General features: G+C 73.0%; 96 protein-coding genes and 1 tRNA gene. 59 read left to right on the plus strand and 38 right to left on the minus strand.

Translation table 11 applies throughout. The features are described 5' to 3' along the window. Window positions 1-128: 128 nt before the first annotated feature. The gene (locus AB0411_RS23605) at window positions 129-3,152 is read right to left on the minus strand and encodes a bifunctional [glutamine synthetase] adenylyltransferase/[glutamine synthetase]-adenylyl-L-tyrosine phosphorylase (protein ID WP_366419273.1); all 3,024 of its coding nucleotides are present in this window, start codon (window positions 3,150-3,152) and stop codon (window positions 129-131) included. Window positions 3,153-3,180: 28 nt separating this feature from the next. Beyond that, window positions 3,181-4,542, minus strand: coding sequence for a type I glutamate--ammonia ligase (glnA, locus tag AB0411_RS23610; RefSeq protein ID WP_018090204.1), 1,362 nt, complete (start codon window positions 4,540-4,542; stop codon window positions 3,181-3,183). Window positions 4,543-4,859: 317 nt separating this feature from the next. Between glnA and AB0411_RS23615 the strand changes: the two genes are divergently transcribed. From AB0411_RS23615 to AB0411_RS23625, 3 genes are read left to right on the plus strand one after another with little or no spacing between them, the layout of a single operon-like run. After that, window positions 4,860-5,180: a hypothetical protein gene (locus AB0411_RS23615; RefSeq protein WP_366419274.1), complete on the plus strand. Its 321-nt coding sequence runs from the start codon at window positions 4,860-4,862 to the stop codon at window positions 5,178-5,180. Continuing rightward, window positions 5,177-6,124 carry a WXG100 family type VII secretion target gene (locus AB0411_RS23620; RefSeq protein WP_366419275.1) on the plus strand — a complete coding sequence of 316 codons (948 nt, stop codon included), beginning with the start codon at window positions 5,177-5,179 and terminating at the stop codon, window positions 6,122-6,124. Before AB0411_RS23615 ends, AB0411_RS23620 begins: the two co-directional genes overlap by 4 nt. A 26-nt stretch (window positions 6,125-6,150) precedes the next feature. After that, window positions 6,151-6,810 (plus strand): hypothetical protein, encoded by a 660-nt coding sequence (locus AB0411_RS23625; protein WP_366419276.1) that lies wholly within the window; start codon window positions 6,151-6,153, stop codon window positions 6,808-6,810. Between the two features lie 20 nt (window positions 6,811-6,830). Here the strand turns inward: AB0411_RS23625 and AB0411_RS23630 are convergent, their stop codons facing one another. Then, window positions 6,831-7,736, minus strand: a complete 906-nt coding sequence (locus AB0411_RS23630) for an alpha/beta fold hydrolase (RefSeq protein WP_366419277.1) — start codon at window positions 7,734-7,736, stop codon at window positions 6,831-6,833. 353 nt (window positions 7,737-8,089) lie between these two features. On the opposite strand from AB0411_RS23630, the gene AB0411_RS23635 reads away from it, so the two are divergent. The 3 genes from AB0411_RS23635 to AB0411_RS23645 all read left to right on the plus strand — a co-directional run bounded on the left by AB0411_RS23635 (window position 8,090) and on the right by AB0411_RS23645 (window position 12,001). Continuing rightward, window positions 8,090-8,326, plus strand: a complete 237-nt coding sequence (locus AB0411_RS23635; RefSeq protein ID WP_366419278.1) for a hypothetical protein — start codon at window positions 8,090-8,092, stop codon at window positions 8,324-8,326. 93 nt (window positions 8,327-8,419) lie between these two features. Continuing rightward, on the plus strand, window positions 8,420-10,045 hold the full coding sequence (locus AB0411_RS23640) for a multicopper oxidase family protein (RefSeq protein ID WP_366419279.1): 1,626 nt from the start codon (window positions 8,420-8,422) through the stop codon (window positions 10,043-10,045). Window positions 10,046-10,246: 201 nt separating this feature from the next. Continuing rightward, window positions 10,247-12,001 (plus strand): NAD+ synthase, encoded by a 1,755-nt coding sequence (locus tag AB0411_RS23645; RefSeq protein WP_366419280.1) that lies wholly within the window; start codon window positions 10,247-10,249, stop codon window positions 11,999-12,001. 143 nt (window positions 12,002-12,144) lie between these two features. Here the strand turns inward: AB0411_RS23645 and AB0411_RS23650 are convergent, their stop codons facing one another. From AB0411_RS23650 to AB0411_RS23665, 4 genes are all read right to left on the minus strand, one after another. Continuing rightward, window positions 12,145-13,374, minus strand: coding sequence for an MFS transporter (locus tag AB0411_RS23650; RefSeq protein ID WP_366419281.1), 1,230 nt, complete (start codon window positions 13,372-13,374; stop codon window positions 12,145-12,147). A 166-nt stretch (window positions 13,375-13,540) separates the two neighbouring features. After that, window positions 13,541-14,545, minus strand: coding sequence for an endonuclease/exonuclease/phosphatase family protein (locus AB0411_RS23655; RefSeq protein ID WP_403153022.1), 1,005 nt, complete (start codon window positions 14,543-14,545; stop codon window positions 13,541-13,543). Between the two features lie 180 nt (window positions 14,546-14,725). After that, window positions 14,726-15,463 (minus strand): TetR/AcrR family transcriptional regulator C-terminal ligand-binding domain-containing protein, encoded by a 738-nt coding sequence (locus AB0411_RS23660; protein ID WP_366419283.1) that lies wholly within the window; start codon window positions 15,461-15,463, stop codon window positions 14,726-14,728. After that, window positions 15,460-17,079, minus strand: a complete 1,620-nt coding sequence (locus tag AB0411_RS23665; protein ID WP_366419284.1) for an MFS transporter — start codon at window positions 17,077-17,079, stop codon at window positions 15,460-15,462. Before AB0411_RS23665 ends, AB0411_RS23660 begins: the two co-directional genes overlap by 4 nt. 194 nt (window positions 17,080-17,273) lie before the next feature. Here AB0411_RS23665 and panB point away from each other — a divergent pair, with 194 nt between their 5' ends. Beyond that, a complete protein-coding gene (gene panB / locus AB0411_RS23670) occupies window positions 17,274-18,134 on the plus strand; it encodes a 3-methyl-2-oxobutanoate hydroxymethyltransferase (protein ID WP_366419285.1) in 861 nt (286 codons plus the stop codon). A gap of 677 nt (window positions 18,135-18,811) precedes the next feature. Here panB and AB0411_RS23675 read toward each other — a convergent pair. Then, complete coding sequence (locus tag AB0411_RS23675) at window positions 18,812-20,413, minus strand: oxidoreductase (RefSeq protein WP_366419286.1); 1,602 nt, start codon at window positions 20,411-20,413, stop codon at window positions 18,812-18,814. 263 nt (window positions 20,414-20,676) lie between these two features. Between AB0411_RS23675 and hisD the strand changes: the two genes are divergently transcribed. From hisD to AB0411_RS23730, 11 genes are read left to right on the plus strand one after another with little or no spacing between them, the layout of a single operon-like run. Further along, complete coding sequence (hisD, locus tag AB0411_RS23680; RefSeq protein ID WP_366419287.1) at window positions 20,677-21,999, plus strand: histidinol dehydrogenase; 1,323 nt, start codon at window positions 20,677-20,679, stop codon at window positions 21,997-21,999. Window positions 22,000-22,007: 8 nt separating this feature from the next. After that, on the plus strand, window positions 22,008-23,126 hold the full coding sequence (locus AB0411_RS23685; RefSeq protein WP_366419391.1) for a histidinol-phosphate transaminase: 1,119 nt from the start codon (window positions 22,008-22,010) through the stop codon (window positions 23,124-23,126). Continuing rightward, entirely contained in the window at window positions 23,123-23,716 is a 594-nt protein-coding gene (hisB, locus tag AB0411_RS23690) for an imidazoleglycerol-phosphate dehydratase HisB (RefSeq protein WP_366419288.1), read from the plus strand. The genes AB0411_RS23685 and hisB overlap by 4 nt, the downstream gene beginning before the upstream one ends. Before the next feature lie 3 nt (window positions 23,717-23,719). Continuing rightward, on the plus strand, window positions 23,720-23,884 hold the full coding sequence (locus tag AB0411_RS23695; RefSeq protein WP_167392733.1) for a hypothetical protein: 165 nt from the start codon (window positions 23,720-23,722) through the stop codon (window positions 23,882-23,884). Beyond that, window positions 23,875-24,531 carry an imidazole glycerol phosphate synthase subunit HisH gene (hisH, locus tag AB0411_RS23700; protein WP_366419289.1) on the plus strand — a complete coding sequence of 219 codons (657 nt, stop codon included), beginning with the start codon at window positions 23,875-23,877 and terminating at the stop codon, window positions 24,529-24,531. Before AB0411_RS23695 ends, hisH begins: the two co-directional genes overlap by 10 nt. After that, on the plus strand, window positions 24,531-25,262 hold the full coding sequence (priA, locus tag AB0411_RS23705) for a bifunctional 1-(5-phosphoribosyl)-5-((5-phosphoribosylamino)methylideneamino)imidazole-4-carboxamide isomerase/phosphoribosylanthranilate isomerase PriA (protein ID WP_366419290.1): 732 nt from the start codon (window positions 24,531-24,533) through the stop codon (window positions 25,260-25,262). Before hisH ends, priA begins: the two co-directional genes overlap by 1 nt. A 21-nt stretch (window positions 25,263-25,283) precedes the next feature. Then, entirely contained in the window at window positions 25,284-25,691 is a 408-nt protein-coding gene (locus AB0411_RS23710; RefSeq protein WP_366419291.1) for a Rid family hydrolase, read from the plus strand. Further along, entirely contained in the window at window positions 25,688-26,452 is a 765-nt protein-coding gene (gene hisF, locus AB0411_RS23715; protein ID WP_366419292.1) for an imidazole glycerol phosphate synthase subunit HisF, read from the plus strand. Before AB0411_RS23710 ends, hisF begins: the two co-directional genes overlap by 4 nt. A gap of 26 nt (window positions 26,453-26,478) precedes the next feature. Next, on the plus strand, window positions 26,479-26,748 hold the full coding sequence (locus tag AB0411_RS23720) for a hypothetical protein (RefSeq protein WP_366419293.1): 270 nt from the start codon (window positions 26,479-26,481) through the stop codon (window positions 26,746-26,748). Continuing rightward, window positions 26,738-27,025: an SH3-like domain-containing protein gene (locus AB0411_RS23725; protein WP_366419294.1), complete on the plus strand. Its 288-nt coding sequence runs from the start codon at window positions 26,738-26,740 to the stop codon at window positions 27,023-27,025. The genes AB0411_RS23720 and AB0411_RS23725 overlap by 11 nt, the downstream gene beginning before the upstream one ends. Continuing rightward, window positions 27,022-27,612 (plus strand): nitrile hydratase subunit alpha, encoded by a 591-nt coding sequence (locus tag AB0411_RS23730; protein ID WP_366419295.1) that lies wholly within the window; start codon window positions 27,022-27,024, stop codon window positions 27,610-27,612. Before AB0411_RS23725 ends, AB0411_RS23730 begins: the two co-directional genes overlap by 4 nt. 69 nt (window positions 27,613-27,681) lie before the next feature. Here AB0411_RS23730 and AB0411_RS23735 read toward each other — a convergent pair whose 3' ends face one another. From AB0411_RS23735 to AB0411_RS23745, 3 genes are read right to left on the minus strand one after another with little or no spacing between them, the layout of a single operon-like run. Then, window positions 27,682-28,464 carry a succinate dehydrogenase/fumarate reductase iron-sulfur subunit gene (locus AB0411_RS23735; RefSeq protein WP_366419296.1) on the minus strand — a complete coding sequence of 261 codons (783 nt, stop codon included), beginning with the start codon at window positions 28,462-28,464 and terminating at the stop codon, window positions 27,682-27,684. Then, on the minus strand, window positions 28,461-30,437 hold the full coding sequence (locus AB0411_RS23740; RefSeq protein ID WP_366419297.1) for a fumarate reductase/succinate dehydrogenase flavoprotein subunit: 1,977 nt from the start codon (window positions 30,435-30,437) through the stop codon (window positions 28,461-28,463). The genes AB0411_RS23735 and AB0411_RS23740 overlap by 4 nt, the downstream gene beginning before the upstream one ends. Window position 30,438: 1 nt before the next feature. After that, window positions 30,439-31,161, minus strand: a complete 723-nt coding sequence (locus AB0411_RS23745) for a succinate dehydrogenase (protein WP_366419298.1) — start codon at window positions 31,159-31,161, stop codon at window positions 30,439-30,441. Window positions 31,162-31,256: 95 nt separating this feature from the next. On the opposite strand from AB0411_RS23745, the gene AB0411_RS23750 reads away from it, so the two are divergent. Then, window positions 31,257-32,153, plus strand: coding sequence for a LysR family transcriptional regulator (locus AB0411_RS23750; protein WP_366419299.1), 897 nt, complete (start codon window positions 31,257-31,259; stop codon window positions 32,151-32,153). Window positions 32,154-32,241: 88 nt separating this feature from the next. Further along, on the plus strand, window positions 32,242-32,874 hold the full coding sequence (locus AB0411_RS23755; protein WP_366419300.1) for a TIGR03085 family metal-binding protein: 633 nt from the start codon (window positions 32,242-32,244) through the stop codon (window positions 32,872-32,874). A gap of 39 nt (window positions 32,875-32,913) precedes the next feature. On the opposite strand, the gene AB0411_RS23760 is transcribed toward AB0411_RS23755, so the two are convergent. Then, window positions 32,914-33,054, minus strand: coding sequence for a hypothetical protein (locus tag AB0411_RS23760; RefSeq protein WP_366419301.1), 141 nt, complete (start codon window positions 33,052-33,054; stop codon window positions 32,914-32,916). A 33-nt stretch (window positions 33,055-33,087) separates the two neighbouring features. On the opposite strand from AB0411_RS23760, the gene hisI reads away from it, so the two are divergent. From hisI to lgt, 11 genes are all read left to right on the plus strand, one after another. Further along, entirely contained in the window at window positions 33,088-33,477 is a 390-nt protein-coding gene (gene hisI, locus AB0411_RS23765) for a phosphoribosyl-AMP cyclohydrolase (protein WP_366419302.1), read from the plus strand. A gap of 11 nt (window positions 33,478-33,488) precedes the next feature. Next, window positions 33,489-35,033, plus strand: a complete 1,545-nt coding sequence (locus AB0411_RS23770) for an anthranilate synthase component I (RefSeq protein ID WP_366419303.1) — start codon at window positions 33,489-33,491, stop codon at window positions 35,031-35,033. A gap of 111 nt (window positions 35,034-35,144) precedes the next feature. Beyond that, entirely contained in the window at window positions 35,145-35,810 is a 666-nt protein-coding gene (locus AB0411_RS23775) for a TIGR02234 family membrane protein (RefSeq protein ID WP_366419304.1), read from the plus strand. A gap of 85 nt (window positions 35,811-35,895) precedes the next feature. Then, complete coding sequence (locus AB0411_RS23780) at window positions 35,896-36,141, plus strand: HGxxPAAW family protein (protein ID WP_086716840.1); 246 nt, start codon at window positions 35,896-35,898, stop codon at window positions 36,139-36,141. A 145-nt stretch (window positions 36,142-36,286) separates the two neighbouring features. Next, entirely contained in the window at window positions 36,287-36,754 is a 468-nt protein-coding gene (locus tag AB0411_RS23785) for a DUF2752 domain-containing protein (protein WP_403150633.1), read from the plus strand. 184 nt (window positions 36,755-36,938) lie between these two features. Next, window positions 36,939-37,748 carry an indole-3-glycerol phosphate synthase TrpC gene (gene trpC / locus AB0411_RS23790; RefSeq protein WP_366419306.1) on the plus strand — a complete coding sequence of 270 codons (810 nt, stop codon included), beginning with the start codon at window positions 36,939-36,941 and terminating at the stop codon, window positions 37,746-37,748. A 25-nt stretch (window positions 37,749-37,773) separates the two neighbouring features. Further along, window positions 37,774-38,064, plus strand: coding sequence for a tryptophan biosynthesis modulator TrpM (gene trpM, locus AB0411_RS23795; protein ID WP_366419400.1), 291 nt, complete (start codon window positions 37,774-37,776; stop codon window positions 38,062-38,064). 311 nt (window positions 38,065-38,375) lie between these two features. After that, window positions 38,376-39,662: a tryptophan synthase subunit beta gene (trpB, locus tag AB0411_RS23800; RefSeq protein ID WP_366419307.1), complete on the plus strand. Its 1,287-nt coding sequence runs from the start codon at window positions 38,376-38,378 to the stop codon at window positions 39,660-39,662. Next, on the plus strand, window positions 39,659-40,477 hold the full coding sequence (gene trpA, locus AB0411_RS23805) for a tryptophan synthase subunit alpha (RefSeq protein WP_366419308.1): 819 nt from the start codon (window positions 39,659-39,661) through the stop codon (window positions 40,475-40,477). Before trpB ends, trpA begins: the two co-directional genes overlap by 4 nt. A gap of 116 nt (window positions 40,478-40,593) precedes the next feature. Beyond that, window positions 40,594-41,541: a DsbA family protein gene (locus tag AB0411_RS23810; protein WP_366419309.1), complete on the plus strand. Its 948-nt coding sequence runs from the start codon at window positions 40,594-40,596 to the stop codon at window positions 41,539-41,541. Window positions 41,542-41,672: 131 nt separating this feature from the next. After that, a complete protein-coding gene (gene lgt / locus AB0411_RS23815) occupies window positions 41,673-42,800 on the plus strand; it encodes a prolipoprotein diacylglyceryl transferase (RefSeq protein WP_366419310.1) in 1,128 nt (375 codons plus the stop codon). Window positions 42,801-42,891: 91 nt separating this feature from the next. Here the strand turns inward: lgt and AB0411_RS23820 are convergent, their stop codons facing one another. Genes AB0411_RS23820 through AB0411_RS23845 form a run of 6 tightly spaced genes read right to left on the minus strand, consistent with a single transcriptional unit; the run spans window position 42,892 to window position 50,413 of the window. Continuing rightward, entirely contained in the window at window positions 42,892-43,905 is a 1,014-nt protein-coding gene (locus AB0411_RS23820; protein ID WP_366419311.1) for an HpcH/HpaI aldolase/citrate lyase family protein, read from the minus strand. Beyond that, the gene (locus AB0411_RS23825) at window positions 43,902-45,173 is read right to left on the minus strand and encodes a CaiB/BaiF CoA transferase family protein (RefSeq protein ID WP_366419312.1); all 1,272 of its coding nucleotides are present in this window, start codon (window positions 45,171-45,173) and stop codon (window positions 43,902-43,904) included. The genes AB0411_RS23820 and AB0411_RS23825 overlap by 4 nt, the downstream gene beginning before the upstream one ends. After that, window positions 45,170-46,618, minus strand: a complete 1,449-nt coding sequence (locus AB0411_RS23830) for an ADP-ribosylglycohydrolase family protein (protein ID WP_366419313.1) — start codon at window positions 46,616-46,618, stop codon at window positions 45,170-45,172. Before AB0411_RS23830 ends, AB0411_RS23825 begins: the two co-directional genes overlap by 4 nt. Further along, complete coding sequence (locus AB0411_RS23835) at window positions 46,615-47,901, minus strand: ADP-ribosylglycohydrolase family protein (RefSeq protein WP_366419314.1); 1,287 nt, start codon at window positions 47,899-47,901, stop codon at window positions 46,615-46,617. The genes AB0411_RS23830 and AB0411_RS23835 overlap by 4 nt, the downstream gene beginning before the upstream one ends. After that, window positions 47,898-49,196 carry an ADP-ribosylglycohydrolase family protein gene (locus AB0411_RS23840; protein WP_366419315.1) on the minus strand — a complete coding sequence of 433 codons (1,299 nt, stop codon included), beginning with the start codon at window positions 49,194-49,196 and terminating at the stop codon, window positions 47,898-47,900. The genes AB0411_RS23835 and AB0411_RS23840 overlap by 4 nt, the downstream gene beginning before the upstream one ends. After that, window positions 49,193-50,413, minus strand: coding sequence for an ADP-ribosylglycohydrolase family protein (locus tag AB0411_RS23845; protein ID WP_366419392.1), 1,221 nt, complete (start codon window positions 50,411-50,413; stop codon window positions 49,193-49,195). Before AB0411_RS23845 ends, AB0411_RS23840 begins: the two co-directional genes overlap by 4 nt. 420 nt (window positions 50,414-50,833) lie before the next feature. Between AB0411_RS23845 and AB0411_RS23850 the strand changes: the two genes are divergently transcribed. From AB0411_RS23850 to AB0411_RS23860, 3 genes are all read left to right on the plus strand, one after another. Further along, on the plus strand, window positions 50,834-51,565 hold the full coding sequence (locus tag AB0411_RS23850) for a VIT1/CCC1 transporter family protein (RefSeq protein ID WP_366419393.1): 732 nt from the start codon (window positions 50,834-50,836) through the stop codon (window positions 51,563-51,565). 289 nt (window positions 51,566-51,854) lie between these two features. Beyond that, complete coding sequence (gltB, locus tag AB0411_RS23855; protein ID WP_366419316.1) at window positions 51,855-56,468, plus strand: glutamate synthase large subunit; 4,614 nt, start codon at window positions 51,855-51,857, stop codon at window positions 56,466-56,468. Then, window positions 56,461-57,921, plus strand: a complete 1,461-nt coding sequence (locus AB0411_RS23860; RefSeq protein WP_366419317.1) for a glutamate synthase subunit beta — start codon at window positions 56,461-56,463, stop codon at window positions 57,919-57,921. The genes gltB and AB0411_RS23860 overlap by 8 nt, the downstream gene beginning before the upstream one ends. Before the next feature lie 138 nt (window positions 57,922-58,059). Here the strand turns inward: AB0411_RS23860 and AB0411_RS23865 are convergent, their stop codons facing one another. Next, the gene (locus AB0411_RS23865) at window positions 58,060-58,629 is read right to left on the minus strand and encodes a hypothetical protein (protein ID WP_366419318.1); all 570 of its coding nucleotides are present in this window, start codon (window positions 58,627-58,629) and stop codon (window positions 58,060-58,062) included. 67 nt (window positions 58,630-58,696) lie between these two features. Here AB0411_RS23865 and AB0411_RS23870 point away from each other — a divergent pair, with 67 nt between their 5' ends. Then, window positions 58,697-59,458: a winged helix-turn-helix domain-containing protein gene (locus AB0411_RS23870; protein WP_366419319.1), complete on the plus strand. Its 762-nt coding sequence runs from the start codon at window positions 58,697-58,699 to the stop codon at window positions 59,456-59,458. A 60-nt stretch (window positions 59,459-59,518) separates the two neighbouring features. Here the strand turns inward: AB0411_RS23870 and AB0411_RS23875 are convergent, their stop codons facing one another. Next, entirely contained in the window at window positions 59,519-60,100 is a 582-nt protein-coding gene (locus AB0411_RS23875; RefSeq protein ID WP_366419320.1) for a MarR family winged helix-turn-helix transcriptional regulator, read from the minus strand. A 68-nt stretch (window positions 60,101-60,168) separates the two neighbouring features. On the opposite strand from AB0411_RS23875, the gene AB0411_RS23880 reads away from it, so the two are divergent. After that, on the plus strand, window positions 60,169-60,891 hold the full coding sequence (locus AB0411_RS23880; RefSeq protein WP_366419321.1) for an SDR family NAD(P)-dependent oxidoreductase: 723 nt from the start codon (window positions 60,169-60,171) through the stop codon (window positions 60,889-60,891). A gap of 38 nt (window positions 60,892-60,929) precedes the next feature. Here the strand turns inward: AB0411_RS23880 and AB0411_RS23885 are convergent, their stop codons facing one another. Together AB0411_RS23885 and AB0411_RS23890 are read right to left on the minus strand one after the other, a co-directional pair. Further along, window positions 60,930-61,406, minus strand: a complete 477-nt coding sequence (locus tag AB0411_RS23885; RefSeq protein WP_366419322.1) for a PPOX class F420-dependent oxidoreductase — start codon at window positions 61,404-61,406, stop codon at window positions 60,930-60,932. 87 nt (window positions 61,407-61,493) lie between these two features. Continuing rightward, entirely contained in the window at window positions 61,494-61,982 is a 489-nt protein-coding gene (locus tag AB0411_RS23890) for a hypothetical protein (RefSeq protein ID WP_366419323.1), read from the minus strand. 160 nt (window positions 61,983-62,142) lie between these two features. On the opposite strand from AB0411_RS23890, the gene AB0411_RS23895 reads away from it, so the two are divergent. Beyond that, on the plus strand, window positions 62,143-62,877 hold the full coding sequence (locus AB0411_RS23895) for an MBL fold metallo-hydrolase (protein ID WP_366419324.1): 735 nt from the start codon (window positions 62,143-62,145) through the stop codon (window positions 62,875-62,877). Window positions 62,878-63,000: 123 nt separating this feature from the next. Then, the gene (locus AB0411_RS23900; protein ID WP_366419325.1) at window positions 63,001-63,696 is read left to right on the plus strand and encodes an alpha/beta fold hydrolase; all 696 of its coding nucleotides are present in this window, start codon (window positions 63,001-63,003) and stop codon (window positions 63,694-63,696) included. Window positions 63,697-63,804: 108 nt separating this feature from the next. Here the strand turns inward: AB0411_RS23900 and AB0411_RS23905 are convergent, their stop codons facing one another. Beyond that, window positions 63,805-64,701 (minus strand): hypothetical protein, encoded by an 897-nt coding sequence (locus AB0411_RS23905; RefSeq protein ID WP_366419326.1) that lies wholly within the window; start codon window positions 64,699-64,701, stop codon window positions 63,805-63,807. A 266-nt stretch (window positions 64,702-64,967) separates the two neighbouring features. On the opposite strand from AB0411_RS23905, the gene AB0411_RS23910 reads away from it, so the two are divergent. From AB0411_RS23910 to AB0411_RS23930, 5 genes are all read left to right on the plus strand, one after another. After that, complete coding sequence (locus AB0411_RS23910; protein WP_366419327.1) at window positions 64,968-65,777, plus strand: S1 family peptidase; 810 nt, start codon at window positions 64,968-64,970, stop codon at window positions 65,775-65,777. A 215-nt stretch (window positions 65,778-65,992) separates the two neighbouring features. After that, window positions 65,993-66,169: a hypothetical protein gene (locus AB0411_RS23915; protein ID WP_366419328.1), complete on the plus strand. Its 177-nt coding sequence runs from the start codon at window positions 65,993-65,995 to the stop codon at window positions 66,167-66,169. Between the two features lie 109 nt (window positions 66,170-66,278). Beyond that, a complete protein-coding gene (locus AB0411_RS23920; RefSeq protein ID WP_366419329.1) occupies window positions 66,279-66,959 on the plus strand; it encodes a response regulator transcription factor in 681 nt (226 codons plus the stop codon). Between the two features lie 137 nt (window positions 66,960-67,096). Then, window positions 67,097-68,191: a sensor histidine kinase gene (locus tag AB0411_RS23925; RefSeq protein WP_366419394.1), complete on the plus strand. Its 1,095-nt coding sequence runs from the start codon at window positions 67,097-67,099 to the stop codon at window positions 68,189-68,191. 187 nt (window positions 68,192-68,378) lie between these two features. Beyond that, a complete protein-coding gene (locus tag AB0411_RS23930; RefSeq protein ID WP_366419330.1) occupies window positions 68,379-71,459 on the plus strand; it encodes an endo-alpha-N-acetylgalactosaminidase family protein in 3,081 nt (1,026 codons plus the stop codon). Window positions 71,460-71,479: 20 nt separating this feature from the next. On the opposite strand, the gene AB0411_RS23935 is transcribed toward AB0411_RS23930, so the two are convergent. Next, window positions 71,480-73,267 (minus strand): glycoside hydrolase family 35 protein, encoded by a 1,788-nt coding sequence (locus AB0411_RS23935; RefSeq protein WP_366419331.1) that lies wholly within the window; start codon window positions 73,265-73,267, stop codon window positions 71,480-71,482. Window positions 73,268-73,415: 148 nt separating this feature from the next. Here AB0411_RS23935 and AB0411_RS23940 point away from each other — a divergent pair, with 148 nt between their 5' ends. Then, complete coding sequence (locus AB0411_RS23940) at window positions 73,416-74,303, plus strand: helix-turn-helix domain-containing protein (protein ID WP_366419332.1); 888 nt, start codon at window positions 73,416-73,418, stop codon at window positions 74,301-74,303. 819 nt (window positions 74,304-75,122) lie between these two features. Then, entirely contained in the window at window positions 75,123-77,786 is a 2,664-nt protein-coding gene (pepN, locus tag AB0411_RS23945) for an aminopeptidase N (protein WP_366419333.1), read from the plus strand. Between the two features lie 127 nt (window positions 77,787-77,913). On the opposite strand, the gene AB0411_RS23950 is transcribed toward pepN, so the two are convergent. Next, window positions 77,914-78,624 (minus strand): MBL fold metallo-hydrolase, encoded by a 711-nt coding sequence (locus tag AB0411_RS23950; protein ID WP_366419334.1) that lies wholly within the window; start codon window positions 78,622-78,624, stop codon window positions 77,914-77,916. Between the two features lie 210 nt (window positions 78,625-78,834). Here AB0411_RS23950 and AB0411_RS23955 point away from each other — a divergent pair, with 210 nt between their 5' ends. Both AB0411_RS23955 and AB0411_RS23960 read left to right on the plus strand, forming a co-directional pair. Next, on the plus strand, window positions 78,835-80,268 hold the full coding sequence (locus AB0411_RS23955) for a pyridoxal phosphate-dependent decarboxylase family protein (protein ID WP_366419335.1): 1,434 nt from the start codon (window positions 78,835-78,837) through the stop codon (window positions 80,266-80,268). Then, window positions 80,265-81,698, plus strand: a complete 1,434-nt coding sequence (locus tag AB0411_RS23960; protein ID WP_366419336.1) for a lysine N(6)-hydroxylase/L-ornithine N(5)-oxygenase family protein — start codon at window positions 80,265-80,267, stop codon at window positions 81,696-81,698. Before AB0411_RS23955 ends, AB0411_RS23960 begins: the two co-directional genes overlap by 4 nt. A 188-nt stretch (window positions 81,699-81,886) precedes the next feature. Here AB0411_RS23960 and AB0411_RS23965 read toward each other — a convergent pair whose 3' ends face one another. Continuing rightward, a complete protein-coding gene (locus tag AB0411_RS23965; RefSeq protein WP_366419337.1) occupies window positions 81,887-83,698 on the minus strand; it encodes a bifunctional metallophosphatase/5'-nucleotidase in 1,812 nt (603 codons plus the stop codon). 212 nt (window positions 83,699-83,910) lie between these two features. Here AB0411_RS23965 and AB0411_RS23970 point away from each other — a divergent pair, with 212 nt between their 5' ends. After that, window positions 83,911-84,648, plus strand: a complete 738-nt coding sequence (locus AB0411_RS23970) for an SIMPL domain-containing protein (protein WP_366419338.1) — start codon at window positions 83,911-83,913, stop codon at window positions 84,646-84,648. Between the two features lie 145 nt (window positions 84,649-84,793). Then, window positions 84,794-86,230, plus strand: coding sequence for a pyruvate kinase (pyk, locus tag AB0411_RS23975; RefSeq protein ID WP_366419339.1), 1,437 nt, complete (start codon window positions 84,794-84,796; stop codon window positions 86,228-86,230). 52 nt (window positions 86,231-86,282) lie between these two features. On the opposite strand, the gene AB0411_RS23980 is transcribed toward pyk, so the two are convergent. Together AB0411_RS23980 and AB0411_RS23985 are read right to left on the minus strand one after the other, a co-directional pair. After that, window positions 86,283-87,056 (minus strand): transcriptional regulator, encoded by a 774-nt coding sequence (locus tag AB0411_RS23980; RefSeq protein WP_366419395.1) that lies wholly within the window; start codon window positions 87,054-87,056, stop codon window positions 86,283-86,285. Between the two features lie 111 nt (window positions 87,057-87,167). Beyond that, window positions 87,168-87,242, minus strand: a tRNA-Leu gene (locus AB0411_RS23985). A gap of 96 nt (window positions 87,243-87,338) precedes the next feature. On the opposite strand from AB0411_RS23985, the gene AB0411_RS23990 reads away from it, so the two are divergent. After that, entirely contained in the window at window positions 87,339-87,989 is a 651-nt protein-coding gene (locus AB0411_RS23990) for an ANTAR domain-containing response regulator (RefSeq protein WP_366419340.1), read from the plus strand. 130 nt (window positions 87,990-88,119) lie between these two features. On the opposite strand, the gene AB0411_RS23995 is transcribed toward AB0411_RS23990, so the two are convergent. From AB0411_RS23995 to AB0411_RS24025, 7 genes are all read right to left on the minus strand, one after another. Continuing rightward, window positions 88,120-88,836: an ABC transporter ATP-binding protein gene (locus tag AB0411_RS23995; protein WP_366419341.1), complete on the minus strand. Its 717-nt coding sequence runs from the start codon at window positions 88,834-88,836 to the stop codon at window positions 88,120-88,122. Further along, on the minus strand, window positions 88,833-89,801 hold the full coding sequence (locus tag AB0411_RS24000) for an ABC transporter ATP-binding protein (protein ID WP_403150682.1): 969 nt from the start codon (window positions 89,799-89,801) through the stop codon (window positions 88,833-88,835). The genes AB0411_RS23995 and AB0411_RS24000 overlap by 4 nt, the downstream gene beginning before the upstream one ends. Continuing rightward, window positions 89,798-91,594, minus strand: a complete 1,797-nt coding sequence (locus AB0411_RS24005; RefSeq protein WP_366419343.1) for a branched-chain amino acid ABC transporter permease — start codon at window positions 91,592-91,594, stop codon at window positions 89,798-89,800. Before AB0411_RS24005 ends, AB0411_RS24000 begins: the two co-directional genes overlap by 4 nt. A gap of 5 nt (window positions 91,595-91,599) precedes the next feature. After that, window positions 91,600-92,529 carry a branched-chain amino acid ABC transporter permease gene (locus AB0411_RS24010; protein ID WP_366419344.1) on the minus strand — a complete coding sequence of 310 codons (930 nt, stop codon included), beginning with the start codon at window positions 92,527-92,529 and terminating at the stop codon, window positions 91,600-91,602. Between the two features lie 119 nt (window positions 92,530-92,648). Beyond that, the gene (locus tag AB0411_RS24015) at window positions 92,649-93,869 is read right to left on the minus strand and encodes a branched-chain amino acid ABC transporter substrate-binding protein (RefSeq protein ID WP_366419396.1); all 1,221 of its coding nucleotides are present in this window, start codon (window positions 93,867-93,869) and stop codon (window positions 92,649-92,651) included. A 475-nt stretch (window positions 93,870-94,344) separates the two neighbouring features. Beyond that, window positions 94,345-94,818: a PaaI family thioesterase gene (locus tag AB0411_RS24020; RefSeq protein WP_366419345.1), complete on the minus strand. Its 474-nt coding sequence runs from the start codon at window positions 94,816-94,818 to the stop codon at window positions 94,345-94,347. A 117-nt stretch (window positions 94,819-94,935) separates the two neighbouring features. Beyond that, entirely contained in the window at window positions 94,936-97,221 is a 2,286-nt protein-coding gene (locus AB0411_RS24025; protein ID WP_366419346.1) for an FdhF/YdeP family oxidoreductase, read from the minus strand. 273 nt (window positions 97,222-97,494) lie between these two features. Here AB0411_RS24025 and polA point away from each other — a divergent pair, with 273 nt between their 5' ends. Both polA and AB0411_RS24035 read left to right on the plus strand, forming a co-directional pair. Beyond that, window positions 97,495-100,233: a DNA polymerase I gene (gene polA / locus AB0411_RS24030; protein ID WP_366419347.1), complete on the plus strand. Its 2,739-nt coding sequence runs from the start codon at window positions 97,495-97,497 to the stop codon at window positions 100,231-100,233. Window positions 100,234-100,423: 190 nt separating this feature from the next. After that, window positions 100,424-101,125 (plus strand): rhomboid-like protein, encoded by a 702-nt coding sequence (locus AB0411_RS24035; protein WP_366419348.1) that lies wholly within the window; start codon window positions 100,424-100,426, stop codon window positions 101,123-101,125. A 49-nt stretch (window positions 101,126-101,174) separates the two neighbouring features. Here AB0411_RS24035 and AB0411_RS24040 read toward each other — a convergent pair whose 3' ends face one another. Further along, complete coding sequence (locus tag AB0411_RS24040; protein ID WP_366419349.1) at window positions 101,175-102,107, minus strand: DUF4184 family protein; 933 nt, start codon at window positions 102,105-102,107, stop codon at window positions 101,175-101,177. A 151-nt stretch (window positions 102,108-102,258) separates the two neighbouring features. On the opposite strand from AB0411_RS24040, the gene AB0411_RS24045 reads away from it, so the two are divergent. The 3 genes from AB0411_RS24045 to AB0411_RS24055 all read left to right on the plus strand — a co-directional run bounded on the left by AB0411_RS24045 (window position 102,259) and on the right by AB0411_RS24055 (window position 105,538). Then, window positions 102,259-104,031: a lytic transglycosylase gene (locus tag AB0411_RS24045; protein WP_366419350.1), complete on the plus strand. Its 1,773-nt coding sequence runs from the start codon at window positions 102,259-102,261 to the stop codon at window positions 104,029-104,031. A 244-nt stretch (window positions 104,032-104,275) separates the two neighbouring features. Beyond that, window positions 104,276-104,410 carry an SPW_0924 family protein gene (locus AB0411_RS24050; protein WP_311623378.1) on the plus strand — a complete coding sequence of 45 codons (135 nt, stop codon included), beginning with the start codon at window positions 104,276-104,278 and terminating at the stop codon, window positions 104,408-104,410. Between the two features lie 111 nt (window positions 104,411-104,521). Next, on the plus strand, window positions 104,522-105,538 hold the full coding sequence (locus AB0411_RS24055) for a DUF3068 domain-containing protein (RefSeq protein WP_366419351.1): 1,017 nt from the start codon (window positions 104,522-104,524) through the stop codon (window positions 105,536-105,538). A 51-nt stretch (window positions 105,539-105,589) separates the two neighbouring features. On the opposite strand, the gene AB0411_RS24060 is transcribed toward AB0411_RS24055, so the two are convergent. Both AB0411_RS24060 and AB0411_RS24065 read right to left on the minus strand, forming a co-directional pair. Further along, the gene (locus AB0411_RS24060; RefSeq protein ID WP_366419352.1) at window positions 105,590-108,646 is read right to left on the minus strand and encodes an ATP-dependent helicase C-terminal domain-containing protein; all 3,057 of its coding nucleotides are present in this window, start codon (window positions 108,644-108,646) and stop codon (window positions 105,590-105,592) included. Between the two features lie 611 nt (window positions 108,647-109,257). Then, entirely contained in the window at window positions 109,258-110,079 is an 822-nt protein-coding gene (locus tag AB0411_RS24065; RefSeq protein WP_366419353.1) for a class I SAM-dependent methyltransferase, read from the minus strand. 378 nt (window positions 110,080-110,457) lie between these two features. Between AB0411_RS24065 and rpsA the strand changes: the two genes are divergently transcribed. The 4 genes from rpsA to AB0411_RS24085 all read left to right on the plus strand — a co-directional run bounded on the left by rpsA (window position 110,458) and on the right by AB0411_RS24085 (window position 114,998). Continuing rightward, window positions 110,458-111,978, plus strand: coding sequence for a 30S ribosomal protein S1 (gene rpsA / locus AB0411_RS24070; RefSeq protein ID WP_129296945.1), 1,521 nt, complete (start codon window positions 110,458-110,460; stop codon window positions 111,976-111,978). A 621-nt stretch (window positions 111,979-112,599) separates the two neighbouring features. Beyond that, entirely contained in the window at window positions 112,600-113,553 is a 954-nt protein-coding gene (locus tag AB0411_RS24075) for a PAC2 family protein (RefSeq protein ID WP_366419354.1), read from the plus strand. A 342-nt stretch (window positions 113,554-113,895) separates the two neighbouring features. Further along, entirely contained in the window at window positions 113,896-114,486 is a 591-nt protein-coding gene (coaE, locus tag AB0411_RS24080; RefSeq protein WP_366419355.1) for a dephospho-CoA kinase, read from the plus strand. A 173-nt stretch (window positions 114,487-114,659) separates the two neighbouring features. Continuing rightward, on the plus strand, window positions 114,660-114,998 hold the full coding sequence (locus AB0411_RS24085) for a cupin domain-containing protein (RefSeq protein WP_366419397.1): 339 nt from the start codon (window positions 114,660-114,662) through the stop codon (window positions 114,996-114,998). Window positions 114,999-115,343 lie beyond the last annotated feature (345 nt).

Raw genomic sequence — 115,343 nt, forward strand, 5'->3', positions numbered from 1 at the left:
GCGCACCGCGCAGCGGGCGGCAAACGGCGAGCAACCCCACGGCGGGAAAGCCAAAAACGTGGGCCGAAAGCCAAGCGCAGCGAAACCCACGGCGGAAAAGACAAAAACGCGGGCCACAAGCAAAACCCCTACGCCCCGTAAAACATTTGCTCGACGACGCCGCGCGCCCGCCTCGTCACCCGGCGGTAGTCGTCGATCATCTCGCCGATGTGGCCCTCCTCGTAGCCCAGGTAGCGGCCTACGGCCGCCAGCTCGCGGCCGTCGACGGGGAACGTGTCGCCGGGGCGGCCGCGGACGACCATGACGGCGTTGCGTACGCGGGCCGCCAGGACCCACGCCTCGTCGAGGGTCTGGGCGTCCTCGGTGTCGATCAGGTCGGCGGCGTGCGCGGCCGCCAACGCCTCGCGGGTGCGGGTGGTGCGCAGACCGGGGATCTCCCAGCCGTGCTGCATCTGCAGGAGTTGCACGGTCCATTCGACGTCGCTGAGGCCGCCGCGGCCGAGCTTGGCGTGGGTGGTGGGGTCGGCGCCGCGGGGCAGCCGTTCGGCTTCCATACGGGCCTTGAGCTTGCGGATCTCGCGGACCGCGTCGTCGCCGAGGCCCTCGGCCGGGTAGCGCAGCGGGTCGATCAGGTCGATGAAACGCTGCCCCAGCTCGGCGTCGCCCGCGACCGGTTCGGCGCGCAGCAGGGCCTGCGATTCCCATACCAGCGACCAGCGCCGGTAGTAGGCCGCGTACGAGGCGAGGGTGCGTACCAGCGGGCCCGACCTGCCCTCGGGGCGCAGGTCGGCGTCGATGGGCAACGGCGGGTCGGAGGAGGGGAGTTCGAGCAGCCGGCGCATCTCGTTGGCGACGGCGTGGGCGGCCTTGGCGGCCTCCTGTTCGTCGGCGCCCTCGCGCGGTTCGTGGACGAAGAGGACATCGGCGTCGGAGCCGTAGCTCAGTTCGCGGCCGCCGAAGCGGCCCATGCCGATCACCGTGAAGCGGGTGGGCAGGGTGTCGCCCCACTGCTGGCGGACCGCGGCGCGCAGGGCTCCGGCGAGGGTGGCGGCGTTGAGGTCGGAGACCGCGGAGCCGACGGCGTCGACGGAGCGGCCGTGGTCGGTGTCCGCGGGGCTGAACTCGGTGCCGTACGCGCCGATGACGTCCGCGGCGGCCGTGCGGAACAGCTCTCTGCGGCGCACTCCGCGGGCCGCCGCGACCGCCGCTTCCGCGCCGTCCGCGCGGCCGACGGCGGCCAGCACCTCCTGTTCCAGCGCGGCCCGGCCGCGCGGCTGGAGCCCGTCGGAGGCGCCGAGCAGGGCGACCGCCTCGGGGGCGCGCAGCAGCAGGTCGGGGGCGAGGCGGCCGGCGGACAGCACCCGGGCGAGGTTCTCGGCGGCCGCGCCCTCGTCGCGCAGCAGCCGCAGGTACCAGGGGGTCTTGCCGAGCGCGTCGGAGACCTTGCGGAAGTTGAGCAGGCCGGCGTCGGGGTCGGCGGAGTCCGCGAACCAGGCCAGCAGCACCGGCAGCAGGGTCCGCTGGATGGCGGCCTTGCGGGTCACGCCGGACGCCAGCGCCTCCAGGTGCCGCAGCGCGGCCACCGGGTCGGCGTAGCCGAGGGCTTCGAGGCGGTGGCCGGCGGCCCGGGCCGAGAGCCGGGTCTCGCCGGGCTCCAGGTGGGCGACGGCGTCGAGCAGCGGACGGTAGAAGAGCTTCTCGTGCAGCCGGCGTACCTCCCTGGCGTGCCAGCGCCACTCCTTGCGGAGGGTGTCGACGGGCTCGGTGCGCAGGCCCAACGAGCGTGCCAGGCGGCGCAGTTCGCCCTCGTCCTCGGGCATCAGGTGGGTGCGGCGCATCCGGAAGAGCTGGATGCGGTGCTCCAGCGTGCGCAGGAAGCGGTAGGCGGCATCCAGGGCCGCGGCGTCCTGGCGTCCGACGTAGCCGCCGGCGGCCAGCGCGGCGAGGGCGTCGAGGGTGGTGGCGCTGCGCAGGGTGGCGTCGCTGCGGCCGTGCACCAGTTGCAGCAGCTGGACGGCGAATTCGACGTCGCGCAGTCCGCCGGGGCCGAGCTTGAGTTCCCGCTCGACCTGGGCCGCGGGGATGTTCTCGACGACCCGGCGGCGCATCTGGCGCACGTCGGCGACGAAGTTCTCCCGCTCGGCGACCTCCCACACCATCGGTGCCAGCGCGTCCACGTACGCCTGGCCCAGCTGGAGGTCGCCGGCCATCGGGCGGGCCTTGAGCAGCGCCTGGAACTCCCAGGTCTTGGCCCAGCGCTGGTAATAGGCGAGATGGCTGGAGAGGGTGCGCACCAGGGGGCCGTTGCGGCCCTCGGGGCGCAGGTTGGCGTCCACCGGCCAGATGGTGCCCTCGACGGTGTTGTCCGAGCACAGCCGCATCATGCGGGCGGCGAGCCGGGTCGCGGCCTGCAGCGCCTTGGCCTCGTCCACGCCCTCCTTGGCCTCGGCGACGAAGATGACGTCGACGTCGGAGACGTAGTTCAGTTCGCGGCCGCCGCATTTGCCCATGCCGATGACGGCCAGCCGGCACACCGCGGCGTCCCCGGGGGCCTCTTCGTAGGAGATCTCCAGGGCGGCCCGGACCGTGGCGGTGGCCAGGTCGGCGAGCTCGGCGGCGGCCTCGGCGACATCGGTCGTGCCGCAGACGTCGCGGGCGGCGATGCCCAGCAGGGAGCGGCGGTAGGCGGTGCGCAGCGCGTCCGCGCGCGGGCGTTCGGCGTTCTTGCCGCCCCAGATCCCCTCGGCGAGCGCCAGCTCGAACTCGGGGGTGGTGGGGTGCAGGTCGACCGACTCGTAGGTGACCAGCGACTGCCAGTCGCGGGGGTGGCGGACGAGGTGGTCGGCGAGCGCCTCGGAGGCGCCCAGCACTCCCAGCAGCCGGTCGCGCAGCGGTTTCGCCGCGACGATCGTGCTCAGCAGCGCCTGCTGCTCGTCGTCCTCCTGTGCCTCCACCAGCCGGACCAGGCCGTGCAGGGCCAGGTCCGGGTCGGCGGTGGCGCCCAGCGCTTCGAGCAGCACCGAATCGTCGCGTACGGAGGCGAGTTCGGGAACGTCGAGCAGTTGCCCGGCCGCCGAGGGGTCGGTGAAACCGTGTCTCAGCAGCCGGGTGAACGTGCTGCTCCGCCGTCCCTGCGGAGCGGGAAGTGCCATGGGTGCAGCCTCTCGGTGGCGCGGTGGCTCAGAGCACGGGCAGCATCTTGCGCAGCTCGAAGGCGGTGACCTCCGAGCGGTACTCCTCCCACTCCTGCTTCTTGTTGCGCAGGAAGAAGTCGAAGACGTGCTCGCCGAGGGTCTCGGCGACGAGTTCGCTGCGCTCCATCAGCTCGATGGCCTCGCCGAGGTTCTGCGGCAGCGGCTCGATGCCCATCGCCCGGCGCTCGGAGTCCGACAGCGCCCAGACGTCGTCGTCGGCGCCGGCCGGCAGCTCGTAGCCCTCCTCGATGCCCTTGAGGCCGGCCGCGAGCAGCACCGCGTACGTCAGGTACGGGTTGGCGCCGGAGTCGATGGAGCGGACCTCGACCCGGGTCGAGCCCATCTTGCCGGGCTTGTACATCGGGACGCGGATCAGCGCGGAGCGGTTGTTGTGGCCCCAGCAGATGTACGAGGGGGCCTCGCCGCCGGCGCCCGCGGTGCGGTTGGCGCCGCCCCAGATGCGCTTGTAGGAGTTGACCCACTGGTTGGTGACGGCGGAGATCTCGCCCGCGTGGCGCAGCAGTCCGGCGATGAACGAGCGCCCGACCTTGGAGAGCTGGTACTCCGAGCCGGACTCGTGGAAGGCGTTGCGGTCGCCCTCGAAGAGCGAGAGGTGGGTGTGCATGCCGGAGCCCGGGTACTCCGAGAACGGCTTGGGCATGAACGTCGCCTGGACGCCCTGCTCCAGGGCCACCTGCTTCATGACCAGCCGGAACGTCATGATGTTGTCGGCGGTCGAGAGGGCGTCGGCGTAGCGCAGGTCGATCTCCTGCTGGCCGGGGGCGCCCTCGTGGTGGCTGAACTCCACCGAGATGCCCATCGATTCCAGCATCGTGATCGCCTGGCGGCGGAAGTCCATGCCGACGTTCTGCGGGGTGTGGTCGAAGTAGCCGGAGGAGTCGCCGGGGGTCGGCCGCTGGCCGTCCACGGGCTTGTCCTTGAGCAGGAAGAACTCGATCTCCGGGTGGGTGTAGAAGGTGAACCCGAGATCGGAGGTCTTGGCCAGGATGCGCTTGAGGACATAGCGCGGGTCGGCGTAGGAGGGGGAGCCGTCCGGCATCAGGATGTCGCAGAACATCCGGGCGGTGCCGGGGGCCTCGGCGCGCCAGGGCAGGATCTGGAAGGTGCCGGGGTCCGGCTTGGCGATCATGTCGGACTCGTACACCCGGGCGAAGCCCTCGATGGCCGAGCCGTCGAACCCGATGCCCTCGTCGAAGGCCTGCTCCAGCTCGGCGGGGGCCACCGCCACGGACTTGAGGAACCCGAGCACATCGGTGAACCACAGCCGTACGAAGCGGATGTCGCGCTCCTCGAGCGTTCGGAGCACAAACTCCTGCTGCTTGTCCATGGGTCACCAATCCTTGCAGGTCAATCGGCCTGTCCACGTGCGCTGGATCACGCGGTGTGGCACACCAGTATCACGTGAAGGGGTTACCGTCACATTACGCACCCTTGGCCTGAATCAGAACCGCCGTCCCGTAACCCTCACCCCGCATCCTTCCCGCGGTGAGCATGCTCAGCGCAGCGGGCGGCGGCAAACGGGGGGCTTGGCAGAGTCTTGAAGCCCGCCTGAGCGGCCGTTGACCCGGCATTGAAGGGCCCGTGCCCTGCCCTTCCTACGCTGATCGCGGACCAGGAACGGCCCGCATCGTGGGGAGAGAGGCAATGGCCCAGGGATTCCAGACCGACCCGGACGCGATATTCCGCTGCGCGTCGGGCACGGAACGGCAGCGCGAAGAGGTGCCGCGCCTCGCACGGGCGCTGGAGCACGTGGAGATACCCAAGGGGGCGTTCGGCAAGCTGCCGGAGTCGGACGAGCTGCACGCGTCCTACAAGGAACACGCGCAGGCGGCGCAGCAGGACATCCACGACATCGCGGAGCTGCTGCAGGGCGCGGCGGAGAAGCTGCGGTCCGTGGCCGGCCACTACGCCGCCAACGAGTACGCCACCCGGGACGGCTTCGGCGGCGGGAGCCTTCCCGCATGACCGTCACGGACGCCTACGCCTGGGTCGACAGGGAGATCGCGAAGCTCCCGGACGTACCGGAGATCCACAACAGCGAGGAGCACGGCATCGACGCCGGGCTCGACGACGCCATCCGGTGGTTCCTCGACAAGGTCGGGCTGATGGACAAGCTCGAAGAGGTCACCGGGATGCCGACGCAGCTCACCGCGGCCGCGCACGAGTGGCGGGCGCAGGCCGCGGCGCTGCACAAGGTCGCGGACGGGCTGCGGCAGGCCGCCCGCCCGCTGCCCGAACGCTGGGCGGGCGAGGCCTCGGAGGGCTTCGGGCACGGCATGGGCGAGATCGTCGAGGCGATCGACGGCACGGCCACGGAGATGGGCGAGACGGCGCACATCCTCAGCCAGGCCGCGGCGGAGTCCAAGTTCGCCGAGGACGCCATCGTCGAGATCATCCGTGAGGCCATCGAGTGGGCGGCGATGACGCTGGCCGCGATGGTGGTCACCGACATCCTCACTCTCGGCCTGGCCACGGTGGTGGACGGGCTGGTGGCGGAGGCGGAGGTGGCGGTCTTCCTCGGCAGGGTGGAGAAGGTCTCCGTCGAACTGGCGAAGACGCTGCGCAAACTGATGGAGGCGGTCCGCAAATTCAAGGCGGGGAAGAAGTCCTGGGCGGCGTTCAAGGAGGCCAAGACGGCGGCCGGGGCGCTGCGCAAGGCGGGCGGCGCCTTCGGCGAGGGCTCCTACCGCACCCGGGACTGGTGGGCGCACCACCTCGTGACCGGGCAGATCGCGGGCCACGGCTCGAAGCCGATCATCGGCGCGGCCACCGGCCTCACCGGGGACTTCAAGGGCCCCGCCACGGAAGCGGCCGAGCACTTCGGCAAGGAGGCGCTGTCGGACGACGGTCCGAAGGAGCCGAAGCCGTACCGCGTGCCCAAGGGCACCATCGAGGACACCTTCGGCTGAGTGCCGGAACGGACAGAGAGACGGACATGCACCCCACCCCCGTCGTCCCGGAGCGGGACGCCTGGCTCCTCGCGCACAGTTCGGCCCTGCTGCGGCCCGGGGAAACCCTGTACGGCGCCCTGCCGGTGAAGCTCGACCCCCTGGTGCCCGACCGCATCCCCCGGCGCTGCCGCCGGGCCAAGCCCGAGGCGCTCGAGCGGGCCACGTTCCGGGGGTGGGGGCGGATCTTTCTGCCGGTGTCCTTCGTGATGTGGGTGTGCGCCCTGCCGGCCGGGCTGCTGGAGCGGGGCGCGCACCACACCTGGCACGGGATCCGCCGGCTGTTCCGCGGCCGGGTGTGGGAGGGCGGCTGGGACAGCGCCGCCGGCTGGTTCGTGGCCACCACCCGGTCCGGCACCGACGACGACCTCCGGCACGACCACGACCGGCTCGCGCTGGCCCGCACCGACCAGCGGCTGCTGCTGCTGAGCCATCCCGTGCTGCCGGAGCAGGAGGCGGCGCAACTGCTCGGCGAGCTGCCCCGCGGGCGGTTCGCCCTGCGGCCCGAGCCGCATCCGGCGCGGCACACCTACCGGGTGGACCTCGCCTTCCCCGACGGGTCCTGGCTGGCGCTGGAGGCCGCGGAACGGGAGCAGGTGCCGCAGCTCACCGGCCTCCTCTCGCCGGTCCGGGGCGGGCGCGCCTAGGGCATGCCGGGCGGCGCCCCCTACGCCGACGGTGCGGCCGCGCCCCGTCCCGTCGGCGTCAGGTCCAGCACCGCCTGTGCCACCGAGCGCGGCACATCGGCCATCACCAGGTGGCCGGCGGGGGCGGCCACCGTGAACCGGCCGCCCAGCTCGGCGGCGAGCGCCCGCTGCCGCTCCAGCCACCGCAGTTGCCGTGCCGACTCGCTGCCGTCGTACGCCGCGAGCACGGCCACCGCCACCGCGGGCAGCGGACGTCCGCGGCGCAGCGCGGCGAGCTCGGCGGCCTGGTAGCGGTAGCTCGCGTTCTCCAGGGCGCAGGCCCGCAGCACCCGGCTGGTGCGGTAGCCGGCCCGCTCCCAGGGGTGCGCGGGGTGCCGGCCGACCGTCGAGGCGCGGCCGATCAGCCGGCGGGTGGCGGGGCCCAGGGCGCACGGCAGTCCGGCCGCGGCCGCGAGCCCGGCCGCCGCGCCCGCCCAGGCGGTGCGCACCCCGCGCGGCAGCCGGGGCCGGGGGTCGTCCTCGATGCTGCCGTCGGCCAGCACGATCCCGGCGCAGCGGTCCGCGTGCAGCCGGGCGAACGCCTCGGCGTGGAACCCGGCGAGCGAGTGGCCGACGACGGTGGCCGGACCGGTGTGGCCGAGTGCCTCCAGGAGCCGGGCGATCCGGTCGGCCTCGGCGACCAGGGTGGGCGGCCCGGGTGCCGGGCCGCTCAGGCCGAGGCCGGGGCGGTCGAAGCGGACGACGGTGCGGTACGGGGCGAGCAGCGCGGCCACCGCGTCCCAGTCGAACCACGCCATGCCGAGACCGCCGCTGAGGACACAGACCGGTCCGCGGCCCTCGGTCAGGACGTGCAGCGGGACCCCGTCGACGCGCAGGAACCGGCCGGGGGCGGCCGGGCGGCCGGGGACACGGAGGGGACCGCTCATCGGACGGCTCCCTTCCCGGTCGCCCGGCTCCGCTTCCCCGCGCGGCATGTGAGGGCCGCTGCCGGACGGGCGGCCGGCCGGGGGCCGCCACCGGCCGACCCGGGGATGTCCCCGGGGCACGCGGGTGGCGTGGTGTGGCAAGCGTAGGCGGGCGGGGAAAGCTGAGCGGTGGCACCGGCGCGAGGGGCCGCGGGCGTTCGGGCGCGGGAGGGCCCCGATCCGGCGGCGGACGGACGCCACGGCTCTCCGTTCGGCGGGCCACAACGGAGCCCATACCCCTCGGGGGTAGGGTGCGTCGTCAGGGCGGACCTCCCCCCGCGTCCGCCGGTTCGCCGTCCGTCGAGAGGTCCGCGATGCACGAACAGGGCAAGACCGCCGCATGGTGCGGCCGTCTGCCGCTGTTCACCGCGATGCTCACCGGCGTCCTGGCCCCCGCCCTCCTGGCCCTCCTCCGCGCCGGCGCGCCGACCGTACGCCCCGGGTCCGGCCTCGGCGGTGCCCCGTGCACCGTCCGCGCGCGCGGCCCGTGGCCGATATCCCGGGCGCCGCGCCCCACACTCCTCGCCCGACTGTCGGTGCCGCGCGCCTAGGGCGTGTCCCGCCGCCGACGCCCACCGGAGACCGCGGCAGTGTCCACACCCCGCCCAGATCACCACCGACATCGTCTCGAGGTGTTTCTCCCCATGCGTACGCACTCCCGCCGCACCCTGCTCGGTGCGGGTATCGCCGTCGCCGGCAGCGGCCTGCTGTCCGCCTGCGCCGGCGGCAAGGCCGCCTCCGGCATGGACGGCATGTACGGCACCGCCGCCTTCTCCGGCCCGGACGGCCGCCCGCCGTCCGGCTATGTCTCCCCCGACGGCCCGGAGGTCGCCGAGGCCGAGCGCAGGCGGGGCGCGGGGCCCGTGCGCCGCTTCGCGCTGACCGCCACCCAGAGCCGGATCGACCTGGGCGGCCGCACCGTCCGCACCTGGACGTTCGGCGACGAGCTGCCCGGCAAGGTGATGCGGGTCACCGCGGGCGACCGGATCGCGCTGACCCTCACCAACCGCCTGCCGCAGAACACGACGCTGCACTGGCACGGGCTGACGGTGCGCAACGACATGGACGGCGTCCCCGGCGTGACCCAGCGGTCCGTGCGGCCCGGCGCCTCGTTCGACTACCGCTTCGCGGTCACCACCCCCGGCACGCACTGGGTGCATCCGCACTCCGGCCTCCAGCTGGACCGCGGGCTGTACGCGCCGCTGATCGTCGACGACCCCAGGGAGCCGCTCTCCTACGACAAGGAGTGGATCGTCCTGCTGGACGACTGGGTCGACGGGGTGGACGGCAGCACCCCGGAATCGGTGCTCAAGGAGCTGCACGGCGGCGTGGACCGCGGGCCCATGGCCCACGGCGAGACGGAGATGGCCCACGACCACGCGACGGGCGGCGGCCGGGGCACCCGCGCCAGGGACGGCGCCGCCGTTCCCGCCGACGGCCCCTCACGGCTCCTGAAGGGCGCCCGGAGCCGGCTGCTGGGCCACGACGCGGGGGACGTGGACCACCCGTACCACCTGGTCAACGGCCGCACCGCGCGCGACCCGCGGACCTTCCACGCCAAGCCCGGCGACCGCGTCCGGATCCGCTTCATCAACGCCGGCAGCGAGACCGCCTACCGCGTGGCCCTCGGCGACCACCCGATGACCGTGACGCACACCGACGGCTTCCCCGTCGAGCACATCGAGGCCGATGCGCTGCTCATCGGGATGGCCGAGCGCTATGACGTCGTGGTCACGGCCGGGGACGGCGTCTTCCCGCTCACCGTGCTCGCCGAGGGCAAGGGCCGCTCGACGATGGGGCTGCTGCGCACCGGGAGCGGCGAGGCGCCCGGCCCGTCCGTCCGGCCCAGGAACCTCTACGGCAGGATCCTGACCGCGGACCGGCTGCGCGCCGCGGAGTCCGTGCGGTCCGCCCCGCGCCGCCCGGACCGCACCCTGGAGATGACCCTCACCGGGACCATGGAGAAGTACGACTGGGCGATCAACGGGAGCCCGTACACGCCCGACCAGCGGTATCCCGTCGAGGCCGGGGAGCGGGTCCGGATCATCTTCCGCAACCACACCCGGATGTGGCACCCGATGCATCTGCACGGCCACACCTTCGACCTGCCGAACGGCGGCCCCCGCAAGGACACCACGATCCTGCTGCCCGGCCGCCGGGTCGACGTCGATTTCCACGCCGACAACCCCGGCCTGTGGATGGTCCACTGCCACAACATCTACCACTCGGAGTCGGGGATGATGACGATCATCGGCTACCGCAAGAAGTAGGCGGCGGCGGTCCCGAGACGTGCGGCGGGCGGGCCCAGGGGGCGTGCGACGAGAGGCCCCGGCAGGCGTGCGGCGGGCGTCCCCGGCAGGCGTGCGGCGGGCGTCCCCGCGGGGCTCTCCCGGCCCGCCCGCCACACCCCCGAAGCGCCGCCGACACGCTCCGACCCCCCATTGCGTCAGAAAGACGATTAGACTGGCGGGGTGCCCCAACTCCGTCTCGCCCTCAACCAGATCGATTCCTGCGTCGGCGATCTCGCCCAGAACGCCGAGACGATCCTGCGCTGGACCCGGCACGCCGCCGACCAGGGCGCGCACCTCGTCGCGTTCCCCGAGATGGCGCTGACCGGGTACCCCGTCGAGGACCTCGCCCTGCGCCCCTCGTTCGTCGAGGCGAGCCGCGCGGCACTGCGGACGCTGGCCGGCCGGCTGGCCGCGCAGGGCCTGGGCGGCCTTCCGGTGATCGTCGGCTATCTCGATCGCGGCACGCAGGCGAAACCGCGCTACGGCCGCCCGGCGGGCGCCCCGCAGAACGCCGCCGCCGTGCTGTACCAGGGCGAGGTCGCGCTGAGCTTCGCCAAGCACCACCTCCCCAACTACGGCGTCTTCGACGAGTTCCGCTACTTCGTCCCCGGCGACACCCTGCCCGTCGTACGGGTGCACGGGGTGGACGTCGCGCTCGCCATCTGCGAGGACCTGTGGCAGGACGGCGGCCGGGTGCCGGCCGCCCGCAGCGCCGGCGCCGGGCTGCTGGTCTCGGTCAACGCCTCGCCCTACGAGCGGGACAAGGACGACACCCGGCTGGAGCTGGTCCGCAAGCGGGCCCGGGAGGCCGGCTGCACCACCGCCTACCTGGCGATGATGGGCGGCCAGGACGAGCTGGTCTTCGACGGCGACTCGATCGTCGTCGGCCGGGACGGCACGGTGATCACGCGGGCGCCGCAGTTCGCGGAGGGTTGTGTGCTGGTCGACCTCGACCTGCCGGCCGCGGCGCCGGTAGCGCCCTCGGGCGTGCTGGACGACGGGCTGCGCGTCGAGCACCGCGTCCTGACGCCCGACCCGTTGCCGCCCTACCCGCAAAAGGCGCCCGGCGACGAGGCCGAACGCCTCACGGACCTGGAGGAGATCTACACCGCGCTGGTCGTCGGCCTGCGCGCCTATGTGACCAAGAACGGCTTCGGCAGTGTGGTGCTCGGCCTCTCCGGCGGGATCGACTCGGCGCTGGTGGCCACGCTGGCCTGTGACGCCCTGGGCGCGGAGCATGTGCACGCCGTGGCGATGCCGTCCCGCTATTCGTCGGAGCACTCCCTCACCGACGCCGCCGAACTCGCGCGCCGTACGGGCCTGGCGTTCCGTACGGTGCCGATCGGCCCGATGTTCGACGCCTACATGGCGGCGCTGTCGCTGACCGGCCTGGCCGAGGAGAACCTGCAGTCGCGGCTGCGGGGCACCACCTTGATGGGCCTGTCCAACCAGGAGGGCCACCTGGTCCTGGCCCCCGGCAACAAGTCCGAGCTGGCCTGCGGCTATTCGACCCTGTACGGCGATTCGGTGGGCGGCTACGGCCCGATCAAGGACGTCTACAAGTCGGTCGTCTACCAGCTGGCCCTCTGGCGCAACCAGGCCGCCGCCGACCGCGGGCAGACCCCGCCGATTCCGGAGAACACCCTCACCAAGCCCCCGAGCGCCGAACTGCGCCCCGGCCAGGTCGACACCGACTCACTGCCCGACTACGACGTCCTGGACCGCATCCTGGAGCTCTACGTCGACCACGACCGCGGCCGGGAGGACATCGTCGCCCAGGGCTTCGACGAGGCCCTGGTGACGCGCGTCCTGCGGATGGTCGACCACGCCGAGTACAAGCGCCGCCAGTACCCGCCCGGCCCCAAGATCTCCGCGAAGGGCTTCGGCAAGGACCGCCGGCTGCCCATCACCAACCACTGGCGGGAAGGGGCCTGACGAGCGGTCGGAGCTGCCGGCCGGCTTCCGGGGCGGGCCCTGCCGGGGAGCCCCGGGGCCGCCGTCCCGAGCCGGGCCCCGGACCGCCCCGTGCCGTCCCTCCCGGGTCCGGTCCCACCGGGCCCGCGAGGCCCCGTGAGCGCTCAGCCGGTCCGGCCCCCGGCGGGCAGCTCCGCGCCCGCGGCCGGCTCCGTCTCGCCGCCGCGGGCCACGATCCGCGAGGCGTCGCCGGCGCCGCGGTCCAGGAGACCGGCCGTCACGGCGACGGCCAGCCCCAGGGCGGCCAGCACCGCGCCGACCAGGGCCGGGGAGGTCCAGCCCCACCCCGCCGCGAGGGCCATGCCGCCGACCCAGGCGCCGCCGGCGTTGGCGAGGTTGAAGGCGGACTGGTTGGAGGCGGCGGCCAGGGTCGGCGCCTGCTGGGCCTTGTTCATGACCAGCATCTGGAGCGGCGTGGTGGTCAGGAAGCCGACGGCACCGATCAGGACGACCGCCACCAGCGCCGCCCACTCGACCCGGGCGGCGAAGGGGAAGGCGGCCAGCACGAGGGCCAGCGCGCCCAGCGAGCCGTACAGGGTCGGGCGCAGGGCCCGGTCGGTGAGCGGACCCGCGGCGAGTGCGCCGAGGGTCATCCCGATGCCGAACAGGGCCAGGACCAGCGGGACCGAGCCCGCGGCGAAGCCGGTGACCTCGGTCATCATCGACGCGAGGTAGCTGTAGACGGCGAAGATCCCGGCGAAGCCGAAGACGGTGGTGAGCAGGCCGAGCAGCACCTGACGGTTGCCGAGCGCCCGCAGTTCGCTGCCGAGGCCGGTGCGCTCCTCGGCCGGCAGCGGGGGGACCAGCCGGGCCAGGGAGGCCATGGCGGCCAGTCCGATGCCGGCCACGACGAGGAAGGTGGCGCGCCAGCCGAGCTGCTGGCCCAGGAGGGTCGCGGCGGGGACGCCGACGATGTTCGCGACGGTCAGGCCGAGGAACATCGTGGCGACCGCACGGGCCTGGCGGCCCTCGCGCACCAGCCGGGCGGCGACCACCGCGCCGACGCCGAAGAACGCGCCGTGCGGGAGCCCGGCCAGCAGCCGGCCGGCGACCAGCAGGCCGAAGGTGGGGGCCAGCGCGGAGGCGAGGTTGCCGACCGTGAAGACCCCCATCAGGCCCACCAGCATCCGCTTGCGCGGGATGCGGGAGCCGAGGGCGGTCAGGAGCGGGGCGCCGATGACGACGCCGAGGGCGTAGGCGGAGACGAGGTAGCCGGCGGTGGGCACGGAGGTGCCCAGATCGTCCGCGACGTTGGGCAGCAGGCCCATCATCACGAATTCCGTGGTGCCGATACCGAAGGCCGAGATCGCGAGCGCGAGCAGAGCCAAGGGCATGAAAGACCTTTCCAGGGTTTCGCGTGCGAGCGGGCACGCGGGCGCGGGGACCGTAAGTTCTTTAAGTTCTCTTACGGAACAAAGTCTCTCAGGCGCAGTATTCCGGCATGGGAACGGGGCGTGACGATCTCGCGTCAGAGCACCGTCGGCAGGGCGTCGGACCTGGTCAGATCTTCACCGACGCCGCGACCGGAAGGTGGTCGCTGCCGGTGGAGGACATCACCCAGGCCTTGACCGGATCCATCCCCTTCATCATGATCTGGTCGATCCGGGCCATCGGGAACGCCGCCGGCCAGCTGAAGCCGAAGCCGTCGCCCGCCGCGCCCTGGGCCGAGCGCATCTGGGAGGTGACCGGCGCCAGCGAGCGGTCGTTCATGGTGCCGTTGAGGTCGCCGAGCAGCATGACCTTCTTCTCCGGGTCGGCGGCGATCGCCTCGCCGAGCGCCGCGGCACTGCCGTCGCGCTGGTTGGCGGTGAAGCCCGCCTCGACCTTGACCCGCACCGACGGCAGGTGCGCGACGTAGACGGCGAACTTCTGGCCGTCCTCCGCGGTGACGGTGGCCCGCAGCGCACGGGTCCAGCCCATCTTGATGTCCACCGGCCTGGTGCCGGACAGCGGGCGCTTGCTCCACAGCCCGACGGTGCCCTCGACCGTGTGGTACGGGTACGCCTTCGCCAGCCCCTGGCGGTAGGCGGGCAGGGCCTCGCCGGTCAGCTCCTCCAGGGCCACGACATCGGCGTCGGAGGCCACGATGTCCCGGGCGGTGGCCGCCGGGTCGGGGTTGTCGGCGTTGACGTTGTGGGTGGCGACGGTGAGATTGCCGCCGTTGCCCGCCTTGTCGGTGATCTGCCCGCCGAAGAGGTTCACCCAGGCGAAGACCGGCAGCACCAGCGCCAGCAGCGCGGTCGCCGAGCGACGCAGCACCGCGACGACGAGCAGCAGCGGGATGCACAGCCCCAGCCACGGCAGGAAGGTCTCCAGCAGACTGCCCAGGTTTCCCACGGTGTTGGGGATCTGGGCGTGCAGCATCATCACCAGGCCGAGCAGGACCGCGAGCACCGCGAGCACGATGCCGCGCCGCCACATGCCCTCCGGACGCCACCAGTTCCGCAGGCGGTCGGCCCGGGAACCGGCCTGCCCGGGGTTGTGCCCCTGTCCCGGCTCCGTCATGTATGCCTGCGCCATGTAGCTGCCCTCACTGCCTTGCTCCGCTGCGCCTCACCTGTGGTCTCCGACCCTAGGCGATGGTCCGTAATGCGCTTTCTTAGAAGTGAGGACGGCGCGGTGACGGGTCGGGGTTCCGGCGTCGGTCCTCGTCACGACGGCTGTGACAGAACGGGCATGATCCGGTCATACGGCGCCGCGCCGGCCCGCACCTCCGGCACCGCCCCCAAGACCGGCGGAGCACCCCGGAGTTGAGCCCGCCCCCGCCCCCGCCACCGGCCGTACGCCCTCCAGCACCAGGTCGACGAGGTCCGCCGACGGACTCCGGGGCGCCCCGTGCCACTCCTGGAGGAGGGCGCGGGCCAGCACCGGGCCGGTGAAGAGGTCCGCGATGGTCTCCAGGTCCCGGTCGGTGCGGATCTCACCGTTCGCCACCCCGCGCCGGAGCACCGCCAGCAGCGCCTCGTGGCGGGCCCGTACGAGCGTGTCGTGGTACTCCGCCCACAGCTCGGGCTGGGCCCCGGCATGGCCGACGAGCGTGCGCAGCAGCGCGCAGCCGCGCCCGGCGGCGCCGCCGCGCAGGAACTCCAGCAGGGCGACCAGGTCGTCGCGCACCGAGGCGCCGTCCAGGGGCGGGCCGGGGACGTCCAGGGACCGCAGGACGTCGCGCATCAGGGCGGTCCGGCCGGACCAGCGGCGGTAGACCGTGGCCTTGCCGACGCCCGCCTCGCGGGCGATGCGCTCCATGGACAGCTCGCCCAGGGAGGCACCGCCCTCGACCAGGCGCAGCACGGCCTCGATGACGGCGGGGCCGGCCGCGGCGCTGCGCGGCCGGCCGCGGCGCCCGGGAGCGGCCGGGCCCGGCCACTCCCCCGCCACCACGGAATCCGCCACCGTCCCGGACCCCGCCGCCGCCCGGGTCATCGCTCCGCGCCCGCCTTCGGCTCCTCTTGCGGTTCGGCCGCCCGCGGCGCCGGTGGCACCTTCCCCGGCAGGAACGCCGCGGCCACCACCAGGCCGAGCACGGCGACCGCGGCCGAGCCGAGCGCGGTGATGTGCATCGCGTGGAGGAAGGCGTCGTCGGCGGCGGCGATCAGCGGCCGGCCCGCCGGGCCCAGCCTTTCGGCGAGGCCGTGGGTCGCCTCGATGGACTCGCCGGCCGCGTGCCGGGCGGCGGCCGGTACGCCCGGCAGCGCGTCCAGCTCGTCCTGCATGCCGTCGCGGTAGGTCGTCGACAGCAACGAGCCGAGGACGGCGACGCCCAGGGTGCCGCCGACCTGCCGGAAGACGTTGTTGAGCGCCGAGCCGGAACCGGCCTTCTCCCGGGGCAGCGCCTGCATGACCGCGACGGTGGCCGGCGGCATGATGTGCGCCATCCCGGCGCCCTGCAGGAAGAACAGCGCCTCCAGCACCCAGATCGGGGTGCGGGTGTCCAGCAGCAGCATGCCCGTCATGGTGACGGCCACCACGAACATGCTGAAGGTGCACACCGCGCGGGCGCCGTAGCGCTCCACGGCGAGCCGGGCCCGCGGCGCGAAGATCGTCTGGGCGGCGGCCAGCGGCAGGAACAGCATCCCGGCCTGCAGCGGGCTGTAGCCGCGCACGCTCTGGACGTAGAAGACCGTGAAGAACGCGACCCCCATCAGCGCGAAGAAGACCAGTGCGATGGCGGCGATGGCGGCCGAGAAGGCCGGGCTGCGGAAGTAGCCGATGTCGATGGACGGATGGTCGCTGTGCTTCTGGTGCGCCACGAAGACCACCAGCACCGCCAGGCCGCCGGCGATCGGGCCGACCACCTGCGGGCCGGTGAAGTCGGCGAGCTGACCGCCCTTGATGATGCCGTAGACCAGCAGGACCAGCCCGACGACGGACAGCAGCACCCCGAGCGGATCCAGCCGGCCGGGATCGGGGTCCCTGGAGTCGGGCACCAGGACCACCATCGCGATCAGCGAGAGCACCACCACCGGCGCGTTGATCATGAAGACCGAGCCCCACCAGAAGTGGTCGAGCAGCAGACCGCCGGCGACCGGCCCGACCGCGATCGCCAGCCCCACCCCGCCGGCCCAGATGCCGATCGCCCGGGGCTGCTCGTCGTGCTCGAAGACGTTCATCAGGATGGCGAGGGTGGCCGGCATGACCAGGGCGCCGCCCAGGCCCATCACGGCACGGAAGGCGATCAGCTCGGCGGGCGACTGCGAGATGCCGGCGCACACCGACCCGGCGCCGAACACGGCCAGGCCGACCAGCAGCACCTTCTTGCGGCCCAGGCGGTCGCCGAGCAGGCCCGCGGTGAACAGCAGCCCCGCAAAGACCAGCGTGTAGGAGTTGATCGCCCACTCCAGCTCGCTCTGGGTGGCGCCGAGACCGACCGGAGCCGGGGTCGCGATCGTCTTCATGGCGACGTTGAGGATCGAGTTGTCCAGCACCACGATCAGCAGGCTGAGCATGAGGGTGTACAGGACCGCCCAGCGGCGGCGGTGGATGCGTTCCGGGATCTGCCGGGCCGGCGGTGCGCCCGGAGGGCTGGAGGAGGTGGCCATGGGCGGACCCTAGGCAGGTTCCGATACGGGACCGTTCCGTATGCGGGAGCCACGCGGGCGTGTCCCGTCTTCCGGGCGAAGCAAGACCGGTCACACCCACTCCCCGTTTCCTTTGTGCGCGGGCCGTGCCAGCATGGAGGGGAGTCCGGGGACGCCGTCAGGGTGCCTCGAGATGACGAACAGGAGCCGTCACCATGACGCAGCTTTCGCCTGCCCAGAAGCCGGTCGACAAGTCGCTGTACGGAGGCTCCGGCTCGCGCCGGATCACCGTCCGCGACATCGCCGCCGCCAAGGCGCGCGACGAGAAGTGGCCGATGCTCACCGCCTACGACGCCATGACCGCCTCCGTCTTCGACGAGGCCGGCATCCCCGTCCTGCTCGTCGGCGACTCGATGGGCAACTGTCACCTCGGCTACGAATCCACCGTGCCGGTCACCATGGACGAGATCACCCTGCTGTCCGCCGCGGTCGTGCGGGGCACCAAGCGCGCACTCGTCGTCGGCGACCTGCCGTTCGGCTCGTACCAGGAAGGCCCGGTGCAGGCGCTGCGCAACGCCACCCGGCTGGTGAAGGAAGCGGGGGTGGGCGCCGTCAAGCTGGAGGGCGGCGAGCGCTCCGCCGAGCAGGTCGAACTGCTGGTCTCGTCCGGCATCCCCGTCATGGCGCACGTCGGGCTCACCCCGCAGTCGGTCAACGCCTACGGCGGCTACCCCGTCCAGGGCCGCGGCGAGGAAGCCGCCCAGCAACTGCTGCGGGACGCGAAGGCGGTACAGGACGCCGGCGCCTTCGCGGTCGTCCTGGAGGCCGTACCCGCCGAACTGGCCGCCGAGGTCACCCGCTCGCTCGCCATCCCCACCGTCGGCATCGGCGCGGGCCTGGACTGCGACGCCCAGGTCCTGGTGTGGACCGACATGGCCGGCATGACCGCCGGCCGCGTCCCGAAGTTCGTCAAGCAGTACCTCGCCCTGCGGGAGCTGCTCGCAGGCGCGGCCAAGGCCTTCGCCGAGGACGTCGTCACCGGCACGTTTCCGGCGGAGCCGCACGTCTTCCACTAAGCGGGGTCGGCTTGCGCCTGGGCCCCATCCCACGTTTTCGGCTTTCCCGCCGTGGGGGTTTGCCGCCGTTGCGCCTGCGGCGGGCGGGTCCGCTGCCGTGCCGCTGCGCGGGGCCGGGTGCGGTGGGTTGCGCCTGCGGCGGGCGGGTCCGCTGCGCGGGGCTGTGGGTGCGGTGACGGGCCTGCGGGGCCGGTGTGTGGGACTGCTTCGCTTTACGTCCCACACACCGGCCCCTCCGGCCCGTCCCCTCCCGTGGGTGGAGTGAGTGAACGTGGGTGGGGGCGGGCCGTATGGCTCTATCCCCGTGCCGACGAGGCGCACCGGACCAGCTACCTGCACCCCCACCGGCCTTTTCCCCACCCCTCAACGGGAGGGGACGGGTCGGAGCGGGTGGGGTGCCGGACGTAAAGCGAAGCAGTCCGGCACCCCACCCGCGGAGGCCCGTCACCGGCACCCGACAGCCCCGCGCAGCGGACCGGCCCGCCGCAGGCGCAACGGCAGGGAAGTCAAAAACATGGGCCACAAGCAAAGCGCAGCGAACCGGCGGGCACACCGCGGCAGCGGGCGAAAAACGGCGAGCAACCCCCACGGCGGAAAAGACGAAAACGTGGGCCACAAGCAAAGCGCAGCGAACCGGCGACGCGCGGTCGTTCGGGCGGGGCACCCTGCGGAGGCAGCTATTGCCTCCGCAGCAGGCGGGACGCGCCCGCTGCGACCGTCGTGGCCAGGATCCAGCCTGCCAGGATCAGGACGGCGGCCGCCCACTGCGCGCCGCCGCCCGGCTTCCATGCGGCGCTCTGGTTGAGGTCGATCACCGGCAGGAGGAGGTCCAGGGCGTAGAGGTAGGGGTTCCAGGGCGGGGCCTCGCCCGCCTTGAGGGGTGGGGGCGGGGACATCGAGAAGTAGGCCGTGCCGATCGCCCACAGGATGGCCATCCAGACCGCGGCCCGGCCGGGGCGGTAGCCGTAGGCCACCGTCCAGTCCTGGAGGAAGCCCCAGGTCTTGGCCGCCAGCGGCAGCGTCTCGCGGCGCCGCCGCTGCTTGGCCAGCAGCACCTCGCGGGCATCGGAGTCCTCGCCGGTGGTGCGCAGCGAGGCGGCGAGCATCTCGTACGGCTCGGGTGCGTACTCGGGGGTCGCCGCGGCCACCCACTGCAGCCGCTGCGCCAGCGGGAAGGGGCCGCGCGGGATCAGCGTCTCGTACGCGAAGCCGGCCATCCACAGCCCGCCGAGCCCCGGCCAGCTCGCCGACTTGTCGATGAGGTTGACGACCCGGGCGCCGGAGAGGATGACCCGGCCGCGCTGCGGGCGCTCGCCGAGGAAGCGCAGCTCGGGCGTCTGGATGCGGCGCAGCGACAGCTCCTGGTCGGACTCCATGACGAACCGGGCGTGCTCGAAGTCGACCGCGTCGCCGAACCGCCCGTCGTCCAGCCGCATGCCGCCCTCGCACTCGAAGCGCTGCATGCGGGTGCCGCGCGAGGGGGTGTGCGCGATGCCGTACGGGGGAGTGGCGCTGCTGGAGAACGGCGAGTTGGCCAGGCCCGCCGCGGTCAGGTGGAGCGTGCGCTCGACGGTCAGCTGCGGGGCGTTGAGCGCCCGGCGGCCGAAGGGGTTGCTCAGCCGGCTGCCGCGCAGGCTGAGCGACCCGCCGACGGTGGCGCCGCGCAGCGACAGCTCGCCGTAGGACTCCAGCATCTCGGCCTGCAGGTCCTGGGCGACGGTCATCCCGTCCGCCATGATCGACCGGCCCTGCCGGTCCTTGTGCACCATGGTCTGGTTGAGCATCAGGTCCGTGCCGATCTGCGCGTCGGAGAGCCGGACCCCCGAGTGCACCACGCAGCGCGGCAGATGGAGGTCGCCCTCGGTGTGCAGCCGGGCCGCCTCCAGCCGGGGTATCGCGCAGTTCACCAGCCGCAGCGTGGTGAACCGGCTCTCGGGCAGCACCACCTCCGCCTCGAAGCGGCAGTCACGCAGCTCGACGAATGGCTTGATCGTGCCGCCCGCAAGGTCGAGAGTGTCCGTGATGTACGCGCCGGTGAGCTGGAGCGCGGAGACCCGGCCCGGCTGCGGCGGCGGCCCGTCGAGCAGCAGCAGCGCCACGACCCGGGCCCGCACCCGGCGCTCCGGGCCCCACAGGTGCTGCCCGTGCGGATCGTCGCGCTCCGGGTCGCCGATGTGCAGATCGCAGGTGCTGCCGTTGCGGAAGGCCTGCCACATGCTCCATTCCGCCGACGTCAGCTGCAGGTCGGCGGGCGCGTCGCCGTCCCCGGGCTCGGTCACAGTGGATCCCCCTTGTTCTCCCGTGGTGTGTCGCAACCTGTTCGGACGCACTTCGTGCACTGGTCGTGAGGCGTCCCACAGGCGTCCCCGTACGCCGTCACCCGGCCCTTGCCCGCCCCGTGACGGCTTGAACACGCGTGGTCAGGGCCAACTCCGGTCAACTTCCGGGGTCCGGATCACGGTGTGTGGAGTGCGTGTGCCGCTGTGTATCACTGAGTGATACGGCCGCTCGGGCCCAGGAGCGGGTCTGAGACACTGGGAGGGTGATCTCCCGAATCGATCTGCGCGGTGACGCCCTCCCCGAGGGCGGCGCCCTGCGCGACCTGCTGCCCCGTGCCGAGTTCGACGTGGAAGCCGCCCTGGAGAAGGTGCGGCCCATCTGCGAGGACGTGCGCCATCGTGGCACCGCGGCGCTGATCGACTACGCGCGGCGGTTCGACGGTGTCGAGATCGAGCGGGTACGGGTACCTGCGGAGGCGCTGAGCGGCGCCCTCGACGCGCTGGACCCGGCCGTGCGCACCGCCCTGGAGGAGTCCATCCGGCGCGCCCGGATCGTCCACCGCGCCCAGCGCCGCACGGACGTCACCACCAAGGTCGTCCCCGGCGGCACCGTCACCGAACGCTGGGTCCCCGTCGAGCGGGTGGGCCTGTACGTCCCCGGCGGCCTGGCGGTCTACCCGTCGTCCGTGGTCATGAACGTCGTCCCGGCGCAGGAGGCCGGCGTCTCCGGCATCGCCGTCAGCTCCCCGCCGCAGAAGGAGTTCGGCGGCCTGCCGCACCCGACCATCCTCGCGGCCTGCGCCCTGCTCGGCGTCGACGAGGTCTACGCCGCCGGCGGCGCCCAGGCCGTCGCGATGTTCGCCTACGGCACCGACGAGTGCCTGCCGGTCAACCTCGTCACGGGCCCCGGCAACATCTTCGTCGCCTCCGCCAAGCGCCTCCTCAAGGGCCGTATCGGCATCGACGCCGAGGCCGGGCCCACCGAGATCGCGGTGCTCGCGGACGCCACCGCCGACCCCGAGCACGTCGCCGCCGACCTGATCAGCCAGGCCGAGCACGACACCCTCGCCGCCGCCGTCCTGGTCACCGACTCCGCCGAGCTCGCCGACGCCGTCGACGCGGCCCTCAAGCGGCAGGTCGCGGCCACCAAGCACATCGAGCGGATCACCGAGGCGCTGGGCGGCCGGCAGTCCGCGACCGTCCTCGTCGACGGCATCGACGAGGGCCTGCGGGTCGTGGACGCCTACGGCGCCGAGCACCTGGAGATCCAGACCGCCGACGCCTCCGCCGTCGCCGCCCGGGTCCGCAACGCCGGCGCGGTCTTCGTCGGCCCCTGGGCCCCGGTCTCGCTCGGCGACTACTGCGCCGGGTCCAACCACGTCCTGCCCACCGGCGGCTGCGCCTGCCACTCCTCGGGCCTGTCCGTGCAGTCCTTCCTGCGCGGCATCCATGTCGTGGACTACTCGCGCGACGCGCTGGCCGAGGTCGCCCACCACGTGGTGACCCTCGCCGAGGCCGAGGACCTCCCGGCCCACGGCGCCGCGCTGAAGGCCAGGTTCGAATGGAAGGTCCCGCAGAGCAAGTGAGCAGGCACGTGACCCGCATCGACGATCTCCCCATCCGGGACGAGCTGCGCGGCAAGTCCCCCTACGGCGCACCGCAGCTGGACGTCCCGGTGCGTCTGAACACCAACGAGAACCCCTACCCGCTGCCCGAGCCGCTGGTCCGCCGGATCGCCGAGCGGGTGACCGAGGCCGCCCGCCGGCTCAACCGCTACCCCGACCGGGACGCGGTCGAGCTGCGCACCGAGCTGGCCCGCTACCTCACCCGCACCGGCGGCCACCCGGTCACCGCGGAGCAGGTCTGGGCGGCCAACGGCTCCAACGAGGTCATCCAGCAGCTGCTGCAGACCTTCGGCGGCCCCGGCCGCAGCGCCCTCGGCTTCGAGCCGTCGTACTCCATGCACGGGCTGATCTCCCGCGGCACGGGCACCGGCTGGACGTCCGGCCCGCGGGGCGACGACTTCACCATCGACGTCGAGGCCGCCACCCGCGCCATCGCCGAGCAGCGCCCCGACGTGGTCTTCATCTGCTCGCCGAACAACCCCACCGGCACTGCCGTCGGCGAGGCGACCGTGCTCGCGCTGTACGAGGCCGCGCAGGCGGCCCGGTCCGAGGGCGCCGGCGCCCTGGTCGTCGTCGACGAGGCCTACGGCGAGTTCAGCCACCAGCCCTCGCTGCTGCCGCTGATCGAGGGCCGGCCGAACCTGGTGGTCTCCCGGACCATGTCCAAGGCCTTCGGCGCCGCCGGGCTGCGGCTGGGCTACCTCGCCGCCGACCCCGCCGTGGTCGACGCGGTGCAGCTGGTCCGGCTCCCGTACCACCTCTCGTCCGTCACCCAGGCCACCGCGCTCGCCGCGCTGGAGCACACCGACACGCTCCTGAAGTACGTCGAGCAGCTCAAGACCGAGCGGGACCGCCTGGTCACCGAGCTGCGGGCGGCCGGCTGCCAGGTCGTCGACTCCGACGCCAACTTCGTGCAGTTCGGCCTCTTCGAGGACGCGCACGCCACCTGGCAGGCGATCCTCGACCACGGCGTGCTGGTCCGTGACAACGGCGTACCGGGCTGGCTGCGGGTCACCGCCGGCACCCCGGCCGAGAACGACGCGTTCCTCGACGCGGTTCGCGCAGTACTGAAGGAGAACAAGCGATGACCCGCGTAGGACGCGTGGAGCGCACGACCAAGGAGACGTCCGTGCTCGTCGAGATCGATCTCGACGGCAGGGGCGAGGTGGACGTGTCGACCGGTGTGGGCTTCTACGACCACATGCTCGACCAGCTCGGCCGGCACGGCCTGTTCGACCTCAAGGTCAAGACCGACGGCGACCTGCACATCGACACCCACCACACCATCGAGGACACCGCGCTGGCCCTGGGCGCCGCCTTCAAGCAGGCCCTCGGCGACAAGTCCGGGATCTACCGCTTCGGCAACTGCACCGTCCCCCTGGACGAGTCGCTCGCCCAGGTGACCGTCGACCTCTCCGGCCGCCCGTACCTGGTGCACACCGAGCCGGAGAACATGGCGCCGATGATCGGCGCCTACGACACCACGATGACCCGGCACATCTTCGAGTCGTTCGTCGCCCAGGCCCAGATAGCGCTGCACATCCACGTCCCGTACGGCCGCAACGCCCACCACATCGTGGAGTGCCAGTTCAAGGCGCTGGCCCGGGCGCTGCGCTACGCCAGCGAGCGCGACCCGCGCGCGGCGGGGATCATCCCTTCTACCAAGGGAGCCCTGTAGCCCGTGAACGGTCTGTCCACCGTCTTCATCCTCCTCGGGCTCTTTCTCCTCGGTGGTGTCTACTCGTTCTGGAAGCAGCAGCTGCCCAAGGGCCTGATCGTGCTGCTGTCCGTCGGTTCGGCGCTGTGCCTGCTCGCCGGCGTGCTGCGGCTGGAGGTATGGAATTGACCCCCTCGGCACCTCGTAAGAACGTCGTCGTCCTCGACTACGGCTTCGGCAACGTCCGCTCCGCCGAGCGCGCCCTGGCGCACGTCGGCGCCGACGTGGAGATCACCCGGGACTTCGACCGGGCGATGAACGCCGAGGGCCTGCTGGTCCCCGGCGTCGGCGCGTTCGCCGCCTGCATGGCCGGGCTCAAGCAGGCCCGCGGCGACTGGCTCATCGGCCGCCGGCTGGCCGGCGGACGCCCCGTGATGGGCATCTGCGTCGGGATGCAGATCCTCTTCGGCCGGGGCATCGAGCACGGCGTGGAGACCGAGGGCCTGGACGAGTGGCCCGGCACGGTCGGCCCGCTCAAGGCCGACGTCGTCCCGCACATGGGCTGGAACACCGTCGAGGCCCCCGGGGACTCGCGGCTCTTCGCCGGGCTGCCCGCCGACGCCCGCTACTACTTCGTGCACTCCTACGCGGTGCACGACTGGGAGCTGGAGGTCGGCAACCCGCACCTCGCCGCGCCGACGGTCACCTGGGCCACGCACGGCGAGCGGTTCGTGGCCGCGGTCGAGAACGGCCCGCTGTGGGCCACCCAGTTCCACCCCGAGAAGTCCGGCGACGCCGGTGCCCAGCTCCTGACCAATTGGATCGAGACCCTGTAATGCCGAACGCTGCGAAGCTCGAACTCCTCCCCGCCGTCGACGTCCGCGACGGCCAGGCCGTCCGCCTCGTGCACGGCGAGTCCGGCTCCGAGACCTCCTACGGCGACCCGCTTCAGGCGGCCCTCGCCTGGCAGCGGGCGGGCGCCGAGTGGCTGCACCTCGTCGACCTCGACGCGGCCTTCGGCACCGGCGACAACCGGGCGCAGATCGCCGAGGTCGCCCGCTCCATGGATCTCAAGGTCGAGCTGTCCGGCGGCATCCGGGACGACGACACGCTCGCCGCGGCCCTGGCCACCGGCTGCCGCCGGGTCAACCTCGGCACCGCGGCGCTGGAGACCCCCGAGTGGGTCGCCAAGGTCATCGCCGAGCACGGCGACAAGATCGCGGTCGGCCTGGACGTCCGCGGCACGACGCTGCGCGGCCGCGGCTGGACCCGCGACGGCGGCGACCTCTACGAGACGCTGGCCCGCCTGGACTCCGAGGGCTGCGCCCGCTACGTCGTCACCGACATCAACAAGGACGGCACCCTCCAGGGCCCCAACGTCGAACTGCTCAAGAACGTCTGCGCGGCCACCGACCGGCCCGTGGTCGCCTCCGGCGGGGTCTCCTCGCTCGACGACCTGCGGGTGCTGGCCTCGCTGGTACCGGAAGGTGTCGAGGGCGCCATCGTCGGCAAGGCGCTCTATGCGAAGGCGTTCACCCTCGAAGAGGCACTGGCAGCAGTGTCGTAACGGCGAACGAAAGGCCGCAAGATGACCATCGAGCGCGTACGGACCGGCAATCCCTGGGAAGAGAAGATCGGCATCGCACGCGCCGTGGCGGCCGGCGACCGGGTCCTGGTCGCCGGCACGATGCCGCTGGTCGACGGCGTCCTGCAAGGTGAGGGCGACCCCTACGAACAGACCCGGGCCGCCTTCACCCACGCGCTGGCCGCGCTCAAGCCCTTCGGCCTGGGCGCCGACGCGGTCCTGCGCACCCGTGTGTACCTCACCCACCTGCGCGACGTGGACGCGGCCGGCCGCGCCCACCGGGAGCTGTTCGCGGCGCAGCCGCCGGTCTCGACCCTGGTCGTGGTCTCCGGCTTCGCCGACTCCCGGGTGCTGGTGGAAGTGGAACTGGAAGCCTTCCGAGAACTGTCAGAGAGGCCTGAACCGACATGACCCTGGCGGTCCGAGTCATCCCTTGCCTGGACGTCGACAACGGCCGGGTCGTCAAGGGCGTCAACTTCCGTAACCTGCGGGACGCGGGCGACCCCGTGGAGATGGCCAAGATCTACGGTCAGGAGGGCGCCGACGAGCTGACCTTCCTCGACATCACGGCCTCCTCCGGCAACCGCGAGACCACCTACGACGTGGTCCGCCGCACCGCCGAGCAGGTCTTCATCCCCCTCACGGTCGGCGGCGGCGTCCGCACCCCCGAGGACGTCGACAAGCTGCTGCGGGCCGGCGCCGACAAGGTCGGCGTCAACACCGCCGCCATCGCCCGCCCGGACGTGATCCGTGAGATCGCCGAGCGCTTCGGCAGCCAGGTCCTGGTCCTCTCGGTCGACGCCCGCCGCACCGACGCCGGCACCCCGTCCGGATACGAGGTCACCACCCACGGCGGCCGCCGCGGCACCGGTATCGACGCCGTGGAGTGGGCCCACCGCGCCGCCGAACTCGGCGCCGGCGAGATCCTCCTCAACTCCATGGACGCCGACGGCACCAAGGACGGCTACGACGTCGAGATGATCGAGGCCGTCCGCAGGCACGTCACCGTCCCGGTGATCGCCTCCGGCGGGGCGGGCCGGCTGGACGACTTCGCCCCGGCCGTCGCGGCCGGCGCCGACGCGGTCCTGGCCGCTTCCGTCTTCCACTTCGGCGACCTGCGCATCGGCCAGGTCAAGGACGCCCTCCGGGGGGCCGGACACGCCGTGCGCTGACCGGCGGACGGCCGTAGGCTCGCCCCATGAGCCGTGTCAACGATGTAGGTGGCCAGGCCGGGTTCGGGGCGCTGGAGATCGAGGCGGACGAGCCGCCGTTCCACGCCGACTGGGAGGCGCGGGTCTTCGCGCTGAACTCCGTGCTGGTACGGAACGGGGTCTACCGGCTCGACGAGTTCCGGGACGCCGTCGAGCGGATGGCCCCGCGCGAGTACCTGGCCGCGTCGTACTACGAGCGGTGGCTGCACGCGATCGAGACCCTGCTGGCCGAGCGGGGGCTGCTCGGTGAGGGCTGAGTTCCGGGCGGGGGAGCGGGTGCGGGTGCGCGCCCTCGACCCCGCGGGCCACACCCGGGTGCCGCGGTACGTGCGCGGGCACGTGGGGCGGATCGTCGAGTGCCAGGGCCGCTGGCCGCTCGCCGACGAGTGCGCGGCGGGGGTGGCCGAGCCGCGGGTGGAGTCCGTCTACACCGTGGCGTTCGCCGCGGGCGACCTGTGGGGCGAGGGCGGTCACGAGGTCACGGTCGACCTCTGGGAGTCGTACATCGAGCGGGTACGGAAGGACGGGACATGAGCGGCGAGCACACGAGCGTGCCGGTGGCGGCGCGGGTCAGGCGGCTGGAGGAGCGGCTGATCGGGGCCGGGGTGGTCGCACAGGCGCAGCTGGACGAGGCGCTCGGCGCGATGCTGAAGGGGGCCTCGCCGGTCAACGGGGCGCGGATCGTGGCACGGGCCTGGAGCGACGAGGGCTTCCGGGAGCGGCTGCTGGCGGACGCGAACGCGGCGCTGCCCGAGGTGGGGCTCTCGATGGCGGGCGGCATCCAGGAGCAGCGGCTCAAGGTCGTCGAGAACACCGCCACCACGCACCACGTCCTCGTGTGCACGCTGTGCTCGTGCTATCCGGTCGGGCTGCTGGGGCCGTCGCCGTCCTGGTACAAGAGCGAGGCCTACCGCGCCCGGGTGGTGCGCGAACCGCGCGCCGTGCTGGCCGAGTTCGGGCTGGAACTGCCGGACGACACCACGATCACGGTGTGGGACTCCAGTGCGGAGAGCCGCTATATGGTCCTGCCCCGGCGGCCCGCGGGCACCGCGGACCGGAGCGAGGCGGAGCTGGCCGCGCTCGTCACCCGCGAGGGCCTCATCGGGACCGCCGCGGTCTGACCCGGCGTTCCTGCCGCCTCGGCGATTCCTCACGTCCCGGCGTTCCTGCCGTCCACGGCGTCCCCCGTCTCAGCGCCCCTTCCGTGCGGCCCGGACGAACTCACGGTTCATCGTGGAGATGCTGAACAGCGGAATCCCCTTGGGGCAGGCCGTCGCGCACTCCCCCGTGTTCGTGCACCCGCCGAACCCCTCCGCGTCCATCTGTCCCACCATGTCCAGGACGCGGCTCTCCCGCTCCGGGGCGCCCTGGGGGAGCGAGTTGAGGTGGACGACCTTGGCGGCGGTGAAGAGCATCGCCGAGCCGTTGGGGCAGGCCGCCACGCAGGCGCCGCAGCCGATGCACTCGGCGTGTTCGAAGGCGGCGTCGGCGGCCGGCTTGGGCACGGCGGTGGCGTGTGCCTCGGGGGCGGCGCCCGTGGGGGCGCTGATGTAGCCGCCGGACTGGATGATGCGGTCGAAGGCGGAGCGGTCGACGACCAGGTCCTTGACGACGGGGAAGGCGGCGGCGCGCCAGGGCTCGATGTCGATGGTGTCGCCGTCCTGGAAGGACCGCATGTGCAGCTGGCAGGTGGTGGTGCTTCCCCAAGCTCTCGAATCCGCTCCAGCAGGGGAGGCCCCATTGGGGCCGTGCGCCTCGCCGTTGATGACGAGCGAGCAGGCGCCGCAGATGCCCTCGCGGCAGTCGTGGTCGAAGGCGACCGGATCGTCGCCGCCCAGGAGGAGTTCCTCGTTGAGGGTGTCGAGCATCTCCAGGAACGACATGTCCGGGGAGATGCCCGCCACCTCGTAGGTGGACAGGGCGCCGGGGGCGCCGGCGTTCTTCTGGCGCCAGATGCGCAGAGTGAGCTTCATGCGTAGCTCCGCTGGGTGGGGTGGACGTACTCGAAGGCCAGGTCTTCCTTGTGCAGGGTGGGGGCCGCGCCGGTGCCGGTGAACTCCCAGGCGGCCGCGTAGGAGAACGCCTCGTCCCGGCGGGCGGCCTCGCCGTCCGGGGTCTGCGACTCCACGCGGAAGTGGCCGCCGCACGACTCGGCGCGGTGCAGGGCGTCGAGGCACATCAGCTCGGCGAGCTCCAGGTAGTCGACGACGCGATTGGCCTTCTCCAGGGACTGGTTGAACTCCTGGCCGGTGCCGGGCACCTTGATGCGGCGCCAGAACTCGTCGCGGATCAGCGGAATCCGGTCGAGGGCCTTGCGCAGCCCCGCCTCGGTGCGGGCCATCCCGCAGTACTCCCACATGAGTGTGCCGATCTCGCGGTGGAAGGAGTCGGGGGTGCGGTCGCCGCCGACGGCCAGCAGCAGGTTCAGCCGGTCCTCGGTCTCGGCCAGCACTTCCTGGACGAGGGGGTGCTCGGCCGTGAGCGTGTCGTGGCGCGGGTTGCGGGCCAGGTAGTCGTTGATGGTCGACGGGAGGACGAAGTAGCCGTCGGCGAGGCCCTGCATCAGGGCGGAGGCGCCGAGGCGGTTGGCGCCGTGGTCGGAGAAGTTGGCCTCCCCGATGGCGAACAGGCCCGGGACGGTGGTCTGGAGGTCGTAGTCGACCCACAGGCCGCCCATCGTGTAATGCACGGCGGGGTAGATCCGCATCGGCGCCTCGTACGGGTTCTCCGCGGTGATCCGCGCGTACATGTCGAAGAGGTTGCCGTACTTCTCCTCGACCGCGGCCCGGCCCATCCGGGCGACGGCGTCGGCGAAGTCGAGGTAGACGCCCTGGCCGCCGGGGCCGACGCCGCGGCCCTCGTCGCAGACGTTCTTGGCGGCGCGGGAGGCGATGTCGCGGGGGACGAGGTTGCCGAAGGACGGGTAGAGGCGCTCCAGGTAGTAGTCGCGCTCGTCCTCGGGTATCCGGGCGGGCGGGCGGGTGTCGCCCTCGGCCTTCGGGACCCAGATGCGGCCGTCGTTGCGCAGCGACTCGCTCATCAGCGTCAGCTTCGACTGGTGGTCGCCGGTGCGCGGGATGCAGGTGGGGTGGATCTGGGTGAAGCAGGGGTTGGCGAAGTACGCGCCGCGCCGGTGGGCCCGCCAGATCGCGGTGGCGTTGGAGTTCATGGCGTTCGTCGACAGATAGAAGACGTTGCCGTAGCCGCCGGACGCCAGCACCACCGCGTCCGCGACGTGGCTCTCGATCCGGCCGGTGACCAGATCGCGGGCGACGATGCCGCGGGCCCGGCCGTCGACGACGATCAGATCGAGCATCTCGGTACGGGCGTGCAGCCGCACGCCGCCGGCCGCGATCTGCCGGGACAGCGCCTGGTAGGCACCGAGCAGCAGCTGCTGCCCGGTCTGGCCGCGGGCGTAGAACGTACGGGAGACCTGCACGCCGCCGAAGGAGCGGGTGTCGAGCAGGCCGCCGTACTCGCGGGCGAACGGCACGCCCTGGGCCACGCACTGGTCGATGATCTCGACGGAGATCTGCGCCAGCCGGTGCACATTGGACTCCCGGGCGCGGAAGTCGCCGCCCTTGACGGTGTCGTAGAAGAGCCGGTGGACGGAGTCGCCGTCGTTGCGGTAGTTCTTCGCGGCGTTGATCCCGCCCTGGGCGGCGATGGAGTGCGCCCGGCGCGGGGAGTCCTGGTAGCAGAACTGCTCGACGTGGTAGCCCTGTTCGGCGAGGGTGGCACCGGCCGCGCCGCCCGCGAGCCCGGTCCCGACGACGATGACGGTGTGCTTGCGGCGGTTGGCCGGGTTGACGAGCTTGGCCTCGAAGCGGCGGCGGTCCCAGCGCTCGGCGATCGGCCCGTCGGGGGCCGCCGCGTCGGCGACGGGGGCACCGGTCGGGTAGTCGGCGTAGCTGCCGTACGGCGTCCTGTCGGCGGTCGAAGTCATGTCAGCTCACTACTCCGGTCATCACGGAGACGGGGACGGCGATGAAGCCCAGGGTCAGGGCGGCGGCGAGAGCGTTCGCCAGGGTCTTGAGGGTCCGGTCGCGGCCGGGCCGGTTGGCACCCAGCGTCTGCGCGGCGCTCCAGAAGCCGTGCCGGATGTGCAGGCCCAGGGCGAGCATCGCCACGACGTAGACGGCGTTGCCGTACCAGGTGGAGAAGGTCGCCACCACGTTCGCGTACGGGTGGCCGGCCTCGGCGCGCGGATTCACCGTCAGCGTCGTCAGGTCCAGGACGTGCCAGACGATGAACAGGCCGAGGATGACACCGCCCCAGCGCATCGTCCGGGTCGCGTAGCTCGCGCGGCGCCTCGGCCGGGGCCGGGACGACGGGCGGGCGTACTTCGCGGGCCGGGCGGCGAGGTCCCGCCGGCTGAGCTGGTACGCGGCCACCGCATGCACCACCACCGCGGCGAGCAGCACTACCCGGGCGATCCACAGGAACCACTCGTGGTGCAGGAACGGCTCGCCGATGGTGCGCAGCCAGGCGGCGTACGCGTCGAAGTCCGCCGCCCCGAAGAAGATCTTGAGATTGCCCAGCATATGGACGACCAGATACAGCAGCATCACGAGGCCGCTGACGGCCATCGCCGTCTTCTTGCCGACGGTCGAGCGCCACAGGAGCCCCGCGAAGGACGGCCGTCGGTCCGTCCGTGTGTCCAGTGCCATGGGTCCCGACGGTAGGGACCGGCCCTGTCATCAGTCCAAGACATGGTCCGGCTCATCTCCATAGCCTGGGCCTATCACCGCCTACCATTCCCGTTATGCAGCTGCAGCAGCTCCGCTACTTCACCGCCGTGGCCGACACCCGGCACTTCACCCGCGCCGCCGCGCGCGAACACGTCGCCCAGCCCTCGCTCTCCCAGCAGATCCGGTCGCTGGAAAGGGAGTTGGGCGCCGAGCTGTTCCACCGTGCCCGCGGCCACATCACCCTCACCGACGCCGGCGAGACGCTGCTGCCGTTCGCCCGGCGCATCCTCGCCGACGCCGAGACCGCCCGCCGCGAGGTCCAGGAGGTCGCCCGGCTGCGCCGCGGGCGGCTGCGCCTCGGCGCCCCGCCCAGCCTGTGCGCCAGCCTCGTCCCCGACGTCCTGAGGGCCTTCCACACCGCCTATCCGGGCGTGGAGCTGATGGTGACCGAGGACGGCTCGCAGGACCTCGTGCGGGCACTGGCCGACGGCGCGCTGGACCTGGCCCTGGTCATCACCCCGCTCCCGGTCCAGGCCCCCGCCCTGACCACCTCCGAGCTGCTGCGCGAGGAACTCGTCGTGGTCTCCGCGCCCGACCGCCCGGCCCCCGCCGGCCGGCGCACCCGCATCCGGGTCGAGGACCTGCGGGACAGGCCGCTGGCCATGTTCCGCCGCGGCTACGACCTGCGGGAATTCACCACCGCCGCGTGCCGCGCGGCCGGCTTCGAGCCGGCCTTCACCGTCGAGGGCGGCGAGATGGACGCGGTCCTCGGCTTCGTCCGGGCCGGGCTGGGCGTCGCCGTCGTCCCCAGCATGGTCGCCGAACGCTCCGGCCTGCGCGTCACCCGCTTCGCGACGCCCGGGATGCACCGGGTGGTGTCCGTCGCCCACCGCGGCGACGTCTCCCCGCCGCGCGCCGCCCGGGAGCTGCAACGCATCCTGCGGCACCACCTGGAGCCGGGCGGGGCCTGAGCGGGCCCGGACCCGCCGTGCGGGGGAGCGCGGCCGGTCCGGGCGCGGCCCCGTGGCAGGCGGCGGTGGCCGGTCGTAGGCTGGCCGCATGTCGACCCATGCGAAGCGTGAACGGCTCCTTCTCGCCGACCTGTTGGAGAGCGCCGGGCCCGAGGCCCCGACGCTGTGCGGGAACTGGAGCGCGCGGGATCTGGCCGCGCATGTGGTGGTGCGCGAGCGGCGCGCCGACGCGGCCGGCGGGATCCTCGTCAAGCCGCTGGCCGCACGGCTGGAGCGGGTGCAGGCGGAGTTCGCCGGCCGGCCGTACGAGGAACTGATCCGGCTGATCAGGACCGGGCCGCCGCGGATGTCGCCGTTCGCGCTGAAGCAGCTCGACGAGGCCTCCAACACCGTCGAGTTCTTCGTCCACGCCGAGGACGTGCGGCGGGCCCAGCCGGACTGGGCCCCGCGCGAGCTGGACACCGTCTTCGCGGACGCCCTGTGGTCCAGGATCGAGCGGATGGCCCGGGTGCTGGGCCGGAAGTCGCCGGTGGGCCTGGTGCTGCGGCGCCCGGACGGGCGGACGGCGGTGGCCCACCGCGGCACGCCCGTGGTCACGGTCGTCGGCGAGCCGGGCGAGCTGACGATGTTCGCCTTCGGCCGGCAGGACGCCGCCGACGTGGAGCTGGACGGTGACAAGGAAGCCGTCGAGCGGCTGCGGTCGGCGAAGCTGGGCGTCTAGCCCGCCCCGCCCGCGGTCCCGCGGGCGGACCCTGCCGCCTCACGTATGGAACACCACCACCACGACCACCACGCCGACCACCACCGCCGCCAGGAACACCGCCCCCAGTACCCGCGCCGCCACCCGCGCGGCGCGGTCCGGGTCCGGCGGCGGTGGCACGGGCGGCTGCTGATGATGCATGTGTGCAGGATGCCGCACGGCACAATGGACACCATGAGCAGCCGCGCCTCCACCCCGGACACCACCTCCGCCCTGGACCCCGCCATCGCCGCCCGCCTCAAGCGCGGCGCCGACGGCCTGGTCCCCGCCATCGCCCAGCAGTACGACACCGGCGAGGTGCTGATGCTCGGCTGGATGGACGACGAGGCGCTGCACCGCACCCTGACCACCGGCCGCTGCACCTACTGGTCCCGCAGCCGCCAGGAGTACTGGGTCAAGGGCGACACCTCCGGCCACGTCCAGCACGTCAAGTCCGTGGCCCTGGACTGCGACGCCGACACCCTCCTGGTCCGGGTCGACCAGGTCGGCGCCGCCTGCCACACCGGCGACCGCACCTGCTTCGATGCGGATGTACTGATCACCGGTACGGGCCGGGACCAGTAGGCTCCGCTGCCATGACCACGGGAACCACCGGCACCGCCACTCCGGACCTCGACACCTTCCGCACCCTCGCCAAGGACCGGCGGGTCATCCCCGTCACCCGGCGCCTGCTCGCGGACGGCGACACACCGGTCGGGCTCTACCGCAAACTCGCCGCCGAACGCCCCGGCACCTTCCTCCTGGAGTCCGCCGAGAACGGCCGTACGTGGTCGCGCTACTCCTTCATCGGCGTCCGCAGCGCCGCCACCCTCACCACCCGCGACGGACAGGCGCACTGGCTCGGCACGCCGCCCGTCGGCATGCCCACCGGCGGCGACCCGCTCGCCGCCCTGCGCGCCACCGTCGAGGCGCTGCACACCCCCCGGGACCTCATCGAGGGCGAGGGGCTGCCGCCGTTCACCGGCGGCATGGTCGGCTACCTCGGCTACGACATCGTGCGCCGGCTGGAGAAGGTCGGCGAGCAGACCGAGGACGACCTCCGGCTGCCCGAGCTGACCATGCTGCTCACCTCCGACCTCGCCGTCCTCGACCACTGGAGCGGCACCGTCCTGCTGATCGCCAACGCGATCAACCACAACGACCTCGACACCGGCATCGACGAGGCCTACGCGGACGCGGTGGCCCGCCTGGACACCATGGCCGACGACCTCGCCCGGCCCGCGCAGGCAAGCGCCGCCGCGCTGCCCCCGTCCGAGGTCCCGCCGTACACCGCCGAGTGGGGCGGCCCCGCCTTCCGGGAGGCCGTCGAGGACATCAAGGAGCGCATCCGGGCCGGCGAGGCCTTCCAGGTCGTGCCCTCCCAGCGCTTCGAAACCCCCTGCACGGCCAGCGCGTTGGACGTCTACCGGGTACTGCGGGCCACCAACCCCAGCCCGTACATGTACCTCTTCCGCTTCGAGGGCGGCGAGGACGGGGCGCGGCCCGCCTTCGACGTCGTCGGCTCCAGCCCCGAGGCGCTGGTGAAGGTCGAGGACGGCCGGGCCATGGTCCACCCCATCGCCGGCACCCGCCCGCGCGGCGCGACCGTCCAGGAGGACCAGGCCCTCGCCGACGAACTGCTGGCCGACCCCAAGGAGCGCGCCGAGCACCTGATGCTGGTCGACCTGGGCCGCAACGACCTGGGCCGGGTCTGCGAGCCGGGCAGCGTCGAGGTCGTCGACTTCATGTCCGTCGAGCGCTACAGCCATGTGATGCACATCGTCTCCACGGTCACCGGGCAGGTCGCCGAGGGCCGCACCGCCTTCGACGTGCTCACCGCCTGCTTCCCCGCGGGCACGCTCTCCGGCGCCCCCAAGCCCCGCGCCCTGCAGATCATCGAGGAGCTGGAGCCGACCCGGCGCGGCCTGTACGGCGGCTGTGTCGGCTACCTCGACTTCGCCGGCGACTCCGACACCGCCATCGCGATCCGCACCGCCCTCCTGCGGGACGGCACCGCCTACGTCCAGGCGGGCGCCGGAATCGTCGCCGACTCCGACCCGGCGGCCGAGGACACCGAATGCCGCAACAAGGCGGCCGCGGTGCTGCGGGCCGTGAACACCGCCAACCACCTGGGCCGGTAGGGGGCGGCTCCCCGATCGGGCCGGGCTCGCCGGGCTGGTCGGGGAGCCGCCCCCAGCCGCCCGCCACCCCGCGCACCGGCCCCCGCAGGCCGGTGCGCGATAGTGGTACGCGTGAGTGCCGTACCCCAGACCCCCGCCGGGACCGAGTCCCCGGCCCCGCCCGGGCCCGCGCAGGCCCGGTCCGCGCCCCGCGCGCGGCGCAGTCTCGCCCTGGCCCTGCCGGCCGGCGCGGTCGGCGCCGCCCTGGCGCTGCTGGCTTCCGGCCGTACCTGGGCCGAGGGCTCCGCGCAGCTGGCCCAGGGCGAGCTGCCGCGCAGCGTGACCGGCGCCGATGTGACCGGCGTGCCCGGCGCGCTGGCCGTGGTCGGCCTGGCCGCGCTGGTCGCCGTCTTCGCGGTGCGCCGGGCCGGCCGGATCGCGGTCGCCGGCCTGCTCGCGCTCAGCGGCGCGGGCATCGCCGTCGCCGCGGTGCTGGGCAACTCCGACACCTCCGCGCTGCGGGAGAAGGCCGCCACCGCGGTCGGCCTGACCGGAGCCGATGTGCATCACGTCACGCACACCGGATGGCCGTGGGTGGCCGCCGCCGGCGGTCTGCTGCTGCTGCTCGCCGGAGTCCTGGCGCTGGTCCGCGGACGCCACTGGCCCGCCATGTCGGGCCGGTACGAGCGCACGCCCGGCGGCCCCCGCGGCCCCCGGCGCGCCCCGGCAGCGCCGGATCTGGACCGCCCGGAGGAGATCTGGAAGTCCCTGGACCGCGGCGAGGACCCCACCCGGTAAAAAGGCCCCGCCCGGCATCGGTGACAATGGGCGCTGAGGATCACCGCGCCCCGACCCCGGCGCGAGAGAGCAACGAGGAGCATTCATGTCGAGCAGTGGCCACGGACACACCCCCGCCGCCTGGACCGGCGTCATCATCTCGTTCATCGGCTTCTGTGTCTCCGGAGCCTTCATCGTGCTGGCGAATGTGCCCGGCTTCTGGGCCGGCATCGTGCTGATCGGCCTGGGTGCCGTGGTGGGCGGCCTGATGCGTGCGGCCGGCCTGGGCCAGGAGCCCAAGCGCTCGGCCAAGCCGCGCCCCCAGGCGCAGGCACAGCCGCAGGAGGGCTGAGCCCCCGCTCCCGTGGCGCCGCGGCCCGGCGCCACCCTCGTGGCACCCTCGAAGGCGCCGCTTCCCGGCCCGTACGCACCCCTGGTGCCGTACCCGCCGTCCGTGCCCCTTTCCGTACGGCGGCCGAGAAGCTGCGCCTTTGCGCATGCCGCCGGACAATCGCCACGTGAGCGAACCCGCGGCGCGGCCCCGGCCCCAGGCCCGACTCCACGGCGGGCTGCCCCGCCGTCTCGGGGCGCCCCTGGGCGTCCTGACCGCCGCCACCGCCGCCTTCGCGTGGCTGGGCGCCGTGGACCCGAACGAGCCCGGCCACTACCCGGTGTGCCCGCTGCTGCACCTCACCGGCCTGTTCTGCCCGGCCTGCGGCGGCCTGCGCAGCGCCCATGCCGTCGCCCACGGCGAATTCGCCGCGGCGCTGGGAGCCAACGCCCTCGCGGTGGCCGGCTACGCCGCCGGCGCGGTCTTCTGGGCGCTGTGGGTGTGCCGTGCGGCGCGCGGGGTCCGTACGGCGGGCCCGCGGCCGCGAGCCGTCCACTGGTGGACGCTGGGCGGCCTGCTGCTGGTCTTCACGGTCGTGCGCAACCTCCCCTTCGGCAGCGGGCTGGCACCGTGACCCGCCGCCCGTGCGGCGCCGCCCCGCACCCCGCGGGCGCCCCCCGAGAAGTCCAGGTCGTGGGACCGGGGCCCACCGGATGTGAGACCTGCCTCCTCTGGCGGATACCATCGGAGTGCCGGATGGGACAGCTCGTCCCACAGGCCACTGTCCACCTCCACCGCTCAAGAAGGAGGCCGCTCGCGTGAGTGTGCTCGACGAGATCATCGACGGCGTCCGTGCCGACCTCGCAGAGCGGCAGGCGCGCGTCGGCCTCGACGAGCTCAAGGAGCGGGCCCAGAAGGCGCGCCCGGCCAAGGACGGCGTCGCCGCCCTCAAGGGCGAGAGCGTCACGGTCATCTGCGAGGTCAAGCGCTCCAGCCCCTCCAAGGGCGCGCTCGCCGCGATCGCCGACCCGGCCGCCCTGGCCGCCGACTACGAAGCGGGCGGCGCCGCGGTCATCTCCGTGCTGACCGAGCAGCGCCGGTTCGGCGGTTCGCTGGCCGACCTGGAGGCCGTCCGCGCCAAGGTCGACATCCCCGTCCTGCGCAAGGACTTCATCGTCACCGCCTACCAGCTGTGGGAGGCCCGTGCCTACGGCGCCGACCTCGCGCTGCTGATCGTCTCCGCGCTGGAGCAGGAGGCGCTGGTCTCGCTGATCGAGCGGGCCGAGTCGATCGGGCTGACGCCGCTGGTCGAGGTGCACGACGAGGAAGAGGTCGCCCGCGCGGTGGACGCCGGAGCCAAGATCATCGGCGTCAACGCCCGCAACCTGAAGACCCTGGAGGTCGACCGCGGCAACTTCGCCCGGGTCGCCCCCGAGATCCCCGACCACATCGTCAAGATCGCCGAGTCCGGGGTGCGCGGCCCGCACGACCTGATCGCGTACGCCAACGACGGCGCGGACGCGGTGCTGGTCGGCGAGTCGCTGGTGACCGGCAAGGACCCCAGGACCGCGGTCGCCGACCTGGTCGCCGCGGGCTCCCACCCGGCGATCCGGCACGGCCGGTCCTGAGCGCCCGGGGACGGCACACACCGACATGACCGCCACCGCCGCGAGCCTCAGCTGCCAGGTCCGGGTCCCGTACCCGGACCCGGCCGGCGCGCGCGCCGTGGCGGAGGCCGGCCGCCTCCCCACCCCGGGGCCGGTCCGCGGCGTCCCGTCCGCCGACCGCCACCACCCGGCCCCGCAGCGCTGCGCCCTGCCCCCGTGGCACCGCGGCTGCCGGGCGCCCGCCCGGCGGGTCCACGGCAGACGGGTCAGGTACCACATCGGATCCGAGCCGGGCCAGATCAACGGCCGGCGATGGCAACCGGGGCCCGCGCGCTGACGCGCCGGCCCCGCCCGGGCGCCGGGAAGCGGAGGGTTGCGGCGGTCGTCTGACGGCCTGCTCACCCCCCCACCCCCGAACCCACCCCCGCCCCCTCCCCCGAAGGGGGAGAGGGGGGAGGGGGCGGGGGAGCGCCGCGGCCGGGTCCCGCGACACCGCCCGGCCCTGCGCGCGAGCGCCCGCGGCACCGCGGCGGCAGCGGCCCGTCCGCCCCTGCGCACCGCGCGCCGCCCGCCGCGATGCCCGAATCCCGCATACCTCCGACACAACCGGACCTCCGGGGCAGCCGCCCCGGCCTAGGAGTGCGTCTGATGTCCTCCGATTTCTTCCTTCCCGACCCCGAGGGGCGCGTCCCCAGCGCCGAGGGCTACTTCGGTGCCTTCGGCGGCAAGTTCATCCCCGAGGCCCTGGTCGCCGCGGTCGACGAGGTCGCCGTCGAGTACGAGAAGGCCAAGGCGGACCCCGCGTTCGCCGCCGAGCTCAACGACCTGATGGTCAACTACACCGGGCGCCCCAGCGCGCTCACCGAGGTGCCGCGGTTCGCCGAACACGCGGGCGGGGCCCGGGTGTTCCTCAAGCGCGAGGACCTCAACCACACCGGCTCGCACAAGATCAACAACGTGCTGGGCCAGGCGCTGCTCACCAAGCGGATGGGCAAGACCCGGGTCATCGCCGAGACCGGCGCCGGCCAGCACGGCGTCGCCACCGCCACCGCCTGCGCCCTGTTCGGCCTCGAGTGCACCATCTACATGGGCGAGATCGACACCCAGCGCCAGGCCCTCAACGTCGCCCGGATGCGGATGCTCGGCGCCGAGGTCATCGCCGTGAAGTCCGGCAGCCGCACCCTCAAGGACGCCATCAACGAGGCCTTCCGCGACTGGGTCGCCAACGTCGACCGCACCCACTACCTGTTCGGGACCGTCGCCGGACCGCACCCCTTCCCCGCGATGGTGCGCGACTTCCACCGCGTCATCGGCGTCGAGGCCCGCCGCCAGATCCTGGAGCGCGCGGGCCGCCTGCCCGACGCGGCCGTCGCCTGCGTCGGCGGCGGCTCCAACGCCATCGGCCTCTTCCACGCCTTCCTCCCGGACGCCGGCGTCCGGCTCGTCGGCTGCGAGCCCGCGGGCCACGGCATCGAGACCGGCGAGCACGCGGCGACGCTGAGCGCCGGTGAGCCGGGCATCCTGCACGGGTCCCGCAGCTACGTCCTCCAGGACGAGGAGGGCCAGATCACCGAGCCGTACTCCATCTCGGCCGGCCTCGACTACCCGGGCATCGGGCCCGAGCACGCCTACCTCAAGGACAGCGGACGCGGTGAGTACCGCGCCGTCACCGACGACGCCGCGATGCAGGCGCTGCGCCTGCTCTCGCAGACCGAGGGCATCATCCCGGCCATCGAGAGCGCCCACGCCCTGGCCGGGGCGCTGGACCTCGGCAGGGAGCTCGGCCCGGACGGGCTGCTCGTCGTCAACCTGTCCGGGCGCGGTGACAAGGACATGGACACCGCCGCCCGTTACTTCGACCTGTACGACACGGACGCCGCCGTCGAGGCGGACAACGCCGCCGCCGACGCGGAGATCGAAGGGGACGCCAAGTGAGCGGGAACATCAAGCTGTTGGGCGACACCCTCGCCGCCGCGAAGGCCGAGGGCCGGTCGGCGCTGATCGCCTACCTGCCGGCCGGGTTCCCGACCGTCGACGGCGGCATCGAGGCGGCCAAGGCCGTCTTCGCCGGCGGGGCGGACGTCGTGGAGGTCGGGCTGCCGCACAGCGACCCGGTCCTGGACGGGCCCGTCATCCAGACCGCCGACGACATCGCCCTGCGCGGCGGGGTGAAGATCGCGGACGTGATGCGCACGGTGCGCGAGGCGCACCGGGCCACCGGCAAGCCCGTCCTCGTCATGACGTACTGGAACCCGATCGACCGCTACGGCATCGAGCGGTTCACCGCCGAGCTCGCCGAGGCGGGCGGCGCCGGCTGCATCCTGCCCGACCTGCCGGTCCAGGAGTCCGCGACCTGGCGGGAGCACGCCGACAAGCACGGCCTCGCCACCGTCTTCGTCGTCGCCCCCAGCAGCAAGGACGCCCGGCTCGCCGAGATCACGGCGGCCGGCTCCGGCTTCGTCTACGCCGCCTCGCTGATGGGCGTCACGGGCACCCGCGAGTCGGTGGGCGCGCAGGCCCAGGACCTCGTACGGCGCACCAAGGCGACCACCGACCTGCCGGTCTGTGTCGGCCTCGGCGTCTCCAACCCCGAACAGGCCGCCGAGGTGGCCCAGTTCGCGGACGGTGTGATCGTCGGCTCGGCGTTCGTCAAGCGGCTGCTCGCGGCCGACGGCGATCTGGCGGACGGTCTCGACGGGGTCCGCACCCTGGCGGCCGAGCTGGCCGAGGGCGTGCGCAAGCGGGCCTGAGCCACGGCGCGCGGCCGGGTCCCGGGCGGCCGGGACCCGGCCGCGCTGTCCCTCGATAGGGCGAACATCGGTGCGGAGGGGTGCGGCGACACCCCTCCGCTTCGTTGTCCAGGGGCGTGAGCCAGAAGAACCATGAGGGTAAGAGAACCGCCCGCGAGCGGATGCAGGAACAGCGGGAAAAGGAGCGGGCACGCGCCCGGCGCCGCCGCCAGGCCGTGGTCGCCGGATCGGTGGTGGCGGTGCTGGCGGTGGCCGGCGGCATCGCCGTCTGGGCGACCTCGTCCGGCAGCGGCAAGAGCAGCTCCGACAACGAGACCGCCCGCCCCAGGCAGGCCAGCGGCGGCAGCAGGCCCGCCATCCCGGTCGGTGCGCCGGGCGCCCCCTCCACACTCACGGTGTGGGAGGACTTCCGCTGCCCGGCCTGCCAGCAGTTCGAGACCGCCTTCCGTCCGGTCGTCCATGAGCTGGAGGACTCCGGCCGGCTCAAGAGCGAGTACCACCTCGTGACGATCATCGACGGGAACGCCGGCGGCAAGGGGTCGCTCAACGCCGCCAACGCCGCCCTGTGCGCCCAGGACGCCGGGAAGTTCCGCGCGTACCACGACGTCCTCTACTCCCACCAGCCGCCTGAGACGCAGGACAAGTTCGCCGACAAGCAGCACCTCCTCCAACTGGCGGGCAAGGTCAAGGGACTGACCACCCCCGCCTTCACCACCTGCGTCAACGACGGCAGGTACGACCGCTTCGTAGAGAAGTCCACCGACGCCTTCGCCCAGTCCGGATACCGCGGCACCCCGACCGTCCTGCTCAACGGCAAGGACCTGGCGAAGGAGAAGGGCGGCCGGATCACCCCGGCGGACCTGAAGAAGATGGTGCTGGACGCCGACAAGGGCAAGCAACCGGGCGGAAAGAGCGCCTCGCCGCACCCGGGCGCTGCCTCGACCCGGGGCAAGCAGGCCGGTCCGGGCGCTTCGCCCCAGGTCAGGCACTCCGCGCCGGGCGCCGTGCCGAGCGCCGCGCCCCAGGGCCAACAGCACGGAGCGGGCGTCGCGCCGGCGTCCTAGGAGCCGGTGGCCGGGTGGCGCCGCCGTCCTTGCGGACACGCAGCGTCATCGTCCGAGTGCGGCGTCGTTACGCAGCCGTTGCCGGGCGGGTTGCCGCCGACCCCGCCCGGCGCGGTAGCGTCGACCCTGCCATGGACCTCGCATTCATTCCCAGCCCGTCGGTCGGCGTCGTACATCTCGGCCCGATCCCGCTGCGCGGCTACGCATTCTGCATCATCATCGGCGTCTTCGTCGGCGTCTGGCTCGGCAACAAGCGCTGGGTGCAGCGCGGCGGCCGCTCCGGCACCGTCGCCGACATCGCCGTATGGGCCGTGCCCTTCGGGCTGGTCGGCGGCCGCCTCTACCACGTCATCACGACGTACGAGCCGTACTTCGGCCCGAACGGCCACCCGCTCGACGCCTTCAAGGTGTGGGAGGGCGGCCTCGGCATCTGGGGCGCGGTCGCGCTCGGCGCCGTGGGGGCCTGGATCGGCTGCCGCCGGCGCGGCATCCCGCTCCCCGCCTACGCCGACGCGCTGGCGCCGGGCCTGGCCATCGGGCAGGCGATCGGCCGCTGGGGCAACTGGTTCAACCAGGAGCTGTACGGCAAGCCGACCGATGTCCCGTGGGCGCTGAAGATCAGCTCCGACCCGGCCATCGGACGGATCGGCGGCACCTACCACCCGACCTTCCTCTACGAGTGCCTGTGGTGCCTGGGCGTCGCGGCGCTGGTGATCTGGGCCGACAAGCGCTTCCGGCTCGGCCACGGTCGCGCCTTCGCGCTGTATGTCGCCGCCTACTGCGCCGGCCGCGCGTGGATCGAGTACATGCGGGTCGACGAGGCGCACCACATCCTGGGGCTGCGGCTCAACGTCTGGACCGCGCTGATCGTCCTCGTCCTGGCCGTCGGCTACTTCGTGATCTCCGCGAAGAAGGCACCCGGCCGGGAAGCCGTCGTCGAGCCGGGGGCCCAGCCCGCCGGGGACGAGGACGGCGAGGGTGCCGAGGGCGCCCAGGCCGCCGAGAGTGCCGGTGACGCCGAGGTCTCGGGCGGCAAGCCGACCTCCGGGGCGGCGTCCGACGACGACGCCACGGAGCCGGACGCCGACGGCGGCGCCGAGCCCGTCCGGACCGCGGAGCCCGCCAAGACCGCCGACGCCGGGAAGGCCGACGGGCCCGCCGAGGCCGGGTCCGGTGACGAGAAGGCCGCGGACGACGCGGACGCTCCCGCGGGGGAGGCCGCCAAGCCCGCCGGCAGCGGCAGCACCAAGAAGTCCTGAGGCAGCCACCGGCTGCCCACCGCGCCGGGCGGACCCGACACATCGGGGCCGCCCGGCGCCATGCTGTCCGGGCCCGGCGGCGGTGCGCGGGTCAGCGCCGGCGCTCGGCCAGCTCCAGCACCCGCCGGGCTCCCGCGACCACCGCCGCGTCCACGAACCGGCCGTCCGGCAGTGCCAGCGCCCCGCCGCCCTCCGCGGTGGCCGCCCGCACCGTCTCCCGCGCCGCCGCGATCTCCTGCGCCGAGGGGAGGTACGCGGCCTCGATGACCGGGAGCTGGCGGGGGTGGACCGCCGCCCGGCCCAGGAAGCCCAGCGCGCGGCCCCCCTCGCAGGACCGGGCCAGTCCCGCCAGGTCGTGGACGTCGGGGTAGACCGACTGCGGCGGCGGGGCGAGCCCGGCCGCGCGGGCGGCGACCACGGTCCGGCTGCGCGGCCAGGCCAGCCCCGCGTCGTCCCGCACCCCCAGCTCCCCGCACAGATCGGCCTCGCCGAGGGCGATCCCGCGCAGGGCCGGGTGCGCGGTGGCGATGGGGAAGGCGTGCTCGATGCCCAGCGCGGATTCGAGCAGGGCGTACAGCGCGGGGGTGGCGGGCAGGGCGCTCGTGGCGGCGGGGGCGAGGGTGGTGGTCCCGGCGGCCGCGGGCGACGGGGCGAGCGGGGCCGCGAGGGCGTGCCCGGCCGGGCGCCCGGCCCGTTCCGCGGCGTGGGGGAGGCGGTCGGGGACGAGCCCGGCCGCCGTCGTCGCCCAGCCGGCGGCGCGGTGGACGTCCGCCGGGCTCTGCACCTTGGGCAGCCGCAGACCGGCCAGGCCCGGCAGCGCGGCGAGGGTGCGGATCTCGGTCTCGGCGAGCGGGCCGTCCAGCGCATTGACGCGGACGTGGACCGGGCAGGGGCCGGGGCACGGATCGGCCAGCAGCCCGGCGGTGGCGCGCAGCGCGTGTTCCTTGCGGTCCGGGGCGACCGCGTCCTCCAGGTCGATCACCACCACATCGGCGCCCGAGCCGAGCGCCTTGGCGACCACCTCGGGGCGGTCCCCGGGAACGTACAGCCAGGTCAGCGGGGTCGGGGCGGCCGCGGGACGGGGCGTGGGGGAAGCCGGCCTCACAGCGCCCCCGCCGTGCGCAGCGCGTCGATCTCGGCGCCGGTCAGCCCGAGGCCGGTGAGCACCTCGTCGGTGTCCGCACCGTGGGGGCGTCCCGCCCAGCGGATGGCGCCCGGCGTCGCGGAGAGCCGGAAGGGGACGTTCTGCATCCGGACGGTGCCGAGTTCGTCGTCCGGCACCTCGGTGATCGAGTCCAGCGCCTGATACTGCGGATCCGTCATCACCTCGCGGATGTCGTAAATGGGCGCCACCGCCGCCTCGGCCTTCTCGAAGGCCGCCAGCACCTCGGCACGGTCGTGCCGGGCGATCCAGTCGGCGACCGCCCCGTCGAGCTCCTCGGCGTGCCGGGCACGTCCCGCGCCGGTCGCGAACCAGGGCTCGTCGATCACCTCGGGCCGGCCGACCAGCCGCATCACCCGCCCGGCGACCGACTCGGCCGAGGTGGAGACCGCCACCCAGGAGCCGTCGGCGGTGCGGTAGGTGTTGCGCGGCGCGACATTGGCGGAGCGGTTGCCGGTCCGCGGCTGGACGTGGCCGAGCTGGTCGTACCAGAGCGGCTGCGGGCCCAGGACGGTCAGCATCGGTTCGATCAGCGCCAGGTCCACGACCTGGCCGCGTCCGGTGGCCGCCCGCCCGTGCAGCGCGGCCATCACGGCGTACGAGGTGGTCAGCCCGGCGATCGCGTCGGCGAGACCGAACGGCGGCAGGGTCGGCGGCCCGTCCGGCTCGCCGGTGATCGCGGCGAAGCCGCTCATCGCCTCGGCCAGGGTGCCGAACCCCGGACGGTGGGCGTACGGGCCGAACTGCCCGAAGCCGGTGACCCGGGCCAGCACCAGCCCCGGATTGCGCGCGGACAGTTCCGCCCAGCCCAGCCCCCACCGCTCCAGGGTCCCGGGCCGGAAGTTCTCGACGACGACATCCGCCCCGGCGGCCAGCCGCAGCAGGACGTCCCGGCCGTCGGGGTGGGACAGATCGAGCGTGATGGTCTTCTTGTTGCGGCCGAGCAGCTTCCACCACAGCCCGATGCCGTCCTTGGCGGGCCCGTGGCCGCGCGACGGGTCGGGCCGCCGCGGATGCTCGACCTTGATCACCTCGGCGCCGTAGTCCCCCAGCAGGGTGGCGGCGAGCGGACCGGCGAACAGCGTGGCGAGGTCGAGCACCCGCAGCCCGGCGAGGGGACCGGAGGCGGGCGGTTCGGGGGCGGGCGGCTCGGAGGCGGCGCGGTCGCCGGCGCCGGGGCCGGGCCGCCCGGAGCGGGACGGGTCGGTCATGGTGCGGATGCCTCCGGTCGGTCGGGGGAGGGGGGTGGCACGGCCAGGGCGGCGGTACGGGCCGCGAGGGCGTCGAAGCCGATGCCGTCCAGGCCGCCGATGCTGGTGGCGAGCCGGCCGCGCAGCGGTGCGGTCCAGCGGGCGGGCAGCGCCCGGGGCGATCCGGCGAGCAGCCCGGCCAGCGAACCGGCCGTGGCGCCGTTGGAATCGGTGTCCCAACCGCCGGACACCGCACGGCAGATGGAGCCGGTGAAGTCGCCGTCGGCGTGGGTGAGCGCGGCGGCCAGCAGCGCCGCGTTCGGTACGGAGTGCACCCAGTGGTGGTGCCCGTAGGCGCGGTGCAGCCGGTCGACGACGCCGGCGAAGCCGTCCGGCGTACCGGTGGGCTCCTCGCGCGCGGCGGCGATTCCGCGGCGCACGGCCCGCGCGAGCCGGGAGCGCGGCGGGATCACGGCCAGCCCGGCCGCCAGCGCGCCGTGCACATCGGCGGTGCCGCCGGCCGCCTCGGCGAGCGCGGCGGCCGTGAACATCGCGTCGTAGACCCCGTTCGCGGTATGGCTGAGGGTGGCGTCCCGCCAGGCCAGCGCGGCGGCGGCCGCCGGGTCGCCGGGGTGGGTCCAGCCGAAGACGTCGGCGCGGATCCGCGCGCCGATCCACTCCCGGAACGGGTTGCGGTACCGCGCGGTGTGCGGCGGCTCGATGCCGTCCAGGAGGTTGCGGTACGCGAGCCGTTCGGCGGTGAAGGTGCGGCCGGCCGGGAGCGTGTCCAGCCACAGCCGCGCCACGTCGGCGGTGGTGAAGCCGTGGCCGTGGCGTTCGAGGAGCAGCACGCCGAGCAGCGGGTAGTTGAGGTCGTCGTCCTCGGGCATGCCGTCGATGTTCTCGGCGAGCGAGGTGGCGCGGCTGCGGCGGTTCCACGGGTAGCGCGCGGCCACCGCCGGATCGAGTCCCACCTCCGTGAAGTACGCGGCCGGCGGCCAGTTCCCGGTCGCGCGGGCGAGCGCGCGCACACCGCCGAGCGGCAGCTTCTCGACCGGCTTGCCGAGCAGGCAGCCGGCCGCCCGCCCGAGCCAGGCGGCCGCCAGACGGTCGGCCAGGGCGCGGCCGGCCGGCCGGGACCGGCGGCTCACCGGCGCCCAGGCCGCCCGAATGGCCGTCAGGTCGGTGGGCTCGTCGTCCTCCGACGGACAGGGCAGCAGGGCGAGTTCGTCGAGCAGTGTCCCGGCGAGGGCACGCAGGGCCGGGTCCGCCGGGCCGGGGGAGGCGCCCGCCCGGCCGGGTGCCGGGGATCCGCCCGCAGCCCGCCAGCGCCGCGCGATCCCGGCGGCGTCCCGGCCGTCCTCGGCCGCCTGCCGCAGCTCATGGCCGATCAGGTCCTCGGGCTGCACCCAGGTCACCCGGAGCCCGGCGGCCGGGGGCCGGGCGAGGTCCGCGGTAACCGTCACCGCCCGCCCGCCTCCGTCATCGCGGGGATGGCCGTGATCGCGGTGAAGGCCTGCTCGTGGGTGCGGGCGCGGGCCCGGTCCCGGGTGAAGACCTCGCGGGCGACGGCCGCCAGCGCGGCCCCGGGCGCCTGCAGGTCGAGGCGGCTGGCGCGGGCGACCTCCTCGCTCCACTCGGCCGGCACCGCCGCCGCGCCGCGCAGCGCCCCGACGAGCGCACCGCTCATCGTGGCGATCGAGTCGCAGTCGCGGCCGTAGTTGACCGAGCCGAGGACCGTGGCCCGGAAGTCGCCGCCGCCGATCAGCACCATGCCCAGGGCGATGGGGAGTTCCTCGACGGCGTGCAGCCGCGAGGGGCGCCGGGCGCCGAGCGACGGGTTGCGGTAGTCCGGGCCCACCGTGTCGAACGGGGCGATCGCCGCACGCAGCGGCAGCAGCGCCGACTCGGGGTCGGTGAGCGTCGCCGCGGCCTCGCAGACCGCCTCGATCGCGGCGCGGGTGCCGTCCTTGGCCAGCCGCAGCGCCTGGACGACGACCGAGGACGGGGTGGCGTCCGGCAGGAACGCGGCCGCCACCGCCGCCGCGAACACCCCCGCCGCCTCCCGCCCGTAGGAGGACTGATGGGCGGCGGAGATGTCCAGCGCCTCGGCGTACGCCCGGTCCGGATTGCCGGCGTTGACGATGCCGACCGGCGCCATGTACATCGCCGCACCGCAGTTGACGATGTTTCCGACGCCCGCCTCGCGCGGGTCCGCGTGCCCGTAGTGGAGCCGCGCCACGATCCACTTCTCGGCGAGGAAGATCCGCTGCAGCGGCAGCGCCTCGGTCTCCAGCTCCGGGATCCAGCGCGGGGTGCCGATCAGGTCCGGTACGAGGTGGTCGGCGATGTCGTAGGCGTCGAGGTGGTCGCGCACCGCTTCGTAGACCCGCACCAGTGCGTGCGTCATCAAGGTGTCGTCGGTGACGTGCCCGTCGCCCTTGTGGTACGGCGCGATCGGGCGGGCGGTGCGCCAGTCGTCGTGGAACGGTCCGACGATGCCGCCGACCCGGCCGCCGTGCCGTTTGACGATCTCCTCCGGTGACCAGCCCTCCACGGGCCCGCCGAGCGCGTCGCCGACGGCGGCCCCGACCAGGGCGCCGACCGCCCGGTCCTCCAGGGACGGCGGGGCGGTGACGACGGGCGGCACCGGACGCGGGGGCGCCGGGGCGGTGACCGGGGCGGCGGTGGCGGCCGGCGCGTCGGCGGGGTGCGGTGCGGCCGGTGTCCGCTCGCTTGCGTGGGTCATGTGCGGGTGAGTCCTTCCACGGTGGGGGAGAGCGCGGCCGGCAGGACGCCGGGGACGGCATGGGCGAGGACCGGGGCGAGGTCCGGCCCCGCGGCTTCGGGGGCGGTCAGCTCCGTACGGGCGAGCAGCCCGGCCAGCTCCACGAGGTCCGTGCCGGCCAGCCGGGGCAGCGCACAGCCGGACAGCACCCGGCAGGCATCGCGCCAGGTGCGGGGCAGGGCGCGGGCGCCGCCGAGCACGCCGGTCAGCGCCCCGGCCAGGGCCGGCGCGGAGTCGGCGACCCGGGAGAGACAGGCGGCGGCCGGTACCGCCTCGGCGACCAGCCCGTCCGCCGCCAGCGCGAGCGCCAGCGCCACGGGGACGGTCTCGGCCGCGGCGATGCCGTAGCTGTAGACGTGATCGACGATCTCGTGCTCCAGCACGGGCACCAGGGCGAAGGCGGTGCCGGGGCGGCCCCGGCCGCCAGGTGCGAAGGCCCGGGCGAGACGGACCGCGTGCAGGGCGTTGCGGCGGATCTCGGTGCCCTCGGGAAGCTGGTCCAGGGCCGCTTCCACACAGCCGTCCGCGGCCGCGCCGCCCAGCGCTGCCGCGACCGCGGCGGCCATCGCGCGGGCCCCGTGCACCCCGTCGCCGTCCTGGGTGTAGCGCGCGTCGTACTCGGCCAGGTCCGCGGCCGCGGACGGCTCGCCCGGGTGCACCACGGCCAGTACGGCGGCGCGCACACAGGCCGCGTCGTCGAAGAAGTGCGGGTTGTCGTGGCCGGTGGCGGGCGGCCGCAGCCCGGCGGCGAGGTTGCCGAGCCCGGCCCGTACCGAGATCCGGGCGCGCAGCGGCAGCACCGCCGACTCCACCTCCAGGGCCCGGTCGGCGGCCGCGGCGACCTCACCGGCCAGGGCGTTCCAGGCGAGGTCGATCGCGGCGCGCATCCGGCGCCCCCGGCCCAGGTCGCTGAGGAGCGCACCGGCCGCGGTGAGCACCGACTCGGCGGTGAAGGCCGCCCACTCGGCGTCGTCGGAGGGGCCCAGCCGCAGGGGTTCGGGCGGCTGGTTCAGCGCGATCGGCACCGGCAGCGTCGTGGTCGCGTTCTGCTCGGCGAAGGTGTCCAGCTCACGGGTCAGCCGACGGGTCCACTCCGGCATCCGCGCCGCCCGGTGCCGGGCCGCCGGCCACCCGGCGGCGTCGCCCGCGGCCAGCCCGAGCAGCAGCCCTTCGATTCGGCCGCGGGCGCCGGCGGTGTCCCGGGGATCGCCCGGGGCCGGTGCGGCGGCGTCCCGACCGGCCCGCCCGCCGTTCATCCGGACCCCGCGCCGGCCCCGACGCCGGTGCCGACGGGGCGGGGCCGCTCGGTGCGCACCGGCGCCGGCGCCCCGGCCGCCCGCGGCGCGAGCAGGTCCGCGATGTCCAGGACGTGGTAGCCCGCCATCGACGGCAGGCAGCTGCCGCGTGCCGGGCCGATGGCCCCCGCCCAGGCCTCGGGGATCGCGGCGGCGCCGCAGAGCGCACCGGCCAGCGCACCGGCCACGGCCGCGGTGGTGTCGGCGTCGCGCCCCATGTTGACCGCGGTCAGCACCGCGCCGGAGAAGTCGCCGCGGGCCGCCGCGAAGGCGCCGAAGGCCAGGCCGACGGCCTCGGGCGCCAGATCCGTCCACGGGTAGCCGCCCACCACGACCGCCGAGCGCACCGCCCGCTCGGTGCCGAGCTGGGTGAGGCCCGGGTCGTACCGCGAGCGCTGGGCGGCGCCGACCGCCCGGCGCAGCGAGCGGGCCGTCCAGGAGTCCTCCGGCACGACGGACAACGCGGCGGCGATCACCGCGTCGATGTTGGGGGTCCGGTCGGGCGCGGGAGTCCCCTCGGGCAGGGGGGTCCTCCCGGGCATGGGGGTCCCCCCGGTCGAACGGAGTGGGGACTGGGGGAGGAGTTGCGAGTGGGGGAGGGGCTGGGACTGGGGGAGGCGTGGAGACTGCGCGACCGCCGACGGTCCGTGGGGGAGGGCGACCATGGCGGCCGCGACCCCGGCGGCCACCGCCCGGCCGCCGTAGATCCCCTCCCCGTCGTGGCTGACCGTGCCGTCGATGGCGACCAGCCGGGCGGCCTCGGCGGGCCGGCCGGCGGCGAACACCCCGAACGGCGCGGCGCGCATCGCCAGCCCGTCGCTCCAGGCGTGCCGGTGCTGGGCGGAGATCGGGGCGGCCAGGCCCCGGCGCAGGTTCTCCAGGGTGCCGCGCTCGCTGAAGCCCGCGCCGCGGAACGGCCCCTCGTCACGGTCGGCGATCCACTGGTGCCATGCGGCCTCGACGTGCGCGACGGTCAGCGCCGAGCCGTGCGCGGCGAGCAGCAGCCCCGAGAAGATCGCGTACTCGGTGTCGTCGGTGCCGGCCGGGTCGTCCTCGACGTAGCCCTCGATCCGGCCCCAGCGGGCGCGGATCTGCGAGGGCTTCATGTTCTCCGCCGGGGCGCCGAGCGCATCGCCGACGGCGAGCCCGAGCAGCGCGCCCCGGGCCCGGTCGCGCATCGTGTCGTCCGCGGCGGCGGGCCCGGCCGGATCCGCGGGCGGGGAGTGCGCTGCGCTCATGGTGCGTGCCGTTCTGTACGGGCCGGAGCGCCGCCAGGGACCACGGGGCGCCGGCCGGCTGGGGACCGCTGCGCTGTATCCGTGCCACGCGGCGGCCCGGCTCTCCTGTCCCGGGCGGCAGGGTCACCCGGTCGACTCCCTCGGACGGCACCCGGGAGCGGACCGCACGGCGGCCCGAAAAGGGGGTGTGACCCGGATCTCATCGCCGACCTCGGGGAAAAAGCGCAGGTCAGCGCGGTAAGTTCGGCCTTCCTTGCTAGCGGCGGAGGGTAATGCCCGCATAGCTTCGAGGTGTTGGAGGGGGAAGTGCCGCCATCGGCCCACACCTCGCTGCAGGGAGTAGGTACCGATATGTCCGTCATGGAGATCATGGATGCCGCGGCGCCGACGCACGCCGCGCACCGCGACAACCACACCCACCGCGATGTGAACGGTGGCTGGCTGCGCCCCGCCGTCTTCGGCGCGATGGACGGGCTGGTCTCGAACCTCGCCCTGATGACGGGTGTCGCCGGCGGGGCGCTCTCGCAGCAGACGATCATCATCACGGGTCTGGCGGGCCTGGCCGCTGGCGCCTTCTCGATGGCCGCGGGGGAGTACACCTCGGTCGCCTCGCAGCGTGAGCTGGTGCAGGCCGAGCTGGATGTCGAGCGGGCCGAGCTGCGCAAGCACCCGAAGGACGAGCTGGAGGAGCTGGCGGCGCTCTACACCTCGCGCGGCGTCGAGCCGGCGCTCGCCCGGCAGGTCGCGGAGCAGCTGTCCAGGGACCCGGAGCAGGCACTGGAGATCCATGCCCGCGAGGAGTTGGGCATCGACCCCTCCGACCTTCCTTCTCCCACCGTTGCCGCGGTGTCCTCCTTCGGATCGTTTGCTCTGGGTGCCCTACTGCCTGTCCTTCCTTATCTGTTGGGGGCGTCCGCGATCTGGCCCGCGGTACTGCTGGCGCTGGTCGGACTCTTTGCCTGCGGGGCTGTTGTGGCGCGGGTGACGGCGCGTTCCTGGTGGTTCAGCGGACTGCGGCAGCTGGCCCTCGGTGGCGCGGCCGCGGGTGTGACGTACGTCCTGGGAGCACTCTTCGGAACCGTCGTAGGCTGACGTGTCATACGGGTGACTGCATAATTACCGCGTTACCCAGCGGTTTCGTTTTGTTGACGACCGGGCATAAGGCCCAGGCGTCGCGGGCAACGTCGCTCGCCGAACGCCGCCTTGTGGGACGGCCTGGATTCCGTCCGTGCACTGACTCACCGCCCGTGCGGTGTCCGCATGTTGGAAGCCCCTTTTCGCTTTTTGAGAAGGGAGTCATCCTGTAACCTGCACGAAATTTCGCGGAGGGCCAACGTCGTCCCTCGGCAATGCCTATGCCACGACGACGTTGGGAGAGCCGATGCGTCTCGCGTCCACGCACTCCGCGACCACCAGCAGCGCCAGCGCCGCCGCCTGGTCGCCCATGGACGGCCGCCCTGCCCAGCAGGGCATGTACGACCCGCGCAACGAGCACGACGCCTGCGGCGTCGGCTTTGTGGCCACCCTCACCGGCGAGGCCAGCCACGCACTGGTCGAGCAGGCACTCACCGTCCTGACGAATCTGGAGCACCGCGGTGCCACCGGCTCCGAGCCCGACTCGGGCGACGGCGCCGGCATCCTGCTCCAGGTGCCGGACGCGTTTCTCCGCGAGAACGTCACCTTCGAGCTCCCCGACGCCGGCGCCTACGCCGTCGGCATCGCCTTCCTGCCGTCCGATGCCCAGGAAGCGGCCGACGCCGTCTCGCGCATCGAGACGATCGCCGGTGAAGAGGGCCTGGACGTCATCGGCTGGCGGGTGGTCCCGGTCGCCCCGCAGCTGCTCGGCAACGGCGCCCGCGCCACCATGCCGGCCTTCTCCCAGATCTTCGTCGGCGACGGCAAGAACACCGGTCTGGCGCTGGACCGCAAGGCCTTCGCGCTGCGCAAGCGCGCCGAGCGGGAGGCCGGGGTCTACTTCCCGTCGCTGTCCGCCCGGACGATCGTCTACAAGGGCATGCTGACCACCGGCCAGCTGGAGCCCTTCTTCCCGGACCTGTCCGACCGCCGCTTCGCCACCGCCGTCGCGCTGGTCCACTCGCGGTTCTCCACCAACACCTTCCCGAGCTGGCCGCTCGCCCACCCGTACCGCTTCGTCGCGCACAACGGCGAGATCAACACGGTCAAGGGCAACCGCAACTGGATGCGGGCCCGCGAGTCGCAGCTCGCCACCAAGCTCTTCGGCAAGGAGAACGCCGAGAACCTGGAGCGGCTGTTCCCGGTCTGCACCCCGGACGCCTCCGACTCCGCCTCCTTCGACGAGGTCCTGGAGCTGCTCCACCTCGGCGGCCGCTCGCTGCCGCACTCCGTGCTGATGATGGTCCCCGAGGCGTGGGAGAACTCCCCCTCCATGGACCCGGCCCGGCGCGCCTTCTACCAGTACCACTCCACGATGATGGAGCCCTGGGACGGCCCGGCCTGCGTCACCTTCACCGACGGCACCCAGGTCGGCGCGGTCCTCGACCGCAACGGTCTGCGCCCCGGCCGCTACTGGGTCACCGACGACGGCCTGGTCGTGCTCTCCTCCGAGGTCGGCGTCCTGGACATCGACCCCGCCAAGGTCGTCCGCAAGGGCCGTCTGCAGCCCGGCCGGATGTTCCTGGTGGACACCGCCGAGGGCCGCATCATCGAGGACGACGAGATCAAGGCCCAGCTCGCCGCCGAGCAGCCCTACCAGGAGTGGCTGGACTCCGGTCTGATCGAGCTGGCGGACCTGCCCGAGCGCGAGCACATCGTGCACACCCACGCCTCGGTCACCCGCCGCCAGCAGACCTTCGGCTACACCGAGGAAGAGCTCCGCGTCATCCTCGCCCCGATGGCCAAGGCCGGTGCCGAGCCCATCGGCTCGATGGGCACCGACTCGCCGATCGCCGCGCTGTCCGAGCGCCCCCGGCTGCTCTTCGACTACTTCACCCAGCTCTTCGCGCAGGTCACCAACCCGCCGCTGGACGCCATCCGCGAGGAGCTCGTCACCTCGCTGATCTCCTCCCTCGGCCCCCAGGGCAACCTGCTGGAGCCCACCGCGGCCTCCTGCCGCAGCGTGACCCTGCCCTTCCCGGTCATCGACAACGACGAGCTGGCCAAGCTCGTCCACATCAACGCCGACGGCGACATGCCCGGCATGAAGGCCGTGACCCTCTCCGGCCTCTACCGGGTCTCCGGCGGCGGCGAGTCGCTGGCCGCCCGGATCGAGGAGATCTGCGCCGAGGCCGACGCCGCCATCGACGACGGCGCCCGGCTGATCGTGCTCTCCGACCGCCACTCCGACGCCGAGCACGCGCCGATCCCGTCGCTGCTGCTCACCGCCGCGGTCCACCACCACCTCATCGGCACCAAGGAGCGCACCCAGGTCGGTCTGCTCGTCGAGGCCGGCGATGTGCGCGAGGTGCACCACGTCGCGCTGCTCATCGGCTTCGGTGCCGCGGCCGTCAACCCGTACCTGGCCATGGAGTCGGTCGAGGACCTGGTCCGCGCCGGCACCTTCCTGCCGGGCATCGAGGCCGAGGCCGCCATCAAGAACCTGATCAAGGCGCTCGGCAAGGGCGTCCTGAAGGTCATGTCCAAGATGGGCATCTCCACCGTCGCCTCCTACCGGGGCGCGCAGGTCTTCGAGGCCGTCGGCCTGGACGAGGAGTTCGTCGCCCGGTACTTCCACGGCACCGCCACCAAGATCGGCGGCGCGGGCCTGGACGTCATCGCCAAGGAGGTCGCGGCGCGGCACGCCAAGGCCTACCCCGCCTCCGGCATCGCCGCCACGCACCGCGCGCTGGAGATCGGCGGCGAGTACCAGTGGCGCCGCGAGGGCGAGCCGCACCTCTTCGACCCGGACACCGTCTTCCGGCTCCAGCACTCCACCCGCTCGCGCCGCTACGACATCTTCAAGCAGTACACGGACCGGGTGAACGAGCAGTCCGAGCGGCTGATGACGCTGCGCGGCCTGTTCTCCTTCGCCGCCGACCGCCCCTCGATCCCGATCGAGGAGGTCGAGCCGGCGTCCGAGATCGTCAAGCGCTTCTCCACCGGCGCCATGTCGTACGGCTCCATCTCCCAGGAGGCGCACGAGACCCTCGCCATCGCCATGAACCAGCTGGGCGGCAAGTCCAACACCGGTGAGGGCGGCGAGGACCCCGAGCGGCTCTACGACCCGGCGCGCCGCTCCTCCATCAAGCAGGTCGCCTCCGGCCGCTTCGGTGTGACGTCCGAGTACCTGGTCAACTCCGACGACATCCAGATCAAGATGGCCCAGGGCGCCAAGCCCGGCGAGGGCGGCCAGCTGCCCGGCCACAAGGTCTACCCGTGGGTCGCCAAGACCCGGCACTCCACCCCGGGCGTCGGCCTGATCTCCCCGCCGCCGCACCACGACATCTACTCCATCGAGGATCTGGCCCAGCTGATCCACGACCTCAAGAACGCCAACCCGGCCGCCCGCATCCACGTGAAGCTGGTCTCCGAGGTCGGCGTCGGCACGGTCGCCGCGGGCGTCTCCAAGGCGCACGCGGACGTGGTCCTGATCTCCGGCCACGACGGCGGTACGGGCGCTTCGCCGCTCACCTCGCTCAAGCACGCGGGCGGCCCCTGGGAGCTGGGCCTGGCCGAGACCCAGCAGACGCTGCTGCTCAACGGCCTGCGCGACCGGATCGTGGTGCAGACCGACGGCCAGCTCAAGACCGGCCGCGACGTCGTCATCGCCGCCCTGCTGGGCGCCGAGGAGTTCGGCTTCGCCACCGCACCGCTGGTCGTCTCCGGCTGCGTCATGATGCGCGTGTGCCACCTCGACACCTGCCCGGTCGGCATCGCCACCCAGAACCCGACGCTGCGCGAGCGGTTCAGCGGTAAGGCCGAGTACATCGTCAACTTCTTCCAGTTCATCGCCGAAGAGGTCCGTGAGCTGCTGGCCGAGCTGGGCTTCCGCACCCTCGACGAGGCCATCGGCCACGCCGAGCTGCTGAACACCTCCCGCGCGGTGGACCACTGGAAGGCGCAGGGCCTGGACCTGGCCCCGCTGCTGCACGTCCCCGAGCTGGCCGAGGGCGCCGTCCGCCACCAGGTCATCGAGCAGGACCACGGCCTGGAGAAGGCGCTCGACAACGAGCTGATCAAGCTCGCCGCCGACGCCCTGGCCGCGGACACCGCCGAGGCCGCCCAGCCGGTGCGGGCGCAGATCGCGATCCGGAACATCAACCGGACCGTCGGCACCATGCTCGGCCACGAGGTCACCAAGAAGTTCGGTGGCGCCGGTCTGCCCGACGACACCATCGACATCACCTTCACCGGCTCGGCCGGCCAGTCCTTCGGCGCGTTCCTGCCGCGCGGCGTCACGCTGCGCCTGGAGGGCGACGCCAACGACTACGTCGGCAAGGGCCTGTCCGGCGGCCGGGTCGTGGTCCGCCCGGACCGCGGCGCCGACCACCTCGCCGAGTACTCCACCATCGCCGGCAACACCCTCGCCTACGGCGCCACCGGCGGCGAGCTGTACCTGCGCGGCCGGGTCGGCGAGCGCTTCTGCGTCCGCAACTCCGGTGCCACGGTGGTCTCCGAGGGCGTCGGCGACCACGGCTGCGAGTACATGACCGGCGGCAACGCGGTCGTCCTGGGCGAGACGGGCCGCAACTTCGCGGCCGGCATGTCCGGCGGCTTCGCCTACGTCATCGACCTCGACAAGGCCAACGTCAACAAGGAGCTCGTCGACGCGGTGAACCCGCTGGACGACGCCGACAAGCAGTGGCTGCACGACGTCGTGCAGCGCCACCAGGAGGAGACCGGCTCGACCGTCGCCGCCAAGCTCCTCGCCGACTGGGATGCCGCGGCCGCGCGCTTCAGCAAGGTCATCCCGCCCACCTACCAGGCAGTGCTCGTCGCCAAGGACGCCGCTGAGCAGGCCGGACTTTCCGAGTCCGAGACCCACGAGAAGATGATGGAGGCGGCGACCAATGGCTGACCCCAAGGGCTTCCTGAACCACGAGCGCGAGATCGCCAAGACCCGCCCCGTCGAGGAGCGCGTCAAGGACTGGAACGAGGTCTACCAGCCCGGCTCCCTGCTGCCGATCATCAGCAAGCAGGCGTCGCGCTGCATGGACTGCGGCATCCCGTTCTGCCACAACGGCTGCCCGCTCGGGAACCTCATCCCCGAGTGGAACGACTACGCCTACCGCGAGGACTGGACCGAGGCCAGCGAGCGGCTGCACGCGACCAACAACTTCCCGGAGTTCACCGGCCGTCTGTGCCCCGCGCCCTGTGAGGCCGCCTGTGTGCTGGGCATCAACCAGCCGCCGGTGACCATCAAGAACGTCGAGGTCTCCATCATCGACAAGGCGTGGGACAACGGCGACGTCACCCCGCAGCCGCCCGAGCGCCTCTCCGGCAAGACCGTCGCCGTCATCGGCTCCGGTCCGGCAGGCCTGGCCGCCGCCCAGCAGCTGACCCGGGCCGGCCACACCGTCGCCGTCTACGAGCGCGCGGACCGTATCGGCGGTCTCCTCCGCTACGGCATCCCCGAGTTCAAGATGGAGAAGCGCCACATCAACCGCCGCATCGAGCAGATGCGCGCGGAGGGCACCAAGTTCCGCACCGAGGTGGAGATCGGCCGGGACCTCGACGCGAAGAAGCTGCGCAAGCGCTACGACGCCGTCGTCATCGCCGCCGGTGCCACCACCTCCCGCGACCTGCCGGTGCCCGGCCGGGAACTCAACGGCATCCACTTCGCGATGGAGTACCTCCCGCTGGCCAACAAGGTGCAGGAGGGGGACCTGACGGTCGCCCCGATCAGCGCCGAGGGCAAGCACGTGGTCGTCATCGGCGGCGGCGACACCGGCGCGGACTGCGTCGGCACCGCCCACCGCCAGGGCGCGGCCTCCGTCACCCAGCTGGAGATCATGGGCAAGCCGGGCGACGAGCGGAACCCCAACCAGCCCTGGCCGACCTTCCCGATGCTCTACAAGGTCACCTCCGCGCACGAGGAGGGCGGCGAGCGGATCTACTCCGTCTCCACCACCCACTTCGAGGGCGACGAGGAGGGCAACGTCCAGTGGCTGCACCTGACCGAGGTGGAGTTCAAGGACGGCCGTCCGGAGCCGAAGCCGGGCACCGAGCGGAAGATCCCGGCCCAGCTGGTCACCCTCGCCATGGGCTTCACCGGCACCGACCGGGAGAACGGCCTGGTCGAGCAGTTCGGCCTGGAGCTCGACGAGCGCGGCAACATCGCCCGCGACACGGAGTTCGCCACCAACGTCCCCGGCGTGTACGTCGCCGGTGACGCGGGCCGCGGCCAGTCGCTGATCGTGTGGGCCATCGCCGAGGGCCGTTCCGCGGCCAAGGGCGTGGACCGCTTCCTGACCGGAGCCAGCGCCCTGCCGGCACCCATCAAGCCGACGGACCGCGCACTGACCGTGTGATCCGTCCCCCGATGTCCCGTACAACGTCGTGCGGAACAACCGCGGCGCCTGTCCCCCTCCCCCGACCGGGAGGGCAGGCGCCGCGGGCATGTGCCGCGGGGCCCGGTCCGACGGACCCGGCCCCGCGGCACAGGTGCGTCACCCGCCGCCGCTCGGGGCGGGGAAGCGCCGTTCCCGCTGCCGCGCCCTCTCCGGCGCGGGCACCGGCACGGCCTGCGGCGGGGGAGTGCCCGACGGCCGGAAATCGTGCACCGGCGGATGCCAGGTCTCCAGCTCGCCCACCGGGCCGCTCACCGGCAGCACCCACCGCGGATCGGCGTGCACCCGCAGCACCTGCGCCTCGATCCGCGTCCACGCCCCGTCGGTGACCGTCCGCCCCCCGACCCGGCGGGCCTCCAACTGCACCGGGCAGTGGGCGAGTCGGGGCGGCCGCACCAGTTCGGACGGTTCCGTCCACGGCGCGCCCGCGCACGGCACGGCGCTCGTCCCCTCCTCGGCCCCCGCCGCGTCCGGCGGCAGATTGAACACCACGTCAGGGCGCACCGCGAGGTTCTGCGCGGTCCGGCCGCGCGACGGCAGCCAGACGCTGACGACCGGCCCCAGCTCCCAGCGGATGCGCAGCTCGACCAGGACGAACGTCCCGTCGTCGTTCTCCGTGGACAGCAGCGCCGGGGCGACCGAACTGCTCTTCTCCAGCGCGACCTTCATGGCCCCGAGGATAGAAGCCGGATGATTCGGTGCTCACCGAAATGTGATCAGAGGTTACTCTGTGTAGATGAAACGATGGGACGCCGATCAGGAAAGCGTCGCGGAAACCCCCGATCTGGCCGCCCTCGCGGCGCTGCTCGCGGACCGCACCCGTGCCGCCATCTGCATGGCCCTGCTCGACGGCGGCGCCTGGACGGCCGGCGAACTGGCCGAGTACGCCGCCGTGGCGCCGTCCACCACCACCGAACACCTCAACCTCCTGGTCTCCGGCGGCCTGCTCGCCGAGGAGCGCCGGGGACGGCGGCGTTACGTGCGCCTGGCCGGACCGGAGGCCGCGGAGACCCTGGAGAACCTCGCCGGCCTCGCCCCGTACCGCCGGGTCCCGGTCCGCTCCCTGGCCGAGGCCAACCACCGCAGGGCCCTGCACCACGCCCGCACGTGCTACGACCACATCGCCGGGGCGCTCGGCGTCGCCATCGTCGAGGCGATGTCCGAACGCGGCCTACTGGGGCGGGACGACGGCCCGGTGCTGACCGCGGCGGGCGCCGCCTGGCTGACCGGCCTCGGCGTCCCCGACGCCGGCCCCCCGACCGCCCACCGGGCCCATGTCCGCACCTGCCTCGACTGGACGGTGCGCCGCCGGCACCTCTCCGGCGCGGTCGGCGCCGCCCTCTACCGGCACGCCCTCGAACACGGCTGGGTCGTCAAGGCCGTTGCCACCCGCATCCTCACCGTCACCGCGGCGGGGCGCACGGCCTTCCGCGCCCAGCTCGGGCTGCCCGACGAGGCGCTGTTCCCCTCCCTCGCCCTCGCCCCGCCCCGCGCCTGACCGTCCGGCTCCCGGTCCTGGCCCCGGTCCTCACCCCGGGGCCTGGCCCCGGCCCTCGCCTCAGTCCTCGCCGACCTGGCTCAGCCGGTCGTCGCCCAGCTTGCGCTGGGTGTCCTGGAGCAGGATCCGCAGCAGACCGGCGAGCTGCTCCTGCTGTCCGGGGGTGAGGCCGTCGATCAACTCGGCCTCGCGGTGGAGCACCTGGTCGACGGTCGCCTCGATCCGCTCGTGGCCGGCCGGGGTCAGCGCGACCAGGACGGTGCGCGGGCGCCCCTCGCCGGGCCGCCGGGTGACCAGGCCCTCGCGCTCCGCGCGGGCCACCCGCTGGGAGACCGCCCCGGCGGTGATCAGGGAGCGGCGGCCGAGCTCGCGCGTCGTCAGGGTGTACGGCTCGCCGCTGCGGCGCAGCACGCTGAGCAGGTCGAGGGTGGCCGGGTCCATCCCCGCGCGGGCCAGTACCCGCCGCCGGTCGTCGCCCAGCAGCTTCGCCAGCCGCCAGATCGGCGTCACGATGCCGATGGAGGAGACCGGGGTGCCGGGGCGTTCGCGCTCCCAGGCGGCGGCGATCTCGGCGACCGGGTACGCGGAGCCGGGACCGGCCGGGTGACCGGGGCCGTCCTCCGCCTCGGGTTCTCTTGCCACGGGCCCTCCCTGCGATGTTATGTTCAGCTCTAAATTTAGGCCTGAACGTGATGACGGGAGCTCAGCATATGCCACGCACCATCCTGGTCACCGGCGGCGGAACCGGCATCGGACGCGCCGTCGCCCACCACTTCGCCGACGCCGGCGACGACGTCATCGTCACCGGCCGCCGCCCCGGCCCCCTCGACGAGACCGCGGCCGGCCGCCGGAGGGTCCGCCCGCTGGTGTGCGACCACGCCGACCCCGCGGCGCTCACCGCGCTGCTCGACGCCCTCCCCGACCGGATCGACGTCCTGGTCAACAACGCCGGCGGCAACACCGACCTCGACGCGGACGGCGCCACCGACCTGGCGGCCTGCGCCAGGGACTTCCGCGCCAACCTCGACGCGAACCTGCTCAGCGCCGTGCTGACCACCAAGGCGGTGGACGACCGGCTGGCGGCCGGCGGCGCGGTGGTCCACCTGGGCTCGATCGCCGCCGACCACGGCAACGGCGCCTACGGAGCGGCCAAGGCCGGTCTCGCCTCCTGGAACATCGGCCTGTCCCGGACGCTCGGCCCCCGCGACATCACCGCCAACGTCGTCTCGCCCGGCTACATCGCCGACACCGACTTCTTCCGCGACCGGCTCACCGACGAGCGCCGCGACCACCTGGTGACCGCCTCGGCGGTCGGCCGCGCCGGCTCCCCGGACGACATCGCGGGGACCGTGGCCTTCCTGGCCTCACCGGCGGCCCGGCACATCACCGGCCAGGTACTGAACGTCAACGGCGGTACCCGCGGCACCCGTTGACGCCTCCCGGGGCGGTGCGCCGGGCCGCGGCAGGCCGGCTACGCGCCGTCGTCCTCCGCGAGCCGGGCCGGGAAACCGCCGGTCGCGACCGGCCCCCAGCGCAGCGGCGTCACCCGGATCAGCGACTTGCCCTGCTGGCGCATCGCCTCCCGGTACTCGTCCCAGTCCGGGTGCTCCCCGGCGATGTTGCGGTAGTACTCGACGAGCGGCTCGATCGAGTCCGGGGCGTCGACGACCTCGGCCTCGCCGTCGATCTGCACCCACGGGCCGTTCCACTCGTCGGACAGCACGATGACGCTGACCGAGGAGACCCGGCGGGCGTTGCGGACCTTGGCGCGCTCCGGATACGTCGACATCACCAGCCGCCCGGAGTCGTCCACTCCGCAGGTCAGCGGCGAGCCCTGCGGGGTGCCGTCGCCGCGCCGGGTGAGCAGGATCGCGCGGTGACGGGGGCGGACGAACTCCAGCAGCTCGGGCAGCTCGACACGGGTGTTACGGGCGATGGAAGGGCTCATACCGGCGAGCCTAGGGGAGACACCCCCCGGGGCGTGGAGTGCGCGCACGCGAACCGCGCAGTGGACGCGCACTCACCCCCTCGCGGGTCAGCCCTTGAGGAGCTGCTTGCCGGTCGCCGCGTCCACGACCTTGCGGCCGTCCAGGGCGCTCTTGAGGTGCACCGTCACCTTGTCGGTGGCCAGTTGCTCGGTGCACATCCCCTTGGCGCTCTTCCGCTTGCCCCAGCCGGTGATCACCACAAGGTCCTTCGACTCGTGACTGCGCGCACCGAACCGGACGTCGCAGGCGCTGTGCCCGACGGTGACGGTGATCTCCCGTGCCCCCGTCGTCTTCGGGCGCTCCGCCTTCACCAGCGGCAGCAGCGCCTGCTGCCGGCCGTGGACCGGGGAGACCTTCGGCCAGTCCTGCACGATCTGATCCGCGCGCCGCTCGAACGCATCCGGCTTCTTCGGCGGCGCCGCGGGGGCCGCCTTCTGCTGGTCCTGGCCGCAGCCGGACAGGGCGACGGCGCCGGTCGTCGCCAGCGCGAGCACGGCGGTGAGGGTACGGGTGCGGGAGAGGTGGGATCCTCGCATGACATTGCCTCCTTGTGTCACGGATGGGACGTGACAGGCGCAAGTCAGGTTCCAGCCGCTTTTCGTCCCGGCCGAGGGGCCGGGGGAGACGCTCCCGCGCCCGGTCCGCCCGCGGCGAAACCGCACGGCGGGACACCGCCCGTCCCCTAGCGTCCGGGCCATGGACGCACCCCTCGAGATCACTCCCACCGTCTGGCAACTCCCCTTCCCCGTCGGCCACGTGTACGTCGTCGCGCTGCCCGACGACGGTTACGCGCTGGTCGACACCGGCCTGCCCGGCTCGGCCCCCGCCGTCCTCGACGCCCTCGCCGCGCTCGGCGGCCGGCCCGACCAGCTGCGGCAGATCGTGCTCACCCACTACCACCTCGACCACATGGGCTCCGCCGCCGACCTGGCCGACGCCACCGGCGCCCGCGTACTCGCCGGCGCCCTGGAGGCCCCGTACATCCGCGGCACCGCCCCCGAACCCACGCCCGTCCTCACCCCCGCGGAACGGTCCCTGCACGAGGGGATCATGGCCCACCTGGCGGCCACCGGGACACCGCCGCCGCGCCCCGCCGAGGTCGACACCGTCCTGCACGACGGGGACACCCTCGACGGCTGGGGGGAGCCGGTGCGGGTGCTGCACGTCCCCGGGCACACCCCCGGCGGGATCGCCCTGCACCTCCCCGAGAGCCGGCTGCTCTTCCCCGGCGACCTCATCGGCACCGACCCCGACGGCCGCCGCGCGGTCCTCGGGCCGATCAACGTCGCACGCGAGGAGGCCGTCGCGTCCTTCCGGCGGCTCGCCGCGCTCGACGACGTCGACACGGTGTGCGTGCCGCACGGCGCCCCGCTCCGCACCGGCGCCCGGGACATCCTGGCCGCGGCCACGCCGGACACGGACTGGCGTTGAGCGGTGCCCGCGCGGGGCGCGGCGCGGCCCCCGCGCCTGCCCGCCCGGGTAATCTCGCGCGGGTGCCGGCCGGCCGGGGACATCGGCAGGCGGCGCGCACGGGATGCGAGGAGAGGCACGGGCATGCAGCTGCACACCCACGAATGGGGCACCGGCGAGCGGACCGCGGTGCTGGTCCACGGGCTGATGTCCGATCACCGCACCTGGCACCGCGTCGCGCCGGCGCTGGCCGACCGGGGCTACCGCGTCCTCGCCGTCGACCTGCGCGGCCACGGCCGCAGCCCGCGCGGCGACTACAGCACCGAGCTGTTCGCCGAGGACCTCGTGGAGACCCTGCCCGCCGGCCCCGAGGTCGTCATCGGGCATTCGCTGGGCGGTCTGGCGCTGTCCCTGGCCGTGGAGCGGCTGCAGCCGCGGCGGGCGGTCTACAGCGATCCGGCGTGGTCGTTCCCCCAGTTCCAGGAGCCGGTCGACCCGGCCCTGTTCCTCGCGTTCAAGAGGGCCGACCGGGCGATGCTGCGCACCTTCAACCCGCGCTGGGACGACACCGATCTCGACCTCGAACTGGCCACCGTCGCGGAATGGGACACCGCCACCGCCCTGGCGCTGTCCGCCGTGCACCGCGAGGACCATGTGCCCGAGAAGGCGGTCGTCCCCTCGCTGGTGCAGTTCGCGGGGGAGGGCTTCCTCTTCTCCGAACAGGCGGCGGACGAGCTGACCGGCCGCGGCTTCGAGGTCCGCACGGTCCGGGGCGCCGGCCACACCATCCACCGCGATGACTTCGACGGCTTCATGGCGGGGCTGGACGGGTGGGTCTAGGGCAGCACGCTCCCGGCCGGCGGGTCCCGGGGAAGCGCGTCCCGGAGCGGCGCGCCCCGGAGTAACGCGCCGCGGGGCGCGGCGCCAGGGGAAGCGGCCGTCGCCCCGTCACGTATCGCAGTCCAGCAGCGTCTTGCACAGTCCGCAGCGGGCCTGCAGGCGGCCGCGGACCGGGACGCGGATCCGCTGGTGGCAGGCGGGGCAGCGGAAGGACACCCGCGGCGGCGGGCCGCTCTCGAAGGCGTAGTCGGCGGTGGCGGGCGGCCGGCCGGCGCGCCGCGGATCCTGGGCCGCCCGGCGGTCCTTGGCGTAGCGCAGCCGGGCGGACCAGCCCGCGGCGGCGAGCGGTGGCCGGCGCGCGTCGCGGCGGGCCCGTGCCGCGCCCGCCGTGTACGCGTCGTACGCCTGCGGGCTGGTGAACCACGGCGACGGGTCCTCGCCGAAGAAGTCGGCCCGCTGCGCGAGGACATAGCCGAACTCCTCCGGCGTCAGATAGCCGAGCTTCTGCGAGAACGGGCCGTGCTCGCGGTAGGCGTCCAGCAGCAGCCAGCCCGCACCGAGGTACGCGGCGGCGGTGTCGGTGAGGATCTCGTTGTCGCGGGTGCCGGGGAACGACAGGTCCAGGCGGTGCAGATACAGGTGCATCACCTCATGGGCCAGGGCGGCGCCGATGTCCTTGCGGTGCCTCTTGAAGCGGTCGTTGAGTTCGATGAAGTACTCGGTGCCCGCGGTGAGTTCGACCGCGGCCGCGTGCTCCATCTCCCGGAAGGTGATGACGGTCCTGGCGTCCGGCAGATGCAGCTGCCGGACCATGGCGCGGGCGACCCGCTGCGCGCCCAGGTGCAGGTCCTCGGTGTCGTCGAAGGCCACGTCGACCGGCAGCACGCTGGTGGCGAAGGTGCTCATCGTGTCGTACGAGAGGCGTTTGAACAGCGCGTGGACGGCCTCGTGCACCGTGTCGAGATGAGGGTATCCGTGCTCGATGTCCCTGCCGCCCGTGGTCACCCGGCCACTGTACGGCGGGCCGGGAAGGTCCGGTATGGGCCGTACGGGGCGTGTGTGGCACGGGAGTTGGCCGGATGCGCACCCTTGTCACTCTGATCGGACACTCCACATAATCACAGGGCGCTCAACGGACTCATCCCCCACTGGGTCCGGACGCCTCATGGCGTGCTGCCGTCCTCCACGCACTCTTCCGCGGCGGCCACGTCCGGCTCCGGTGTTGGCATGGGCTCGTCATCGACGTGCAACCCCCCACGAAAGGAAGCCCGTTGCGCAGCTACCGGAAGCTCCTCAGCAGATCCACTGCCCTCGGCGCCGTCGCCCTGGCAGCCTTCAGCCTCCAGCCCGGCTCGGCCTCGGCCGCCCCCTCTCCGGGCCCCTCCGGCTCCGTCCACACCAAGGTCGTCGGCGGCACCAAGGCCGACCAGGGCGAATTCCCGTTCATGGTCCGCCTGTCGATGGGCTGCGGCGGCGCGCTGTACGCCAAGGACATCGTGCTCACCGCGGCGCACTGCGTCGACGGCAGCGGCGACAACACCTCCATCACCGCCACCGCGGGCGTGGTCGACCTGGAGGACTCCGCCGGCGTCAAGGTCAACTCCACCAAGGTCCTGCAGGCGCCCGGCTACAACGGCAAGGGCAAGGACTGGGCGCTCATCAAGCTCGCCAAGCCCGTCGACCAGCCCACCCTGAAGATCGCCGAGAACGACAAGCTCAACAACGGCGACTTCACCATCGCCGGCTGGGGCGCCGAGAAGGAAGGCGGCTCCCAGCAGCGCTACCTCCTCAAGGCCACCGTGCCGTTCGTCGACGACGCCGCCTGCCAGAAGGCCTACGGCGACCAGCTGACACCCGGCGACGAGATCTGCGCCGGCAAGCTGGACACCGGCGGTACCGACACCTGCCAGGGCGACTCCGGCGGCCCGATGTTCCGCAAGGACGACGCCGGGCAGTGGCTCCAGGTCGGCATCGTCTCCTGGGGCGAGGGCTGCGCACGGCCCGGCAAGCCCGGTGTCTACAGCGAGGTGAGCACCTTCGCCGCGGACATCAAGAAGGCCGCCGGCGAGCTGGGCGGCTGACCGCACCGCGCACACCGAGGGCCCGGGGAGCGCTCCCCGGGCCCTTCGCCGGTCCCGGGTCCCCGACCTTGGTCCGGGCCCTTGGTCCCGGCACGCCACGGCCTTTGGTCCGTCCGATCCGGGACCAAGCTCGTTCCCGCGGCCGGGCCTTGTGCCGTCACGGATGACCGGACGGCCTATGGGCGGCCCCGCCACGGCTTCCTACGGTGAACGGTATGACCACCGAGCCCCGCCCCCGACCCCCGGCACACGACCGCGACCGCCGTACGACGGTCCTCGCCGCACTGCTCCTCGCCGCCTCCGCCGCGACCCTCGCCTATGTGCTGCTCGGCGGCGCCCACGACCCCGTCGAGCTGCCGTCCGACGAGCCCTCGAACGCGGCCCGGGGCTGACCGGCGCGGCCCGGCGCCGGTCCGGACGTGTCATGCCGCGGCCCGTGAGCACGCCGGGCACAGGGGCGGACCCGGACCCGGGACCCCGAGGGCGCCGAGGAGGAACGACATGCCGATCAGTGTGGTGATCGCGGACGACCAGGAAGTCGTCCGGATGGGCTTCCGGATGGTCCTGGAGAGCCAGGACGACATCCAGGTCCTCGCCGACGTCACCGACGGGGAGGCCGCCCTCGACGCCGTCGACCGGCTGCGCCCCGACGTGCTGCTGCTCGACATCCGGATGCCCCGGACCGACGGCCTGGAGGTCACCCGCCGGCTGACCGGGCGCACCGCCGGCCGCCCCGAGCGCGAGCACACCCCCCGCATCGTCATCGTCACCACCTTCGACCTCGACGAATATGTGCACGCCGCGCTGCACGGCGGCGCCTCGGGCTTCCTCCTCAAGGACGCCAGCCCCGCGCTGCTCGTGGAGGCCGTGCGGGCCGCGGCCGCCGGCCACTCGCTGCTCTCGCCCGCGGTCACCGCCCGGCTGCTGCACGACCTGGCCCCGGCGCACCGTACGGGCCGGGCGGCGCGCACCCCCTCCGAGCCGCTCACCGACCGCGAACGCGACGTCGTCCAGGCGCTGGCCGGCGGCCGGACCAACGCCGAGATCGCCGGCGCCCTGTACCTGTCGCTGTCCACGGTCAAGTCCCATCTGGCGAACGTGCAGACCAAGCTGGACGCCCGCAACCGGGTCGAGGTCGCCTTCTGGGCCTGGCAGAGCGGCCTGTCCTCCGGCAGCTCGTGACCGAGCACGGCGCGGGCACCGGCATACGGCGGGTCCCGGGCGGCGGGTCCGGGCGCGCCCGGCGGGACGCCCCCAGGAGCCGGCCGGCGCGGTGGGCGGACGCCCATCCGCGAGAAGCCGTCGCCGCCCGGGCCGCACTGGCGGTGGCGCTGCTGCTCCTCGTCGGGTTCGAGGCCCTGGCGACGGCCCGCCGGCCCACCGGCCCGCACCTGGTCGTGGTGGCCGCCGGCCTCGTGGTCTGCCTGTGCGCCGTGCCCGCCGCCCGGATTCCGCCGGCCGCCCGCGCCGGCACCGCCGCCGCGGTCTCCCTCAGCGCGTCGGCGGTGCTGATCGCCGGGCAGCACGCGCGGGAGGTGTGGGGCCTGGGCGAGGGCATCGCCCTGCTCGTCCTGCTCACCTCCGTGATCCGCCGCGCCCCCGGCCGCACCGCCGCCGTCCTCGGCCCGCTGCTGGGCCTGGCCTGCGTCCTCGCCCCGCTGCGGGACGTCCGGCCGGGCCTGTTCACCGTCGTCTCCGCCGTGCTCACCGTGGTCGTCGCCGCGTACTCCACGATCCTGCGCCGGCAGGACGCCCGGCGGCTGCGCGACCTCGCCGCCGTCCGGGCCGCCGAGCGCCTGGAACTGGCGCGGGAGCTGCACGACCTGGTCGCCCACCACGTCACCGGCATCGTCGTCCAGGCCCGCGCCGCCCGCTTCACCGCCCTCGACGGCCGGCAGGCCGGCCCCACCCTCGAACGGATCGAGGCCTCCGGCAGCGAGGCGCTGGGCGCGATGCGCCGGCTGGTGCGGGTGCTGCGCGAGGACGGGGCGCACCCCCAGCCGGTCGCCGGGCTCGCCGAGGTCTGCGCACTGACCGAGGCCTTCGCCCGCGCCGGCCCGCCGGTCGTCCTCTCCCTCGACAAGGGCCTGGCCGAGGCGCTGCCCGACGATGTGGCCGCGGCGGTCTACCGCATCGTGCGCGAGGCGCTGACCAACGTCCGCAAGCACGCGGCGGACGCCACGGCGGTGCGGATCGGCCTGCGGTCCGTCCCCTTCGGCGCGGAGCTGCGCATCGCCAACGACGGCGGCAGCCCGGCCCGCCTGTGCGAACAGGCCCGCGGCGGCGGCTTCGGCCTGGCCGGACTCACCGAGCGGGCCGAGGCGATGGGCGGCCGGCTCCTCGCGGGCCCCGCCGCCGAGGGCGGCTGGGAACTCACCGCCGTACTGCCCCTCGACGGCGGGGCGACGGCCTGACGGCACCACCGGTCGGTGGCGGCAGCGGCCCCGGGCCCGCCGGCCTCCCACGGCCCCGCATTCCCGCCGCCCCGGCCCGCCCACATCTGTCCAACACCTGCCCCTCCTTTGTCCATAGGCGCACCACCCGCACGCGCAGCACGCTGTCCGCCGACAGGCAGTGCAGGCACGAAGGAGGACAGCGCGCGTGAACGAACAGACAGGCGCCCCGCGCGGGCCCAGCCGCCGACAGGTCGTCGCCGCCACCGCGCTCGCCGGGGCCGCCGGCGCCCTCCCGCTCGGCGCGCACCCCGCACTCGCCGCACCCCGTGCCGGCGAGGCGGTGCTCCGGTCCGACGTGCTGGAGGTCCGCGTCGACACCGCCTTTCCCCGCATCGTCTCCTACACCGACCGCGGCACCGGCGCCGTCCTGCACGGCCAGGCCGCCCCCGTCACCGAGGTCCTCGTCGACGGCACCGCCCACACCCCCCACGTCACCCACCGCACCCGCGCCGACCGCGCCACCTACACCCTCGGCTTCGACGGCGGCACCACGCTCACCGTCGAGATCGCCGTCCGGGACGACCGCACGACCTGGCGGGTCACCGACATCACCGACACCCCGGCGCTGCGCGTCGGCACCCTGGAGATCCCCGGGCTCGCGCTGCTGAGCGTCCGCAGCGACCAGCCCGGTGCCGCCCTGCTGGCCGCCCGGATCGAACTCGACAAGGCCAAGAGCGGCGACACCCTGGTCCAGGTCACCGACACCACCCCCGTTGACGCCGCACCCACGGGATGCGCCTACGCCGTCGTCGCCACCGACGCCCTGGCCGCCGCCGTCGAGACCAACACCTGCTACGACAAGCCCGCCGGCGCCACCACCTGGGAGAACGGCCGCCTGTGGCGGCAGACCGCCACAGGCGACGGCTTCGTCGAGGCCCGGCTGTCCTGCGGCCAGTGGACCCACCGGGCGGCCGGACAGCCTGTGGACGCCACCGACCCGCTGCCGTACGCGACCGTCATCGTCACCCGCGACCGCAACGGCGACGGCAGGGCCGACTGGCAGGACGCCGCCATCGCCCTGCGCGACATCATGGTCATGCCGCTGGGCGCCGGGGAACAGCACCTGCGGGTCGTCCCGCACATCCCGTTCAACTTCGCCAGCCAGGCCACCAACCCGTTCCTCGCCACCCTCGACCACATCAAGCGGATCGCCCTGGCCACCGACGGGCTGCGGCAGTTCACCCTCCTCAAGGGCTACCAGTCCGAAGGCCACGACTCCGCCCACCCCGACTACGGCGGCAACTACAACACCCGGGCCGGCGGCCTCGCCGACCTCAACACCCTGCTCCGTGCCGGCAAGAAGTGGAACAGCGACTTCGCGGTGCACGTCAACGCCACCGAGTCCTACCCCGTCGCCCACGCCTTCTCCGAGCAGCTGGTCGACAAGGACGACGAGCAGTGGGACTGGCTCGACCAGTCCTACCGCATCGACGCCCGCCGCGACCTGGTCTCCGGCGACATCGCCCGGCGCTTCGCGCAACTGCGCAAGGAGACCGACCCCGCGCTCGACACCCTCTACCTCGACGTCTTCCGCGAGTCCGGCTGGAACTCCGACCGGCTCCAGCGCCACCTGCGCGACCAGGGCTGGCAGATCGCCACCGAATGGGGCCACGGCCTGGAACGCTCCGCCCTGTGGTCGCACTGGGCGAACGAGACCGACTACGGCCCCGACACCTCCCGCGGCATCAACTCCCAGCTGATCCGCTTCCTGCGCCACCACCACAAGGACGTCTTCGCCGACAAATGGCCCACCCTGCTCGGCAACCCCCGGATGGGCAACTTCGAGGGCTGGGTGGGCAAGACCGACTGGAACGCGTTCCACACGATCATCTGGACCGAGGCGCTGCCCGCCAAATACCTCCAGGCGTACCCGATCAGGACCTGGGGCCCGCACGAGATCACCTTCGAGGGCCCCACGGGCACCACCGTCAGCGACGCCGGCGGCACCCGCAAGATCACCACCGACGGCCGGCCGGTCTACGACGACGGCACCTACCTGCTCCCCTGGGAACCCCGCCGGGCCACCGACCCGCACCGGCTCTACCACTACAACCCACACGGCGGCACCACCACCTGGACCCTGCCCCGCGGCTGGACGGACACCGCGGCCGTCCACGCCTACCGCCTCACCGACCAGGGCCGCGCCGACGAGACCCGGATCCCCGTCCACGGCGGCAGGATCACCCTCACCGCCCGGCCCGGCGTGGCCTACGTCGTCCACCGCACCAAGGCCCCCGCCCCGAAGGACCCCCACTGGGGCGAGGGCACACCCCTGACCGACCCCGGCTTCCACTCCGGCAACCTGGCCGGCCGGCAGGTCACCGGCCCGGCCTCCGTCCGGCTCAGCGCCCGGGGCGACTACGAACTGGTCATCGGCGCGGGCGCCGCCGCCCGCGTCGCCCAGAAACTCGCCCGCCTCGCCCCCGGCAGCTACGCCGCCTCCGTCCAGGTCGAGGTCGGCGCCACGGCGGGCGAACGACGGCGGGCCGCCCTGGAGATCCGCACCGCCGACGGCGTCACCGCCGCCAACTGGACCGACACCTCCACCGCGGGCAACCACGTCGCCGCCGACCGCAAGTCCGGCACCCGCTTCCAGCGCCTCTTCACGCACTTCACCGTCCCCGCGGGCGGCGGCCCGGTCACCCTCGCCCTGACCGCCGCGGCGGGCCGGGCCCGGGTCCGGTTCGACAACCTCCGCGTCGTACCCGCCAGGGCCACCACCAAGAAGGGCGCCCTGGCCTACGAGGACTTCGAGCACGTGCCCCAGGGCTGGGGCGTCTTCGTCAAGGGCGACGCGGGCGGCAGCACCGACCCCCGCACCCATATCGCCCAGCGGCACGCCCCGTTCACCCGGCGCGGCTGGAACGGCAAGGCCGTCGACGACGTCATCGACGGCGGCCAGTCGCTCAAATCACGCGGCGAGAACACCGGACTCGTCTACCGGACCCTGCCGCACACCGTCCGCTTCGCCCCCGGCCGCCGCTACCGCGTCACCTTCCGCTACGAGAACGAGAAAGCCGGCCAGTACGCCTGGGTCACCGCCGTCGACACCCCCGCGCCCCGCGAACTGACCCGCACCCCCCTGCCCGTCGCCACCCACCCCGCCACCCACACCTACGAGTTCACCGCACCGGCCGACGGCGAGGCCTGGGTGGGGCTGCGCAAGGTGGCCGACGACGGGACCGCGGAGTTCGTCCTGGACACCTTCGAGGTCCGCGAGCTCTGAACCACGGGGCCCACGGGCCCTCAGCGCCCGCCCGCGCAGGGATACAGACCGGGCGCCCCCGCCTCGTCCCCCACCAGGGCCGGGGCGCCCTCCCACTCCCACAACAGCAGCTCATTGGCGCCCTCGCGCAGCACCGGACCCGGCACATACAGCGTCCGCTGCGGCCCGAGGGCCCAATAGCGCCCCAGGCAGAAACCGTTGATCCAGGCGAACCCATGGCTCCACCCCGGCAGCGCAAGATCCGCGTCACCGGGCCGCCCGGCCACCGTCACCGTCCCCCGGTACAGCCCCGGGGCCCCCGCCGCCTCCTCCACCGCCCGGAACGGCACCTTCGCCAGCGCCCCCGCCTCCTCCATCGCGTCCAGCCGCAGCCCCCGCGACCGGACACCGTGCAGGAACTGCCGCTCGTGCAGCAGCCCGCCCGTGATCCCCTTCGACTCGCCCAGCCGGGGGCCGTAGTTGACCCGCCCCAGCGACGCCACCCACACCTCCACCGACGCGGGCCCGGCCACCTCCCCGAGCACGGCGTCCTCGGTGTCCACCACCGGCCCGCGCACCCCGTCGACCCACACCACCGCCCGGTCCCGCAGCCCGCTCACCCGCAGCGGCCGCGGAGCACGCGGCCCCGGCACCTCGACCCGGTAGCGGACCACACCCCGGTCCACCCCCAGCTCCTCGAAGGTCGCCGGCACGCCCCCCTCGACCTCCGCACCGCCCAGTGCCTCCATCACCTCTCCGGCACCGGCCCACTCGCCGACCACCGCACGCACCGGCTCCGCCAGCACCCGCAACGGCTCCGGCACCCGCGGCAGCGGCCCGTCCGCCCACTCGGCGAGCACCTCCCGGAACCGCCAGAACTTCTCCGTGGGACGGCCGCGTTCATCGACCGGCGCCCCGTAGTCGTACGAGGTGACCGTCGACCGCAGCGCCCCGTCATGCAGCTCCCCGGCCCGGTTCGCCCCCGCCCACCCGCCGAAATTCGTCCCGCCGTGCGCCATGTAGAGGTTGACCGACGCACCGCACTCCAGGATCTCCCGCAGCGCCGCCGCGGCATCCTCCGGAGCACGCGGCACCTGGCTCCGCCCCCAGTGCGCGAACCAGCCGCACCAGAACTCCATACACATCAGCGGCCCCTGGGCCTGATGGCGCCGCAGCGCCGCCAGCGCCTCCCGGGCCCCGGAACCGAAATTGGCCGTGGCCGGCAGACCCGGCACCGAACCACCGCTGAGCATGTGGTCCTCGGGCCCGTCCGACGTGAACAGCGGCACCCGCACCCCCAGCGCCCGCAACCGCTCCACGAGATGCGCCAGATACGTGCCGTCGCTGCCGTACGAGCCGTACTCGTTCTCCGCCTGCACCATGATCACCGGGCCGCCGGCCCCGCACTGCCGCGCCACCACCTGCGGCACCAGCCGCGCGAACCAGGCATCCACGGCCCGCAGAAACACCGCGTCCCGGGTCCGCACCCGCCGCCCCAACGGCCCGGTCAGCCACTGCGGCAACCCGCCGTTCTCCCACTCCGCGCAGATGTACGGACCCGGCCGCACGATCGCCCACAGCCCCGCCGCCCGCACCGCGTCCAGGAACCGCCCCAACGCCTCCGGATCCCTGAACTCGCCCGGCCGCGGCTCGTGCAGGTTCCACGGCACATAGGTCTCCACGCAGTTCAGGCCCATCGCCCGGAGCATCGCCAGCCGGTGGTCCCACTGCGCCTCGTGCACCCGGAAGTAGTGCAGCGCCCCGGACAGCAGCCGCACCGGCCGCCCGTCCAGCACGAAGTCCCGCTCGCCCACCTCGAACTGCGTCACGCCACCCGCCCCTGTGTCGTCTCCCGCGCGCCACCGACCGGAAGCGCCCGCTCCCCGGCCACCCTTGCCCTCTGGCGGTGTGACGGTCCATGGACAAAGATCGATCGTGATTGGACGGTTCGACGAAGCGGTACGGAGAGGTACGGGCATGTACCACACCTGGATGCGCTACTTCACCCCGAGCCCGGTCCACCACCGGCTCGGCCTGGTGTGCCTGGGGGTCGGCCTCCAGCACGGCACCCTGCCCACGGTCGGGCCGCGCACCCTCGACCACCACGTCGCCATCGTCATCAGCGCCGGCCGCGGCTGGTTCACCACCCCCGACGGCCACCGCCGCACGGTGACCGCACCCGCCCTCCTGTGGATCATGCCGGGGGTGCCGCACCACTACGGCGCCGACCCGGACACCGGCTGGGACGAGAGCTTCGTCGACTTCACCGGGCCGGCCACCGCCACCTACACCGAACTCGGCTACATCGAACCCGACCGCCCCCTCGTCCCCCTCGCGGACACCGGCCCCGCCCGGACCGCCATCGGACGGATCGCCCGCGCGGCGCGGCGCGGCAACCCCCTGCTGGAAGTGGAGACCTCGGCCGCGGTCCACGAACTCCTCGTCGCCCTGCGCAGGGCACGCGCCGACACCGACGCCGACGGCGACCCGGTCCTCCAGGCGCTCGCCCGCGACGCGTTCCTGCCCCTCTCGGTCGCCGAACACGCCGCCCGGCACGGCATGACCGCCACCGAACTCCGCACCGCCGTACGACGCGGCGCCGGCTGCAGCCCCAAGGACTACCTGCTGGGCATCCGCCTGGGCCGCGCGAAGGAACTCCTGGTCGGAACCGAACTCCCGGTGGCAGCCGTGGCCCGCCGGGTCGGCTACGACGACCCCGCCTACTTCAGCCGCCTCTTCACCCGCCGCGTCGGCACCGCCCCCGTACGCTTCCGCGACCGCCAGATCCGCAACGTCCCCGGCGGCTGGTCCACCCAGATCCCCGACCCGGACGACCCGCCGTTGGTCAGCGGGTGGAACGGTTGACGGGGTGGCGCGTTGTGTGTGGCTGGGGCCGGGCACGGGGTCGCTTCGCTGTGTGCTCTTGGTGCGGGTTGCCGGTGGCTGGGGCCGTTTCGCCCAGGCGCCGTGGGTGGTGGGTCGGAGGGGACGCCCGGTACCCCGTCCTCGGCGCGGGCGCATCTGGTACGTGGGAGAGATCGGCCCGGCGTCCGCTCCGGTCCTGCGGGCGGGGCACCGGACATCCCCTCCGACCGCCGCACGTCGGCGGCCGTCCCGCCGTACCGAGCACCGTTACGGCACCGAACGCCCGCCCCTTGGCAGGAAGCTGGTCGGGGGCACCGGTTTCCGGCCGCCCAGCGCAGTCGTCATCCGGCCGGGCGCGCGGCGGGCGAGGCTTGGCCGGGGCCGACGCGTGGATCGGTGAGGGACGGTGGCACCGGGCCGCGGTCGGCAACGGGCGTAGGTCGGAGGGGATGTACCGGGACCCGCCCGCAGGACCGGAGCGGACGCCGGGCGATTCTGTGCCACGTACCAGGGCCGCCCGCGCCGTGGGGGCACCTCCCGGCCGAAGGCTGGGGGAGGGTGCCGGTGCGTCCCCTCCGGCCCCCGCGGCCACCACCGGACCCGCAACACCCGGCCCCCACCAACCAGCCACGGCACACACGGGCCACCCCGTACAAGCCCTCACGGGCCAACCGACGACACCGAGGCCCGGCACAACGGCGCCCCAAAGGGGCGCGGGGAACTGCGCGCCCAGCCACAACGCACCCGCACCCGCACCGCCCGCCCACCACCCCCAGATCAGGGATGCACCGCCCACCGGCGTTACGGCAGCATGACGTCATGCCCGCACTGCAGCGCGACGAGGCGCAGACCCGGTCCCAGCTCATCGACGTCCACCGTTACGACATCGCCCTCGACCTCACCCAAGGCGAGGACCGCTTCGGATCCCGTACGGTCATCCACTTCACCGCGCACGCAGAAGGCGACACCTTCGTCGAGGTCAAACCGGCCGAGCTGCACTCCGCCACCCTCGACGGCTACCCCCTCGACCCCGCGGCCCTCGACGGCAACCGCCTCCCGCTCACGGGCCTCACCCCCGGCGCCCACGAACTGCGCCTGGACGCCACCATGCGCTTCTCCCGCACCGGCGAAGGCATGCACCGCTTCACCGACCCGGCCGACGGCGAGACGTACGTCTACACCCAGCTGTTCATGGAGGACGTCCAGCGCGTCTTCGCCGCCTTCGACCAGCCGGACCTCAAGGCCGTCTTCGCCCTCACCGTCACCGCCCCCACCGACTGGACGGTCCTCGGCAACGGCATCGCCACCCAGCGCGACCCCGGCCACTGGACCCTCGCCCCCACCCCCCTGATCAGCACCTACCTCGTCGCCGTCGCCGCCGGCCCCTGGCACTCCGTACGCACCGAACACGCCGGCCTGCCCTTCGGCATCCACTGCCGCCGCTCCCTGGCCCCGCACCTCGACGCCGACGCCGACGAGATCCTCGACCTCACCCGCCGCTGCTTCGACCGCTACCACGAGATCTTCGACGAGCCCTACCCCTTCGACTCCTACGACCAGGCCTTCGTCCCCGAGTTCAACGCCAGCGCCATGGAGAACCCCGGCCTGGTCACCTTCCGGGACGAGTTCGTCTTCCGCTCCGCCGTCACCGACACCGAACGCCAGACCCGCGGCATGGTCATCTCCCACGAGATGGCCCACATGTGGTTCGGCGACCTCGTCACCCTCCGGTGGTGGGACGACATCTGGCTGAACGAGTCGTTCGCCGAATACATGGGCTACCAGGTCCTGGCCGAGGCGACCCGCTTCACGGACACCTGGACCGACTTCGCGATCGCGCGCAAGGGCTGGGGCTACGACGCCGACCAGCGCCCCTCCACCCACCCCGTCGCCCCGGCCCCCGAGGACGTCACCGACACCGCCTCCGCGCTCCTCAACTTCGACGGCATCTCCTACGCCAAGGGCGCCTCCGCCCTGCGCCAACTCGTCGCCTGGATGGGGGAGAAGGCGTTCCTCGCCGGCATCAACGACCACTTCGCCCGGCACCGCTTCGGCAACGCCACCCTCGCCGACTTCATCGACTCCCTCTCCCGCGCGACCGACCGCGACGTCCACGCCTGGGCCGAGCGCTGGCTGCGCACCACCGGGGTCGACACCCTGACCCCCGTCGTCACGGAGGGCCCGGACGGCCGCTGGAGCGTCTCCGTCGAACAGGCCGGAAGCGAACAGGCCGGAAGCGCACAGGCCGGAAGCGGGCAGACCGGCGTCGAACGAGCCGCAACCGCACAGGCCGCGGGCCCGCAGCCCGGCACCCGCCCGCACCGGCTCACCATCGGCCTCTACGACCACGACCGCACCGCCCCGGGCCGCCTGCTCCCGCGCGAGCCGCTGTCCTGGGACGTGCCCGACGGCGGCGGCCACTCCGGCACGGGCGGCCGCCCCGCCCTGCTGCTCCTCAACGACCAGGACCTCACCTACGCCAAGGTCCGCCTCGACCCCGTCTCCTGGGACACCGCGCTCGGCGCACTGTCCGGCCTGCCCGACCCGCTGACCCGCGCCGTGGTGTGGAACGCCGCCCGCGACATGGTCCGCGACGGCGAACTCGCCCCCACCGCCTACCTGGACGCCGCCCGCGCCCACCTCCCGTACGAGACCGATCTCGCCGTCGTCCAGGGCGTCCTCGCCTTCGCCCGCACCCAGATCGCCGACCGCTACCTCCCCGCCACCGGGCCCGCGACCGCGCAGGTACCGGGCGGCACCCCCAGCCCGCGCCACGCCGCGCTCACCACCCTCACCGCCCTCAGCCGCGACATACTCCGCCGCACCGAAGGCCCCGAGCACGGCTCCGAGGCGGGGCTGCGGCTCACCGCCGTCCGCGCCTTCATCGACAGCGCCACCACCCCCGAGGGCATCCAGGACTGGCTCGACGACGGCAGCGTCCCCGGCGGCCCCCGCCTCGACCCCGAACTGCGCTGGCGCATCCTCGGCCGGCTCGCCACCCTCGGCGCCTCGCCGCTCGACGAGCTCCGCGCCGCCATCGACGCCGAACTCGCCCGCGACCCCAGCGCCACCGGCCGCGAGGGCGCCGCCCGCTGCCGCGCCGCGCTCCCCGACCCGGCCGCCAAACAGGCCGCCTGGGACGCCCTGTTCACCACCGACGCCGAGGAAGCGCTCTCCAACTACCTGTTCACCGCCACCGCCGCCGGCTTCTGGGCCCCCGAGCAGCTCGACCTGCTCCGCCCCTACGTCACCCGCTACTTCACCGACGTCCCCGCCCTCGCCGCCGCCCGCGGCCCCGCCCTCGCCGACGCCGCCGGCCGCTACGCCTTCCCGGCCGCCTTCGTCGAGGAGCACACCCTCCGGCTCGGCGAAACCTGCCTCGCCGACGGCGACCCGACCCCCGCCCTGCGCCGCAAGCTCATCGACCAGCTCGACGACCTGCGCCGGGCCCTGACGGTCCGCGCCGCAGCCGGCGACGCCTGACGCCCGGGGGAGTGCGTCCCGCTCCCGACCGCTCCGCAGGGCGAGCCGGCCGGGAGCGGGACGGCACCCCTCCCTGCCCCTGCCCGGGGAGCAGGGGCAGGGGGCCGGGACGGCGTGGCCAGGGGCCTCAGCCGCTGAGTCCGGACGGTTCCCACACCGAGCAGTCGTGGGCGAACAGCACACGCCGGGGGTCGAACTCGGCGAGCCGGTCCAGCCACGGCCGGTAGGGCGGAAGCGGCTGCGCCAGGCCGTCGTGTGCGGCCTGCCGGGCGAGGTGGTCCGAGGCGAACGAGGACGCGAAGTCGTGGGCCTGGCCGGCGAGGACCACCGTCCCGTCGCCTCCCTGGACCACCATCGACTGGTGCCCGTCGGTATGCCCCGGGGTGGGAACGATCCAGACCCCCGGCCAGACCTCGGCTTCGCCGCCGAGCTCCTCGTAGACCGCCCCGGGGAAGTCGACGAGCGCGTCGATCGTGTAGTCGCCCGCGCGGGCGGTGGCCAACTCCACGCTCTGCACCAGGATCGGCCTGCCGCCCAGTGAGGGGTTCCCGCCGCAGTGGTCGAAGTGCAGATGGCAGTTCACGACCAGGGAGATCTCCGCGAGCGAGGCGCCGGCCGCCGCGAGCGCACCCTCCAACGGCCGCCGCCGCGGGCGGTAGTGCGCCTCGGCCCCGGGATCTCCGGACCCGATCCCGGTGTCGAAGAGGATCAGCCCTTCCTCGCGCCGCACCAGATAGGCGAGTACGGGCTCCACCCGCGGCCGGGGGCCACCCGTCTCGGACGCGGGCCGGACGAAGTACCCCAGGTCGAGCCGGTGCACCGTTGCGTTCTTCTCCATCGGGCCATTCTGACGACGTGTCGAGCCCCGCGCACGGTGCTCACGGCGGACGACGACACCCGAACATCTGCGGTGCACCCGTACCACTTACGGGTGGTATGACCGCACAACAAGTGGATACACGCTGTACAGGGAAAGTAACTTAGCGCTGCCTGAGGGCTGATCCCCACGGGACAGACGCCCCAACTCCCCTGACAGAAGAGCACATTGATGCCCGTGCCCCCTGCCGGCACCGCCCTCGCAGGCGGCACCAACGGCCCCCGCGCACTCCGCCCCCTCCTCGACACCGTCCTCGACGCCCTCACCACCGGCGCCGAGCACCGCGCCGGCCCCCTCCCGCACGGCGGACCCGCCACCGTCACCCGCGCCGTACACGACGCCTGCCACCCCCTCCTGCCCGACCACGGCACCGGCCCGCACACCGCCCTGCGCACCCTCGTCCACACCCTCGCCGCCGGCGCCGCCGACCCGGCCGACCCCCACTGCGCCGCCCACCTGCACTGCCCGCCACTGGCCCTCGCCACCGCCGCCGACCTCGCCGCCTGCGCCCTCAACCCCTCCATGGACTCCTGGGACCAGGCCCCCGCCGCCTCCGCCCTCGAAACCCTCACCAGCCGCGCCCTCGCCGCGCTGGTCTACCCCCGGGCCACCGACCCCGACGCCCTGATCACCACCGGCGGCACCGAATCCAACCAGCTCGCCCTGCTCCTCGCCCGGGAAGCCGCCGCCCCCGACGCCACCGCGACCGCCCCCCACGGGCCCGCCCGCCCCCTCCAGATCGTCTGCGGCGCCAACGCCCACCACAGCATCCACCGCTCCGCCTGGCTCCTCGGCCTCCCCGAACCCGTCACCCTCCCCACACCCGACGGCATCCTCGCCCCCGACACCGTCCACAGCGCGCTGGCCGGCCTCGCCGGACGCAGCGGACCCGTCCTCCTCACCGCCACCGCCGGCACCACCGACTCCGGCGCCCTCGACCCCCTCCCCGCCCTCGCCGACCTCGCCGACCACCACGGCGCCCGCTTCCACATCGACGCCGCCTACGGCGGAGCCCTCCTCTTCAGCGACACCCACCGCGCCGCCCTGGACGGCCTCGCCCGCGCCCACACCGTCACCCTCGACCTGCACAAACTCGGCTGGCAACCCGTCGCGGCCGGCCTCCTCGCCGTCCCCGGCCCCGCCACCCTGACCCCCCTCGCCCACCAGGCCGACTACCTCAACGCCGACGACGACACCGAAGCCGGCCTCCCCGACCTGCTCAGCCGCTCACTGCGCACCACCCGCCGCCCCGACATCCTCAAGATCGCCGTCACCCTCAAGGCTCTCGGCCGCCACGGCCTCGGCGAACTCGTCGACCGGACCCTGGCCGCCGCCCAGACCCTCGCCGACCTCATCGAGGCCCACCCCCGCTACGAACTCCACTCCCGCCCCCACCTCAGCACCGTCCTCTTCCGCCCCACCGGCACCGACGACGCCACCCTCGCCACGATCCGCCGCACCCTCCTCACCGACGGCCGGGCCGTCCTGGGGCGCGCCACCACCCCCACCGGCCTCTGGCTCAAAGCCACCCTCCTCAACCCCCACACCCAACCCGGAGACCTCACCACCCTCCTCAAACTCGTGGAAGGCCACACGCCTCGATGAACGCCCCGCGCCCCGAGAACCCCCTCACCACCGACACCACCGGCCCCGACGAACCCCTCGACCTCGCGGGCATCGGCATCGGCCCCTTCAACCTCTCCCTCGCTGCCCTCGCCCACCCCCTCACCACCCTGCGCACCGCCTTCTACGACCAGCGTCCCGCCTTCCACTGGCACCCCGGCCTCCTCATCGACGGCGCCACCCTCCAAGTCCCCTTCCTCGCCGACCTGGTCACCCTCGCCGACCCCGCCAGCCCCTGGACCTTCCTCAACTACCTCAAGACCCGCGAGCGTCTCTTCCCCTTCTACTTCGCCGAGCGCTTCCACCTCCACCGCGCCGAATACGACGCCTACTGCCGCTGGGTCAGCGAAAACCTGCCGGGCCTCCACTTCGGCCACCAGATCGACGCCGTCCGCTGGAACCCCGAACGCGAGCTCTTCGAAGTCGACTTCACCCAGCTCGACGCCGACGGCGAAGCCGAAGCCCTCGGCCGCACCTACGCCCGCAACCTCGTCCTCGGCATCGGCACCACCCCCCACATCCCCGTCCCCCTCCGCCCCCTCGCCGAGTCACCCGCCGTCCCCGTCATCCACTCCGCCGACTACCTCGCCCACCGCGACACCCTCCTCGCCGCCGACCACGTCACCGTCATCGGCGCCGGCCAGTCGGGCGCCGAGATCTTCCTCGACCAGCTCCGCGCCCGCCCCGCCGGCCGCGAAGGCCTCCACTGGCTCGCCCGCACCCCCGCCTTCGCCCCCATGGAGTACAGCAAGCTCGGCCTCGAACACTTCACCCCCGACTACACCCGCTACTTCCACGCCCTGCCCGAACGCGTCCGCGACGACCTCGTCCCCGGCCAATGGCAGCTCCACAAGGCCATCGACCACGCCACCCTCGGCGCCATCCACGACGAGCTCTACCGCCGCACCCTCGACGGCGGCTGGCCCGACGCCACCCTCACCCCCGGAGTCTTCGTCCGCACCGCGGGCCGCGTCGGCACCACCAAGGTCGAACTCCACCTCGACCACACCCAGCAGGGCACCCGCTCGCGCCTCACCACCGACGCCGTCATCCTCGCCACCGGCTACCGCGAACGCCGCATGGACACCCTCCTCGCCGCCATCGACCCCTACGTACGCCGCGACTCCGGCGCGCGCCCCCGTATCGACGCGGACCACCGCCTCGTCCTCGACCCCGCCGTCACCGGCTCGGTCTACGTCCAGAACGCCGAGACCCACACCCACGGCGTGGGCACCCCCGACCTCGGCCTCGCCGCCTGGCGCAGCGCCACCATCCTCAACTCCCTCACCGGCAACACCCCCTACCCCCTCCCCACCCGCACCGCCTTCACCAGCTTCGGCCTTCCCCAGCCGTCGACGGGCCCCATGGGCAAGGTCCCCCGCCAGGGCTCCACCCTCGTTCCCCGCCACTGAGCCGCACCGCCCCGTCCGGTGCCCCCCTCACCTCGACGTTCGCGGCGCTGCCGGCAGCGGCATACGGGGACGGGGGACCACTGCGGGCGGGGGAGGAGCGGGAACCGGGGGAGGAGGCGAGGGGCGGGGAGAGCCGCGGGCACGGCCCCCCGGACGGCGCCCCGCCCCGCCCCCGGCCGCCACCGGGCTCAGAACACCGGCACCCCGTCCCGCGTCAACTTCCAGTCCACCGAGGCGAACTGCGCGGGATCGATCTGCCCGGTCTCCTGCACCCACCCGATGATGAGATTCCGGATCTCGTCCGACGTCGACCACACCTGCTCGGCGGCCGCCACATGCGGGAAATTGCCGCCCCCGCTCGCCCGGTAATTGTTCACCGCCAGAACGAACCGCGCCGCATCATCCAACGGCTTCCCGTCGAACATCAGCTTCCCGATCCGCTGCCCCGCCGGCTTCGCGATATCGACCTCGTACGAGACCCCGCTCACCACGTCATAGTTGTAATCCGGCGTACCGTCCGCATTCGTCACCGCCGACGGATCCACCGGACCACCCGCCGCCGTCCGCACGTAATACCGCACCGAGAACTCCAGATACGCCCGCACCTGCGCACCCGTCAGCACCCGTGCCTCCAGCGTGTTGTCGAACGGATACAGCGCCGCCATCGACCGGATCGTCACATCCCCCTCCGGCACCCGCGCCGTCCGCGAAAAGCACGATGCCTGCGACAACACCGGCAACGACGCGTACGCCGTCCCCGCCAGCGCCTTGCGCACCACCTCCGCCTGCACGAAGGCGATGAAATCCAGGACCGGCGTGTCCTTCACCGGCGCCTCGGCCGCCGTCATCTCCGCCTTCGACCGGCCGATCATCCGGTTCACATACGCCACGACCTTCCGGTGCTCGGCCCGCAGCAGCCCCGTGATCCGCGCGTCCTCCGCCACCGCGTTCGAGTTCAGGACCCGCGAACCGACCGACGCCACCTCCCAGCGCCCCCGATGCCACTCCACCGCCACATCGAAGAGCGTCAGCCGCTGCCCCCACTTCAGCGGCTCCGAGAGCACCACCTCCCGGCCCGACTCCTTGTTCACCACCCGCCGCTCGGGAACCTCCACATGCGCATGCCCCACCAAGATCGCATCGATCCCCGGCACCTGCTCCGCCACCAATGCCGCCGCATTCTCCACATACGGCAACTGATCCCCGTACGAGGACGTACCGCTCATACCGGAATGCGCCGCCACGATCACCACGTCCGCGCCCATCGACCGCAGCTTCGGCACCCATTTCGCCGCCTGCTCCACCAGGCCGGGAAACGCCAGCTTCCCCTGTACATGGGCCTTGTCCCAGATCGCGATCCCCGGATTCGTCAAACCCAGCACCGCCACCGTCACCGCCCGGCCCCGCGGTGAACGCAACCGCTTCAGCACATACGGCCGGAAGGCCGGCCGCAGCGACTTCGCATCGACCGCATTCGCCCCCAGCAGCGGAAATTCGCAGCTCTCCTCGAACTTCCGCAGCACCGGAATGCCGTAATTGAACTCATGATTCCCCAGTGCCGCGGCGTCATAGCCGATCGCATTCATCGCCCGCGCCATCGGATGCACCGGCCCGCCCGGATCCGTGATCGGATCCACCTTGGCGTAGTAATACGCCAACTGCGTCCCCTGAATGGTGTCGCCCGCGTCGATCAGCAGAGTATTGCGCCGGCCCTTCTCCCGCCGCACCCGGGACACCAGCGTCGAGATCTTCGCCAGGCCGACGTCGTTGTGCGCCGGGTCGTCGAACTCCGCGTCCGTGGCGTAGTCCCAGTTGAAGACATTGCCGTGCAGGTCCGTCGTGCCCATGACCGTGAAGGCGTACCGCTCCCGCCGGTGCCCGCGGCCGGCGCCCCGCCCCTCCACCGCCTCCGCCGCCGGCGCGCCCGCCGCCCCCGCGAGGGCCATTCCGGCCCCCGTCACCACGGAACGCCCCAAGAACTTCCTACGGTCGAGCGACATGCCAACTCCCTTGGATGAACGCCAAAAACGCGGATGAGCGCCGTCACACAGCGGGACAACGCGCGTAGATTCTGGCGCAGCCACCCCCCGTGCAACACCCCTCACCCGAACCCCTCCGATGACCCGCCCCGGCCCGCCCCGGTATGCGACCCTTCACCACCCGCACCCCGCGGCCCGCCCCACCGGACACCCCTGAAACCCGGGAGCCCCCCATGACCGACCCCACCGACCAGAGCGCCCCCACCGCCCCCACGACCGGCACCACCCCGGCCGCCCTCCCGTACGGCACCCCGGACACCCCCCGCCTCGCCGTACGCGGCGAAGCCCGCCTCGACGTCGACCCCGAAATCGCCCGCATCGCCGTCACCGTCACCGCCCGCGGCACCGACCGCGCCGCCGCCCTCGCCGACCTCACCCGCCGCAACGAAGCCGCCCTCACCCTCATCAAGAGCCACGGCGACGCCGTCGAAAAACTCGAAACCGGCAGCTTCAGCCTCACCCCCCAGCTCACCGACAAAGGCCGCCACGAACGCATCCGCGCCTACCACGGACGCGTCACCCACACCGCCACCCTCAACGACTTCACCACCCTCGGCGAACTCACCACCCGCCTCGCCGACCTCGACCTCACCCGCGTCGACGGCCCGTGGTGGGACCTGCGCCCCGACTCGCCCGCCCACCGCGCCGCCCGCACCCAGGCCGTCCGCGAAGCCGTCCAGCGCGCCCGCGAATACGCCGAAGCCCTCGGCGCCCGCCTCGACGCCCTCCTCGAAATCGCCGACCTCGGCGCCGAGGGCGCCGCGCCCCCGGCCGGGCACGCCGTGCGCTCCTTCGCCGGCTACGGCGGCGCCGCCCAGGAATCCGCCCCCGCCCTCGATCTCGAACCCCAGCGCCAAACCGTCCACGCCCATGTCAACGCGCGCTTTACGATGACCCGTCCCGCACTCTGAGACCACGGCCGCCGGAGATGAATTTCCGCTCATCGGAGCGGCTCCGCGCCCATTCCAAGACTTGTCAACAGCCTTTCATGAAGCGCTCGTTGAGCAGTCACTTTCCCACCGTTCCCTACCGCCCGGTAAGTCATAGGGTCGAAACATGCGCCGAGCAAAGATCGTCTGCACACTGGGACCCGCCACCGACTCGTACGAGCAGATCAAAGCCCTCGTCGACGCCGGAATGGACATCGCCCGCTTCAATCTCAGCCACGGCACCTACGCCGAACACGAGGCCCGATTCGACCGGGTCCGCAAAGCATCCGAAGAAACCCGCCGCAGCGTCGGCATCCTCGCCGACCTACAAGGTCCGAAGATCCGACTCGGCCGATTCCGAGAAGGCCCTGTACTTCTCGAACGCGACGACGAGTTCACCATCACCGTGGAACCCGCCGTCGAAGGCGACCGGCAGATCTGCGGCACCACCTACAACGGCCTCGCCGCCGACGTCACCACCGGCGAGCGCATCCTCGTCGACGACGGGAAAGTCACCCTCGAAGTCACCGACGTCGACGGACCCCACGTCCGCACCCGGGTCATCGAAGGCGGCATGGTCTCCGACCACAAGGGACTCAACCTCCCCGGCGTCGCCGTCTCCGTCCCCGCCCTCTCCGACAAGGACCAGGACGACCTCCGCTGGGCCCTGCGCTACGGCGCCGACATCATCGCCCTCTCCTTCGTCCGCAGCGGCCGCGACATCGAGGACGTCCACCGCATCATGCGCGAGGAGGACCGCTTCCTCCCCGTCATCGCCAAGGTCGAAAAGCCCCAGGCCGTGGAGAACATCGACGACATCGTCGCCGCCTTCGACGGCATCATGGTCGCCCGCGGCGACCTGGGCGTCGAAATGCCCCTCGAAACCGTCCCGATCGTCCAGAAGCGCGCCATCAAACTCGCCAAGCGCAACGCCAAACCCGTCATCGTCGCCACCCAGATGCTCGACTCGATGATCGACAACTCCCGCCCCACCCGCGCCGAAGCCTCCGACGTCGCCAACGCCGTCATCGACGGCACCGACGCCGTCATGCTCTCCGGCGAGACCAGCGTCGGGAAGTACCCCACCGAGACCGTCAAGACGATGAGCCGCATCGTCGAGGCCGCCGAGGAAGACCTCCTCGCCAAGGGCCTCCCGCCGCTCACCGAGGCCAACAAGCCCCGCACCCAGGGCGGTGCCGTCGCCCGCGCCGCCGCCGACATGGGCGACTTCCTCGGCGCCAAGTTCCTCGTCGCCTTCACCCAGTCCGGCGACACCGTCCGCCGCCTCTCCCGCTACCGCTCGCCCATCCCGCTCCTGGCCTTCACCCCCGACCCGGCCACCCGCTCCCAGCTCAACGTCAGCTGGGGCGTGGAGACCTTCCTCGGCCCGACCGTCAACTCCACCGACGAGATGGTCGCCCAGGTCGACGAGCAGCTCCTCCGGCTCGGCCGCTGCCAGAAGGGCGACGTCGTCATCATCACCGCCGGCTCCCCGCCCGGCGTCCCCGGCTCCACCAACCTCGTCCGCGTCCACCACATCGGCGAGGACGACTCCCCGAAGTAGCCCCACCCGCACCACGCTCCCGCTGGGCCGAGGTACCTGACTGCCGTCCCTGTCAGTACTTCGGCCCGATGTGTGCGTCCATGAGGGCCACGGAGGCTTTGCGGGCGACGGAGATGTTCTCCGCCCTGCGGGTCTGTCGGCCGGGCCTCCACGCCACCCCGACCTTGTCGAGGGTGCCGGTATAGAGCCGCACGATGTCGACGGACAGATTGGTGAAGAAGTACCGCGGGTACTCGTAGCGCTTGCGCTCGCCACCGACCGTGCGCGTGGTCCAGTTGGTGATCCGGCAGCCGTCGGAGTGGATCAGCCCGCGCAGGAAATCCCAGGGGTGGTCGTCGACGATCCGTTGCTGCCAGGCGTCTAGCCGGATCCGCCGCTCATGTTTCTTTCCCGGTCCGTGCTGGGGGAAGAGGCACGGCCAGTGGTGGCTGTAGCTCGTCACCATCACGCAGCCCTGGCGCTGGACGAGGCACACGCTGTTCGTCGGCCGGACCGCCTTCATCGCCTCCCGGCACGCCACGATGAGCCCCGGCCAGGCGTCCGCGCAGGCGATCCGGAGCGCGTAGCCGCGGTGCCGCGGCTGTCTGCTGAGGCACCCGTCCCCGAGGTAGAGGCCGAGTAAGTAGGCGTAGGCGTGCGTGTCCGCAGGGGGGCGGGGGACGGGTTCGCACCGTGGGCACTGCGTGGCACGGGACACCGGCTCGATGCGGGTCTGCCAGGAGCGGATCGCGTACCGGGAGATCCCGGTCTGCTTGCTCACGGAATTCAGACTGCGGCCCTGGGCGACGAGGGCGAGGGCGCGTTCACGCGCCGTGTGGTCGTACATGTGTGCGAGCTTGGCGGCGCTTTCCCCGCCGTGGGGGTACTCGCGCAAGGATTCGCTCCATTGAGCGAATTCCCTCGGATAACGAGGTGACCTTGGAATCGAAGGAAAAAGTGCCCCGGGTCGGACTCGAACCGACACTGTATGGGTTTTGAATCCATTGCCTGCTGCCAATTGGGCTACCGGGGCCAGCGGAATCCAAGGTCAACGCCCACCTGCTGTGGGACCACCTTACAGGAGCTAGGTAGGCTCATGGGGCACCACCTGACCGGAACGAGGAGTCCCGTGAGCGCCGCCGAGCCCGAGCAGCCCGTCGCCGATGACGATCAGTCGCATGTCCCGCCGCTGACCACGCGCGTCGTGATCGCGGAGGACGAGGCCCTCATCCGTCTCGACCTCAAGGAGATGCTGGAGGAGGAGGGCTACACCGTCGTCGGTGAGGCCGGCGACGGTCAGACCGCCGTGGAGCTGGCCCGCGAGCACCGTCCGGATCTGGTGATCCTGGACGTGAAGATGCCCGTGCTGGACGGCATCTCGGCGGCCGAGAAGATCGCCGAGGAGAGCATCGCGCCGGTGCTGATGCTGACCGCGTTCTCGCAGCGTGAGCTGGTGGAGCGGGCGCGGGACGCGGGTGCGATGGCGTATCTGGTGAAGCCGTTCTCGAAGAGCGATGTGGTTCCCGCGATCGAGATGGCGGTGAGCCGGTTCACCGAGCTGAAGACGCTGGAGAAGGAGATCGAGGATCTCACCCAGCGGCTGGAGACCCGGAAGCTGGTGGACCGGGCGAAGAGCATTCTGCAGACGCAGTACGGGCTGACGGAGCCGGCGGCGTTCCGGTGGATCCAGAAGACGTCGATGGACCGGCGGCTGTCGATGCAGCAGGTCGCGGAGGCGGTCATCGAGGACGCCGAGGAGAAGAAGCAGAAGGAGCAGTAGCCGGGCCGGGGTCCGGCTCGTCCTGAGCGTGCGAGCGGCCCCGCACCGATCATCATCGGTGCGGGGCCGCTCGTTTTTTCGGTGCGGTGCGGTGCGGTGCGCTCGGTCCTCGGCCCTCGGCCCGGCGTCCTCAGTCCTCGCCGAGGTAGGCCTTGCGGACGGATTCGTCGTGGAGGAGGGATTCGCCGCTGCCGGAGAGGACGATGCGGCCGATTTCCATGACGTGTCCCTGGTCGGCGAGGGAGAGCGCGGCCTGGGCGTTCTGTTCGACGAGGAGGATGGTGGTGCCCTGGGAGCGGAGTTCGCGGATGGTTTCCATGATCTTCTGCATCATGATCGGGGAGAGGCCCATGGAGGGCTCGTCGAGCATGAGGAGTTTGGGGCGGGACATCAGGGCGCGGCCCATGGCGAGCATTTGCTGTTCGCCGCCGGAGAGGGTGCCGGAGGCTTGTTTGCTGCGTTCGCCGAGGATGGGGAAGAGCTCGTAGACCCGTTGGATGTCTTTCTCGATGCCGTCGGTGTCCTTGCGGAGGAACGCGCCGAGCTGGAGGTTTTCGGCGATGGTGAGGCGGGGGAAGAGGCGGCGGCCTTCGGGGGAGTGGGCGAGGCCGCGTTCGACGATCTTGTGGGCGGGCACGCCGTTGAGGGGTTCGCCGTCGAAGGTGATGGTGCCGCCGAGGGGCTTGAGGAGGCCGGAGAGGGTGCGCAGGGTGGTGGTCTTGCCGGCGCCGTTGGTGCCGATGAGGGTGACGGCCGCTCCGGCCTCGACGGAGAACGAGATGCCTTTGACGGCTTCGATCTTGCCGTAGGCGACGCGGAGGTCCTCGACTTCGAGCAGTGCGGTCATGGGGTGTCTCCGGTCTGTCCCTGGGCGGGCGGGTCCGTGGGGGCCGTCCCGTCTGCTGCGTCGGGTGCTGCTGTCGCGTCCGGGGTGGCGGGTGCGGCGTCGGGTGCGGCCGCTTCCGGTGGGGCGGCCGGGTCCGTGGCGGGGGCCTCCGGTGCGGCGACGTCCTCGACGGGGGTGCCCAGGTAGGCGGCGATGACGCGTTCGTCGGCCTGGACGACCTCGGCGGTGCCCTCGACGAGTTTCTGGCCCTGGACGAGGACGGCGACGCGGTCGCAGAGGTTGAAGATGAAGCGCATGTCGTGCTCGATGACGAGGACGGCGGTGCCCTGTGCGCGGATGGCGAGGACGAGGTCCTGGGTGGCGCGGGTCTCCTGGGGGTTCATGCCTGCGGTGGGCTCGTCCAGGAGCAGCAGTCCGGGTTCGCTGGCGAGGGCGCGGGCGATTTCGAGCTTGCGCTGTTCGCCGTAGGGGAGGTTGCGGGCGAGGTGGTCGCGCTTGTGGGCGAGGCCGGTGAACTCCAGGAGTTCCATGGCGCGTTGTTCGCTGGTGCGCTCGGCCTTCTTGAAACCGGGGCTGCGCAGGAGGGCGGACCAGAGGCCTTCTTTGGTGCGGGTGTGCCGTCCGACGAGGACGTTTTCGAGGACGGTCATGTTGGCGAAGAGGCGGATGTTCTGGAAGGTGCGGGCGACTCCGGCCTGGGTGACGAGGTGGGGTTTGCGGGAGAGGCGGGTGCCCCGGTAGCTGACGGTGCCTTCGGTGGGCACGTAGAGGCCGGTGAGGCAGTTGAAGAAGGTGGTTTTGCCGGCGCCGTTGGGACCGATGAGGCCGACGATTTCGCCGGTGCCGACGGTGAGGCTGACGTCGCGCACGGCGGTGAGTCCGCCGAAGCGCATGGTGACGCCGTCGGCTCGCAGGACGGTGTCGGTGGCGGGTGCGAGGCTGGGTGCTGTGGTCATGGTCGTCACGCCTTTGCCTGGGTGGCGCCGAGGGTGGCGTCTGCGTCGGGGAGGCGCTGGTCGGGCACGTCGAGTTGGCCGGTTTCGTGGAACTCCAGCTGCTTCCTGCGGTCGGGGATGAGGCCTTCGGGGCGGAAGCGCATGAGGAGGACGAGGGCGATGCCGAAGAGGAGGAGCTGGTAGTCCTGGAGGAAGTCGAGCTTGGCGGGGATGAGGAAGAGGAGGGCGGCGCCGACGAGGGGGCCGCTGAGGGTGCCCATGCCGCCGAGGATGACGGCGGCGAGGAGGAAGGCGGAGTTGGGCGGCTGGGGGCCGGCGAACTGGAACTGTTCGGGGGTGGCCGTGGTGACGACGTGGGCGTGGACGGTGCCGGCGAGTCCGGCGAGGGAGGCGCCGAGGGCGAACGCGAGGAGGCGGAGGCGGAAGCTGTTGATGCCCATGGCGATGGCGGCGGTTTCGTCCTCGCGGATGGCGATCCACGCGCGGCCGATGCGGGAGGCGGCGGCGCGCCGGAAGACGAGGACCACGAAGGCGGTCACGAGGATCATCAGCAGGTAGTAGTTGCCGTAGGTGGCGATGGGGATGCCGAGGATGTCGTGGGGTTCGCCGAAGTTGAACCCGAAGATCTCCAGGTTGGGGATGTTGGGGATGCCCATGGCGCCGTTGGTGACGTCGGGGCCGGTGGTGCCGTTGAGGTTGAGCATGGCGATGCGGAAGATCTCACCGAAGCCGAGGGTGACGATGGCGAGGTAGTCGCCGCGCAGGCGGAGGGTGGGGGCGCCGATGAGGACGCCGAAGACGAGGGAGGCGGCGGCGCCGGTGAGGAGGGCCGCCCAGAAGGGGAAGTGGAGCCCGAGGGCGGATTCGGGGGAGCCGGAGACGAGGGCCGCGGCGTAGGCGCCGACGCCGAGGAAGGCGACGTATCCGAGGTCGAGGAGGCCGGCGAGGCCGACGACGACGTTGAGGCCCAGGGCGACGGTGGCGAAGATCAGGATGTTGGCCCCGATGATCGTGTACTGGTCGGTGTCCTGGGTGAAGGGGAAGCAGGCGGCGGCGGCGAAGGCCGCGCCGAGGGCCACACCGCGGTGGGTGTGGGTGAGTGCGGTGAGGCGTGCGATGAGTCCGGCCCGGTGGAGGGCGGGGACGGCGAGCGCCATGAAGATCAGGTAGCCGACGAAGGGGGCGCCGTCGTCGGTGTCGATGCCGTAGGTGAAGGCGAGGAGCCCGGCGGCGAAGGCACCGGCGATGATCAGGATCTCGGCCCAGGAGGGGAGTTCGCGGGTGCGGCGCCGTACGGGAGAGGCGGCGAGGCTCGCGGTGAAGCGCTGCCAGGGCCGGGCGGGCGGCCGGTCGGCGGCCTGGTCGGGGGGCAGGGCGAGGGCACCGGCGAGGGTGATCAGGGAGGCGAGGGCGGCGAGCGCGCCGCCGGGTTCGAGGTTGATCAGCCCGCCGAGCTGGACGGCGATGGCGAGGAGGGTGAACCAGGTGGCGGCGAAGGTGGCGAGGGCCGCGAGGAGGGTGGGGGCGTTGCGTCCTGCGGGGGTGAGCCATTGCAGGCCGCGGACGCCGAGTGCCGCGGTGGCCAGGAGGAGGGTGAACAGGCCGCCGACGAGGGTGATGAGCTGCAGGCCGGCCGGGGACCCGTAGTAGGTGAGGTCGCCGGGGAAGTCGCTGCTCCAGGTCCAGGAGAGACCGGTGGTGGCGGCGGTGGCGAGGGCGCCCGCGGCGGTGGTGAGGCGTGCGGTGCGTTCGGGGAGCGGTATCAGCCCGCGGGCGGGGGTTGTGGTGGTGTGGGTGGTCATCGGTATCACGCCCGATCCGCGACGCGTTCGCCCAGGAGGCCTTGTGGTCTCAACAGGAGTACGAGGATGAGGAGGACGAAGGCCCAGACGTCCTTCCAGGCTCCGCCGCCGAATTGCTGCATTCCGGGGATCTCTTCGATGTAGGCGGTGGCGAGGGCTTCGGCGATGCCGAGGACGACGCCGCCGAGCATGGCGCCGTAGATGTTGCCGATGCCGCCGAGCACGGCCGCGGTGAAGGCCTTGAGGCCCATGATGAAGCCCATGCGGAACTGGACCTCGCCGGTGCGCAGCCCGTAGGCGACGGCGGCGACGCCGGCGAAGGCCGCGCCGATGGCGAAGGCGAGGACGATGATCCGGTCGGTGTTGATGCCCATGAGCTTGGCGGTGTCGGGGTCCTGCGCGGTGGCCTGCATGGCGCGTCCGCTGCGGGTCCTGGCGACGAAGAAGCCGAGGGCGATCATGCAGGCGGGGGCGGCGACGAGCACGAAGAGGTCGCCGCGCTGGACGGTGGCGCCCAGGATGTCGAAGGCGTGGCCCTTGAACTGGGGGAAGACGCGGGCCTGTTTGCCGTCGGGGTACCACTTCCAGACGGCCTGCTGGAGGGCGATGGACAGGCCGATGGCGGTGATGAGGGGGGCGAGGCGGGGGGCGCCCCGCAGTGGTCGGTAGGCGAATCGTTCGGCCGCGATGCCGACGAGGACGGATACGGCGATGCCGCCGAGGAGCATGGCCGGCAGGGCGAGGGCGAGTGAGGTGCCGGCGGGGAGGGCGAGGAAGACGCTGAGCGCCCCGAAGCCGCCGACCATGAATATCTCGCCGTGGGCGAAGTTGATGAGCTGGACGATTCCGTAGACCATCGTGTAGCCGATCGCGATGAGTCCGTACATCGCGCCGAGGATGAGTCCGTTGGCCAGCTGTTGCGGCAGTTCGCTCACCGCAGGGCCTCCGTTGCGTGGGAGTGAGGAGGGGCCGGGGTGTCCCGGTGTGCCACGGGCCGCGCCAGGGTCGTTGGTGCGTCCTGGCGCGGCCCGGTGGTGTGGTGTGGTGCGGTCGGTCAGCTCTTGTCGAACTTCTTGAATTCGGCGCTGAAGCGGGAGGCCCACTTCCCCTTGTCGACCTGGTAAGCGGTGATCATGGTGTTGGTGGTGTCGCCGTATTTGTCGAAGGCGATGGGGCCGGTGACACCGTCGAAGGTGACCTTGTTCATCGCGTCGACGACCTTCTTGCGGGCGTCGTCGGGGAGCTTGCCGTCGTTGTCCTGGACGACCTTCTTGACGGCCTGGATGAGGGCCCAGGTGGCGTCGTAGGTGGAGCCGCCGTAGGCCTCGTAGGCCTCCTTGAAGCCGGCGGCCTTGTAGTCGGCGATGAACTTCTTGGCGGAGGGGAGTTCCTCGACGGGCTTGCCGACGGAGGAGGCGTAGTCGCCCTGGGCCTTCTTGTTGAGCTTGATGTAGTCGGCGCTGTACATGCCGTCGCCGCCCATGAGGGGGACGGTGACGCCGCCGTCCTTGAGCTGCTGGCTGAGCGGGCCGGAGGCGGGGTACTCGCCGCCGTAGAAGACCAGGTCGGGTTTGGCGGACTTGACCTTGGAGACGACGGCCTTGAAGTCGCGGTCGTCGGGGCTGACGTGTTCGGTGCCGACGATCTTGCCGCCGAGCTTGCCGAACTGGTCCTTGAAGGAGGAGGCGAGACCGACGCCGTAGGTCTTCTGGTCGTCGATGACGTAGGCCTTCTTGGCCTTCATCTTCTCCCACGCGTACTGGCCGTCGAAGGCGCCCTGCACCTCGTCGGTGGTGGCGGTGCGGAAGTAGGTGGGGAAGGGGCGTACGCGCTTGTTCTGCTTCCAGTCCTTGCCCTGGGTCAGGTCGGGAGTGGTGTTCGCCGGGGAGATCAGCGTGAGGTCGTTCTGCTTGGAGACCTGCTGCATGGACTGCGCGACGCCGGAGTTGAGGGGGCCGACGACGCCGAGGACGTCCTTGTCGCCGGCGAGTTTGGTGGCGTTCTGCTGACCGGCGTTGGGCAGCGCCTTGTCGTCGAGGGCTTCGAGTTTGAAGCTGACGCCCTTGACCTCGCCGGCCTTGTTGGCGTTGTCGATGGCGAGCTGGGCGGAGTTGCGGATGCCCAGGCCCAGCGCGGAGAGCTCGCCGGTGGTGGGGGCGTCGAGGCCGATGACGACCGTGGACTTTCCTTCGCCGCTCTTGTTGTCGTCGCCGCGCGAGCCGCACGCGGAGAGCGTGAGGGCGCCGGTGGTGACTGCGGTGGTGAGGATGAGCAAGGAACGGTGACGCACGATCAGTCCTTTCCCTGGCGCGGCCACGACTGTCGCATGGCCGGATCGCACGCCGGGCCGTACGGGCCGTTCAGGCTCCGTGCGTGCAGCGCGCCCGGCGGCGCGGTGACTGGCCGTGACTCTAGAGCGGTGTTCGTCACATCGGCAGATGCGCTGAGCAGGATGTGACGCTCTTGTTATGACCTTCGATGAGCGTTATGCCGTTATGGTCCTTACACCGGAGGGCGAACACGGTGCGGAGGGTGAACTCGCACTTCCACGGGGGGATCGGGCGCGCGGGGGCCGTGCGGCGTCCGGATAGCGGATACGCTGCGCGCGGCGCCGCCGGGGCCGGTACGGGGGACGGGAGTTGGGGCCGGAGCCGCGGGGCGCGGTTGTCACGCAGTGTCACGGGAATGCGGACGGCCCCGCTCCCGGGATCCGGGTGCGGGGCCGTGGGCGGGAGGTCCGCCGATCGAAGTCAGCCGCGGTAGACGTCGGGCTCCGTGTCGCGCAGCATGCAGGTCAGGCGGGCGGTGCAGACCCGCTTGTCCTGCTCGTCGGTGATGACGATCTCGTAGGTGGCGGTGGACCGGCCGCGGTGTACGGGGGTGGCGACGCCGGTGACCAGCCCGGAGCGGGCGCCGCGGTGGTGGGTGCAGTTGAGGTCCACGCCCACCGCGATCTTGGTCGGGCCGCCGTGCAGCATGGAGCCGACGGAACCGAGGGTTTCGGCCAGGACGGCGGAGGCGCCGCCGTGCAGGAGCCCGTAGGGCTGGGTGTTGCCCTCGACCGGCATGGTGCCGACGACGCGCTCGGGGGCGGCTTCGGTGACCTGCACGCTCATCCGCTCGCCGAGGTGACCGGCGGAGAAGAAGGACGGCAGGTCGAGGCCGAGGCCGGCCCACTGGTCGAGGATCTCCTGCGGAAACGTGGTCGTGCTCTGCTCACCCATGCCCCTGGCTCCGTTCGCTCGCCCGTGATCGTCGTCGATCCCTGCCTGTTCCTATCAGGCCCCTGAGCAAGCGCTCAGCGCGGGGTGGTTGTTCCCGCCCGCCCGGCCCGGTGGCGGTCAGTCCTCGCGGGGGCTCTCCAGGCGGATCACCAGGGACTTGGCCGCGGGGGTGTTGCTGGTGTCGGCGGTGTGGTCCAGCGGGATGAGGACATTGGTCTCGGGGTAGTAGGCCGCCGCGCAGCCGCGTGCCGTCGGGTAGTGCACCACGCGGAAGCCGGGCGCGCGCCGCTCGCTGCCGTCCGTCCATTCGCTGACCAGGTCGGTGTACGCGCCGTCGGCCAGGCCCCGTTCGCGGGCGTCGTCGGGGTGGACGAGGACGACCCGGCGGCCGTTCTTGATGCCGCGGTAGCGGTCGTCGAGGCCGTAGATGGTGGTGTTGTACTGGTCGTGGGAGCGCAGGGTCTGCAGCAGCAGCCGGCCCTCGGGGACGGCGGGGTACTCGACGGGCGCGGCGGTGAAGTTGGCCTTCCCCGTGGCGGTGGGGAAGCTGCGGCTGTCCCGGGGGGCGTGCGGGAGGGCGAAGCCCCCGGGGCGGGTCACCCTGGCCTGGAAGTCCTCGAAGCCCGGGACGACCCGGGAGATGCGGTCGCGGATCGTCGCGTAGTCCTTCTCGAACTCCTCCCAGGGGGTGCGGCTGTCCGCGCCCAGGACGCGGCGGGCGAGGCGGGCGACGATGGCCGTCTCGGACAGCAGCTGGGGGCTCGCGGGCTCCAGGCGGCCGCGGGAGGTGTGCACCATGCCCATGGAGTCCTCGACGGTCACGAACTGCTCGCCGCCGGCCTGCCGATCGCGTTCGGTGCGGCCCAGCGTCGGCAGGATCAGCGCGCGGGCGCCGGTGACCGCGTGCGAGCGGTTGAGCTTGGTGGAGACATGGACGGTCAGCCGGGCGCGGCGCACGGCGGCCTCGGTGACGTCGGTGTCGGGGGTGGCGGAGACGAAGTTGCCGCCCATCGCGAAGAACACCTTGGCCTGCCCGTCGCGCAGGGCGCGGATGGCGCGGACCACGTCGAGGCCGTGCTCCCGGGGCGGGGCGAAGCCGAACTCCTTCTCCAGGGCGTCGAGGAAGGCGGGCGCGGGCCGCTCGAAGATGCCCATGGTGCGGTCGCCCTGGACGTTGCTGTGGCCGCGCACGGGGCACACGCCCGCCCCGGGGCGGCCGATGTTGCCGCGCAGCAGGAGGAAGTTGACCACTTCCCGGATGGTGGGGACGGAGTGCTTGTGCTGGGTCAGGCCCATCGCCCAGCACACGATGGTGCGGCGCGAGCCGAGGACCATGGCCAGCGCGCGTTCGATCTCCTCGCGGGTCAGGCCGGTCGCGCGCAGCGTCTCGTCCCAGTCGTCGTCGGCGCGGGCCCGCCCCGCGAACTCCTCGAAGCCGTGGGTGTGGGTGCGGATGAAGTCCTCGTCGAGGGCGCCGTCGGTGTCGAGGAGGAGGCGGTTGAGGGCGCGGAAGAGCGCCTGGTCGCCGCCGAGGCGGATCTGCAGGAAGAGGTCGGTGAGCGCGGTGCCGCCGCCGGCCAGGCCGCGCGGGGTCTGCGGGTTCTTGAAGCGTTCCAGGCCGGCTTCGGGCAGCGGGTTGATCGAGATGATCTTCGTCCCGCCGGCCTTGGCCTTCTCCAGGGCGGTGAGCATCCGCGGGTGGTTGGTGCCCGGGTTCTGCCCGGCGACGATGATCAGGTCGGCTTCGTAGAGGTCCTCCAGCAGGACGCTGCCCTTGCCGATGCCGAGGGTCTCCGTCAGTGCGGAGCCCGACGACTCGTGGCACATGTTGGAGCAGTCGGGGAGGTTGTTGGTGCCGAATTCGCGGGCGAAGAGCTGGTAGAGGAAGGCGGCCTCGTTGCTGGTGCGGCCGGAGGTGTAGAAGACGGCCTCGTCGGGGGAGTCGAGGGCGGTCAGCTCCTCGCCGATGAGGTCGAAGGCCCGCTCCCAGGTCACCGGCTCGTAGTGGTCGGCGCCCTCGGCCAGGTACATGGGGTGGGTGAGGCGGCCCTGCTGGCCGAGCCAGTAGCCGCTGCGGGTCGCGAGGTCGGCGACGGAGTGGGCGGCGAAGAAGTCCGGGGTGACGCGGCGCAGGGTGGCCTCTTCGGCGACGGCCTTGGCGCCGTTCTCGCAGAACTCGGCGGTGTGCGGCTTGTCGGGCTCGGGCCAGGCGCAGCCGGGGCAGTCGAATCCGTCGCGCTGGTTGACCCGCAGGAGGGTGAGGGCGGTACGGCGGACGCCCATCTGCTGCTGGGAGATGCGCAGGGCGTGGGTGATGGCCGGCAGCCCGACGGCGGAGTGCTGGGGTGCGCTGACCTCGGGTGCGTCCTGGACGGGATCCGATGCGGGCGGCTTGCCTGCCATGGCGCTCTCCTCGAGCCGTGATGCGGTGCTCGATCCGCCGGGCGCGGCGGATCGTTGCCGTACACATCCGATCCTGTCACGGACGTGTGGGGCGGTGTAGGGGCGAGCGCGCCGGGCGGTCGCGGGGTGCGTCCGACGGGGCTCCGGGGCAGGTCCGGGCCGGGTACGGGGCCGGTCCCGGCGGTGTCCGGCAGTGGTCCGGGGACCGGCCACGGCACGGAGCGGTGGTCTTCGCGGCGGGGATTGTCAGTGGGGCGTGGCAGGATCGGGGGCGTGGCAGCAAAGGCAGCGAAGAAGAGCGAAGCGACCGGCACCGAGGCGGCGGCGGGCGGCCGTCCCCGACTGCTCCTGATGGACGGGCATTCCATGGCATACCGGGCGTTCTTCGCCCTGCCCGTGGAGAATTTCACGACCGTCACGGGGCAACCGACCAATGCGATCTACGGCTTCGCGTCGATGCTCGCGAACACCCTGCGCGACGAGGCGCCCACGCATTTCGCGGTGGCCTTCGACGTCTCGCGCAAGACCTGGCGGTCCGAGGAGTTCGCCGACTACAAGGCGAACCGTTCCAAGACGCCCGACGAGTTCAAGGGCCAGGTCGAGCTGATCGGCGAGCTGCTCGACGCGATGCACGTCAAGCGGTTCGCGGTCGAGGGCTTCGAGGCCGACGACGTCATCGCCACGCTCACCGAGCAGGCCACCGCCCAGGGCTTCGAGGTCTCGATCGTCACGGGCGACCGCGACTCCTTCCAGCTGGTCTCCGACGACGTCACGGTCCTCTACCCCACCAAGGGCGTCTCGGAGCTGACCCGCTTCACCCCGGAGAAGGTCTACGAGAAGTACGGCCTGACCCCCGCCCAGTACCCGGACTTCGCCGCGCTGCGCGGCGACCCGTCGGACAACCTCCCCGGCATCCCCGGCGTCGGCGAGAAGACCGCCACGAAGTGGATCAACCAGTTCGGTTCGTTCGCCGAGCTGGTGGAGCGGGCCGAGGAGGTCAAGGGCAAGGCGGGCGCCAACCTCCGCGAGCACCTCGACGCCGTGAAGCTCAACCGCCGGCTGACGGAGATGGTGCGCGACGTCGCGCTGCCGTGCGGCCCGGCGGAGCTGACCCGCGAGGCGTACGACCGCGAGGCGCTCACGGTGTTCCTCAACTCCCTGGAGATCCGCAACCAGGGCCTGCGCGACCGGCTGCACGCCGTCGACCCCGGAGCGGCCGAGGCCGCCGAGGAGGCGGCCCCCGCGCCGGGCGTCGAAGTGGACGGCACGGTCATCGGCGCCGGCGAACTCGCTCCGTGGCTGGCCGAACACGCCACCGGCCCGCTGGGCGTGGCCACGGTCGACGTCTGGACGCTCGGCAGCGGCAGCGTCGCCGAAGTGGCGCTCGCCGCCCCCGGCGGCCCGGCCGCCTGGTTCGACCCGTCGCAGCTCGACGAGGCCGACGAGCGGGCCTTCGCCGCCTGGAGCGCGGACGCCGACCGCCCCAAGGTGATGCACAACGCCAAGGGCCTGATGCGGGTCTTCGGCGAGCACGGCTGGACCATCGACGGCGTCTCCATGGACACCGCCCTGGCCGCCTACCTGGTCAAGCCCGGCCGTCGTTCCTTCGCGCTGGACGCGCTGTCCCTCGAATACCTGGGGCGCGATCTCGCCCCGGCCGCGGCCGGCGACGGCCAGCTGGCGTTCGGCGCGGACGAGCAGGCCGAGGCGGACGCCCTGATGGGGCAGGCCCGTACCGTCCTCGACCTGGGCACGGCGTTCGAGACGAAGCTGGCGGAGGTCGGCGCGGCCGAGCTGCTGCGCGATGTCGAGCTGCCGACCAGCGAGCTGCTGGCCCGGTTGGAGCGGGCCGGTATCGCCGCCGACCGGGGCTGGCTGGAGCGGATGGAGCAGCAGTTCGCGGGCGCGGTGCAGCAGGCCGTCAAGGAGGCGCATGACGCCGCCGGCCACGAGTTCAACCTCGGCTCGCCCAAGCAGCTCCAGGAGGTCCTCTTCGGGGAGCTGGGCCTGCCCAGGACCAAGAAGACCAAGACGGGCTACACGACCGACGCCGATGCCCTGGCCTGGCTGGCGGCGCAGACCGACAACGAACTCCCGGTGATCATGCTCAGGCACCGTGAGCAGGCCAAGCTGCGGACGACCGTCGAGGGCCTGATCAAGACCATCGCCGCCGACGGCCGGATCCACACCACCTTCAACCAGACCGTCGCCGCCACCGGCCGGCTGTCCTCCACGGACCCCAACCTCCAGAACATCCCGGTGCGTACGGACGAGGGCCGGGCGATCCGCCGCGGCTTCGTCGTCGGCGAGGGCTTCGAGTCGCTGCTGACCGCCGACTACAGCCAGATCGAACTGCGGGTGATGGCGCACCTCTCCGAGGACGAGGGCCTGATCGAGGCGTTCACCTCCGGCGAGGACCTGCACACCACCGTCGCCTCGCACGTCTTCTCGGTCGACACGACCCAGGTCGACCCGGAGATGCGCCGCAAGATCAAGGCGATGTCCTACGGCCTGGCCTACGGCCTGTCGGCGTTCGGCCTCTCCCAGCAGCTGGGCATCCAGCCCGACGAGGCCCGCAAGCTGATGGACAACTTCTTCGAGCGGTTCGGCGGGGTGCGCGACTACCTCCAGCGCGTCGTCGAGGAGGCCCGCGCCACCGGCTACACCGAGACCATGCTCGGCCGCCGCCGCTACCTCCCCGACCTCAACAGCGACAACCGCCAGCGCCGCGAAATGGCCGAGCGGATGGCGCTCAACGCCCCGATCCAGGGCACCGCCGCCGACATCGTCAAGATCGCGATGCTGCGGGTGGACGCCGCGCTGCGGGCCGCGGAGCTGCGGTCGCGGATGCTGCTCCAGGTCCATGACGAAATCGTCGTCGAGGTCGCCCCCGGCGAACGCAAGAAGGTCGAGGAACTGCTCCGCCGGGAGATGGCCGCGGCGGTCCAGCTGCGCGCCCCGCTGGACGTCTCGGTCGGCTCCGGCAAGGACTGGGAGTCGGCGGCGCACTGAGCCGGCAAGCGGGCCGGGTGCGGCGCGGGCGCCCCGCCGCCGCATCCGGCCACGCAGCCCGGACGCAACCCGGCCCGCACCGTGCCGGGTCGCGCCCGGTTCCGGTCTGCTCGACGGTGGCCCCCAAGCGGTCGTCGCCCGACGCGTCATGGATCCTGTCCACCTCAAGGGCCTCTGCTTTGATCACTCCGTGATACGTCGTGTGGCCCGAGCCCTGGGCACCTATGTCTCCCGCAGCCCGGTCACGGCCGGCTATGCCGGACTGCTGTTGTCGACCCATCTGTGGTGCACCGCGGTGCTGTCCACCGCGGAGGCACGGCGTGTGGTGCTCGGCGTCAGTACGAATCTGGACAACCTGCAGGACCGTCCGGTCCGTGTACTGGCGGGCAGCCTGCTGTTCTTCGACGGCACGCTGACCGAGATCACCTCAGAGGCCTTCGCCGGCACGCTGATCACGCTCGGTCTCGGCGTCATGGTGTGCCTGGCGTGGCTGGAGCGACGGTACGGAGCGGGGCGTGCCTACGCTCTCTTCGTCCTGGGGCATCTCGCCGCCACGCTGCTGACCGTGCCGTTGATCCACGTGGCCCTCGCCCACGGCTGGTACCCGGACAACGTCCGGCACGCCGCCGACTTCGGCATCAGCTACGGGGCCGAGACGGTGCTTGCGACGGGCGCGCTCCTGCTGCGCCGGGCGCGGTGGCCCGCGGCGGCCGGCGTCGTCGCCTGGCCGGTGCTCGGCGGCGACTGGAGCGGGGAGCTGCCCGACTTCACCACCGTCGGACATCTGCTGGCGGCCGCCATCGGCTTCGTCTGCGGAGCCTGCCTGCTGCGGGCCGCCCGGCGCGCCGCCCCGGCCCCGGTGCCGCAACCGGGCCCGGCACTGGTCGAGTAGCCCTGCGCGTGCCCCGCGCGTGGGTACCCCACAGGCGCCAAGGGGGCCGTCACTCGGCGCCGGGCGACGTGTTCCGTGACGCGGCCGCAGCGCCCGACGGCGACACCGCCAGGGGCGCCGGCGGCAGGCCCATGGCGTCGGCTGCCCGGGTGCGGCGGTGCAGCAGTCGTACGGCCACCGCGTAGAGCGGCAGCCCGAGGGCGAGGCCGGCCCCGGCGCCGAAGAGCACGGTCGGGAGGTAGTCGAGCCAGGCCGCCGTGGGACCGTAGACGGCGCGCGCCCGCAGGACACGGTGCACGGCACCGGCCGCCACGCACAGCACGAGCGGGGCGGTCAGCAGCAGCCGCGCCCGTACGGTCAGCACCGGTACCGCGACCGGCACGGCCGCCCCGGCAGCCATGGGACCGCCGGTGCCGCCGCGCCCCCGTAGGGCCTGCCACGCAAACGCGCCCATCGCCGCCAGAGCGAGCGCCGAGGTGCCGTACTGCACATAGGTGCAGACCGGCAGGCCGCCCACCACCCGGCCGAGGCCGGGAACCAGCCGGGTGCCCCAGCGGCCCGGGTGGGTGAACGCGTCCCAGACCACATGGGTCGCCGCCCCGAGGACCGCCGAGACCAGGAACCAGCCCACCAGCAAGGCGAGTTCGCGAAGTCCCCGGGCCCGCCGTGGCCGGCCGCGGACGACGGTGTGGACCGGGCCTTGCCACGCCCGGGGCAGCAGCGCGGTCAACGGCTCGCGCACCAGCAGCCATCCGCCCACGAGCGCCACGGTGACCAGCACATCCACCGTCAGCACACCGGTCAGCGAGTGGGTGACCTCGCCGAAGGCCATACCGCCCGGAACCAGGCTGTCCGCGTAGTACGTCATATCGGGTGCGAACGACCCCGCCACGAGCGCCGAGGCGAGCAACGGACCACGTGCCGCGCCGGTCCGCCGGATGGCCGGGAGCACGGCCGCGGCATGACTGAGCGTAAAGGGCATGGCACCTCTCCTGGATCGATTCAGATCATTATGTGTCCGATGTTGGTGGTAGATGCCTGGCCCGAGTTGTCGTAGTGTCACCTGAGTTGGAGCGCTGGGGAGCGCAACACCGCGTCAGGAGCGCGGTGGGGCAACGCGGAGGGGACCACGTATGGCAGCCACATTCCGACGGCGGCTCCACAGGGGAGCGGCCTCGACGGCCGTGGCCCTGGCGCTCGCCGCGCTGACGGCCTCTCAGGCACCGGCCCTCACCGAGACCGCGGCCGACCGGAAGCAGCAACCCGCCCCGCCCGCCGACACCCCCATCGACGGCGGTTCGGCGTACTTCACCGACCGGCCGCCCCTCAACAGGCCCGCGCCGCACCACAAGAAGCACGATCGCGGCCAGAGCGCCGCCGTCGCCACCGGGCCCGCCGAGGCCGGCCTGCCCGCCAGCGTCCTGGCCGCGTACAAGAAGGCCGCATCGGTGGTCCACGCCACCGACCCGGGCTGCCGGCTGCCCTGGCAACTGCTCGCCGGCATCGGCAAGGTCGAGTCCGGGCAGGCGCGCGGCGGCGCCGTCGACGCCGAGGGCACCACCCTCCAGCCGATCATCGGCCCGCAGCTCAACGGCCACGGCTTCGCCCTGATCACGGACACCGACGGGGGCCGCTACGACGGCGACCTCACCCACGACCGTGCCGTGGGCCCGATGCAGTTCATCCCCTCCACCTGGTCCAACGGCGGCCCCGACGGCGCCGGTTGGGGCGCCGACGGCAACGGCGACGGCAAGAAGGACCCGCACAACGTCTTCGACGCCGCGCTCGCCGCGGGCCACTACCTCTGCGCCGGCGGCCGCGACCTGTCCGCCCAGGACGACCTGGACCGGGCGATACTCGGCTACAACGACTCCGAGGACTACCTGCGCACGGTGCTGTCCTGGTACGCGTTCTACCGCAAGGGCACCCACGAGGTGCCGGACGGCCGGGGCGTCCTGCCGGTGCACCGCGGGGGCGCGGGCCGGACCGGCGGCAACCACGGCGGCGGTACGCACCACAAGCACGGCTCCGGCGCTCCGGACCGCCACCCGGGCACGACCGGGAAGCCGAACCACCCCGGCAGGCCCGGCGGTTCCCACGGCACCGGCTCCACCCCGGGCGGCACGAAGACGCCCGCCCCGAAGCCCACCCCGACGCCGCCCGCCCCGAAGCCGCCGACCGAGCCCGCCCGGCTCACCGTCCTCGAACGGGTCGGCGACCAGGACCTGAGCGCCACCGCCGGCGGCGAGTTCGCCACGTCGCCGCAGGTGCGCGCCAAGGACGCCGCGGGCAAGGCCGTCGCCGGCGCCCCCGTCCGCTTCACCCTGCCCGCGTCCACCGGCGCCCGCTTCCCCGGTGGCGCCACCACCGTCACCGTCCCCACGGACAAGGACGGCCTCGCCACCGCCCCCACCCTGCGTGCGGGCGACAAGGCCGGCGCCTTCACCGTCCGGGCCACCGCCGTGGGCCGCACCGCCCCCGCCGTCGCCTTCGGCGCCACCGTCAAGGCCAAGCCGGCCCCGAAGGCCGACAAGATCGCCCGTACCTCGGACAAGGAGCTGACGGCGACCGCCGGACAGCCCTTCGCCGAGGACGCGGTCGAGGTCGAGGCCACCTACCAGGGCAAGGCCGCGGCGGGCGTGGCGATCACCGCGACCATGATCACCGCAGGACCGAGGCCCGAGGAGAACGACAAGGGCCCCTACTTCAAGGACCCCGAGGCCACCGGCGACGACAAGGACGACCCGGTGCGCACCCTCACCGGGCTCACCACGGACGCCAACGGCCTCCTGAAGCTCCCGAAGATCTACACCGACAAGCACGCCGGCACGTTCCTGCTGCGGCTGACCACCGCCGACGGCGCCGTCCTCACCGTCAAACTGAAGGTCGCCCCGGCCGGGTCCTGACCGCACCGCGGTCCGTCACCCCGGCCGGGCCCTGCCCACCCCCGCTCCACCGCCGGTCCCGTACCGCGCCACCCGGTCCGCCGCCACGGCCGGCCGGTCAGCCGGGCCGGCCACCGCGCCGGCCCGTCACCGCCGTTCCGCCCTCCGTCCGGGGCGGGACGGCGGTGCCACGTGTTCTCATCTCGGCCGCCCGTTGCTACGGTGCCCCCGCCCTGACGCTGCATCAGCTCTCGGGAGGCCGATCATGCGCGCCCTGACAGCAGCCGCGGCCGGACTGGCCGCCGCGCTCGCCCTCGTCCTCACCCTCACGGCGACCGGCGCACCCGGCGGCACGACCTCCCCCAAGCCGCTGCTCACCACCGTCCCCAAGCACCCCTGACGGAGGGACGCCACCGCCATGCGCCGCACCGAGCCCCCGGGGGAGTCCGCCCCCGCACCCCCGGCCGACTCCCGCACCGCCCGCCCCGGCCGGCGCCGAGAAGCACGAGGCATGCGCCGCACGGCGAGCCTGGTACTGCTCGCCCTCGCCGTCTTCTTCACCGCCCTGTCACCACTGATGCGGTGGTACGCCTTCCCCCGGCTCGCCAAGATCCCGCCCGGCCAGTACCAGGACATGGTCCTGGAGGCCGAGCCCGCCACCCTCCTCGACTACGGGACGATGAAGGCCGAGCGCGTCCCCAAGGTCACCATCGTGCAGACCCTCAAGGGCGATGTCGCCGCCTCCGAGCGCATCGAGCAGTCCGCGGGCCGCGACGTCGTCGTCTGGGACGCGCTGTCCTACGTCGTCGGCCCCGACGGCAAGATGGTCTCCGAGATCCCCGAGCGCTACCTCTTCGACGCACACTCCCAGGAACCCGTGCACGCCACCGGCGAGATGGTCGACGGCGACCCGGTCCGCCGCGAGGGCATCGAGTTCAAGTGGCCGTTCCTCACCGAGAAGCGCGACTACGCCTACTTCGACGCCCAGACCCGCACCTCGGCGCCCATCCACTACAAGGGGACCCGCACCTTCCACGGCCTGGAGGTCTACTACTTCGAGCAGACCGTCCCCTGGACCAGGGTCGCCCTCCCCAAGAAGATGCCGGTCAAGGGCATCACCCCCCGGTCCGTCGAGAAGATGGGCACCACCCGCTGGTACACCACCAAGCGGATGTTCTGGGTGGAGCCCGTCACCGGCGCACCGGTCAACGGCGAGGAGATCCACCAGGAGGAGCTGCGCGGCGGCGATCTGCTGCCCGGCGGCGGCAAGGTCACCGCGTTCGCCGGCCATGTGAAGATGCGCGCCGACTACATCGACTCCACCGTGGCCCTGGTGACCTCGCAACGCACCCTCGTCCTGCTGCTCACCAGCTACCTCCCCTGGGGATTCCTGGCCCTCGGCGCCGTGCTGCTCGCCCTGAGCCTGCACCTCGAAGCCCGCGGCCGCCGCCCCCGCACCCCGGCCGCCCCGCCACCCGTCCCCGCGCCGCCGTCGAGCGGCGACGGCGTTGTCGGTGCCGGCCCGTAACGTGGACACATGACATCGGCGAGCCGCCTCCGCGCCCCTCCGGCCCCGCGCTCAGCCCCGCTTGAGCCGCGCCGAGGTGTGCCGGGTCGGCTCGGCCGCCGAAGGGTCCTCCGGCCACGGATGCTTGGGGTAGCGCCCGCGCAACTCCGCGCGCACGGACCGGTATCCGTCCCGCCAGAACGACGCGAGATCCGCCGTGACGGCAGCCGGACGCCCCGCGGGGGACAGCAGATGCACCAGCACGGGCACCCGCCCGCCGGCCACCCGCGGCGACTCCTGCAGGCCGAACAACTCCTGGAGCTTCACGGCCAGTACGGGCTGCTCGCCGTCGTAGTCCACCCGCACCCGCGAACCGCTCGGCACCTCGATGCGCTCCGGCGCCAGCTCATCGAAGCGCGCCGCGTCACCGGTCGCCCACGGCAGCAGCCGGGACAGCGCCTGCCCCGCATCGACCCGCGCCAGATCGGCCCGCCGCCGCGCCCGGCCGAGCTCCACCCCCAGCCACTCCTCGACCCGCTCCAGCAGCGCCGCGTCCGACACATCGGGCCACGGCGCGCCCAACTCCCGGTGCAGGAACCCCATCCGCTGCCGCAGCGAGATCGCCGTCGGCGCCCACCGCAGCAGACCGAACCCCTCCTTCCGCAGCCCCGACACCACCGCGTCCCGCACCAGCCCGGGGTCCGGCGCGGACAGCGGCCGCGACGCCAGCTCGATCGCCCCCAGCCGCGTCACGCTCCTGGCCACGACGTCCCCGTCCGACCAGCGCACCTCCTCGCCCGAGGCGTACAACGCCCGCGCCGCGGCACACGCCGTCTCCTCGTCGATCACCGCCGCGAGCCGCACCCGCGCGGACACCGCCGCCACCGGCCGGTCCGCCACCGCGACCGCCAGCCACCCCGCATCCCGCAGCCCCGACCCGGCGCCCCCGCCCGGAGCCCCCGGGCCGCGCCCCCATCCGGCCCGCCCCGCGGAGCCCGCACCCGCCCCCGCCAGCTCGGCCCCCGTCCCCGACGCCATCAGATAACTCCCGGCCCCCCGGGCACGCGCCACCCGCTCGGGGAACGCCAACGCGGCGATGAGCCCGGCGACGGCATCGTCGCTGCCCGCCGTCGCGGGGCCGCCGGCGGCGCCGTCATGACTGCTGCCGGTGCCTTCGCGGCCACTGCCGGCCCGTTCGCGATCCCTGCGGGTCACCACATCCGTCGGGGCGGCGGACGTACCCGCCCGGCCCTGTGCCTCCGCCCGGCGGTCCGTGCCTCCGCCGGTGTCCCGGTCCTGCCGGGCGCCGGGGCGTCCGCGCGGGCCGGTCCGGTCCCGGCCGGTCCCGTCGTGGTTGCCGCCGCTCCTGCTCGTGCCGCCCCGGCCGTTCCCGCCCGCGCCGGAGCCATCGGCGCCGGCACCCGAGCGGGAGCGGACGCCCGCGTCCGGCCCGGCTGCCTGGGCGTGCGAGCCTGCCTCGGCCCTCGTGCGGGTATCCGAGCCTGCCGGGGCCGCCTGAGCGTCCGAGCCTGCCAGGGCCCCCGCGTCGGCGTCCGAGTCCGTCCCGCCCCTCGCGCCCGCCTCCGTCCGCGCTCCCGCCGCCCCGGCCCGCCGCTCACCCGCCGCCGACGCCAAGCGCCGCGCCTCCTGCCGCCACCTCGCCGCGTACGCGTCGCCGCCCCGCCGCGCGGTGCGCCACGCACCCGCCAGATCGTCCCCGTACGCCCGCGGCGGCTCCTCGCTCAACAGGGCCACCACCTCGGCGGCGCGCCGCACACCCACCTCCGGCGCGCCGTCCAGCAGGGCCCGCGCCAGCCGGGGGTGCAGCCCCAGCCTCGCCATGCGGACGCCCCGCTCCGTCGCCCGGCCGGCCTCGTCCACCGCACCGATCGCCGTCAGCACCTCCCGCGCCGCCGCCAGCGCACCGGCCGGCGGCGCATCGAGCAGGGCCAGCCCGGAGGCCGCCGGATCGCCCCAGCAGGCCGACTGCAGGGCGAACGCCGTCAGATCGGCGACCTTGATCTCCGGATCGGGGAACGCGGGCAGCCGCCCGTCCTCGCCCTCCGACCAGCAGCGGTACACCGCACCCGGCGCCTCGCGCCCCGCCCGCCCGGCGCGCTGACGGCCCGCCGCCCGGGAGGCACGCACGGTCGTGAGCGCGCTGAGCCCGCGCGCATGATCCGTCCGCGGCACCCGCGCCAGCCCGCTGTCCACCACCACCCGCACGCCCGGCACCGTCAGGCTGGACTCGGCCACCGACGTCGCCAGCACCACCCGGCGCCGGTCGCCCCCGCCCGCCAGCACCGCGTCCTGCACCTCGGCCGGAGCCCGCCCGTGCACCTGCAGCACCTCGGCGTCCACCCCCGCCAGCTCCCCGGCAACCCGCCCGATCTCCCCGACACCGGGCAGGAAGCACAGCACGTCGCCCGCCTGCTCGTGCAGTGCCCGCCGCACCACGGCCGCCACATGCGCCAGCAGTGCCGGATCGACCCGCATCCCGTGCGCCGGCTTCACGGGCCGCTCCGGCGGCGCCCACACGACCGCCACCGGATGCGACACACCCGCCGCCTCGACCACCGGCGCCGCGCCGGCCGGGCCGCCCAGCAGCCCGGCCCACCCCTCGGCATCCGTCGTCGCCGACGCCGCCACCAGCCGCAGCTCGGGCCGCAGCGTCTCCCGTACGTCCAAGAGGAACGCCGCGGAGGTATCGGCGTCGAGGTGCCGCTCATGGCACTCGTCGAGCACCACCACATCGACGCCCGCCAGCTCCGGATCCCGCTGCAGCCGCTGCAGCAGCACCCCGGTCGTCACCACCTCCACAGTGGTACGCGGCCCGGCCCGCCGCTCCCCGCGCACCGTGAACCCGACCCGGTCGCCGACCTTCTCGCCCAGCAGCCAGGCCATCCGCCGCGCGGCCGCACGGGCCGCGATCCGCCGCGGCTCGGCGACCAGCACCCGCCGCCCCGGCCCCTCACCGGCCAGCCCCGCCAGCTCCAGCGGCACCAGCGTCGTCTTGCCCGTGCCCGGCGGGGCGCACAACACCGCGGCACCGCGCCCGTCGAGGGCGGACCGCAGCGCGGGCAGCGCCGTACGCACGGGCAACTGATCAAGAACATCACGACGGATCACGCCCCCAGTCTGCCGCCCCGACGGTCCCCACCGTCCGGCTGCCCCGGGGCGAGGCACCACCGGGCCGAGGGCCTTGCCGGATCCGCCACCGCGGGCCGGTCAGCTCGGGCGTCCACCCCCTGGGCGCCCGCCCCCGGTCCGCCATCGCCGGGGTAGGGCGGCCCGGGCTGCTATCGCCGAGCGGGGCGGCTCAAACCGGTCCGCCGGTCCGCCGGTCCGCCGGTCCGCCGGTCTGAGGTCGTCCGGGTCGGCCTGCGGCGGTCGGGGCACGGAGCCTCGGGGCGGATACGGGCTGACGGGCCGATACGGGTGACGGGCCGATGCGACGCCTACGAGTCCGATCCGAGCCGTGGGCCCAACCGGACCGCACACGGGCCCCGCACCGGGCCACACGGGTCCCAGGGGCCACACCGGAGGCGACGAGCGGGGCCGGAGCCCACCGCTCCGAGCAGGGCCGGCGGATCCATCCGGAGCATCCGGCTGCCGCTCGGCCCCGGACTCGGCCCTTTGTCGCTTTGTCGCTGGAACCCTGCTCCGCTTCCGCTGCGCCCGCGGCCAGGACCCCAATGGCCCAACCCTCCGCAACGGGATTCCGGCGTCCGCAGCGGGCCCTAACCCTCCGCCGCGCACACGAAGATCGCCGTCCCCGGGATCAGATGCCCCCGCAGCGGGGACCAGCCGCCCCACTCCTGGGTGTTCCATTCCGGCCATTCCGGCTCGACGAGATCCTCCAGCCGGAACCCGGCGGCCACCACGTCGCGCACCCGGTCGCCCAGCGTCCGGTGATGCTCGACGTACACGGCCCGGCCGGACTCGTCCTGCTCGACGTACGGCGTGCGGTCGAAGTAGGAGGCCCCCACCGACAACCCCTCGGGTCCCGGCTCGTCGGGGAAGGCCCAGCGGATCGGATGGGAGACGGAGAAGACGAACCGGCCGCCCGGCCGCAGCACCCGCCGCACCTCGCGCAGCACCCGCACCGGATCGGCGACGAACGGCAGCGCCCCGTACGCGGAACAGGCGAGGTCGAAGCCGGCGTCGCGGAACGGCAGTGCCCCGGCGTCCGCCTCGACCAGCTGGGTGGCGTCGTCCGGCGACCCGTCGGCGATCCGCAGTGCGTGCTGCAGCTGCCGGTGGGAGAGGTCGAGCGCCACCGGGAGCGCGCCCTGCGCCGCCAGCCAGCGGGAACACTGCGCCGCACCGGCTCCGATCTCCAGGATCCGGCGCCCCTTCAGGTCGGCGGCCGGCCCGAGCAGCGCCGCGTCCGCCTCGTCCAGCCCCTCGGGGCCCCAGACGAACCGGTCGTCCCCGAGGAAGGCGCCGTGCTCGCCCTGGTACTCGTCCGCGTTGCTGTCCCACCAGCCCCGGCTGGCGCGGCTGCTTTCGGTGTCGGAGGCGTCACGGCGAGTCGCCTCCGGCTCGTGCTCTTGGTTCATCGCGCCCGTCGTCGTAGTGTTCGCTCTGCTTGTAGCTGCAGGGACTGTGAGGCCGTTCGACCTCGCGGAACATCGCGTGTGCCGGTTATGGGGCGTTCTGCCCCGGGTGTGCGCGTTCGCGCATTGACCGGGTCCGGCTGCCCCCGTATGCTACAAGTTGCGCTGCGGGCTTGCGCGCCTCAGACGGAGCAGGCCGCGCTCGCATCTGTATGTATGTCCCCTCGGTTTTGAGGCGTTGCAGGTCGCTCAGAATGCTTCGGCATTCGCGGGCTACCAGTGGATACGTCTTTGACACTGTCCGGCTTATGCAGAGGCGATACGGGCTCTCGGCGTAGCAGTACCTACGACTTCAATGTCCGTACCGGAGCCCTTTCCCACATGACGAGCAGCACCGAGACCACCGCCACCACCCCGCAGGTTGCGGTCAACGACATCGGTAACGAGGAAGCTTTCCTCGCCGCGATCGACGAGACGATCAAGTACTTCAACGACGGCGACATCGTCGACGGCGTCATCGTGAAGGTCGACCGGGACGAGGTCCTGCTCGACATCGGTTACAAGACCGAAGGTGTGATCCCGAGCCGCGAGCTCTCGATCAAGCACGACGTCGACCCCAACGAGGTCGTCGCCGTCGGTGACGAGATCGAGGCCCTCGTCCTCCAGAAGGAGGACAAGGAAGGCCGCCTGATCCTCTCGAAGAAGCGTGCCCAGTACGAGCGCGCCTGGGGCACCATCGAGAAGATCAAGGAAGAGGACGGGATCGTCACCGGTACCGTCATCGAGGTCGTCAAGGGTGGTCTCATCCTCGACATCGGCCTCCGTGGCTTCCTCCCGGCCTCCCTGGTCGAGATGCGCCGCGTCCGCGACCTTCAGCCCTACGTGGGCAAGGAGCTCGAGGCCAAGATCATCGAGCTGGACAAGAACCGCAACAACGTGGTCCTGTCCCGCCGTGCCTGGCTGGAGCAGACCCAGAGCGAGGTCCGCCAGACCTTCCTCACCACCCTCCAGAAGGGTCAGGTGCGCTCCGGCGTCGTCTCCTCCATCGTCAACTTCGGTGCCTTCGTGGACCTGGGCGGCGTCGACGGTCTCGTCCACGTCTCCGAGCTGTCCTGGAAGCACATCGACCACCCGTCCGAGGTCGTCGAGGTCGGCCAGGAGGTCACGGTCGAGGTCCTGGACGTCGACATGGACCGCGAGCGCGTGTCCCTGTCGCTCAAGGCGACCCAGGAAGACCCGTGGCAGCAGTTCGCCCGGACCCACCAGATCGGTCAGGTCGTCCCGGGTAAGGTCACCAAGCTCGTTCCCTTCGGTGCGTTCGTGCGCGTCGACGAGGGCATCGAGGGCCTGGTCCACATCTCCGAGCTGGCCGAGCGCCACGTCGAGATCCCGGAGCAGGTCGTCCAGGTCAACGACGAGATCTTCGTCAAGGTCATCGACATCGACCTCGAGCGTCGCCGGATCTCGCTGTCGCTGAAGCAGGCCAACGAGTCCTTCGGCGCCGACCCGTCGGCCGTCGAGTTCGACCCGACCCTGTACGGCATGGCCGCGTCCTACGACGACCAGGGCAACTACATCTACCCCGAGGGCTTCGACCCCGAGACCAACGACTGGCTCGAGGGCTACGAGACCCAGCGCGAGGCCTGGGAGAACCAGTACGCCGAGGCGCAGCAGCGCTTCGAGCAGCACCAGGCTCAGGTCATCAAGTCCCGCGAGGCCGACGAGCAGGCTGCGGCCGAGGGTGCTGCGGCACCGGCGGCGCAGGGTGGCGGCCAGACCGGCGGCGGCAACGCCGGCGGCGGCGGCTCCTACTCCTCGGAGTCGGCGGACAACTCCGGCGCCCTGGCGTCGGACGAGGCCCTCGCCGCCCTCCGCGAGAAGCTGGCCGGCGGCCAGAGCTGAGCTTGCGCCAACAGCAGCGGCCCGCTGCTAGGCACTAGCCGATAGTCGAAGGCCCGTCCCCTCCGGGGGGCGGGCCTTCGGCGTGTTCGGGGGAGGGGGCGGTGGCGGCACGGCCTTGCGGGGTGGGGCGGGGGGCGTTCGTTGGACAGGTTGGGCCTGGGTGCCTGGGTGCCTGGATGCCTGGGTGCCTGGGGATCGGGGAAGACCGGGGATCGGGGGAAGAGGGGTGCTGCCCCGGGCCGCGTGCCGCACCGTGCGGGGCTGTCTCGCGCCTGCTGACCCCTCGTAGGGGCACCCTGCACGGCGTATTTGTGAGCTGTTCCCTCTGCGCGCCCCCTCGCTCGTGCATCCTGCGCGCATTCCTCGCGGACGTAGGGCGAAGTGGAGCCGATGACCTGGGCGGGGGAGGTGACGCGCCGGCACGGGGTGGAGGGGAGTGGTGAACTCGTCGCCTGCGCAGGCGAGTCGCGTCCCTGAACCGGCGTGAGGCCGGCCGGAGGGCGTGTTGAGGTGTCGGGGCGCCGGGGCAAGGGGTGAGGGGGACGGGGGCGTCCGCGTCGTCGGGAATGCTCGCGTGGGATCGTGCGTTGCCGCTGATGAGAACGAGGAGGAGCGGTCACTGTGTTGGATCCCCAGGGTTTGTACGAATGGGAGCCGAGCGGGCTCGCGGAGGTCGAGGCGATTGCCTCCAGGGACTCCGCCGGACTGGTGCTGCTGTACCACTTCGACGGGTACATCGATGCCGGCGAGACCGGCGACCAGATCGTGGAGAGGTTGCTGGACGGTCTGCCGAACCAGGTCGTCGCCCGCTTCGACCACGACCGACTCGTCGACTACCGCGCCCGCCGCCCGCTTCTCACGTTCGAGCGCAGCCGCTGGACCGCGTACGAGACCCCGAGCATCGAGCTGCGGCTCGTACGGGACACCACCGACGCGCCGTTCCTGCTGCTGTCCGGGCCCGAGCCCGACGTCGAGTGGGAGCGCTTCGCGGGCGCCGTGAAGGAGATCGTGGAGCGCCTCGGCGTACGCCTCTCGGTGAACTTCCACGGCATCCCCATGGGCGTCCCGCACACCCGTCCCGTGGGCATCACCCCGCACGGCAACCGCACCGACCTGATGCCCGGTCACGGCGGCTTCTTCGACGAGGCGCAGGTGCCCGGCAGCGCGGAAGCACTGATCGAGTTCCGGCTGGCGGAGGCGGGCCACGACGTTCTGGGCGTGGCGGCGCACGTGCCGCACTACATCGCCCGGTCCGCGTACCCCGACGCCGCGCTGACGGCGCTGGAAGCCGTAACGGCCGCGACGGGGCTGGTGCTTCCCGGCGCCGCGCATTCGCTGCGTACGGAGGCACTGCGGACGCAGGAGGAGATCGAGCGGCAGATCTCGGAGGGGGACGAGGAACTGGTCGCGCTGGTCAGCGGGCTGGAGCATCAGTACGACGCGGTGGCCGGGGCGGAGAGCCGGGGCAACCTGGTGGCCGAGCCGGCGGAACTGCCGTCGGCCGACGAGATCGGCAGGGAGTTCGAGCGCTTCCTGGCGGAGCGCGAGGGGGAAGGCGGCGCGGGCGGGATCTGAGCGCGGCGGTCGGATTCGGCGCGGGCGGGGTCTGAGCTCGGTCGGATTCGGCGCGGGCTGGGGGCTGATCGTGGCCAGAGTCTCGGCGGGGGTGGAGGCTGAGTGGGGCTGTAGTTCCTGCGTGGGCGCAGGCTGAGCGAGTCTGGTGTCTCGGCGCGGCTGGCGTTCCGGCGGGGCTGGATTTGAGTGAGGGCTGACGTCTGGTCGAGGGCGGATCTGAGCGAGGCCGGATCTGGGCGAAGTCGGGTTCGGGCGAGGTCGGATTCGGATGCGATGGGGGTCTGCTCGAAGCCGGGCACTCCTGGCCGCCTGCCGCGCGGGCGCAGCGTATAGCGTGGGCCCATGGTGAAGGTGGGGCTGACCGGCGGAATCGGCGCGGGCAAGAGTGAGGTTTCGCGATTGCTGGCGTCGTACGGCGCGGTGATCGTGGACGCGGACAAGATCGCACGTGAGGTCGTCGAGCCCGGTACGCCCGGATTGGCGGCTGTGGTCGAGGAGTTCGGAGGCGACGTCCTCGCGCCGGACGGCACCTTGGACCGGCCGAAGCTGGGCCGGATCGTGTTCGCCGACCCCGAGAAGTTGAAGGCGCTGAACGCGATCGTGCACCCCCTGGTGGGGGCACGGTCGGCCGAACTCGAAGCATCGGCCGGGCCGGACGCGGTGGTGGTGCACGATGTCCCGCTGCTGACGGAGAACGGCCTTGCCCCGCTCTACGACCTTGTCGTCGTGGTCGACGCCGCGCCGCGGACCCAACTGGACCGCTTGGTACGGCTGCGCGGCATGGCGCAGGACGAGGCGACCTCCCGGATGGGAGCCCAGGCGACCCGTGAACAGCGGCTGGCCGTCGCGGACCTCGTCATCGACAACGACGGACCGCTGGAGGCGCTGGAACCCCAGGTCCGCGCCGTATGGGAGCGGCTGCGGAGCGCCTGAGGGCGGAAGGTACCCTCGCCGCCATGACTGCTCCTTCCGGCTTTGACGCCCAGACCTCCGCCACCGAGTCCGCCACCACCACGGAGCCCGGATCCGACCACGGCCCCGGCTCGGTTTCCGAGTCCGCGTCCACCACGGCGCCCGTTGCCGGCGACGCGGCGCCCGCATCGTTCGTGGTCAATATCCCCGGCATTGCGGACAGCGATCTGGAGCCGGAACCGCTGGAGGCTTCTCAGATCGTCGCCGGCGAGCCGGTGGTGACGGGCAAGGTGCTGTGGGAGTCCCCCGATGGGCAGCAGATCCGCGGAATCTGGCAGATCACGCCGGGTGTGGTCACGGACACCGAGGCCAATGAGCTGTTCGTGGTCGTCAGCGGGCGCGCCACCATCGAGGTCGAGGGCGGCCCGGTGCTGGAGGTGGGCCCCGGCGACGCCTGCGTCCTGCGCGAAGGCGACCGCACACAGTGGACCGTCCACGAGACGTTGCGCAAGGCGTACCACATCAGCCTGTAGGGACGCGGGCCCGCTCCCGGGGGAGCGGGCCCGACCGGGTGGGCGGGCGGACGGGAGTCCGTAGGGAGCCGGCCGGCGGTGAGGGGATGGCGCCTAGGTGGTCGGGTCATGACTCGCCCCCAGCCCGCGTGTCCCCGCCGCCTTGCCTCCCCCCCCCGCTGCTTTGCCTCCCCTCCACGCTGCTTTGCCTCCTCCCGGCGGCCTTGTCCTCCGCCGCCTTGCCTGCCCTTCGTGAACTTTGTGCACCGCCCGGATGGCCTCTGGCTCAGCGGGGCGTGTGCTTGCCCCGAGGGCGGGAGAGTCGGTTGAGGCCATGTCGGTCGGGGAATGCCGCGACCGAGGGGA

This window comes from Streptomyces angustmyceticus (genome assembly GCF_040701845.1).
GTDB classification, from domain to species: domain Bacteria; phylum Actinomycetota; class Actinomycetes; order Streptomycetales; family Streptomycetaceae; genus Streptomyces; species Streptomyces angustmyceticus_A.

Coding starts and splice junctions, on each gene's coding strand:
- AB0411_RS23730 (WP_366419295.1), top strand. CDS start 27,022: ATGAGCGGCGAGCACACGAGCGTGCCGGTGGCGGCGCGGGTCAGGCGG.
- AB0411_RS24020 (WP_366419345.1), bottom strand. CDS start 94,818: ATGGGTGAGCAGAGCACGACCACGTTTCCGCAGGAGATCCTCGACCAG.
- hisB (WP_366419288.1), top strand. CDS start 23,123: ATGACCCGCGTAGGACGCGTGGAGCGCACGACCAAGGAGACGTCCGTG.
- AB0411_RS23625 (WP_366419276.1), top strand. CDS start 6,151: ATGCACCCCACCCCCGTCGTCCCGGAGCGGGACGCCTGGCTCCTCGCG.
- AB0411_RS23825 (WP_366419312.1), bottom strand. CDS start 45,173: ATGACCGACCCGTCCCGCTCCGGGCGGCCCGGCCCCGGCGCCGGCGAC.
- AB0411_RS23850 (WP_366419393.1), top strand. CDS start 50,834: ATGGAGATCATGGATGCCGCGGCGCCGACGCACGCCGCGCACCGCGAC.
- AB0411_RS23865 (WP_366419318.1), bottom strand. CDS start 58,629: ATGAAGGTCGCGCTGGAGAAGAGCAGTTCGGTCGCCCCGGCGCTGCTG.
- AB0411_RS24050 (WP_311623378.1), top strand. CDS start 104,276: ATGCGCGCCCTGACAGCAGCCGCGGCCGGACTGGCCGCCGCGCTCGCC.
- pyk (WP_366419339.1), top strand. CDS start 84,794: ATGCGCCGAGCAAAGATCGTCTGCACACTGGGACCCGCCACCGACTCG.
- AB0411_RS23660 (WP_366419283.1), bottom strand. CDS start 15,463: ATGACCCGGGCGGCGGCGGGGTCCGGGACGGTGGCGGATTCCGTGGTG.
- AB0411_RS23740 (WP_366419297.1), bottom strand. CDS start 30,437: ATGACTTCGACCGCCGACAGGACGCCGTACGGCAGCTACGCCGACTAC.
- AB0411_RS23845 (WP_366419392.1), bottom strand. CDS start 50,413: ATGCGCGACCGGGCCCGGGGCGCGCTGCTCGGGCTCGCCGTCGGCGAT.
- AB0411_RS23640 (WP_366419279.1), top strand. CDS start 8,420: ATGCGTACGCACTCCCGCCGCACCCTGCTCGGTGCGGGTATCGCCGTC.
- priA (WP_366419290.1), top strand. CDS start 24,531: ATGCCGAACGCTGCGAAGCTCGAACTCCTCCCCGCCGTCGACGTCCGC.
- gltB (WP_366419316.1), top strand. CDS start 51,855: ATGCGTCTCGCGTCCACGCACTCCGCGACCACCAGCAGCGCCAGCGCC.
- AB0411_RS23880 (WP_366419321.1), top strand. CDS start 60,169: ATGCCACGCACCATCCTGGTCACCGGCGGCGGAACCGGCATCGGACGC.
- panB (WP_366419285.1), top strand. CDS start 17,274: ATGACGCAGCTTTCGCCTGCCCAGAAGCCGGTCGACAAGTCGCTGTAC.
- hisH (WP_366419289.1), top strand. CDS start 23,875: ATGGAATTGACCCCCTCGGCACCTCGTAAGAACGTCGTCGTCCTCGAC.
- AB0411_RS24065 (WP_366419353.1), bottom strand. CDS start 110,079: ATGAACCAAGAGCACGAGCCGGAGGCGACTCGCCGTGACGCCTCCGAC.
- AB0411_RS23870 (WP_366419319.1), top strand. CDS start 58,697: ATGAAACGATGGGACGCCGATCAGGAAAGCGTCGCGGAAACCCCCGAT.
- AB0411_RS23860 (WP_366419317.1), top strand. CDS start 56,461: ATGGCTGACCCCAAGGGCTTCCTGAACCACGAGCGCGAGATCGCCAAG.
- AB0411_RS23840 (WP_366419315.1), bottom strand. CDS start 49,196: ATGAACGGCGGGCGGGCCGGTCGGGACGCCGCCGCACCGGCCCCGGGC.
- AB0411_RS23970 (WP_366419338.1), top strand. CDS start 83,911: ATGACCGACCCCACCGACCAGAGCGCCCCCACCGCCCCCACGACCGGC.
- AB0411_RS24045 (WP_366419350.1), top strand. CDS start 102,259: ATGGCAGCCACATTCCGACGGCGGCTCCACAGGGGAGCGGCCTCGACG.
- AB0411_RS23615 (WP_366419274.1), top strand. CDS start 4,860: ATGGCCCAGGGATTCCAGACCGACCCGGACGCGATATTCCGCTGCGCG.
- AB0411_RS23635 (WP_366419278.1), top strand. CDS start 8,090: ATGCACGAACAGGGCAAGACCGCCGCATGGTGCGGCCGTCTGCCGCTG.
- AB0411_RS23605 (WP_366419273.1), bottom strand. CDS start 3,152: ATGGCACTTCCCGCTCCGCAGGGACGGCGGAGCAGCACGTTCACCCGG.
- AB0411_RS23960 (WP_366419336.1), top strand. CDS start 80,265: ATGAACGCCCCGCGCCCCGAGAACCCCCTCACCACCGACACCACCGGC.
- AB0411_RS23940 (WP_366419332.1), top strand. CDS start 73,416: ATGTACCACACCTGGATGCGCTACTTCACCCCGAGCCCGGTCCACCAC.
- AB0411_RS23630 (WP_366419277.1), bottom strand. CDS start 7,736: ATGAGCGGTCCCCTCCGTGTCCCCGGCCGCCCGGCCGCCCCCGGCCGG.
- AB0411_RS23995 (WP_366419341.1), bottom strand. CDS start 88,836: ATGACCGCACTGCTCGAAGTCGAGGACCTCCGCGTCGCCTACGGCAAG.
- AB0411_RS23950 (WP_366419334.1), bottom strand. CDS start 78,624: ATGGAGAAGAACGCAACGGTGCACCGGCTCGACCTGGGGTACTTCGTC.
- AB0411_RS23735 (WP_366419296.1), bottom strand. CDS start 28,464: ATGAAGCTCACTCTGCGCATCTGGCGCCAGAAGAACGCCGGCGCCCCC.
- lgt (WP_366419310.1), top strand. CDS start 41,673: ATGGACCTCGCATTCATTCCCAGCCCGTCGGTCGGCGTCGTACATCTC.
- AB0411_RS23915 (WP_366419328.1), top strand. CDS start 65,993: ATGACCACCGAGCCCCGCCCCCGACCCCCGGCACACGACCGCGACCGC.
- AB0411_RS23620 (WP_366419275.1), top strand. CDS start 5,177: ATGACCGTCACGGACGCCTACGCCTGGGTCGACAGGGAGATCGCGAAG.
- AB0411_RS23890 (WP_366419323.1), bottom strand. CDS start 61,982: ATGCGAGGATCCCACCTCTCCCGCACCCGTACCCTCACCGCCGTGCTC.
- AB0411_RS23965 (WP_366419337.1), bottom strand. CDS start 83,698: ATGTCGCTCGACCGTAGGAAGTTCTTGGGGCGTTCCGTGGTGACGGGG.
- AB0411_RS23885 (WP_366419322.1), bottom strand. CDS start 61,406: ATGAGCCCTTCCATCGCCCGTAACACCCGTGTCGAGCTGCCCGAGCTG.
- AB0411_RS23900 (WP_366419325.1), top strand. CDS start 63,001: ATGCAGCTGCACACCCACGAATGGGGCACCGGCGAGCGGACCGCGGTG.
- AB0411_RS23650 (WP_366419281.1), bottom strand. CDS start 13,374: ATGCCCTTGGCTCTGCTCGCGCTCGCGATCTCGGCCTTCGGTATCGGC.
- pepN (WP_366419333.1), top strand. CDS start 75,123: ATGCCCGCACTGCAGCGCGACGAGGCGCAGACCCGGTCCCAGCTCATC.
- hisF (WP_366419292.1), top strand. CDS start 25,688: ATGACCCTGGCGGTCCGAGTCATCCCTTGCCTGGACGTCGACAACGGC.
- AB0411_RS23665 (WP_366419284.1), bottom strand. CDS start 17,079: ATGGCCACCTCCTCCAGCCCTCCGGGCGCACCGCCGGCCCGGCAGATC.
- AB0411_RS23655 (WP_403153022.1), bottom strand. CDS start 14,545: ATGACGGAGCCGGGACAGGGGCACAACCCCGGGCAGGCCGGTTCCCGG.
- AB0411_RS24005 (WP_366419343.1), bottom strand. CDS start 91,594: ATGACCACCCACACCACCACAACCCCCGCCCGCGGGCTGATACCGCTC.
- glnA (WP_018090204.1), bottom strand. CDS start 4,542: ATGGACAAGCAGCAGGAGTTTGTGCTCCGAACGCTCGAGGAGCGCGAC.
- trpM (WP_366419400.1), top strand. CDS start 37,774: ATGACCGCCACCGCCGCGAGCCTCAGCTGCCAGGTCCGGGTCCCGTAC.
- AB0411_RS23785 (WP_403150633.1), top strand. CDS start 36,287: ATGCCGCCGGACAATCGCCACGTGAGCGAACCCGCGGCGCGGCCCCGG.
- AB0411_RS24055 (WP_366419351.1), top strand. CDS start 104,522: ATGCGCCGCACGGCGAGCCTGGTACTGCTCGCCCTCGCCGTCTTCTTC.
- AB0411_RS23750 (WP_366419299.1), top strand. CDS start 31,257: ATGCAGCTGCAGCAGCTCCGCTACTTCACCGCCGTGGCCGACACCCGG.
- AB0411_RS23920 (WP_366419329.1), top strand. CDS start 66,279: ATGCCGATCAGTGTGGTGATCGCGGACGACCAGGAAGTCGTCCGGATG.
- AB0411_RS23780 (WP_086716840.1), top strand. CDS start 35,896: ATGTCGAGCAGTGGCCACGGACACACCCCCGCCGCCTGGACCGGCGTC.
- AB0411_RS23955 (WP_366419335.1), top strand. CDS start 78,835: ATGCCCGTGCCCCCTGCCGGCACCGCCCTCGCAGGCGGCACCAACGGC.
- rpsA (WP_129296945.1), top strand. CDS start 110,458: ATGACGAGCAGCACCGAGACCACCGCCACCACCCCGCAGGTTGCGGTC.
- AB0411_RS23760 (WP_366419301.1), bottom strand. CDS start 33,054: ATGCATCATCAGCAGCCGCCCGTGCCACCGCCGCCGGACCCGGACCGC.
- AB0411_RS23980 (WP_366419395.1), bottom strand. CDS start 87,056: ATGTACGACCACACGGCGCGTGAACGCGCCCTCGCCCTCGTCGCCCAG.
- AB0411_RS23770 (WP_366419303.1), top strand. CDS start 33,489: ATGACCACGGGAACCACCGGCACCGCCACTCCGGACCTCGACACCTTC.
- AB0411_RS24025 (WP_366419346.1), bottom strand. CDS start 97,221: ATGGCAGGCAAGCCGCCCGCATCGGATCCCGTCCAGGACGCACCCGAG.
- AB0411_RS24040 (WP_366419349.1), bottom strand. CDS start 102,107: ATGCCCTTTACGCTCAGTCATGCCGCGGCCGTGCTCCCGGCCATCCGG.
- coaE (WP_366419355.1), top strand. CDS start 113,896: ATGGTGAAGGTGGGGCTGACCGGCGGAATCGGCGCGGGCAAGAGTGAG.
- AB0411_RS23755 (WP_366419300.1), top strand. CDS start 32,242: ATGTCGACCCATGCGAAGCGTGAACGGCTCCTTCTCGCCGACCTGTTG.
- hisI (WP_366419302.1), top strand. CDS start 33,088: ATGAGCAGCCGCGCCTCCACCCCGGACACCACCTCCGCCCTGGACCCC.
- AB0411_RS23835 (WP_366419314.1), bottom strand. CDS start 47,901: ATGACCCACGCAAGCGAGCGGACACCGGCCGCACCGCACCCCGCCGAC.
- AB0411_RS23720 (WP_366419293.1), top strand. CDS start 26,479: ATGAGCCGTGTCAACGATGTAGGTGGCCAGGCCGGGTTCGGGGCGCTG.
- AB0411_RS23710 (WP_366419291.1), top strand. CDS start 25,284: ATGACCATCGAGCGCGTACGGACCGGCAATCCCTGGGAAGAGAAGATC.
- AB0411_RS23895 (WP_366419324.1), top strand. CDS start 62,143: ATGGACGCACCCCTCGAGATCACTCCCACCGTCTGGCAACTCCCCTTC.
- AB0411_RS23745 (WP_366419298.1), bottom strand. CDS start 31,161: ATGGCACTGGACACACGGACGGACCGACGGCCGTCCTTCGCGGGGCTC.
- trpB (WP_366419307.1), top strand. CDS start 38,376: ATGTCCTCCGATTTCTTCCTTCCCGACCCCGAGGGGCGCGTCCCCAGC.